Annotated in this window: 110 protein-coding genes, 8 tRNA genes, 1 other RNA gene and 1 pseudogene (1 of these 120 only partly in view); 56 read left to right on the forward strand and 64 right to left on the reverse strand. The window is 71.9% G+C overall.

From position 1 onward, the window contains the following. The 15 genes and pseudogenes from ACFVZH_RS24730 to ACFVZH_RS24800 all read right to left on the reverse strand — a co-directional run. A pseudogene (locus ACFVZH_RS24730) lies at positions 1–476 on the reverse strand (ATP-binding protein); the annotation flags it as partial. A 1-nt stretch (position 477) separates the two neighbouring features. Continuing rightward, positions 478–1326, reverse strand: coding sequence for a bifunctional DNA primase/polymerase (locus ACFVZH_RS24735; RefSeq protein ID WP_384900357.1), 849 nt, complete (start codon positions 1324–1326; stop codon positions 478–480). After that, positions 1323–2051: a DNA methylase gene (locus ACFVZH_RS24740; RefSeq protein WP_384900359.1), complete on the reverse strand. Its 729-nt coding sequence runs from the start codon at positions 2049–2051 to the stop codon at positions 1323–1325. The genes ACFVZH_RS24735 and ACFVZH_RS24740 overlap by 4 nt, the downstream gene beginning before the upstream one ends. 84 nt (positions 2052–2135) lie before the next feature. Continuing rightward, the gene (locus ACFVZH_RS24745) at positions 2136–2486 is read right to left on the reverse strand and encodes a hypothetical protein (RefSeq protein WP_384900361.1); all 351 of its coding nucleotides are present in this window, start codon (positions 2484–2486) and stop codon (positions 2136–2138) included. A gap of 4 nt (positions 2487–2490) precedes the next feature. Beyond that, a complete protein-coding gene (locus ACFVZH_RS24750; RefSeq protein ID WP_384900363.1) occupies positions 2491–2679 on the reverse strand; it encodes a hypothetical protein in 189 nt (62 codons plus the stop codon). Positions 2680–2881: 202 nt separating this feature from the next. Continuing rightward, the gene (locus ACFVZH_RS24755; RefSeq protein WP_384900365.1) at positions 2882–5008 is read right to left on the reverse strand and encodes an FtsK/SpoIIIE domain-containing protein; all 2127 of its coding nucleotides are present in this window, start codon (positions 5006–5008) and stop codon (positions 2882–2884) included. 89 nt (positions 5009–5097) lie between these two features. After that, on the reverse strand, positions 5098–5286 hold the full coding sequence (locus ACFVZH_RS24760) for a hypothetical protein (RefSeq protein ID WP_384900367.1): 189 nt from the start codon (positions 5284–5286) through the stop codon (positions 5098–5100). Further along, a complete protein-coding gene (locus ACFVZH_RS24765; protein WP_384900368.1) occupies positions 5283–5471 on the reverse strand; it encodes a DUF6257 family protein in 189 nt (62 codons plus the stop codon). Before ACFVZH_RS24765 ends, ACFVZH_RS24760 begins: the two co-directional genes overlap by 4 nt. Positions 5472–5569: 98 nt before the next feature. Then, on the reverse strand, positions 5570–5770 hold the full coding sequence (locus ACFVZH_RS24770; RefSeq protein WP_384900370.1) for a hypothetical protein: 201 nt from the start codon (positions 5768–5770) through the stop codon (positions 5570–5572). A 1-nt stretch (position 5771) separates the two neighbouring features. Then, entirely contained in the window at positions 5772–6152 is a 381-nt protein-coding gene (locus tag ACFVZH_RS24775; protein ID WP_384900372.1) for a DUF6251 family protein, read from the reverse strand. After that, the gene (locus ACFVZH_RS24780; RefSeq protein WP_384900374.1) at positions 6149–6421 is read right to left on the reverse strand and encodes a hypothetical protein; all 273 of its coding nucleotides are present in this window, start codon (positions 6419–6421) and stop codon (positions 6149–6151) included. The genes ACFVZH_RS24775 and ACFVZH_RS24780 overlap by 4 nt, the downstream gene beginning before the upstream one ends. 11 nt (positions 6422–6432) lie before the next feature. Next, a complete protein-coding gene (locus tag ACFVZH_RS24785; protein ID WP_384900376.1) occupies positions 6433–6762 on the reverse strand; it encodes an RRQRL motif-containing zinc-binding protein in 330 nt (109 codons plus the stop codon). After that, entirely contained in the window at positions 6759–7892 is a 1134-nt protein-coding gene (locus ACFVZH_RS24790) for a conjugal transfer protein (RefSeq protein ID WP_384900378.1), read from the reverse strand. Before ACFVZH_RS24790 ends, ACFVZH_RS24785 begins: the two co-directional genes overlap by 4 nt. Next, positions 7889–8173 carry a hypothetical protein gene (locus ACFVZH_RS24795; protein ID WP_384900380.1) on the reverse strand — a complete coding sequence of 95 codons (285 nt, stop codon included), beginning with the start codon at positions 8171–8173 and terminating at the stop codon, positions 7889–7891. Before ACFVZH_RS24795 ends, ACFVZH_RS24790 begins: the two co-directional genes overlap by 4 nt. Continuing rightward, the gene (locus ACFVZH_RS24800) at positions 8170–8436 is read right to left on the reverse strand and encodes a DUF6284 family protein (protein ID WP_384900381.1); all 267 of its coding nucleotides are present in this window, start codon (positions 8434–8436) and stop codon (positions 8170–8172) included. Before ACFVZH_RS24800 ends, ACFVZH_RS24795 begins: the two co-directional genes overlap by 4 nt. 461 nt (positions 8437–8897) lie before the next feature. Here ACFVZH_RS24800 and ACFVZH_RS24805 point away from each other — a divergent pair, with 461 nt between their 5' ends. Next, positions 8898–9656: a GntR family transcriptional regulator gene (locus ACFVZH_RS24805; protein WP_384900384.1), complete on the forward strand. Its 759-nt coding sequence runs from the start codon at positions 8898–8900 to the stop codon at positions 9654–9656. Between the two features lie 40 nt (positions 9657–9696). Continuing rightward, entirely contained in the window at positions 9697–10284 is a 588-nt protein-coding gene (locus ACFVZH_RS24810) for a GNAT family N-acetyltransferase (RefSeq protein WP_384900386.1), read from the forward strand. 178 nt (positions 10285–10462) lie between these two features. On the opposite strand, the gene ACFVZH_RS24815 is transcribed toward ACFVZH_RS24810, so the two are convergent. Next, entirely contained in the window at positions 10463–11752 is a 1290-nt protein-coding gene (locus ACFVZH_RS24815) for a hypothetical protein (protein WP_384900388.1), read from the reverse strand. A 481-nt stretch (positions 11753–12233) separates the two neighbouring features. Between ACFVZH_RS24815 and ACFVZH_RS24820 the strand changes: the two genes are divergently transcribed. The 12 genes from ACFVZH_RS24820 (at position 12234) to ACFVZH_RS24875 (ending at position 22919) form a co-directional block, all read left to right on the forward strand. Then, positions 12234–12439 (forward strand) — tRNA-Arg (locus ACFVZH_RS24820). A 158-nt stretch (positions 12440–12597) separates the two neighbouring features. Continuing rightward, positions 12598–12795, forward strand: coding sequence for an antitoxin (locus tag ACFVZH_RS24825; protein ID WP_384900389.1), 198 nt, complete (start codon positions 12598–12600; stop codon positions 12793–12795). Positions 12796–12903: 108 nt separating this feature from the next. Continuing rightward, complete coding sequence (locus ACFVZH_RS24830) at positions 12904–13419, forward strand: O-acetyl-ADP-ribose deacetylase (RefSeq protein ID WP_384900391.1); 516 nt, start codon at positions 12904–12906, stop codon at positions 13417–13419. 421 nt (positions 13420–13840) lie between these two features. After that, a complete protein-coding gene (locus ACFVZH_RS24835) occupies positions 13841–14146 on the forward strand; it encodes a hypothetical protein (RefSeq protein ID WP_384900393.1) in 306 nt (101 codons plus the stop codon). Between the two features lie 216 nt (positions 14147–14362). Then, entirely contained in the window at positions 14363–15529 is a 1167-nt protein-coding gene (locus ACFVZH_RS24840) for an acyl-CoA dehydrogenase family protein (RefSeq protein WP_384900394.1), read from the forward strand. Then, positions 15526–16470, forward strand: coding sequence for a bifunctional MaoC family dehydratase N-terminal/OB-fold nucleic acid binding domain-containing protein (locus ACFVZH_RS24845; RefSeq protein WP_384900396.1), 945 nt, complete (start codon positions 15526–15528; stop codon positions 16468–16470). Before ACFVZH_RS24840 ends, ACFVZH_RS24845 begins: the two co-directional genes overlap by 4 nt. 1 nt (position 16471) lies before the next feature. Continuing rightward, positions 16472–17509, forward strand: a complete 1038-nt coding sequence (locus ACFVZH_RS24850) for an acyl-CoA dehydrogenase family protein (RefSeq protein ID WP_384900398.1) — start codon at positions 16472–16474, stop codon at positions 17507–17509. Next, positions 17506–17889 carry a MaoC family dehydratase gene (locus ACFVZH_RS24855; RefSeq protein WP_384900400.1) on the forward strand — a complete coding sequence of 128 codons (384 nt, stop codon included), beginning with the start codon at positions 17506–17508 and terminating at the stop codon, positions 17887–17889. Before ACFVZH_RS24850 ends, ACFVZH_RS24855 begins: the two co-directional genes overlap by 4 nt. Then, positions 17886–19052 carry a lipid-transfer protein gene (locus tag ACFVZH_RS24860; RefSeq protein WP_384900402.1) on the forward strand — a complete coding sequence of 389 codons (1167 nt, stop codon included), beginning with the start codon at positions 17886–17888 and terminating at the stop codon, positions 19050–19052. The genes ACFVZH_RS24855 and ACFVZH_RS24860 overlap by 4 nt, the downstream gene beginning before the upstream one ends. Positions 19053–19419: 367 nt before the next feature. Continuing rightward, complete coding sequence (locus tag ACFVZH_RS24865; protein ID WP_384900404.1) at positions 19420–20346, forward strand: DUF1906 domain-containing protein; 927 nt, start codon at positions 19420–19422, stop codon at positions 20344–20346. Between the two features lie 226 nt (positions 20347–20572). Continuing rightward, on the forward strand, positions 20573–21118 hold the full coding sequence (locus tag ACFVZH_RS24870) for a SigE family RNA polymerase sigma factor (RefSeq protein WP_384900406.1): 546 nt from the start codon (positions 20573–20575) through the stop codon (positions 21116–21118). Between the two features lie 148 nt (positions 21119–21266). Continuing rightward, entirely contained in the window at positions 21267–22919 is a 1653-nt protein-coding gene (locus ACFVZH_RS24875; RefSeq protein ID WP_384900407.1) for a long-chain fatty acid--CoA ligase, read from the forward strand. Between the two features lie 78 nt (positions 22920–22997). On the opposite strand, the gene ACFVZH_RS24880 is transcribed toward ACFVZH_RS24875, so the two are convergent. Together ACFVZH_RS24880 and ACFVZH_RS24885 are read right to left on the reverse strand one after the other, a co-directional pair. Beyond that, a complete protein-coding gene (locus ACFVZH_RS24880; RefSeq protein ID WP_384900408.1) occupies positions 22998–26933 on the reverse strand; it encodes a PAS domain-containing protein in 3936 nt (1311 codons plus the stop codon). A 112-nt stretch (positions 26934–27045) separates the two neighbouring features. Further along, positions 27046–27471, reverse strand: a complete 426-nt coding sequence (locus ACFVZH_RS24885) for an SSI family serine proteinase inhibitor (protein ID WP_384900410.1) — start codon at positions 27469–27471, stop codon at positions 27046–27048. Between the two features lie 257 nt (positions 27472–27728). Here ACFVZH_RS24885 and ACFVZH_RS24890 point away from each other — a divergent pair. Together ACFVZH_RS24890 and ACFVZH_RS24895 are read left to right on the forward strand one after the other, a co-directional pair. Then, positions 27729–27819 (forward strand) — tRNA-Ser (locus ACFVZH_RS24890). 293 nt (positions 27820–28112) lie between these two features. Then, positions 28113–28185 (forward strand) — tRNA-Arg (locus ACFVZH_RS24895). An 89-nt stretch (positions 28186–28274) separates the two neighbouring features. Here ACFVZH_RS24895 and ACFVZH_RS24900 read toward each other — a convergent pair. After that, the gene (locus ACFVZH_RS24900; RefSeq protein WP_384900411.1) at positions 28275–28634 is read right to left on the reverse strand and encodes a hypothetical protein; all 360 of its coding nucleotides are present in this window, start codon (positions 28632–28634) and stop codon (positions 28275–28277) included. Between the two features lie 216 nt (positions 28635–28850). Here ACFVZH_RS24900 and ACFVZH_RS24905 point away from each other — a divergent pair, with 216 nt between their 5' ends. Next, positions 28851–29054: a hypothetical protein gene (locus tag ACFVZH_RS24905; protein WP_384900413.1), complete on the forward strand. Its 204-nt coding sequence runs from the start codon at positions 28851–28853 to the stop codon at positions 29052–29054. 137 nt (positions 29055–29191) lie between these two features. Here ACFVZH_RS24905 and ACFVZH_RS24910 read toward each other — a convergent pair whose 3' ends face one another. Together ACFVZH_RS24910 and sigJ are read right to left on the reverse strand one after the other, a co-directional pair. After that, a complete protein-coding gene (locus ACFVZH_RS24910; protein ID WP_384900415.1) occupies positions 29192–30403 on the reverse strand; it encodes an NAD(P)/FAD-dependent oxidoreductase in 1212 nt (403 codons plus the stop codon). A gap of 93 nt (positions 30404–30496) precedes the next feature. Next, the gene (gene sigJ, locus ACFVZH_RS24915) at positions 30497–31444 is read right to left on the reverse strand and encodes an RNA polymerase sigma factor SigJ (RefSeq protein WP_384900417.1); all 948 of its coding nucleotides are present in this window, start codon (positions 31442–31444) and stop codon (positions 30497–30499) included. A gap of 121 nt (positions 31445–31565) precedes the next feature. Here sigJ and ACFVZH_RS24920 point away from each other — a divergent pair, with 121 nt between their 5' ends. The 10 genes from ACFVZH_RS24920 to ACFVZH_RS24965 all read left to right on the forward strand — a co-directional run bounded on the left by ACFVZH_RS24920 (position 31566) and on the right by ACFVZH_RS24965 (position 43372). Further along, on the forward strand, positions 31566–32405 hold the full coding sequence (locus ACFVZH_RS24920; protein WP_384900419.1) for a BRO family protein: 840 nt from the start codon (positions 31566–31568) through the stop codon (positions 32403–32405). A 227-nt stretch (positions 32406–32632) separates the two neighbouring features. After that, positions 32633–33505: a DUF2797 domain-containing protein gene (locus tag ACFVZH_RS24925; RefSeq protein ID WP_384900420.1), complete on the forward strand. Its 873-nt coding sequence runs from the start codon at positions 32633–32635 to the stop codon at positions 33503–33505. Positions 33506–33700: 195 nt separating this feature from the next. After that, positions 33701–34036 (forward strand): antibiotic biosynthesis monooxygenase family protein, encoded by a 336-nt coding sequence (locus ACFVZH_RS24930; protein ID WP_384900422.1) that lies wholly within the window; start codon positions 33701–33703, stop codon positions 34034–34036. A gap of 70 nt (positions 34037–34106) precedes the next feature. After that, positions 34107–34967 (forward strand): amidohydrolase family protein, encoded by an 861-nt coding sequence (locus ACFVZH_RS24935; RefSeq protein WP_384900591.1) that lies wholly within the window; start codon positions 34107–34109, stop codon positions 34965–34967. Between the two features lie 177 nt (positions 34968–35144). Then, positions 35145–35888 carry a response regulator transcription factor gene (locus ACFVZH_RS24940; RefSeq protein WP_384900423.1) on the forward strand — a complete coding sequence of 248 codons (744 nt, stop codon included), beginning with the start codon at positions 35145–35147 and terminating at the stop codon, positions 35886–35888. A 6-nt stretch (positions 35889–35894) separates the two neighbouring features. After that, positions 35895–37427 (forward strand): ATP-binding protein, encoded by a 1533-nt coding sequence (locus ACFVZH_RS24945; protein ID WP_384900425.1) that lies wholly within the window; start codon positions 35895–35897, stop codon positions 37425–37427. Between the two features lie 26 nt (positions 37428–37453). Then, complete coding sequence (locus tag ACFVZH_RS24950) at positions 37454–38737, forward strand: glycosyltransferase (RefSeq protein WP_384900426.1); 1284 nt, start codon at positions 37454–37456, stop codon at positions 38735–38737. Continuing rightward, positions 38734–40878 (forward strand): glycosyltransferase family 39 protein, encoded by a 2145-nt coding sequence (locus tag ACFVZH_RS24955; protein WP_384900428.1) that lies wholly within the window; start codon positions 38734–38736, stop codon positions 40876–40878. The genes ACFVZH_RS24950 and ACFVZH_RS24955 overlap by 4 nt, the downstream gene beginning before the upstream one ends. Positions 40879–40997: 119 nt before the next feature. Next, a complete protein-coding gene (locus tag ACFVZH_RS24960) occupies positions 40998–42524 on the forward strand; it encodes an MFS transporter (protein ID WP_384900430.1) in 1527 nt (508 codons plus the stop codon). Between the two features lie 35 nt (positions 42525–42559). Next, entirely contained in the window at positions 42560–43372 is an 813-nt protein-coding gene (locus tag ACFVZH_RS24965; RefSeq protein WP_384900432.1) for a TetR/AcrR family transcriptional regulator C-terminal domain-containing protein, read from the forward strand. A 102-nt stretch (positions 43373–43474) separates the two neighbouring features. Here the strand turns inward: ACFVZH_RS24965 and ACFVZH_RS24970 are convergent, their stop codons facing one another. Further along, the gene (locus ACFVZH_RS24970) at positions 43475–45079 is read right to left on the reverse strand and encodes an MDR family MFS transporter (RefSeq protein ID WP_384900433.1); all 1605 of its coding nucleotides are present in this window, start codon (positions 45077–45079) and stop codon (positions 43475–43477) included. A 15-nt stretch (positions 45080–45094) separates the two neighbouring features. Beyond that, positions 45095–45538 carry a MarR family winged helix-turn-helix transcriptional regulator gene (locus ACFVZH_RS24975; protein ID WP_384900434.1) on the reverse strand — a complete coding sequence of 148 codons (444 nt, stop codon included), beginning with the start codon at positions 45536–45538 and terminating at the stop codon, positions 45095–45097. 158 nt (positions 45539–45696) lie between these two features. Here ACFVZH_RS24975 and ACFVZH_RS24980 point away from each other — a divergent pair, with 158 nt between their 5' ends. Further along, entirely contained in the window at positions 45697–45936 is a 240-nt protein-coding gene (locus ACFVZH_RS24980) for a hypothetical protein (RefSeq protein ID WP_384900436.1), read from the forward strand. Positions 45937–46043: 107 nt separating this feature from the next. Here ACFVZH_RS24980 and ACFVZH_RS24985 read toward each other — a convergent pair whose 3' ends face one another. After that, complete coding sequence (locus ACFVZH_RS24985) at positions 46044–46706, reverse strand: TetR family transcriptional regulator (RefSeq protein ID WP_384900438.1); 663 nt, start codon at positions 46704–46706, stop codon at positions 46044–46046. 48 nt (positions 46707–46754) lie between these two features. Here ACFVZH_RS24985 and ACFVZH_RS24990 point away from each other — a divergent pair, with 48 nt between their 5' ends. Then, positions 46755–47687 (forward strand): oxidoreductase, encoded by a 933-nt coding sequence (locus tag ACFVZH_RS24990; protein ID WP_384900440.1) that lies wholly within the window; start codon positions 46755–46757, stop codon positions 47685–47687. 190 nt (positions 47688–47877) lie between these two features. Here ACFVZH_RS24990 and ACFVZH_RS24995 read toward each other — a convergent pair whose 3' ends face one another. The 5 genes from ACFVZH_RS24995 to ACFVZH_RS25015 all read right to left on the reverse strand — a co-directional run bounded on the left by ACFVZH_RS24995 (position 47878) and on the right by ACFVZH_RS25015 (position 51438). After that, complete coding sequence (locus tag ACFVZH_RS24995) at positions 47878–48684, reverse strand: hypothetical protein (protein WP_384900442.1); 807 nt, start codon at positions 48682–48684, stop codon at positions 47878–47880. An 83-nt stretch (positions 48685–48767) separates the two neighbouring features. Next, a complete protein-coding gene (locus ACFVZH_RS25000; RefSeq protein WP_384900444.1) occupies positions 48768–49676 on the reverse strand; it encodes an RNA polymerase sigma factor SigF in 909 nt (302 codons plus the stop codon). 235 nt (positions 49677–49911) lie between these two features. Further along, on the reverse strand, positions 49912–50757 hold the full coding sequence (locus ACFVZH_RS25005) for an RNA polymerase sigma factor SigF (RefSeq protein WP_384900445.1): 846 nt from the start codon (positions 50755–50757) through the stop codon (positions 49912–49914). A gap of 213 nt (positions 50758–50970) precedes the next feature. Next, the gene (locus ACFVZH_RS25010) at positions 50971–51264 is read right to left on the reverse strand and encodes a Dabb family protein (RefSeq protein ID WP_384900447.1); all 294 of its coding nucleotides are present in this window, start codon (positions 51262–51264) and stop codon (positions 50971–50973) included. Positions 51265–51273: 9 nt separating this feature from the next. After that, complete coding sequence (locus tag ACFVZH_RS25015; RefSeq protein ID WP_384900449.1) at positions 51274–51438, reverse strand: hypothetical protein; 165 nt, start codon at positions 51436–51438, stop codon at positions 51274–51276. A 388-nt stretch (positions 51439–51826) separates the two neighbouring features. On the opposite strand from ACFVZH_RS25015, the gene ACFVZH_RS25020 reads away from it, so the two are divergent. Continuing rightward, positions 51827–52501 carry a hypothetical protein gene (locus ACFVZH_RS25020; protein WP_384900451.1) on the forward strand — a complete coding sequence of 225 codons (675 nt, stop codon included), beginning with the start codon at positions 51827–51829 and terminating at the stop codon, positions 52499–52501. 91 nt (positions 52502–52592) lie between these two features. Here the strand turns inward: ACFVZH_RS25020 and ACFVZH_RS25025 are convergent. From ACFVZH_RS25025 to ACFVZH_RS25040, 4 genes are all read right to left on the reverse strand, one after another. After that, a tRNA-Ser gene (locus tag ACFVZH_RS25025) sits at positions 52593–52680 on the reverse strand. 67 nt (positions 52681–52747) lie between these two features. Next, a complete protein-coding gene (tadA, locus tag ACFVZH_RS25030; RefSeq protein ID WP_384900593.1) occupies positions 52748–53176 on the reverse strand; it encodes a tRNA adenosine(34) deaminase TadA in 429 nt (142 codons plus the stop codon). A 65-nt stretch (positions 53177–53241) separates the two neighbouring features. Continuing rightward, entirely contained in the window at positions 53242–53775 is a 534-nt protein-coding gene (locus ACFVZH_RS25035; protein ID WP_384900452.1) for a hypothetical protein, read from the reverse strand. Between the two features lie 227 nt (positions 53776–54002). Continuing rightward, complete coding sequence (locus ACFVZH_RS25040) at positions 54003–54212, reverse strand: hypothetical protein (RefSeq protein ID WP_384900453.1); 210 nt, start codon at positions 54210–54212, stop codon at positions 54003–54005. A gap of 92 nt (positions 54213–54304) precedes the next feature. Here ACFVZH_RS25040 and upp point away from each other — a divergent pair, with 92 nt between their 5' ends. Further along, on the forward strand, positions 54305–54940 hold the full coding sequence (gene upp / locus ACFVZH_RS25045) for a uracil phosphoribosyltransferase (RefSeq protein ID WP_015034991.1): 636 nt from the start codon (positions 54305–54307) through the stop codon (positions 54938–54940). 19 nt (positions 54941–54959) lie between these two features. Here the strand turns inward: upp and ACFVZH_RS25050 are convergent, their stop codons facing one another. Further along, entirely contained in the window at positions 54960–55595 is a 636-nt protein-coding gene (locus tag ACFVZH_RS25050) for a LytR C-terminal domain-containing protein (RefSeq protein WP_384900455.1), read from the reverse strand. A 115-nt stretch (positions 55596–55710) separates the two neighbouring features. Continuing rightward, positions 55711–56007, reverse strand: a complete 297-nt coding sequence (locus tag ACFVZH_RS25055; RefSeq protein ID WP_017240525.1) for a type II toxin-antitoxin system VapB family antitoxin — start codon at positions 56005–56007, stop codon at positions 55711–55713. A gap of 97 nt (positions 56008–56104) precedes the next feature. Between ACFVZH_RS25055 and ACFVZH_RS25060 the strand changes: the two genes are divergently transcribed. Beyond that, complete coding sequence (locus ACFVZH_RS25060) at positions 56105–57781, forward strand: helicase HerA-like domain-containing protein (RefSeq protein WP_384900457.1); 1677 nt, start codon at positions 56105–56107, stop codon at positions 57779–57781. Here the strand turns inward: ACFVZH_RS25060 and ACFVZH_RS25065 are convergent, their stop codons facing one another. From ACFVZH_RS25065 to ACFVZH_RS25085, 5 genes are all read right to left on the reverse strand, one after another. Next, positions 57782–59335, reverse strand: coding sequence for a M28 family metallopeptidase (locus ACFVZH_RS25065; RefSeq protein WP_384900459.1), 1554 nt, complete (start codon positions 59333–59335; stop codon positions 57782–57784). 115 nt (positions 59336–59450) lie between these two features. Then, positions 59451–60077: an HhH-GPD-type base excision DNA repair protein gene (locus tag ACFVZH_RS25070; protein ID WP_384900461.1), complete on the reverse strand. Its 627-nt coding sequence runs from the start codon at positions 60075–60077 to the stop codon at positions 59451–59453. 42 nt (positions 60078–60119) lie between these two features. After that, positions 60120–61154 carry an alpha/beta fold hydrolase gene (locus ACFVZH_RS25075; RefSeq protein ID WP_384900463.1) on the reverse strand — a complete coding sequence of 345 codons (1035 nt, stop codon included), beginning with the start codon at positions 61152–61154 and terminating at the stop codon, positions 60120–60122. 10 nt (positions 61155–61164) lie between these two features. Then, positions 61165–61725 (reverse strand): RBBP9/YdeN family alpha/beta hydrolase, encoded by a 561-nt coding sequence (locus ACFVZH_RS25080; protein WP_384900465.1) that lies wholly within the window; start codon positions 61723–61725, stop codon positions 61165–61167. Positions 61726–61779: 54 nt separating this feature from the next. Continuing rightward, complete coding sequence (locus tag ACFVZH_RS25085) at positions 61780–64095, reverse strand: ATP-binding cassette domain-containing protein (protein ID WP_384900467.1); 2316 nt, start codon at positions 64093–64095, stop codon at positions 61780–61782. Positions 64096–64197: 102 nt separating this feature from the next. Here ACFVZH_RS25085 and ACFVZH_RS25090 point away from each other — a divergent pair, with 102 nt between their 5' ends. Then, a complete protein-coding gene (locus ACFVZH_RS25090) occupies positions 64198–64983 on the forward strand; it encodes a TetR/AcrR family transcriptional regulator (protein ID WP_384900469.1) in 786 nt (261 codons plus the stop codon). Here the strand turns inward: ACFVZH_RS25090 and ACFVZH_RS25095 are convergent. Next, positions 64980–65654, reverse strand: coding sequence for a TetR/AcrR family transcriptional regulator (locus ACFVZH_RS25095; protein ID WP_384900471.1), 675 nt, complete (start codon positions 65652–65654; stop codon positions 64980–64982). The two genes, ACFVZH_RS25090 and ACFVZH_RS25095, sit on opposite strands and share 4 nt — an antisense overlap. A gap of 185 nt (positions 65655–65839) precedes the next feature. On the opposite strand from ACFVZH_RS25095, the gene wrbA reads away from it, so the two are divergent. Then, positions 65840–66448 carry an NAD(P)H:quinone oxidoreductase gene (wrbA, locus tag ACFVZH_RS25100; RefSeq protein ID WP_384900472.1) on the forward strand — a complete coding sequence of 203 codons (609 nt, stop codon included), beginning with the start codon at positions 65840–65842 and terminating at the stop codon, positions 66446–66448. 58 nt (positions 66449–66506) lie between these two features. On the opposite strand, the gene ACFVZH_RS25105 is transcribed toward wrbA, so the two are convergent. Together ACFVZH_RS25105 and ACFVZH_RS25110 are read right to left on the reverse strand one after the other, a co-directional pair. Then, positions 66507–66794: a metal-sensitive transcriptional regulator gene (locus tag ACFVZH_RS25105; protein ID WP_384900474.1), complete on the reverse strand. Its 288-nt coding sequence runs from the start codon at positions 66792–66794 to the stop codon at positions 66507–66509. Between the two features lie 132 nt (positions 66795–66926). Continuing rightward, on the reverse strand, positions 66927–67568 hold the full coding sequence (locus tag ACFVZH_RS25110; RefSeq protein ID WP_384900475.1) for a TetR/AcrR family transcriptional regulator: 642 nt from the start codon (positions 67566–67568) through the stop codon (positions 66927–66929). A gap of 64 nt (positions 67569–67632) precedes the next feature. Between ACFVZH_RS25110 and ACFVZH_RS25115 the strand changes: the two genes are divergently transcribed. Then, a complete protein-coding gene (locus tag ACFVZH_RS25115) occupies positions 67633–69048 on the forward strand; it encodes an MFS transporter (RefSeq protein WP_384900477.1) in 1416 nt (471 codons plus the stop codon). 11 nt (positions 69049–69059) lie between these two features. Here ACFVZH_RS25115 and ACFVZH_RS25120 read toward each other — a convergent pair whose 3' ends face one another. Both ACFVZH_RS25120 and ACFVZH_RS25125 read right to left on the reverse strand, forming a co-directional pair. Next, positions 69060–71216, reverse strand: a complete 2157-nt coding sequence (locus tag ACFVZH_RS25120) for a TerD family protein (RefSeq protein WP_384900479.1) — start codon at positions 71214–71216, stop codon at positions 69060–69062. Between the two features lie 159 nt (positions 71217–71375). Next, complete coding sequence (locus ACFVZH_RS25125) at positions 71376–71792, reverse strand: YciI family protein (protein ID WP_384900480.1); 417 nt, start codon at positions 71790–71792, stop codon at positions 71376–71378. Between the two features lie 125 nt (positions 71793–71917). Between ACFVZH_RS25125 and ACFVZH_RS25130 the strand changes: the two genes are divergently transcribed. Then, entirely contained in the window at positions 71918–72547 is a 630-nt protein-coding gene (locus ACFVZH_RS25130; RefSeq protein WP_384900482.1) for a MarC family protein, read from the forward strand. A gap of 37 nt (positions 72548–72584) precedes the next feature. Here ACFVZH_RS25130 and ACFVZH_RS25135 read toward each other — a convergent pair whose 3' ends face one another. Continuing rightward, on the reverse strand, positions 72585–73865 hold the full coding sequence (locus ACFVZH_RS25135) for a winged helix DNA-binding domain-containing protein (protein WP_384900484.1): 1281 nt from the start codon (positions 73863–73865) through the stop codon (positions 72585–72587). Positions 73866–73869: 4 nt separating this feature from the next. Continuing rightward, positions 73870–74670, reverse strand: coding sequence for an alpha/beta fold hydrolase (locus ACFVZH_RS25140; RefSeq protein ID WP_384900486.1), 801 nt, complete (start codon positions 74668–74670; stop codon positions 73870–73872). A 137-nt stretch (positions 74671–74807) separates the two neighbouring features. Between ACFVZH_RS25140 and ACFVZH_RS25145 the strand changes: the two genes are divergently transcribed. Continuing rightward, entirely contained in the window at positions 74808–75659 is an 852-nt protein-coding gene (locus tag ACFVZH_RS25145) for a helix-turn-helix transcriptional regulator (protein ID WP_384900489.1), read from the forward strand. A 90-nt stretch (positions 75660–75749) separates the two neighbouring features. Here the strand turns inward: ACFVZH_RS25145 and ACFVZH_RS25150 are convergent, their stop codons facing one another. The 3 genes from ACFVZH_RS25150 to ACFVZH_RS25160 form a co-directional block, all read right to left on the reverse strand. Then, positions 75750–76808: an aldo/keto reductase gene (locus tag ACFVZH_RS25150; RefSeq protein WP_384900491.1), complete on the reverse strand. Its 1059-nt coding sequence runs from the start codon at positions 76806–76808 to the stop codon at positions 75750–75752. 9 nt (positions 76809–76817) lie between these two features. After that, on the reverse strand, positions 76818–77660 hold the full coding sequence (locus tag ACFVZH_RS25155; RefSeq protein WP_384900492.1) for an alpha/beta fold hydrolase: 843 nt from the start codon (positions 77658–77660) through the stop codon (positions 76818–76820). A 115-nt stretch (positions 77661–77775) separates the two neighbouring features. Then, complete coding sequence (locus ACFVZH_RS25160) at positions 77776–78819, reverse strand: DUF5937 family protein (protein ID WP_384900494.1); 1044 nt, start codon at positions 78817–78819, stop codon at positions 77776–77778. 120 nt (positions 78820–78939) lie between these two features. Here ACFVZH_RS25160 and ACFVZH_RS25165 point away from each other — a divergent pair, with 120 nt between their 5' ends. Next, positions 78940–80130, forward strand: a complete 1191-nt coding sequence (locus ACFVZH_RS25165; protein ID WP_384900496.1) for an MFS transporter — start codon at positions 78940–78942, stop codon at positions 80128–80130. Positions 80131–80182: 52 nt separating this feature from the next. Here the strand turns inward: ACFVZH_RS25165 and ACFVZH_RS25170 are convergent, their stop codons facing one another. The 4 genes from ACFVZH_RS25170 to ACFVZH_RS25185 form a co-directional block, all read right to left on the reverse strand. Further along, positions 80183–80392 carry a DUF4287 domain-containing protein gene (locus tag ACFVZH_RS25170; protein WP_384900497.1) on the reverse strand — a complete coding sequence of 70 codons (210 nt, stop codon included), beginning with the start codon at positions 80390–80392 and terminating at the stop codon, positions 80183–80185. A 75-nt stretch (positions 80393–80467) separates the two neighbouring features. Further along, complete coding sequence (locus ACFVZH_RS25175; protein WP_384900499.1) at positions 80468–82720, reverse strand: FtsX-like permease family protein; 2253 nt, start codon at positions 82718–82720, stop codon at positions 80468–80470. Continuing rightward, a complete protein-coding gene (locus ACFVZH_RS25180) occupies positions 82717–83391 on the reverse strand; it encodes an ABC transporter ATP-binding protein (protein ID WP_384900500.1) in 675 nt (224 codons plus the stop codon). The genes ACFVZH_RS25175 and ACFVZH_RS25180 overlap by 4 nt, the downstream gene beginning before the upstream one ends. A 57-nt stretch (positions 83392–83448) precedes the next feature. Continuing rightward, on the reverse strand, positions 83449–83856 hold the full coding sequence (locus ACFVZH_RS25185; RefSeq protein ID WP_384900502.1) for a hypothetical protein: 408 nt from the start codon (positions 83854–83856) through the stop codon (positions 83449–83451). 217 nt (positions 83857–84073) lie between these two features. On the opposite strand from ACFVZH_RS25185, the gene ACFVZH_RS25190 reads away from it, so the two are divergent. Then, complete coding sequence (locus ACFVZH_RS25190) at positions 84074–84655, forward strand: hypothetical protein (protein ID WP_384900503.1); 582 nt, start codon at positions 84074–84076, stop codon at positions 84653–84655. 203 nt (positions 84656–84858) lie between these two features. Then, positions 84859–86223, forward strand: coding sequence for a hypothetical protein (locus ACFVZH_RS25195; protein ID WP_384900505.1), 1365 nt, complete (start codon positions 84859–84861; stop codon positions 86221–86223). A gap of 116 nt (positions 86224–86339) precedes the next feature. Here the strand turns inward: ACFVZH_RS25195 and ACFVZH_RS25200 are convergent, their stop codons facing one another. Next, positions 86340–87023, reverse strand: a complete 684-nt coding sequence (locus ACFVZH_RS25200) for a TetR/AcrR family transcriptional regulator (protein ID WP_384900506.1) — start codon at positions 87021–87023, stop codon at positions 86340–86342. A 109-nt stretch (positions 87024–87132) separates the two neighbouring features. Between ACFVZH_RS25200 and ACFVZH_RS25205 the strand changes: the two genes are divergently transcribed. Together ACFVZH_RS25205 and ACFVZH_RS25210 are read left to right on the forward strand one after the other, a co-directional pair. Then, positions 87133–87717 (forward strand): dihydrofolate reductase family protein, encoded by a 585-nt coding sequence (locus ACFVZH_RS25205; RefSeq protein ID WP_384900508.1) that lies wholly within the window; start codon positions 87133–87135, stop codon positions 87715–87717. 104 nt (positions 87718–87821) lie between these two features. Further along, positions 87822–88685 (forward strand): VOC family protein, encoded by an 864-nt coding sequence (locus ACFVZH_RS25210; RefSeq protein WP_384900510.1) that lies wholly within the window; start codon positions 87822–87824, stop codon positions 88683–88685. Positions 88686–88792: 107 nt separating this feature from the next. On the opposite strand, the gene ACFVZH_RS25215 is transcribed toward ACFVZH_RS25210, so the two are convergent. Together ACFVZH_RS25215 and ACFVZH_RS25220 are read right to left on the reverse strand one after the other, a co-directional pair. Further along, entirely contained in the window at positions 88793–90748 is a 1956-nt protein-coding gene (locus tag ACFVZH_RS25215) for a serine/threonine-protein kinase (RefSeq protein ID WP_384900512.1), read from the reverse strand. A gap of 304 nt (positions 90749–91052) precedes the next feature. Next, positions 91053–91140 (reverse strand) — tRNA-Ser (locus ACFVZH_RS25220). A gap of 140 nt (positions 91141–91280) precedes the next feature. Here ACFVZH_RS25220 and ffs point away from each other — a divergent pair. The 6 genes from ffs (at position 91281) to ACFVZH_RS25250 (ending at position 100024) form a co-directional block, all read left to right on the forward strand. Then, an RNA gene (gene ffs, locus ACFVZH_RS25225) (signal recognition particle sRNA small type) lies at positions 91281–91379 on the forward strand. A gap of 159 nt (positions 91380–91538) precedes the next feature. After that, positions 91539–93680 (forward strand): DNA polymerase III subunit gamma and tau, encoded by a 2142-nt coding sequence (locus tag ACFVZH_RS25230; protein ID WP_384900514.1) that lies wholly within the window; start codon positions 91539–91541, stop codon positions 93678–93680. A 61-nt stretch (positions 93681–93741) separates the two neighbouring features. Beyond that, positions 93742–94992 carry a phosphoribosylamine--glycine ligase gene (gene purD, locus ACFVZH_RS25235; RefSeq protein ID WP_384900516.1) on the forward strand — a complete coding sequence of 417 codons (1251 nt, stop codon included), beginning with the start codon at positions 93742–93744 and terminating at the stop codon, positions 94990–94992. A gap of 260 nt (positions 94993–95252) precedes the next feature. Beyond that, positions 95253–97268 (forward strand): hypothetical protein, encoded by a 2016-nt coding sequence (locus tag ACFVZH_RS25240; RefSeq protein ID WP_384900518.1) that lies wholly within the window; start codon positions 95253–95255, stop codon positions 97266–97268. A 209-nt stretch (positions 97269–97477) separates the two neighbouring features. Further along, on the forward strand, positions 97478–98938 hold the full coding sequence (locus ACFVZH_RS25245) for a N,N-dimethylformamidase beta subunit family domain-containing protein (RefSeq protein WP_384900520.1): 1461 nt from the start codon (positions 97478–97480) through the stop codon (positions 98936–98938). 174 nt (positions 98939–99112) lie between these two features. Beyond that, entirely contained in the window at positions 99113–100024 is a 912-nt protein-coding gene (locus ACFVZH_RS25250; protein WP_384900522.1) for a phosphoribosylaminoimidazolesuccinocarboxamide synthase, read from the forward strand. A 44-nt stretch (positions 100025–100068) separates the two neighbouring features. On the opposite strand, the gene ACFVZH_RS25255 is transcribed toward ACFVZH_RS25250, so the two are convergent. The 4 genes from ACFVZH_RS25255 to ACFVZH_RS25270 form a co-directional block, all read right to left on the reverse strand. Beyond that, positions 100069–100144 (reverse strand) — tRNA-Gly (locus ACFVZH_RS25255). Between the two features lie 171 nt (positions 100145–100315). Next, a tRNA-Gly gene (locus tag ACFVZH_RS25260) sits at positions 100316–100388 on the reverse strand. Positions 100389–100468: 80 nt separating this feature from the next. Further along, positions 100469–100540, reverse strand: a tRNA-Gly gene (locus ACFVZH_RS25265). A 170-nt stretch (positions 100541–100710) separates the two neighbouring features. Beyond that, positions 100711–101052 (reverse strand): Lsr2 family protein, encoded by a 342-nt coding sequence (locus ACFVZH_RS25270; RefSeq protein WP_384900524.1) that lies wholly within the window; start codon positions 101050–101052, stop codon positions 100711–100713. Positions 101053–101419: 367 nt separating this feature from the next. Here ACFVZH_RS25270 and purS point away from each other — a divergent pair, with 367 nt between their 5' ends. The 3 genes from purS to purL are packed head-to-tail and all read left to right on the forward strand — an operon-like array spanning position 101420 to position 104591. Further along, positions 101420–101665, forward strand: a complete 246-nt coding sequence (gene purS, locus ACFVZH_RS25275) for a phosphoribosylformylglycinamidine synthase subunit PurS (RefSeq protein WP_384900526.1) — start codon at positions 101420–101422, stop codon at positions 101663–101665. Next, complete coding sequence (gene purQ, locus ACFVZH_RS25280) at positions 101662–102342, forward strand: phosphoribosylformylglycinamidine synthase subunit PurQ (protein WP_384900528.1); 681 nt, start codon at positions 101662–101664, stop codon at positions 102340–102342. The genes purS and purQ overlap by 4 nt, the downstream gene beginning before the upstream one ends. Further along, the gene (purL, locus tag ACFVZH_RS25285; protein ID WP_384900530.1) at positions 102342–104591 is read left to right on the forward strand and encodes a phosphoribosylformylglycinamidine synthase subunit PurL; all 2250 of its coding nucleotides are present in this window, start codon (positions 102342–102344) and stop codon (positions 104589–104591) included. Before purQ ends, purL begins: the two co-directional genes overlap by 1 nt. 75 nt (positions 104592–104666) lie before the next feature. On the opposite strand, the gene ACFVZH_RS25290 is transcribed toward purL, so the two are convergent. After that, on the reverse strand, positions 104667–105077 hold the full coding sequence (locus tag ACFVZH_RS25290; RefSeq protein WP_384900532.1) for a nuclear transport factor 2 family protein: 411 nt from the start codon (positions 105075–105077) through the stop codon (positions 104667–104669). Positions 105078–105142: 65 nt separating this feature from the next. On the opposite strand from ACFVZH_RS25290, the gene ACFVZH_RS25295 reads away from it, so the two are divergent. From ACFVZH_RS25295 to purM, 4 genes are all read left to right on the forward strand, one after another. After that, positions 105143–105931: a sterol carrier family protein gene (locus ACFVZH_RS25295; RefSeq protein WP_384900534.1), complete on the forward strand. Its 789-nt coding sequence runs from the start codon at positions 105143–105145 to the stop codon at positions 105929–105931. A 53-nt stretch (positions 105932–105984) separates the two neighbouring features. Beyond that, positions 105985–106806 carry an META domain-containing protein gene (locus ACFVZH_RS25300; RefSeq protein WP_384900535.1) on the forward strand — a complete coding sequence of 274 codons (822 nt, stop codon included), beginning with the start codon at positions 105985–105987 and terminating at the stop codon, positions 106804–106806. A 215-nt stretch (positions 106807–107021) separates the two neighbouring features. Further along, positions 107022–108551 (forward strand): amidophosphoribosyltransferase, encoded by a 1530-nt coding sequence (gene purF, locus ACFVZH_RS25305; protein WP_384900537.1) that lies wholly within the window; start codon positions 107022–107024, stop codon positions 108549–108551. A gap of 52 nt (positions 108552–108603) precedes the next feature. Next, positions 108604–109683, forward strand: coding sequence for a phosphoribosylformylglycinamidine cyclo-ligase (purM, locus tag ACFVZH_RS25310; protein WP_384900539.1), 1080 nt, complete (start codon positions 108604–108606; stop codon positions 109681–109683). A gap of 142 nt (positions 109684–109825) precedes the next feature. On the opposite strand, the gene ACFVZH_RS25315 is transcribed toward purM, so the two are convergent. Beyond that, the gene (locus tag ACFVZH_RS25315) at positions 109826–110080 is read right to left on the reverse strand and encodes a DUF3073 domain-containing protein (protein ID WP_030318267.1); all 255 of its coding nucleotides are present in this window, start codon (positions 110078–110080) and stop codon (positions 109826–109828) included. 290 nt (positions 110081–110370) lie between these two features. Further along, on the reverse strand, positions 110371–111462 hold the full coding sequence (locus ACFVZH_RS25320; RefSeq protein ID WP_384900541.1) for a Leu/Phe/Val dehydrogenase: 1092 nt from the start codon (positions 111460–111462) through the stop codon (positions 110371–110373). Positions 111463–111617: 155 nt separating this feature from the next. Here ACFVZH_RS25320 and ACFVZH_RS25325 point away from each other — a divergent pair, with 155 nt between their 5' ends. Next, on the forward strand, positions 111618–112257 hold the 5' portion of the coding sequence (locus ACFVZH_RS25325; protein ID WP_384900543.1) for a hypothetical protein. 212 nt of this gene lie beyond the right edge of the window; the window shows 640 of its 852 coding nt (coding positions 1–640); its start codon is at positions 111618–111620; the stop codon falls past the right edge of the window.

Consider the following 112257-nt stretch of genomic DNA (forward strand, 5'->3'; position numbering starts at 1 on the left):
CGGTCGATGCCCTTGCCCTCGGTGTCCTTTACCGGGAGGGGCATCTCGCCGGTGAGCTGGGTGCGGCGCCAGGACACCTCCCGCGGGTCGGGGGTCAGGATGTCCCACCCGGTGGGGTGGATGCGGACGGACTTGCCGTCGTCGCGACCGAGGTCGAGCCAGGTGGCGCCGTCGAATCCGGGGGCGACGCGGATGTGGGTGGGCTGGACGTCCTCGGTGAGCGCGAGCGCTTCGATCAAGTCGAGTGCCTCCTTCAAGGCGGTTCCGTTGAAGACGCCGTGGCCGTCGCGGAACAGGCCGACCATGAGTTCCTGGCGGTGGCTGCCGGACGTGCCCTGCGATCGGATGGGGCGGGCGACGGGGTGGCCGTTGCGCTGGGCGTAGACGGCACCGTCGACGGTGCGGAAGTACCGGAAGTGGCTCTGCGCGTAGTCGGTGATGACTTCGCGGGCCGGGGTCTTGTCGTCCTCGGACATGTCACATCCCCAAAGCGGACTGGGCGTTGGACCACGCCTCCGTGCAGTGCCGGTCGGATTCGCCCCTGGCGTGCGCGGCGGCGAAGAGGCGAGCGATGTGGGCCTCGGTGAGGCAGCCGCACCGACCATGCGCGGACAACACCGCCAGGAACGTTCGGTAGACGGTGGTGTGGATGGCGCCGGCCGCGTCGGTGATCCGCTGCTCGGCCATGGCGATGCCGCGCTCCAGATAGGCGGGCGAGCGGTGGCGGCACTCGCCACCGCCGGCGGGCACGGGCATCGAGACCGCGCGCGGGTAGGGGCGGTTGGTGGTCGGCGCCTTGTTGGCCAGCGCGCGAACGACGTCCGGCAGGTCGGCCATGGTGCCGGTGCCGGGGCCGAGCCAGCGGGCGTAGGACATGGAGGACTTCAGGTCCACGCCGTCGCGCACGCCGTTGACCGACCGCAGGGTGCCGGAGTAGATCCAGTGCTCACCCCGGGTGGTGGCGACGGTCCGGGTGGGCGGGAGGGTCTGGCGGGCCCAGGTAACGGCGGCCTGGTGGTCCAGGTCGACGACGGTCACCCCGGCACCGCCCGGGTGGTAGGCGACGGCCTCGGCGCGGCTCCACGCGGCCGTCCAGGCCGGGGAGGAGACGACGGTGGGGTCATTGGTGGCGGCGGCCCAGGCGTGGCAGGGCCGGGGGCAGGCGCAGGGGCCGGGGGCCTTCATGTTCGGCCGCCCGCCGCACGCGTTGTTCGCGCAGGCGGCGCAGTTGCCGAACGGCATCTTCCCGGGACGCAGCGGCAGGACGGGCAGTCCTCCGGCGGCAAGGTTCAGCGCGGTGCTGAGGGGCGCAGGCAGGGACGTCATGCCGACACCTCCGCCCGAACCTGCGCGAGGAACTGGGCGCCGATCCAGTGGCTGTAGGCCGGGGGGATGGCCTCGGTCAGTTCCTCACGGACGTCGGTCCACGTGATGCCCATCGCGGCCTGAAGCTCGGAGACGGACGGCTTTCCGCCGCCGTTGCCGTACGCGGCGACGTACGGGCCGTCGAAGAACTCCCCGTGCCGCCAGCCGCGCACGCGACCCCGGTGGGGCACGTGCGCGGGCTGGACGACGCTCCAGTGGCCCAGTTCGAAGTTCCGGTGCCGCAGGACGCCGAGCCCGAACCGCTCGCCGCACAGGGTGAGGTCCTTGCGGATCTCGGCCTTGCCGTTGGGCTGCTCGATCACGTACGGCAGCCCGGACGCCTCCAACAACACTCGCGTGGGCGGGACGAGGTCGACGTGGGTGCCGCCCCAGCCGCGCGACTGGTTGGTGCCCACGGTCAGGGCGCATCCGGCCTGGCAGGGCGGGGAGGAGTGGACGAACGCGAACCGCTCGATCTCCCCCGACGCGATCAGCCCGGAGAGGTACTCCAGGGCGTCGGCCTGGACGAAGGTGAACGGGTAGCGGGGTCGCGGGGCGATGTCGACGCCGATCACGTCGAATCCGGCGCGCCTGTAGCCCATTCCTGCGCCACCGGCGCAGCAGAACAGGTCGAGAAGTAACGGCCGGGTGGCGCGCTCTCGCGGATTGTCGGTGGGATGGGTCATGCTGGGGGTCTCCAGTTCTCTTGTGTATTGCTGGAATGAGGGCGGCCCCGACTCTGGCGAGATGGGGGGCCGCCCTTCTTGCTGTCACGCGGCGAACAGGCCGCGCTGCCCCGGCTCGACGTCGATGTCGACGACGCCACGCCGAGGGGGGTCGGTAGCGACCGGCGCGAGGATGGTGACGCGCTGATCCGTGGTGGGTCCGTCGTTGTGGAAGCGCCAGGTGCCGACGTCGTGCTGTTGCGGCTTGGCCTTGGTGGCGACCGTGTAGCGGCGGGGCTCGTCGGTACGGGCGGCGTTCCAGTCCTCCGCGCACACCTTGTGGACAACCTCACCGGCGTGGGACTGCATGGGGGTTGATCGGCCGCACAGGCAGCAGGGCCGGCCCTGGGTGTGGTCGAAGTGCCGGGCGTCGCCCCAGTCGAGGAGGTGACCCATTGGGTCAGAGCTGGGAGACGGCCTGGATGAGGCTCTCGGTGAGCTGGTTGATCGGTTTGGCGGCGCCGGTGGAGGCGAGGAAGAAGCCGAATCCGGCGGCGGTGAACGCGGCGCCGGGGCCGAGGGTGCGGGAGCGCAGGAGGAAGAACAGGACGAGTCCGAAGAGGGCGACGAGCGAGAGGCTGATGGCCACGGGGTTGTTCTCCGTTCGGCTGGTGTGAAGGGTCAGGGAGGGAGGCAGGCGAGGGCCCGAACGGGCTTCTAGAGGCCGTTCAAGGGGCCTGAGCTGGGGTGCCTCCCTGCCTCCCTGGATGGGTGTTTGTGCTGATCAGAGCCAGGGAGGCGGGTCAGGGAGGCGGTCAGGGACTTCTCCCTGCCTCCCTGCCGCCTCCCTGTCACTCGGCGACGGAATCCGACATCTCGTCGGCCCGTCGGGCGAGCGCGTCGGCGACCTTGAGGCCGTCGACGTGCATGCGCCCGTCCGTCTTGCGGGGCGGGGCGCCGGCGGCATCGAGGACCTGCTTCAGGTTGGCGAACGTCCACTCGCGGTACTCGCCCGGATGCGCGGCGGCGAGGCGGCGCAGGACTTCCTGAGTGAGCATCTTCGACTCGCTGCCCAAGGCGGCGGCGATGTCGGCGAGCGCGTCCGCAGCGGTCTCGGGCGGCTCGACTGCGGTCAGGGTGGTGACCCCGTTGCGCAGGTCCCTGGCCCTCTGCGCGATCGCGGCGGCAGCGTCGTCGTCGATGTAGTGGGTGCGGACGGTGATGGCGGTCTGTCCGGCCGGAATCTTGATGCCGTCCGAGGCGACGACGAGCGTGCCCTTGTCGAGCCCCTGCCGCAGCAGGTGCGGGGCGGCGCCGCCGTCGATGGCCTTGTCGCCCAGTGCCATGCGAGCCTGTGACTCGGTGCCCAGGACGAGCGATGCGCGGGTGTGGGCGCCCTCGCGGACGACCTTGGGCAGGTTCTCGTCGGTCGGGTCCTGCGTGCCCTGCCACAGCAGCACGTCCACCGCGCGGCCCTGGTTGTGAAGCTTCCGGACGGCCTGAAAGTACCGGGACGTGACCTTGGTGCCGCCGAAGGGACGCCTGTCGTCACCGACGGCCGGGCACATGAACGCGACCTGTGCCTCATCGACCAGGACGATCAGCGGCGGGAACTTCTCACCCTTGGGCGCCAGGATCCGGCGCTCCATCTCGCTGACGGCAGCCTCGACCATCTCGGTCGCCTCGATGACCTGCTTGTCGGTCGGGCCCTGGATCAGGACGTCGGCGATACCCGTGAACATGTCCCAGTCGCCAACGCCCTTGAGGTCGGCCATCCAGAACTTGACGGACCGGTCCAGCGCGAGCCACAGCGCAAGGGCCCGCAGAGAGGCGGTCTTGCCCTGGTTGGACACACCGGTCATCAGCATGTGGCGCTGAAACAAGCTCATCCCGGCAGCGTCGCCCCGCAGGTCCTGACCCCAAGGGGCCTTGCCGCTCTTGTAGTCGGCGGTCATCGTCGGGTCTGTGACCAGCGGGGACGGACTGATCGGCTCGTCCAGCGCTCCGGAGTCCGCGATCCAGAGGCGGACCGTGCGGGCCGCTTCGGGGATCGTGATGAACACCTCGTGCTCGTGCCGGTTGAGGTTCTCCGCGAGCTTCTTGCGCCGCTTTTGGATCTCCTCCGTGGACACCCCGGACGGCAGGGTGACGTCGACCTCGACACCGCATCCGGCGATCCGGATCGGGCCGAGCATCGCCGCGCCGACGTCGCCCATCTCCTTGATGGCCTTGCGGAGCGTGGCGATGCCGAGGTCGCGCATGGCGGTGACCACGATGGACGGGGTGATCGGCATTCCGGCGTCGTCGGACCGCTGACGGTCGGGAAGAGCCCACTGCGGGGCGGTGGCCCGCTGCCTGCCGACGGCCCAGAGTCCGGCGAGCGCGAGAAACGGCCCGACGACCATCAGCGGGCCCCACACCAACTGCACGAGGAAGACAAGCAGCCTGATCAGCTCGATCAGCGCCATCAGCGGCGTGAAGACGTCGCCGGGGTCCTTGGTGGCAATCGCCAGGGCGATCCCGATGGCGATCAGTCCGCCGATGCCGCCGGCCGCACCGATCGCGGCACTCTTCGCCAGGTCCTGCGGGGCGGTGAGCAGGTCCATGCGCCGCTTGTGCCGCTCGATACGGAAGCGGTGCAGGCGTTCCTCCCACTCGCCGGCGGCCTCGTAGTTCCCCGCGGCTTCCGCCGCCCGCAGGAGACGTTCGTAGCGGGCGCCGGTCCGCCCGTCCCACGCGCGGCGGGCCGTCACGCGGGTGCCGCCCAGGACGTAGGCGCCGTGGCGGACCGTGAGGCGGGCGGCCTGGCGGGTCCGCTCGTGCCTGACCACGCCGCTCACGGCACGGGAGGTGCGGACGAACACCCGTAACGGGCGGGGCTTCTGGGCGGGGTCGGGAACCACCGTGAGGGGCACGGCCAGGGCGGTGGGCTCTTGGATGGTCGGGTCCTTGAACAGGGGGACCACGTTGTCGGTCATGCTGGGGTTCTCCTGCTGCTCGAAAGGGCGGAGGGAATGGGCCCGGGGCGGTCGGGTGCTTGGCGGCTGTCGGCCGCCCCGGGGCATAGCTACGTGCGTTTCGGCGTGAGCTTCACGGGTCCGCAGGGCTGGTAACCGGCGGCCTGCACCGACTCGATGACGCCCTGGCGGGCAGCGGCCTCGCTGTGGGAGTGGACCAGGCTGCTGTGCTTGCCCAGGCGGCCCTTGCTGTCGGTCGCGTAGACGGTGAACTTCCAGGTCGACAGGGCCGCGCTCACTTCGCGGCCCGCTTGCGCGCCTTGTCGATGACGCGCTCGACCTTGGCCTCCAGGTCACCCTGGTAGACGGTCTCTCCAGCGATCCCGCGCTTGCACATGCGGGCGACGTACCAACCGACCTGCACCTTTTCACCGGCGGTGAGCGGCGGGGTCTTCTCGTCGTTCTCGTTGCTCTTGCTGGCCACGACATGGTCCCTTCCGGGGCCGGGGCTGTCCCGACTCCCCACCCACCCCCGACCAGGGAGGCTCGGGGGTGGGCAGGCAGGCGTCAGACCCGGACCGGTCAGCGGCCGGGCGTGACCTTGCGCAACTCGTGGGCGTGGCACAGGACCGGGGCGATCAGCCAGCTGATCCGGTCCACCGTCCACCGGCCCTCGGTGAGCGGGCCCGGGGGGACCTCGTCGAGGATTCGTCCGGTACGGCCCACCGCCCTCGGGTCGTCCTCGCACGCGACGATCAGCACCTTGTCTCCGGCGTTGAACACGTCACTTCCCCTTCCGGCGGGTGCGGGCGAGGGTCTTCGCAGCGGCCTTGCCGTCCGGGCCGCCGACCGACTTCACGACGCTCACCACGCCCCAAGCCATGACTGCGGCCAGGAACGCGAGCAGGGCCAGGTTCGCGGCGATCGCGGTGAGCGCGCCGACGAGGAGCGGGCCGAAATAGACCCCGGCGGCGACGGTGCCGGCGCCGATGCCGGAGCCGAGGGCGATCCGCTGGACGGTGCGGTCCGGCGGCGCCTGGTGGATGTGCTGATGGATCACCTGCGGCATCGGCACGGACTGGATCGGGGTGGGGAGGTGGTCGGCGTAGGTGTAGGTGCCGTCCGGGAGCTGTACGACCCGGACCGGCTCCGGGAGATGGTTCACCGGGACTCCTCGGTCAATGCAGCCGTCGGGATGGTGACGATGTGGGTGATGTCGTCGGCGCCACGGTGGGCGACCGCGAGTCGGGTGTAGAAGACGCGGATGCCGTGGCCGTCACGGTCGATCGTCTGGTGCACCTGCGCGTTTTCGGCGGTGGGTTGGTCCGACTCCACGACCGACAGGGCCAGGGACGCGGGCACCGTCATGTGGTGGGAGTAGACCGTGACGTCGCCCGTCGGGCGGACCAGGATCTGAATGGTGGCGTTGAACATGAGCGGCCTCCTCAGGAAGCGGTGGGGTAGGCGCAGGGGGTGCACATGCCGAGCGAGGGCGGGATGCGGTATCCGGGGTCCCGCCCACACTCGGGGCAGATCCGTCGGGCCGCGTTCGCTCGCTCTAGTGCCGCCCACCGGGCCGGGGTCATCGGCCGGACCGGGGCGGCGAGGTCGATCCGGTAGAGGAACGCGACGAGCGGGCCGCGTCGGCGGCGGGGGCGTTCGAGCTGGGCGACGACCGGCTGACCGGCCGGCCGCAGACCCGCCGCGCGGAGCTGTCGGAAGGTGGCCAGACCCTCGGGGGCGAAGCGCCATCGGTAGACGGGGAGCGTGCTCACGACGTCTCACCGCGCTCTTCCTTGAGGGTGTCGCGCAGCCACCGGCCCTTCTCCGGAGAGGTCCGGAGAGCCTTGCGGATGCCGTCGGCGGTCAACTGATCGACCGCCCACGACTCGGTCAACTGCCGAGCCTCCGCGAGCAGCTCATCCTTGGTGCGGCGCGGTTGGGTCGACTTCGCGACGTCCGGCACCCGTCCGGTCGCCCGGCGGCGGGGGGCTTCCTCGGCCGCGATCGACCGCGCCATCGCCCGACCGGTCGACCCCTCGGACACTGCCCGGGTGGACTCTTCCTGACCGATCGGCCCGGGGTCGACCGGAACGGGTTCGAGAGCCGGTACGGGCTGGTCAGAGGTAGACCGTTCCATACTGGTCTGTTCTGATTCCTCCGCATTCATGGGGTGGATCGGTCGGGTAGATCGATCCACCTCCAGCTCCACCACCACCCCGACCGGTTCGTCGACCGATCCGGCGGGCAGGGCGAGGGCGGTCGGGACGCCGAACATGTCGGCGAGGGCGGCGTCAGCGCCGGTGGTGACGCGCTGGCGCTGGACGTCGAGCAGCCGATCGCCCAGGGCGATGTCCCCGGCGCCGACCTTCCGGGCGAGCTTCCAGGACTTCAGTTCCGACTTCTTCCGCACCGCCTCGTCGGGGTGGTTGGCGGCGCGGGCCCGGTGATAGGCCAGGGCCTGGACGATCGCGGCGGCGTGCGCTTCGGCCTCGGCGTCGCGCCCGTCGCGGTAGACGACGATCCGGCGGGCGAGGAACGCCGCCCCCTCGGCGGAGGCGGTCATGCCCATGGGGGTCAGGGCGTAGATGACCATCTCGCCCGGGGTCTTGGCGGCCGTGGCGGACATGGCCGCAGCGGCGGCGGGAAGAGCCCACAGCCCCGCCCGGATCACCCGGGGCGATGACTGGCCCAACAGGGTCAGGCCGAGCAGCACGATCGCCAGGACTGCGGTCGCACCCTCACCGGCCGCGACCGCACCCACGGCCGTGCCGGGACCATAGGCGGCCTTGATGTTGGTGTAGGTGCCGTACCCTCCGGCGCCGCCCGTGGCGAGCATCGGCACGAACGCCGCCCCCAGTACGCCCTTCTGGAGCTTGCTCAGCTCCCTGCCGGCGGCGCTCACCGCTTGCCCTCCGAGGTCTCGAAGGTGAAGGGGGTGTAGGTGACGGGGGTGTGTGCCGTGAAGCGGCGGATGTGCCGGGCGGTGTCCTCCAGGGCCCCGGCGCCGGGGTGCCTCAGCAGGGCCGAGAGCCCGATCAACACGTCCGTCGCGCGGCGCTCCAGCAAGCGGTAGTGCTCGCGCTCGTCGGCCCGGTCGATCGCGGGGATCGGGATGTCCAGGGCTTCCACGATCGCGGCCAGCAGCCCGGTCGCGTCGCCGTTGAGGTCGGTCAGCCTGCTCACGCGACACCGCCCGCCTGCGCCAGGCCGGCGCGGTTGGTCAGGTCCCGGCGCTCCGCCAGCACTCGGTTACGGGCCCGGCGGATACGCCGCTCGTCCAGCATCGTGGCCGGACGGTCAAGGGTCATGATCTCCGCGTCGAGCAGGTCGACCTCCGCCAGGATCAGCGGCATCTCCCACTCGATCGCGTCCAGCTCCGCGTCCGACGGCTCACCGACGGACGGGGTGGCCGTAACAACGGCCTGAAGTGCAGCGATGGACAGCATTGGGTGTGTTCCTCTCAGACAGGAACGGCCCGAAACGACCCCCCGGTGTTCGCGCACCGGGGGGTCTCGCCGTTAGAACCAGAAACTCCGGCTCCCCTCAACCCCGCCCGTACGGCACCCCGCGAGGGGACCGGACGGGCAGAGGAGGCAACCGGCCGCAGCGTGGCTGCGGAGTTGGATGTCCGTTCTGACGGCCGCTCTCCCCAGGTGCGGGTTGCGGTGCGCCCTCTGTTCAGTTCTCAAGTCGACCCGAGCGCTCGGGGCGTATCAGTCGACAACTCGACGACCGACACGCGCTCCCGAACTGGCTTGCATAGCTACGTACCTGACACCCCGTCTGGCTTGTCTGGAGGAGTGACGTGCCATCAGTTTGTAGATGCAGGGTTGGCGAGTCAAGCCCCCTGGTCTAACTTGTACGGAGGAGTTGGTTCGATGCCGGAAGGGGCACCGTGCGACGTGGCATGACGAAGGCTCAGGAAATTGCCGCTGATCTGCGGGATCAGATCGCGAGGGGGACGCTCACCCCCGGCGACCCGCTGCCGAGCGAGTCGAAAATGATGGCGGAGTATGGCTACAGCCGAGAGACGATCCGCGCCGGCGTGCGCGTGCTCGTTGATGAGGGGCTGGTCGTCACCGGCCAGGGACAGGGCAAGTACGTCCGCGAGGACTACCCACCTGTGGTGTGGAACTGGTCGACGCTAGAGAGCCGCAGCCGACACGAGAACTCAGCCGAGGGGAAGACTGCCGGGGATCAGTGGGCCACTGCTGTAGCTCAGGAGGGCAAAGCGCCCAGGCAAGAGATCACGGTGTCCATCGTCGAGCCGCCGAGGCACGTTCGTGAATCCCTTGCTCTGCCGGATGGCGGCTTGGCCGTCGCTCGGAAGCGGATCCGGTACGTCGACAACCGTCCGTACGCGTTGGCGGATTCGTACTTCCCTCAGGAGCTGGTTGCGGGCACTCTCCTGATGGAGCCGCGCGACGTCTCGGCTCCGGGCGGGGTACTCGCGTCGGTGGGCTTGATCCAAGCCAAGTACTTGGACGAGATCGCGGTTCGCATGCCGACGAAGCAGGAAGCAGAGCTGTTGGCGCTGCCCGCAGCAACGCCGGTAGCGGAGCACACCCGCACCGGCTATGACGCGGACGGAAAGCCGCTGCGTTGCATGGTCACTATCCTCCCCGGAGACAGGCACAAGATCCTCTATGAAGTCGACACCGACTGAGTTCCTCCGCCCCGCGAGGGCGGAGGATGTACCGGCCCTGATGGCACTCCGGACGGAGGCTGAGTCTTGGCTTGGGTCCAAGGGCACTGATCAATGGAGCGATCCTGAGACGGGGGCCAAGGCGATCACGAAATGGCGTGCGTCGATCGATGAGGGGCGCGCTTGGGTGGTCGAGGGGGACTCCGGCTCAATCCTGGCGACCGTGAGCCGTGGCCCCGTGGACCGGGACTTTTGGACGGATGACGACCGCCCGGAGTCTGCGCTTTACCTGTACAAGTTGATCGTCGGCCGCAGCACGGCCGGCCGACGTCTTGGGGAACGCATCGTTGACTGGACGTCCAAGCTGGCAGCGATGGAAGGACGCGACTGGGTGCGCATCGACACCTGGCGTACCAACTCGGGGCTTCACTCCTACTACGAACGTCTCGGGTTCACGCATGTCCGGACAGAGGCGCCCGCGCACCGTCGGTCAGGGTGGCTTGCACAGCGTCCAGTCCGTGTCTTGAGCCTGCCCGAGACGCCTCTAGTAGTAGGTCGCGCCGAAGAGGGTTCCCGTCTGTCCGGGGCAGTTCCGGGCGCGCGTGGGCCATCTGTGGGCCAGGAGTCCGCCGAATCGTCCGAAGCGTAGGGAGCGTGCAGGTCGCAGGCTTGCAGCCGCTGTGTGCCGGGCGGTCTTGAAAACCGTCGTGGCGAGAGTCACCGTGGGTTCAAATCCCACACCCACCGCAGACGAACGGCCCCTGACCGGATGGAACGGTCAGGGGCCGTCGGCGTTCCCGGTGCCGTGGCGAGGGGAGCGGGTGGGTTCAGGGGTGGCTGCGGGCCTGTGGGTCGTTCAGGCAGAGGGCGATGTTGCGGACCGCCGCGGTGAGTTCCTCGATCACCCGGGCCGCCTGCTCCGCGTTGTGGAAGACCGGGCGGTCCGTGAGGGAGCGGCTCAGCTCCTCCGCGGCCCGGACGGCGGGGCCGGCGTCCCCGGCGGCTACGGGAGGGGCCGCGGGCACGGGCGCCGCGCTCTGAGGGGGAGGCGGAGGGGCGGAGGGGTACGACTCGGGCTCCGTCCGGTAGCCGCCGAAGGACGGCGAGAAGACGCCGGAGCCGACGGCCAGGGAGGTGCGCGCCTCCTCCCGGATGTGCGGGACCGCGAAGTGGTTTTGCTCGTGCTGGCGGACCGCGAAGTGATCCTGTACGTGCTGGGGGACCGCGAAGTGATCCTGTACGTGCTGGGGAACTGAACCCTGTCCGTGCTGGGGGACCTGAGCCTGGTCGTGCTGCGGGACTGGGACTGGGGCCGGGGCCTTCCCGTGCTGGGGGGCCGGGGCCGGGGCCGGGTGCTGGGACTGGCGGGCCCGGGGCAGGAGCAGGTGGTCGAAGCCCGGGAACGCCGGCGTGGTCGGGTGCGCGGCGGGCTGGGGGTACTCGCTCTGCCACTGCGCGCGGTAGTACTCCACCTGGTCCTCGCAGGAGGAGCGGGAGTGGAAGACCGCGGTGTCGTCGCCGAGGTCCGGGTACCAGAGGTTGGGGCCGGGGAAACGTACGGTCCGCATGCGGGGCTTGATCTGCTCGGCGCACCCCATGCAGCAGCCCTCCGGCACGATGAGCGGGATGCCGCCGCTCTGCTCCGGACGCCGGGGGCCGCCCTCCGGGCAGTACTCCCCGTGGTGGCAGGGCGGCAGTTCGCCGCAGGCCCGGCAGACGGCGTAGTGCTCGGGGAGGACCTGCCAGTCCAGGCTGGCGGGGGCGCACCAGTGCTTCACCGCCGACCGGGGCAGGTTTTCGTCGCGCAGCACGAGCACCACCGGTCGCCTGTAGAACTCGGCGCGATCGGGGGCCGGTTTGAGCGCCTGGTTCTCGGCCCGCCGCAGTTCGTTGGCGTGCCACCACAGCTCCACGTGGTCGCGCCATGCCTTCTCATAGGATTTCGGCCATGAGTTGTCGGGGTAACCGGTGATCTCCAGGACACGCCACGCCCGCCGGTCCAGCACGACGATGGAGCCGGCCCGGAGCCGCAGATGTGTTCCCTTGCCGTCCTCGTCCGGCCAGTTGTGACGGCCGATGAGAGTGGGCTGGTCCGGGAGCCACCTGCGAATCTGCATGACACGCTCCTAGGCGACGAAACCTCATAGTTTCAACTGGGGCAGTAGGTGACATTCTGAACAATCTAGGCGTCGGCTTGGGGTTAGACACGCACACAGCGCTGATCGATTGAGGGCCGGAAACGCCTTCTGAGCCGGGCATTTCGCTTCTCCCGCCCGACGGGATCCGGAGGCGCGCGTCCCCACGGGGCGGCTGCCGCGGAGCCGGGCGTGGCGTCCCGACACCCACTCGTACGCGTGACGCCGCTTCCACCGTCGTCAGCCCGTACGTATGCATCATCCCGTGCGGTGGCCGCCGGCTGCTCCGGACGGGGGTTTCCGGGTCCGGAGAGGTGGTAAAGCGGCCGTCCCCCCGCGGACGGGGCCGGTAGGGCCCAGGAACCGCGGAGACAGGGGTGTGGAGATGCGCGTCGTGCATCGCCGCCCCACCCCCGCAGCCGGTACGCTCCAGCCCGCTCCAGCCCAGGTGGGCCGGGGCGAGGGTGGGTTGCCCGAGCGGCCCAAGAGGTCCTGACAGAAGCAGCGGACAGTGTGACTGTCGGCTTGGATCCTGACCGGCAGGCTTTGTGCGGGATCCTGTTTCGTGCTCCACACACGTCCAACGCCTTTGTCAGGACTTCTAAGAGAACGGTCTTCGAAACCGTCGTGGCAGCGATGTCACCGTGGGTTCAAATCCCACACTCACCGCAGCAGGTCGGCGCATGCGCCGACGAGGAGGGGCGTCCTGGTGAAGGGGCGCCCCTTCGTCGTGTGCGGATGCCAGCCGCACGGAGCCGGCTCTGCGGATGCGGATCGGGTGGGGTGCCGTGATGCTGGAGGGGCTGGAATCGCGCTAGGAGGCCAGGATGTCCATGATGGACAAGCTCAAGGGAATGCTGAAGGGCCACGAGGAGCAGGCATCGCAGGGCATCGACAAGGCCGGCGACCTCGCCGACGGGAAGACCCAGGGCAAGTACAGCAGCCAGGTCGACACCGCCCAGGAGAAGCTCAAGGAGCAACTGGGAGACCCGGGCCAGGGCAAGGATTCCCCGCCCCAGCAGTAGGACTCCGCCGGGCCCGCCGTGGCGGGCCGGCGTTTCGAAGGGGTGCCCCGGGTTCGTACCGGGGCACCCCTTCGGGGTTCAGGGAACGAGTGGAGGAAGGGGCCCTTCGTGGTGCGGATCGTGCTCGTGCAGGGGGACATCACCGCCGAGGCGGTGGACGCGGTGGTGAACGCCGCCAACTCCTCGCTGCTCGGGGGAGGCGGAGTCGACGGGGCCATTCACCGGAGGGGCGGGCCGGAGATCCTGGCTGCCTGTCAGGACCTGCGGCGCTCGCACTACGGCAAGGGGCTGCCGACCGGGCGGGCCGTGGCGACCACGGCGGGGCGTCTGCCGGCCCGGCATGTGATCCACACGGTGGGGCCGGTCTGGTCGCGGGACGAGGACCGCTCGGAGCTGCTGGCCTCCTGCTACCGCGCGTCGCTCCGGGTGGCCGACGAGCTGGGGGACCGTACGGTCGCGTTCCCGGCGATCTCCACCGGCATCTACGGCTGGCCGATGGAGGACGGCGCCCGGATCGCGGTGGAGACCGTACGGGCGGCCCGCACCGAGGTCGAGGAGGTGCGGTTCGTGCTGTTCGACGCGCACGCGTACGCGGCCTTCGAGGAGGCGGTGGGGGAGCGCTAGGCGCCGGCTCCCGGCGTGGTCGAACGTTTTCTCCGCGTTGAGGAACACGCTCGATTCCTTCGCGCCCGCGGACGCGCCGTCGCAGCCGTCCGCGTGCAGGATCGGCGGAGAAAGTGCCGGAACGCTTCCTCCCTTGCGCCGCACCGGCCGTGCCGGTCCCGACCCCTCCCCGCCCCGGTGAGCTGCGGCTTTCATCGGACTGCCGGGGTTTATCGGCTTGTCCTCACGCTTGCGGGGGAATCGGCCGCTCCGGGGTGGTTCGCCGGGGATTCGGTGGGCAACTCTGGAGTCGCGACGTCGAGCAGGAAACGACCGAGGCGGCAGGCCAACTGCCTTGGGAATGGCCGTACTTCAGATCACTCAGAGCAGTTCAGAGCAGTTCCGTGCAACAGCATCGGTTTCAGTTCCCGGAGGAACACACATGGCAAGCATCCGTACCGCCCGCATCCTCGCCGCTGCCGCCGCCCTGCCCCTCGCCGCCGCGCTCTTCACCGGGGTGGCCCAGGCCGACAACGGAGGATTCGCGGACGACGGATCGAACACGAGCGTCGCCACGATCATCGGCAGCGGCGTGGGTGGCGACAACCACGGCAACTCCACCACGACGCAGCAGGTGGCGACCGGCTCCGGTGCCTCCAACCAGAACAACACCGCGAGCGTGAACGGCTCCGCCTTCACCCACATCGACCAGTCCAACGCGGTGGTCAACTTCTACCCGTGGTGGTGACGACAGCACCCGAGCCGGCCCGACGGGGGGCGTGACCGCGGTGTGAACGACGGCCCGCGCGACGGTACTTCGGTACCGTCGCGCGGGCCGTCGCGCGGTCGTGCGCCGGTGCTTCGCGAGGTCGCGTTCCGGTGTCGCGGGGGTCTCGGCCTTGACAGGGGTCCTGAATCTGACGGACAGTCAGAAACCTCAGTCGTCCCACGGGAGGCCGTCGCCGTGCACCTCGCCCCGACCGAGCGGCAGCTGCGGCTGCGCGCCGAACTCCGCGCGTACTTCCGGGAGCTGATGCCCGAAGGGCCGCCGCCGCACGACGACACCGGCGCCCAGCGCCGGCTGCTCCGGCGGATCGGCGCCGACGGGCTGCTCGGCCTCGGCTGGCCCGAGGAGTACGGCGGGCAGGGGCGGGGCCCCGACGAGCAGTTCGTCTTCTTCGACGAGGCGTACCGCGCCGGCGCACCCGTCTCGATGGTCACCCTCAACACCGTCGGCCCCACGGTGATGGCGTACGGGACCGAGGAGCAGAAGGCCGCCTTCCTGCCCGGGATCCTGCGCGGCGAGACCGTCTTCGCCATCGGGTACAGCGAGCCCGAGGCCGGTACGGACCTCGCCTCCCTGCGGACGCGGGCGGTCAGGGACGGCGACTCCTGGGTGATCGACGGGCAGAAGATCTTCACCTCCAACGCGCAGAACGCCGACTGGATCTGGCTCGCCTGCCGAACCGATCCCGACGCGCCCCCGCACCGGGGCATCTCGATCGTCCTCGTCCCCACCGACGCCCCCGGTTTCTCCTGGACCCCGATCGAGACCGTGGGCGGGCTGACGACGACCGCGACGTACTACGACGGCATCCGGGTCCCCGCGGGCAACCTCGTCGGGCCCGAGCACGGCGGCTGGGGGCTCATCACCAGCCAGCTCAACCACGAGCGGGTCGCACTCGCCGCGATCGGCATGCAGGCCGAGGACTTCTTCGCGGCCGTGCTCGACCGGGCGCGTACCCCCGATCCGGTGACGGGGCGGCGGCGCATTGACGAGCCGTGGATCCGGATTCGGGCCGCCGAAGCACACGCCCGGCTGGCCGCGACACGCCTGCTGAACTGGCGTTTGGTGGGGGACGTGGGGGCCGGTCGACTGGCCCCTGGTGACGCGAGCGGAGTGAAGTTCGCGGGAACCGAATCGGCGGTGGAGGTGTATCGAATATGTCAGGAGATCGCGGGCGGGGCGGGGACGGTGCGAGCGGGATCGCCGGGGGAGTTCGACGGCGGTGAGCTGGAGCGCATGAACCGCGCCGCGCAGATCAACACCTTCGGGGGAGGGGTGAGCGAGGTGCAGCGCGAGATCGTCGCGAGGATGCGGCTCGGCATGAAGGGGAGGGGGCGGCGATGACCCGCACGGAGCGGGACGACCCGCTTTACGAACGGCTCGTGGCCTACGAGGGCCGGTCCGCCGCCACCGCGGGCACCGGCAAGGACCCGGTCAACCTGCCCATGATCCGGCACTGGTGCGAGGCCATGGGGGACGACCACCCCGCCTACCGGGGGCCGGACGCGATCGCACCCCCGACGATGCTCCAGGCGTGGACGATGGGCGGCCTCTCGGGGCACACGGACCGCTCCGGGGCGTACGAGGAGCTGTCCGCGCTCCTCGACGGCGCCGGGTACACCTCGGTGGTCGCCACCGACTGCGAGCAGGAGTACCTGCGCCCCCTGCGGCCGGGCGACGAGATCACCTTCGACGCCGTCATCGAGTCCGTCTCGCCGCGCAAGACCACCAAGCTCGGCACCGGCCACTTCGTGACGACCCGGATGGACGTACGGGCGGGCGGCGAGCTCGCGGGCACCCACCGCTTCCGCATCCTCAAGTACGCCCCCGCGGCCCGGCCCGCCAGGACCGCCGGGCCCGCGCCCGAGGAGGAGCGGCCGAAGCCCAGGAGGCCGCGGCCCGTGGTCAACCGGGACAACGCCGGATTCTGGGAGGGCGTGGCCGCGCACCGGCTGCTCATCCAGCGCTGTGCCGACTGCGAGGCCCTGCGATTCCCGTGGCTGCCCGGCTGCGCCGACTGCGGTTCGCGGGAGTGGGACACGGTCGAGGCGAGCGGCGCCGGCACGGTCTTCTCGTACGTGGTGATGCACCACCCGTCCTTCCCGGCGTTCGATCCGCCCTACGCGGTCGGGCTGATCGAACTCGCCGAGGGCGTACGGATGATCAGCAACGTGGTGGGGGTGCCGTACGACAAGGTGCGGATCGGGATGCCGGTGCGGCTGGAGTTCCTGCGGGCCGACGAGGAGCTGGAGCTCCCCGTCTTCCGCGCGGGAGGGGAGGACTGACATGGACTTCACCCCCACCGAGGAGCAGGAGGCGGCCCGGGACCTGGCCGGGCGCATCTTCGGCGACCTCTCCACCCACGAGCGGCTCAGGGCCGCCGGCACCGCCACCGACGCCGAGCTCTGGAAGGCCCTCTGCGCGGCCGGACTCCCCGGCGCCGTCGAGGAGACCGGCCTCCTCGGCCTGGTCCTGCTCCTGGAGGAGCAGGGCCGCGTCACGGCCCAGGTGCCCTTCGCCGCGAGCTGCGTGTACGGGATCCTCGCCGTCGCCCGGCACGGCACGGAGGAGCAGCGAGGCCGGCTCCTGCCCGGCCTCCGCGACGGCACGACGGTGGCGACCGGAGCCCTCCCGGCGTCCGGCACGGTCACCGCGCGCGACGGGCGGCTCAGCGGCACCGCGGAGTGGGTGCCGTGGCTCCGGGACGCCACCCACGTCCTCGTCCCGGACGAGGACCGCGCCCTGTGGCTCGTCCGCACCGAGGACGCGGCCGCCGTCGAGGCCGTCGAGCTCACCGCGCCCTGGTCCGCGGGCCGGCTCGTCCTCGCCGGGACACCGGCCGAGCGGCTCGGGGGGCCCGGGCCGGGGACCGCCTACGCGGACGTGCTCGCCGCCGCGCGGATCGCCTTCGCCGGCCTGCAGGCCGGGGTGTGCGCCGGGTCGCTGGCCAGAGCCGTCGCGTACACGTCGGTGCGGGAGCAGTTCGGCCGGCCGCTCGCCACGCACCAGGCGGTGCAACTGCGGGCCGCGGACGCGCACATGGACACCGAGGCCATCCGCGTCACCGCCTACGAGGCCGCGTGGCGGTTCGACGAGGGCCTGGACGCCTCGGGCGCGGCCCTGACGGCCGCGTGGTGGGCCTCCGAGGCGGGGAAGCGGGTCGTGCACGCCGGCCAGCACCTGCACGGCGGCATGGGCGCGGACCTCGACCATCCCGTCCACCGCCACTTCCTGTGGGGGCGGCAGCTCGACGCCCATCTGGGCTGCGGCACCGAACTCCTCGCCGAGCTCGGCGACCTGCTCGCGAAGGGGGACCTGTCATGAAGCCCGGGGACGAGTTGCCGCCGCTGCGCATCCCGATCACCCGCACCCTGATCGTCGCCGGGGCCGTCGCCTCCCGCGACTACCAGGACGTGCACCACGACGCCGAGCTGGCCCGGGAGAAGGGATCCCCGGACATCTTCATGAACATCCTGACCACCAACGGGCTCGTCGGCCGCTACATCACCGACCACTTCGGCCCCCGGGCCGTGCTCCGCAAGGTCGCCATCCGGCTCGGCGCACCCAACCACCCGGGCGACACGATGGTCCTGACCGGCACGGTCACCGAGGTGGACGGGAGCACGGTCGGCGTCCGGGTCGTCGGGGCGAACGGGCTCGGGAACCACGTCACCGGGACGGTCACCGTGGAGGTCGCGCGATGAGCCTGCGTACCCGGGACGAGCTCGGCGGCCGGGCGGCCGTCGTGGGCATCGGCGCGACCGAGTTCTCCAAGGACTCGGGCCGCAGCGAACTCTCCCTCGCCGTGGAGGCGGTGCGGGCCGCGCTCGACGACGCCGGCCTCACCCCCGCCGACGTCGACGGCCTGGTCACCTTCACCATGGACACCAACCCCGAGATCACCGTCGCCCAGGCGTCCGGCATCGGCGAGCTGTCGTTCTTCTCCCGCGTGCACTACGGCGGCGGGGCCGCCTGCGCCACCGTGCAGCAGGCCGCGCTCGCCGTCGCGGCCGGCGTCGCCGAGGTCGTCGTCTGCTACCGGGCGTTCAACGAGCGGTCCGGGCGCCGCTTCGGCTCAGGAGTCCAGCAGCGCGAGCCCTCCGCCGAGGGGGCCGCGCTCGGCTGGCAGCTGCCCTTCGGCCTGCTCACCCCGGCCTCCTGGGTCGCGATGGCCGCCCAGCGGTACCTCCACGCCTACGGTCTGACCCCGGACGCCTTCGGGCACGTCGCCGTCACCGACCGGCGGCACGCGGCCCGCAATCCCGCCGCCTACTTCCACGGGAAGCCGATCACCCTCGCCGACCACGCCGCCTCGCGCTGGATCGTCGAGCCCCTCCGGCTCCTCGACTGCTGCCAGGAGACCGACGGCGCCCAGGCGATCGTCGTCACCTCCGTCGAGCGCGCCCGTGACCTGCCGAACCCGCCCGCCGTGATCCTGGCGGCGGCGCAGGGGGCCGGACGCAGACAGGAGGCCATGACCAGCTTCTACCGGGACGACCTCACCGGGCTCCCGGAGATGGGCGTGGTGGCCCGGCAGCTGTGGCGGACGTCCGGGCTCGCGCCGACCGACATCGACGTGGGGATCCTCTACGACCACTTCACCCCGTTCGTGCTGATGCAGCTGGAGGAGTTCGGCTTCTGCGGGCCCGGGGAGGCCGCCGACTTCGTCGCGGCGGACGCGCTCCCGCTGAACACCCACGGCGGCCAGCTCGGCGAGGCGTACCTCCATGGCATGAACGGCATAGCGGAGGCCGTACGCCAGCTGCGCGGCACCTCGGTGAACCAGATACCCGGCGCGGCCCGGACCCTGGTCACGGCGGGGACGGGGGTTCCCACGTCCGGGTTGATCCTGGGCACGGACGGCTGATGCGACGGGCCCAGCGGTGGCCGGGCGGCGCGGGCGGTTCTTCACTCGCGCCATGAGCACAAGCGCCCGGCCACCCGCCCGACCCGTCCCCGCACCCGCGCCCGACCCGGCACCTGCGCCCGACTCCGTACGCGCGCCCGACCTCGTACTCGCGCCCGACTCTGTACCTGCGCCCGACCCCGACTCCGTACTCGCACCCGATCCCGCACCCGCGCCCCGCCCCGTCCCCGAGGCGTCGTCAGAACCGCTGCCGCCGCCTTCCCAGCCCCCGCCGGTCCAGCCTCCTCCTCCGCCTCTGCTGGCGCTGTCGCCGTCGCCGTCGCCGTCGTCCCGCTCGCGGTCGGCGTCGGCTGCCGGGGTGCGGGCGGTGGTGGCCGCCCTTGTCGTGGCGGTGGCCGGGGCGACGCTCCTCGCTCCGGAGCCGGCCACCGCACGGGTGCGGGCGGGAGCCGCCCGGGCCCCGGCCGGTGCCCCGGCGGCCATGGGCGCGCCCGCGGGCGCCGACGTTCCCGCAGAGCCCGCGCATTTCGAGGGCCGGGCGTTCGACACCTGCGAGGCGCCGTCCCTCGAGGTGATGAAGGCGTGGCGCAGTTCGCCGTACGAGGCCGTGGGGATCTACTTCGGCGGTCGGGGCCGGGGGTGCCCCAAGCAGCGGGAGCTCAGCCGCGACTGGGTCGCCTCGGTGCACGCGATGGGCTGGCGGCTGCTGCCCCTCTTCGTCGGCTCCCAGGCGCCGTGCGTCGTCTCCACGGCCAAGCGGCAGTACGCCATCGGCTCCAGCCCCTCGCAGCAGGGCACCGAGGAGGCGGGTGAGGCGGTACGGGCGGCGAAGTCCCTCGGGCTGTCCGAGAGCAGCCCGCTCTACCTCGACATCGAGGGCTACCGGCGAGGTGACGCGGGGTGCACCGCGACCACGGTCTCCTTCGTCCGTGCGTGGAACCGGGAGGTGCGACGCCTCGGCTACCTCCCGGGCTTCTACAGCAGCGCCGACTCGGGAGTGCAGGACATCGAGGACGAGCGGCGGGCGGGCACGAAGGACATGCCGGCCGTGATGTGGTTCGCGCGCTGGCGCGGTCAGCCCGCGCTGTACGCCGAGCCCGTGCTCCAGGCGGAGGCATGGACGCCGCACGCCCGGATCCACCAGTACGCGGGCGATGTCGCCGAGTCCTACGGCGGTCGCCGGCTGACGATCGACCGCAGCGCCGTGGACGCGCCCGTCGCCCGCCTCGCGACCAGAACCGTGACCGACGCCGCCGCGGCGGCGGCAGCGGCCGCGCCCACACCGGCGCCTTGAACCGCGGTCCGGGCCTCTGCCACGGTCGCGCCCGCGCCGAGGCCCGGGCCGCGCCCGTGTGAAGGGGCTGCCCGCCCCCCGCCCCGGGGTGCGTGACCCTGAGGTGGGGGTGGGGGGCCTCCACCCAGAGGAGGTGGAGGTGTCCCCCTCCCTACAACCTGAGGCGGACCGCGGTTCGGGACCTGGGGCCGATCCGCGCGGGGCGGTCCGCTCCTAGCGTGGAGTCATGACTCCGCCACCCTCTGGCCCCGTCTGCGCCGGTGCCTCGCAGTACGCGTCGTACCCGACCTTCTCCTCGTACGTACGGGCGCGCGGGCCCGTGCTGCTGCGCACCGCGCGCTCGCTGACCGCGAACCCGTCGGACGCGGAGGACCTCCTCCAGACCGCGCTCGCGAAGACCTTCATGGCCTGGGAGCGGATCGAGGACCACCGCGCCCTGGACGGTTACGTCCGGCGCGCGCTGCTGAACACCCGTACGTCGCAGTGGCGCAAGCGGAAGGTCGACGAGGTCGTCTGCGAGGAGCTGCCGGAGCCGGTGGGGCTGCCGGAGCCGGACCCGGCCGAGCGGCAGGCGCTGCACGACGCGATGTGGCGGGCGGTCCTGAAGCTGCCGGAGCGGCAGCGGCAGATGGTGGTGCTGCGGTACTACGAGGACCTGAGCGAGGCGCAGACCGCCGAGGTGCTCGGGGTGTCGGTCGGCACGGTCAAGAGTGCGGTGTCCCGGGCGCTCGGCAAGCTCCGCGAGGACCCGGAACTGACTCCCGTACGGTAGCGAAACCCCCCTCGGCCGGGCCGGTTCGGCCGCTCGTGCCAGTGATCACTGGCAATTTTCGTACTCCCGGGTAGTGACATACCGCGCGGTACGTGCGCAGAATCTGGACACCCTTTCTGCCACGTAGCGCCCACCGGGAGGACGCCCCGTGTACAGCACCATGCAGGACGTACAGCTGACCGTGAGCCGCATCCTCAAGCACGGGATGACGATCCACGGGAAGTCCACCATCACCACCTGGACGGGCGAGCCCGAGCCGCAGCGCCGCACGTTCGCGGAGGCCGGAGCGCGCGCGCACCAGCTGGCCAACGCCCTGCGCGACGAACTCGGCGTCACCGGCGACCAGCGGGTCGCCACCCTCATGTGGAACAACTCCGAGCACGTCGAGGCGTACTTCGCGATCCCCTCGATGGGCGCGGTCCTCCACACGCTCAACCTCCGCCTGCCCCCCGAGCAGCTGGTGTGGATCGTCAACCACGCCGCCGACCGGGTCGTGATCGTCAACGGCTCGCTGCTCCCGCTCCTCGCCCCGCTGCTCCCGCACCTGCCGACGGTCGAGCACATCGTCGTCGCGGGCCCCGGGGACCGTTCCGTCCTGGACGGGGCGGCGCCGCGCGTGCACGACTACGAGGAGCTGATCGCCGGCCGCCCGACCACGTACGACTGGCCGGAGCTGGACGAGCGTGCGGCCGCCGCGATGTGCTACACCTCCGGCACCACCGGGGACCCGAAGGGCGTCGTCTACTCCCACCGCTCGATCTACCTGCACTCCATGCAGGTCAACATGGCCGAGTCGATGGGGCTCACCGCCAAGGACACGACCCTCGTCGTCGTCCCGCAGTTCCACGTCAACGCGTGGGGCCTGCCGCACGCCACCTTCATGACCGGCATCAACATGCTCATGCCGGACCGCTTCCTCCAGCCGGCGCCGCTCGCCGAGATGATCGAGCGCGAGAAGCCGACCCACGCGGCCGCCGTCCCCACCATCTGGCAGGGCCTGCTCGCCGAGGTCACCGCCAACCCCCGCGACCTCTCCTCGATGGCCCAGGTCACCATCGGCGGCGCGGCCTGTCCGCCCTCCCTCATGGAGGCGTACGACCGGCTCGGCGTCCGCCTCTGCCACGCCTGGGGCATGACCGAGACCTCCCCGCTGGGCACGATGGCCCACCCGCCGGCCGGTCTCACCGCCGAGGAGGAGTGGCCCTACCGGGTTACGCAGGGCCGCTTCCCGGCCGGCGTCGAGGCGCGGCTCGTCGGCCCCGGCGGCGAGCACCTGGCCTGGGACGGCGAGTCGGCGGGCGAGCTGGAGGTGCGCGGCACGTGGATCGCGGGCTCGTACTTCGGCGGCATCGACGCCGAGGACATCCGTCCCGCCGACAAGTTCAGCGAGGACGGCTGGCTGAAGACCGGGGACGTCGGCGTGATCAGCCCCGACGGCTTCCTCACCCTCACCGACCGCGCCAAGGACGTCATCAAGTCGGGCGGCGAGTGGATCTCCAGTGTCGACCTGGAGAACGCCCTCATGGCGCACCCGGCGGTCGCCGAGGCCGCCGTCGTCGCCGTACCGGACGAGAAGTGGGGCGAGCGCCCGCTGGCGACCGTGGTCCTCAAGGAGGGTGAGACGGCGGACTACGAGACGCTGAGGGCCTTCCTCGCCGACGAGGGCGGCATCGCCAAGTGGCAGCTGCCGGAGCGCTGGGCGATCGTGCCCGCGGTGCCGAAGACGAGCGTCGGCAAGTTCGACAAGAAGGTCATCCGCAGGCAGTACGCGGAGGGCGGTCTGGACGTGACCGAGCTGTAGCGGGACAGGTCCGGGCAAGGTCCGAGAGGGAACGGACGGGGAACGGGGAGGGCGAAGTCGCCCTCCCCGTTCCCTTCGTCAGTTGGTGCCGATCTTCGCGAGCAGGTCGACGATCCGGGCCTGGACCTCGGTGCTGTTCGCCCGCTCGGCGAGGAAGAGGACCGTCTCGCCGGAGGACAGCTTCGACAGCTCCTCCTCGTCGAGGTCGACCGAGGTGTAGACGACGAGCGGCGTGCGGTTCAGCTGCCCGTTCGCCCGCAGCCAGTCGATGATCCCGGCCCGGCGGCGGCGCACCTGCATCAGGTCCATCACCACGAGGTTCGGCTGCGTCTGCGTGGCGAGCGTGACCGCCTCCGTGTCCGTCGCCGCCCGCGCGACCTGCATCCCGCGCCGCTCCAGGGTGGCCGCGAGCGCGTCCGCGATGTCCTCGTGCTCCTCGATCAGCAGGACCCGGGACGGGTGCTGCTCGCTGTCGCGCGGCGCGAGCGCCTTGAGGAGTACGGCCGGGTCGGCGCCGTACGCCGCCTCCCGGGTCGCCTGCCCCAGACCGGCCGCGAGCAGCACCGGAACCTCGGCGGCGACGGCGGCCTGACGCAGCGACTGGAGCGCCGTCCGGGTGATCGGCCCGGTCAGCGGGTCGACGAAGAGCGCGGCCGGGAAGGCGGCGATCTGCGCGTCGACCTCCTCCCGGGAGTGCACGATCACCGGACGGTAGCCGCGGTCGCTCAGCGCCTGCTGGGTGGAGACGTCGGGCGCGGGCCAGACGAGCAGCCGGCGCGGGTTGTCGAGGGGCTCCGGGGGCAGCTCGTCGTCGACCGGGCGCGGGGCGGGCCGGTTGGCGACCTCGACCGCGCCACCGGGGCCGTCGAGCGGCTCGGGGCCTTCGGCGGAGCCCTCGGCGGGCGCCCCTATGGCGTACGCGCGGCCCTCCGGCGCGGCCGGGACGAGCCCGAGCGCGGCCTCGGGCGAGGACTGCGGGTGCGGCCTCGCCTCGGCCTCGGCCACCGCGGGCAGCGCCGCCGGCACCGGCGGGTCCACCTCGGGCGGAGTGGCGAGCTTCCGCCGCCGCCCGGACCCGTTGGAGGGCGCGGGCGCCCCCGCGGGCGCCCCGGGAACCGCGGCGGGCGGAACGAACGGCACGCCCTGCCCGAGGGTGCGGACGCTGAACGCCCGCCCCTGCGTCGAGTCCTTCGGCATCGGCGCAGGCACCGGCGCAGGCGTCGGCACGTGTGTCGGCATCGGCAGCTCGGGCGGCAGCGGTACGGAACCGGTGCCCGTCCCGGACGCGGTGCCGCTCCGGGTCTCGGGCCCGGCCTCGGGCCGCGGGGCCGGCGGCGTCACGGCCCGGCGGCGTCCGGTCGCCTCGGCCGGCTGCTCGCTCCGGAGCCCGGTCGGAAGCGGCTGCTGGGTCAGCGGATGCGGCTGAGGCGGAGTGTGGTCGGCGCCCGGGACACCCCGTACCGCCTCGTGCTGCCCCTCGTCGGAGACCGGCAGCGGCCCCATCGGCCCGGCCATCGGCGCGGACATCGGGGCGCCCATCGGCGTGGACATCGGCGTGGACATCAGGGCGGGCGAGGACACGTCACCGGGAACGGCCACCGCACCGGCACCGGCCTCGGGCAGGGCACCGGGCACGGGCACGGCGGTCATGGGGTGGGCGGCCGCGGGAAGGGCCGGAACCGGTTCCGGCTCGCGGTCGGCGTCGGCCGGCGGCAGCGCGAACGGCGTCCGCGGCCCGGCGTCGGCCGCTGCCGCACGCTCCTGCGCGGCGGCCAGCGCCCTGCGCCGCCGCCCGCTCGGCTGCTCCGCGGGCACGTCCTCGCCGGACGCCACGGCCGGCAGGGCCCGGGCCAGGGCGGGCGCCCCCGTCGGCTCGACGGCGACCCCCTGCGGGGGCACGGCGGCGCCGAGCGCGGCCCGCCCCTGCGCGCCCTCGGCGGCGGTCACCACGGAGCCCTCGGCGGGACGGCCCCGACGGCGTCCGGTCGGCTCCACGCGCCCCGCGGGCTCCAGGGCCCCGGCAGCCTCGCCCGGGACCGCGACAGCGGCGTCCGCGGCCGCGTTCTGCTGGGCCGGGATCAGCTCGGCCGGAGCGGCGGCCTCTCCCGTACGGGCTCGGCGGCGCCCACTGGGCTCGGCGCCGACCCGGGTGTCCCCCTCGGGCGCGACCGCGCTCTCCAGGAACGCGTCGGTGGAACCGCGCCGGGCCCGCCGACGCCCCCCACCGGAGGTGTCCGAGGCGGAGACCGGGTACGCGTCCGAACCGGACCCGGAAACCCCGTCGGCACCGGCACCGGCAGCCGTACCTGCTCCCGTACCCGTGCTCGTCCCCGTAGTGGACGCGGTGGCCTGCGCCGGCAGGGCGAGGGCCTCGCGGCCGGCCCGGCCCCCCGGAGCGTCGCTCCTCGGCGCGGGCGCGGGGACCGTGCCCCGCCCGGCGCCGAGAGGCACCTCCAGGACGTACGCGCCGCCGGTCGTCCCCGGCACCTCGTGGGTCTGCACGACACCGCCGTGCGCCGCCACGATCCCGCGCACGACCGGACCGTGGACCGGGTCGCCGCCCGCGTACGGGCCGCGGACCTCGATCCGTACGACGTCACCGCGCTGTGCGGCCGCGACGACGATCGTCGAGTCGGCGGGCACGGCGCCCTGGGCGGTGGCGCGGTTCTTGCCGGTCGCGTCGACGCCGGCGACGTCCGCGACGAGGTGCGAGAGCGCGGTCGCGAGCCGGACCGGGTCGACTTCGGCCTCGATCGGCGGCGCGTGCACGGCGAACTGCGCGCGGCCGGGCCCGATCAGCTCGACGGCCCCGTCGATGCCGGCCGTGACGACCCCGTCGAGGAGCGCGACCCGCTTCTCGAGCTCCTCCGTGCCCGCGTCGAGGCGCTGGTAGCCCAGAACGTTGTCCACGAGCGCCGTCATCCGGGCGTACCCGGCGGCGAGGTGGTGGAGCACCTGGTTGGCCTCGGGCCACAGCTGCCCGGCGTCGTCGGCGGCGAGGGTGCCCAGCTGGGTGCGCAGCTCCTCCAGGGGCCCGCGCAGCGACTCGGCGAGGACGGCCGTCAGCTGCTCGTGCCGGGCGGCGAGCGAGGCGTACTGCTCCTGCTGAGCCTCCCGTTCGGCGGCGTGCCGCTCCGCGCGGTCGGCCAGTTCGGCCGCGTGCCGCTCCGTGTGGTCGGCCAGCTCGGCGGCGTGCTGCTCGACGAGCTCCTCGTACGGCCTGCGGTCGGTGAAGGTCATCACCGCGCCGACGAGCTGGTCCCCGTCCCGCACCGGAGCGGTCGTCAGGTCGACCGGCACCCGGTCGCCCTTCTTCGCCCACAGGACCTGCCCGCGGACCCGGTGCTTGCGGCCGGACTTGAGGGTGTCGGCGAGCGGCGAGTCCTCGTACGGGAACGCCTCGCCGTCGGCGCGCTTGGCGAGGATCAGCGGGTGCAGTTCCTGCCCGCCGAGCTCGCCGGCCCGGTAGCCGAGGATCTGCGCGGCGGCGGGGTTGACGAGGACGACCCGGCCGTCGGTGTCCGTGCCGACGACGCCCTCGGCCGCGGCGCGCAGGATCATCTCGGTCTGCCGCTGCGAGCGGGCGAGTTCGGCCTCGGTGTCGAGGGTGCCGGTGAGGTCCCGCACGACCAGCATGAGCAGTTCGTCGCCGGTGTAGCCGCCGTACGAGTCGTACGCCTCGCGGCCGTCCTCCAGGCTGGCGCTGGTCACCTCGACGGGGAACTCGCTGCCGTCGGTACGGCGGGCGATCATCCGGGCCGGCTTCGTGCGGCCCCGCTCGTCGGTGCCCTCGGGGCGTCGCATCGAGCCCGGGATGAGGCGCGAGTCGAACTCGGGCAGCAGGTCCAGCAGGCCGCGCCCGACGAGCGCGGTGCCGGGCGTCTCGAACATGCCGAGGGCGATCGTGTTGGCGTTGACGACCGTGCCGTTGCAGTTGACGAGCACGAGGCCGTCGGGAAGGGCGTCGAGTATCGCTGCGAGGCGAGCAGCGCCTCGGGATGGCCTGCTGCTCACGACGACGCTTCCTCCCAGACACACTGCACGTGCTTGCCCTTCGACCGCGGCCCCATCTTGCCCCTCGGGCCGCAGCCTGTCACTGAAGGGAGTCTAAGGGAGCCCGCGGCCGTCATCCCCGGACGAGGGGAAGGACCGGCTCCAGGTTCTGCCAGCGGTCGATCTCGCAGCCGTTCGCCCGGGAGAAACGGGCGTCGACCTTACGGCCCTGCCAGGTGCCGGTGACGTGCGCGACGGCGGGCCCGCCGTACACCTGCGTACAGAGCGCGTCCTGCGGAACGGCCTTGAACGGGTTCGCCTCCTCCTTCGCCAGCTGCTCCAGCCGTTTGCAGGCGTCCTCGGCGGCCGGGTGGTTCCCCACCGCCCGGTCGTCACAGTTCAGCTCGAAGATGCCGTCCGCCGCGGGATATCCGCTCTGCTCGACCTTCACGGTCAGCGTGTCGGGCGCCGACAGCAGAGGCAGCGGCGGCAGCGGACCGAAGCCGGCGGTCCCGGCGGCGGCGGTGGCGAGGGTCGCGAGGGCGAGGCGGCGCAGCATACGGATCTCCAGAAGCGCGGGGGTGACGGCGGGCGCAGGCGCACACCGCGCCCGCCCCCTCTAACGCTCCGGGCGCCACGGCGTTGCGCAAGCGGGGTGCGCCGGGCGGGGCGGACCCGGTCCCGGCGGCGGGCGCGTCCCGGCCGCAGGGCTTTGCTCTGGACCCCGTGTGCCTAGTACGGTGAGAATCGATTGGTGACAGCCGGTTCGCCTGTGTCATCATCTGCACGCACCACCCGCGTATGCGCGAGGTGCATGGAGGCGTCGCCTAGTCCGGTCTATGGCGCCGCACTGCTAATGCGGTTTGGGCCTTCAAGCCCATCGAGGGTTCAAATCCCTCCGCCTCCGCCCCACATCGAAGCCCCGGCCCCCAAGGCCGGGGCTTCGTTCGTTCCACCCCCACCCACCGGCCCCGCAGTCCCCCATGTGACCCCGGTCTCTTTCCCCTCGATCCCCGCCCCCCAAAGCCCTCTCCCACCCCTTCCACCCCCACCCCTCACTCCCTCCCCATCACGGCGTTTCCGCAGGTCACAAGGGGTGAGGCCAATGGATTTCACATGACGGCGGCAGTCATGTAATGTTCTTCCTGTCGCCGCGAGCGGGTCGAAAGACCGGGGAGCGAAGACAAAAACTAAAAACAAGCACTCGTAGCTTAACGGATAGAGCATCTGACTACGGATCAGAAGGTTGCAGGTTCGAATCCTGCCGAGTGCACACAGATCAAAGGCCCCCTGGACATCGTCCAGGGGGCCTTTGACATCAGCAGGTGACATCAACATCCTGCCGCTTGTCCTCGGCTCGGTTCAGAAGCCGCTGCAGGTGGCTGCCGCCGATGGACCCGAAGCGGTGGCTGTCTTTGGCGAGTCGTTGTCCACAGTCACCGAGCACGTGGCCGTACCTCCCGACCCGCTGAGACTGATGAGTAGGGATCCGCCCTTCAGGAAGCCCTTCGTCTTCAGGGTCTTCCGCCATGGCAGCTTCTCGACAGTCTCGGATCTTGACGAGATGCCATCGTCGTTCCAGGAGGAGTAGGCGATGGTTACGTCTCTAGCGTCGCCAGTGACCGCGTACTCCACGGTGACTTCTTTCGACACCTCGTTGGAGATGCCCGCGATGGCGGCTACACACCCACCTGCCGCCAGCAAGACCAGGATGAGCAGCACCCATGGCCACTTCCGCCGCTTCTTTCTTGGCGGTGCTGCTCCATAAGGTGCACCACCGCCCGGCGGAGACTGCCAGCCTGCCCCGGCCTGAGGCTGCTGGGCACCCTGCCCCCACGGCTGCTGATACGGATCTGGGCGGGGCTCCTGCCCCGATGGGGGTTCGTTCATGTGATCAGAGTCCGGCTACGCGCTCAGACGCGCGACTCCGCTTCCGTCGTGAAGGCCGACGCCGACACCCTCGCCAAGGCCGCCGAGACCACTCCCGATGCCTGCTGCGGCACCACGGCCTGCTGCACCCCCGACGAGCTGGCGCTGGACCCGGCACAGGCTCCTGAGCGGGCCAAGGCGGCAGCCGCTGCTCGTGCGGCGCCTGAGGGCCCCTGGGCGCGCGGGTTCGGCGCTGCGCGCATGCTTCGGTGATCGAACCGGTGGTTGCCCGGCGTGGGTTCACCGTCGGGCGGCAGGGCGACAGAGCGGAAGAGGCTGCCGGGCTTCGTGAGGAAGAGGCCCTGGGCGGGAGTCCGGGGCCTCTTGCGTGGGGTGGGGGCGTTGGGGGGTCAGGCTGCGGCCTGGGCCTGGGCCTGGGCCTGGGTGGGGCGGGGGGTGAGGGTGCGGCGGCGGCGGGTGGGGAGGGCGAGGGTGGGGTTGGCGGCGCCCCAGGCGGCGCCCTTGCAGATGATCTCCTTGTAGAAGGCGGCGAGGCGGCCGGTGAGGGCGGACCGGACGGCCCGGTCGTCGGCGGTGACGTACTGGATGAGGCCCTCGCGGCGGCCCAGTGAGATGCACTGGTTGAAGTAGCGGATCGGGGTGCTGGGGACCTTGCCGCCGGTGAGGCGGGCGGCGATGGCGTCGGCGGCCTGCCAGGCGGTGGGGGTGCCCGAGGCGCACGACATCCGGAGCGGCTTGTCGCCGGGGCCCATGGCCAGGGCCGCGTCGCCGATGGCGTACACGTCCGGGTGCGAGATCGAGCGCATGGTGTCGTCGACGACGATCCGGCCGGTGTCGGTGACGTCGAGGGTGGTGGCCTTCGCGAGGGGGTGGACGGCGAAACCGGTGGTCCACACGGTGACCGCGGCGGGCACGGATCCGCCGTCGCCGGTGACGGCGCGGTCGGCCTCCACGGCGGCGACGGAGGTGTGTTCGTGGACGGTGACGCCCAGTCCGTCGAGGACCTTCCGCAGGTGGCGGGCGCCCTTGGGGGAGAGCCAGTCGCCGAGTGCGCCGCGGGCGGCGAGGGCGACGTCCAGGTCGGGCCGGGCCTCGGCGATCTCGGTCGCGGCCTCCAGGCCGGTGAGTCCGCCGCCGACGACGAGCACCGGCTGTCCGGCCTCCAGGCGGGCCAGGCGCTCGCGCAGTCGGAGGGCTCCGGGGCGGCCGGCGATCTCGTGGGCGTACTCGGTGGTGCCGGGGACGCCCTGGTCGGTCCAGCCGCTGCCGAGGGCGTAGACGAGGGTGTCGTACGCCAGCTCCTCGGCCGACCCGTCGGCGCCGTCCGCGGCCACGACGGAGACGGTCCTGCGGTCGACGTCGACGCCGGTGACCTTCGCCAGCTTCAGCTCGACGCCGGTGCCGGCGAACATCTCGGCGAACGGGCGGGGCCTGAGCTCCTGGCCGACGGCCAGCTGGTGCAGCCGGACGCGCTCGACGAAGTCGGGCTCGGCGTTGACGAGGGTGATGGTGACGTCGTCGCGGTGCAGCCGCTTGGCGAGGCGCCCGGCGGCGATCGCTCCGGTGTATCCGGCTCCGAGGACGATGATTCGGTGCTGCATCTCCATGCTCCTGTCTCGCGCGGTTTCGCCCCTTGAACCGGGCAGCCCGCCGTTTCCTGACAGGAGTGCGGTGTGAAGCACGTCACACCGTCGTCAGAAGGCCGTGTCGATCAGCGGCTCCCCGTGTTCGGCAGCCGCCCAGTGCCGGGTCGCGCGGTCGAGCTTGTCGGGGTTGACCTGGTTGCGGAACGCGGTGATGCCGTCGGGGGTGACCTCCAGGCACATGATTCCGATGACCCGTCCGTCGAGGACCGCCACGGCGGCGGGGGCGCCGTTGGCGGTCGTCGCGTAGACGGCGGGGGAGCCGCCGACGATGTTGCGCTTGGCCACGCCGGGCTTGAACAGGCCCCGCATGAACTTCGCGACCGCGATGGCGCCCTCGAACGCGCCGGCCCGGGCCGGGACCTTGCCGCCGCCGTCGCCGATCGCGATGGCGTCCGCGGTGAGGAGCCGTACGAGCGGCTCGGTCCGGCCGGTGGTGGCGGCCGCGAGGAACTCCTCGACGATCCGCCGGGCGGCGGCCTCGTCGATCTCGGTGCGGGCCTTGCCGTCCGCGACGTGCTTCTTGGCGCGGTGGAAGATCTGCTGGCAGGCGGCCTCGGTGAGGTCGAGGATCTCGGCGATCTCCCGGTGCGGGTAGCCGAACGCCTCCCGCAGCACGTAGACGGCGCGCTCGTTCGGGGAGAGGCGCTCCATCAGGGCGAGGACCGCGTACGACACCGATTCGCGCTGCTCGGCCGTGTCGGCGGGGCCGAGCATCGGGTCCCCGGCGAGCAGCGGCTCGGGCAGCCATTCGCCCACGTAGGTCTCGCGGCGGGCGCGGGCCGAGGTGAGCTGGTTGAGGCACAGGTTGGTGAGGACCTTGGTCAGCCATGCCTCGGGCACCTCGACGCGGTCGACGTCGGCGGCCTGCCAGCGCAGGTAGGTGTCCTGCACGGCGTCCTCGGCCTCGCTCGCGGAGCCGAGGAGGCGGTAGGCGATGGCTTCCAGGCGGGGCCTGGAAGCCTCGAACCGGTCCACGTCGTTCAAGGTCAGAGGCATGGTCCGGATCCTAGTCCGCGGTTTCCCCGCGACACGGGAACCCCTTTTGGGTGAACCTGTCTTATTTGCATGTCAGTTGAATATGCCTTCGTCCTAGCTTGCGAGGCGGAGGTGATGATCGATGGACGCGATCGACATCGATGACGTGGTGCACGTGGCGACCGGGGCCCGCCTGCGGCGGCTGACCGCGCCGGACGGGTCGTACTGGTTCCCCGTCGCGGACGTGGCGAAGCGGCTCGGGTACACCGGGTCGCGGGAGGCGCTGCGGGGTGCGGCGCTGCCGCCGGGGTGTCTGGCCGCCGCCCGGGAACTCGCCGGGAGCGAAGGGATACTCGCCCGGTGCGGCATCCGGGCCTCGGCGCGGATGGTGAGCTTCCAAGGGCTCGTCCAGCTCGTCGGGGCCTGCCGCAGACCCGAGGCCGGGCCGTTCCGGGCATGGACGGCGGGGGTGGTGGCGGCGGTGCAGCGGGACGGGGGCTACTGGCTCGAACCCTCGCCGGTCCACTCCGGGTTCCTGCTGCCGCCCGACCTCGTCGACGTCCTCGTACGGCTGGAGGGGCGGTTCGACGAAGAGGCGGCCGCCCGAGCCGAGTACGACGACCACACCGCCTACGCGGAGCTGCTCCGCGAGACCCGGTGCAGCCTCTCAAGGGTCGCCGACTCCCTTGAGCGGCTCGCCGTGCCGCGCCAGCGCACCACGGACTCCGCCGTCGAACAGCTCACCCCGCAGGAACTCGTCGAGTCCTGGGCGATCACCGGGGACGTGCGGACCGTCGCCAGCTGCCTCGCGCCCGCCCTCGTCCGGGGCGGGGTCCGCTACCGGCCCCAGGACGTCACCCTCCGCACCGGCCTCTCCCGCGAGCGCGTCCGGGACTGCGTACGGCTCCTCATCGAACGCGGCTGCATGCGGGAGGTGGGCGGCCCCGACCCCGACGGGGCCCGGATCTACGTCCTGCCGTGAACGGGGCGGTCCTCGCCGGGGCCGGGCTTCTGCCGGGCCGGGCTTCTGTCGAGCCGGGCTTCTGCCGGGCCGCACTTCGGTCGGGTCGCGCTTCGGTCGGGCCGGTCTCCGCCGAGGGGCTTCGGGCCGGGCGTCGTGAGTCCGGCTTCGGCGGTCTGTCTCCGTCGGGCCGGGCTTCGGCGGGTGTGGCGGAGACTGGACGTCCGGGGGCGTGAGGAGGAGCGGGCGTGGAGTGGCGGTGTCGGGGGCTCGGCTGGGCCGGCGGGGTGCCCGGGTTGCGGTGGCGGGGCGGACGGGTCAGCGCCCTCGGTTACGGGCAGGAGCTCGCGTTCCGGGCCGTCGGCGTCCGGCGGTGCCCGGGGGCCCGGGGGAACCCGTGCCCGCTGGAGGCCGTGGTGCCCGGGCGGGCGACCGGCGGGCGGTGTCCGGAGTGCGCGCGGCTCGACCGGGCCCACTCGGTCGCCGCGGACACCGTCGCCGACGACCCGCAGCCGTACCGCGTCTATCTGGCCTGGTTCGGCCCGGGGATGACCAAGGTGGGGATCACCGCGGAGGCCCGGGGCGAGGCGCGGCTCCTGGAGCAGGGGGCCGTCACGTTCAGCTGGCTCGGCCGCGGGCCTCTGATGGCCGCCCGGCGCACCGAGGAGGTGCTGCGGCAGGCTCTGGGCGTGCCCGACCGGGTGGCGTACGAGCGGAAGCGGGCCGTGCGGCACGCGCTCCCGCCCGCCGGGGACCGGGCCCGTGAGGTGGAGGAGCTGCACCGGCGGGCCGGTGCCGTCGGCGGCTGGACGGAGACGCTGGAGCCGCTGGAGTTCACGGCGCGCGACCACGCCGACGCCTTTCACCTCGACGGCCTGCCGCCGCTCGCCGGCACGGTGACGGAGCTGGTCGACGGCGGCGTCGTCACCGGTCGGCTGCTCGCCGCCGCCGGGCCGGACCTGCACCTCCTGGATCCGGGTGGGCGCTGCCTCGCCCTGGACACGCGGGTCATGGGGGGCTGGGCCCTCCAGGGGGCCGGGGAGGGCGCGGAGTTCTCGGTGCCGGTGGCACCGGTGGCCGCCGTGGCCGACCCGGGCGCCGCTCAGGGGGAGCTCTTCTGAACCCGGGCCTCCGTGCCCGTTCCCGTCTCCGCAGGGCACTCCGGCCCGTCTCCGTACGCGCACCCCGGTCCGTCTCCGTACGCGTCTCCGGCCCGTCCCCGCAGGGCCTCCGGCCCCGTACCCCTTCGTAAAGTCTTGGATCCCTTTGGCCAGGGCCCGTGGACATCGGTGCCCGGCCGCAGCGAGGGTGATCACATGACTCCGAAGCTGGTGGCGGGCCTGGAACCGCCCTACTACACCGCCGTGTTCACCTCCGTCCGGCCCGACTCTCCCGAGGGCTACGCGGAGACGGCCACCCGTATGCGGGAGCGTGTCGAGGGGGTCCCGGGTTTCCTCGGCTACGAGTCCGCCCGGACCCCCGGCGGCATCGGCATCACGGTGGCCTACTTCCGTGACCTGGAGGCGCTGGACGCCTGGCGGCTCGACAGCGGGCACCAGGCGGCCAAGGCGCACGGGCGGGAGCACTGGTACGACAGCTACAGCGTCCACATCGGCAAGGTCGAGCGGAGTTACAGCTTTGACCGGGAGTAGCAGCGGGAGCGGCAGCGGGAACGCGCACACGAACGGAAGCCCGAGCGTCGGCGCGGGCGAGGCGGCGGAGATCCGGGCGCTCGTCGAGCGGCTCGGGATTCCCGGACTCGTCGACGTGCACACGCACTTCATGCCGCAGAACGTCCTCGACAAGGTGTGGGCGTACTTCGACGCGGTCGGCCCGCTGACCGGCATGGAGTGGCCCATCACCTACCGCGAGGAGGAGGAGCGCCGGCTCGCTCTCCTTCGCGGGTTCGGGACGCTCGCGTTCACCGCGATGCTCTATCCGCACAAGCCCGGGATGGGTGCCTGGCTCAACTCCTGGGCCGCCGACTTCGCCGCCCGTACGCCCGACTGCCTGCACACCGCGACCTTCTTCCCCGAGCCGGGCGTGAACGGGTACGTCCACCAGGCGCTCGACGCCGGTGCCCGGGTGTTCAAGGTGCACCTCCAGGTCGGCGGCTTCGACCCGACGGACATCGAGCTGGACGCCGTGTGGGGGGCCCTCGCCGACAGCGGCACGCCCGTCGTCGTGCACTGCGGCTCCGGTCCGACCCCGGGGAACTTCACCGGCCCCGGGCCGATGCGGCGGCTGCTCGCCCGGCATCCCCGGCTGCGGGTGATCGTCGCCCACATGGGGATGCCCGAGTACGGCGACTTCCTCGACATCGCCCAGCGGTACGAGGGAGTCCACCTCGACACGACCATGGCCTTCACCGACTTCAGCGAGCGGCTCGCGCCGTTCCCGGAGGCGGAGCGCAAGCGGCTGGTGGACCTCGGCGACCGGATCCTGCTCGGCTCCGACTTCCCGAACATCCCGTACCCGTACGTCCACCAACTCCACGCCCTGGAACGGCTCGGGCTCGGGGACGACTGGCTGCGCGGTGTCCTCTATGAGAACGGGGCCGCACTGTTTCACGTGAAACCCTGAGCCTCGCGATCCGGATTCCGCCGGGCTCCTGAGGCGTCCGGCCTGGCCAGGCCGTGGGGCGGTCGCCCCCGTCGGGCCCCTCAGGCCCCCGCCCCCGCCGGTTCCCTGAGGCCGTTTCTCAGGGAATTCACAGGAAAGGGAAAGGGGTATCTCAGCGGCGGCGGAGAACGTGGCCCCATGACCGTCACCACTCGCCGCCCCGGCACTCGCGCCGACATGCTCCGTGCCGACGGCACCGCCGTCCGCGTCCTCGTCGTCGACGACGAGGCATCGCTCTCCGAGCTGCTCTCGATGGCCCTGCGCTACGAGGGCTGGCAGGTACGCAGCGCGGGCGACGGGGCCGCCGCCCTGCGGACCGTGCGCGAGTTCCGCCCCGACGCGGTGATCCTCGACATCATGCTGCCCGACGTCGACGGGCTGAGCCTGCTCGGCTCGATCCGGCGCGAGCTGCCCGATGTGCCGGTGCTGTTCCTGACGGCGAAGGACGCCGTCGAGGACCGGATCGCCGGGCTCACGGCGGGCGGCGACGACTACGTCACCAAGCCCTTCAGCCTGGAGGAGGTGGTGGCCCGGCTGCGCGGTCTCATCCGCCGGTCCGGTGCCGCGCAGGCCCGCAGCGAGTCGCTGCTGTCCGTCGGGGACCTCACCCTCGACGAGGACAGCCACGAGGTCACCCGGGGCGGGGACTCGATCCACCTCACCGCCACCGAGTTCGAGCTGCTGCGCTATCTCATGCGCAACCCGCGCCGGGTGCTCAGCAAGGCGCAGATCCTCGACCGGGTCTGGTCGTACGACTTCGGCGGCCAGGCCAACGTCGTGGAGCTCTACATCTCGTACCTCCGCCGGAAGATCGACGCGGGCAGGTCCCCGATGATCCACACCCGGCGCGGGGCCGGCTATCTGATCAAGCCGGGGGAGTAGCGTCCGGTGTTCCGAGGTGCACGGCGGCCGTGGTCGCTGCGGACGCGGCTCGTCGTCTCGGCGGTCGTGCTGATCGCGGTCGTGGCGACCGTGATCGGGACGGTGACCACGATCGCCTTCCGCTCGTACCTGTACGACCAGGCCGACGAGCAGGTCCACACCGTCTCGATACGGGCGGCGGGCCCGCCGGCCGTGGTGGCCCCCGGGCCCGGCCTGTCCGACCTGGGCCGCGAGAAGGAACCGCTCGCGTTCGTGCTGGGTCCCGGTGCCCCCATCGGCACCCTCGGCGCGGTCCTCGTGGCCGGCGAGGTGACCTCGGCCGGGTACTCGGCGGAGGCCGAGGACAGCGGCATGTACGGGCGGAACGTCCGGACCACCGCGCTCGACGAGGCCCAGCGGGACGCGCTCGCGGCCGTCCCCCGCGACAGCCGGCCGCACACCGTGGAACTGCCCGGCGGCCTCGGCTCGTACCGGGTCGAGTACGCCGCCGGGGTGCACGGCGAGTTCCTCACCGGCATACCCCTCGCCGAGGTCGAGGACGCCCTGTCCACCCTCGTCCTCGTCGAACTGAGCGTCACCGGTGCCGGGCTCGCCGCGGCCTCGCTCGCCGGGACCGTGCTCGTCCGGGTCGCGCTGCGTCCGCTGCGGCGGGTCGCCACCACCGCCCGCCAGGTCGCCCGGCTGCCGCTGCACAGCGGCGAGGTGGCGCTCCACCAGCGGGTCCCGGAAGCGGAGGCCGACCCGCGGACCGAGGTCGGTCAGGTCGGCGCGGCCCTGAACCGGATGCTCGACCACGTCCACTCCGCCCTGGACGCCCGCCAGCAGAGCGAGACCCGGGTGCGGCAGTTCGTCGCCGACGCCAGCCACGAGCTGCGCACCCCGCTCGCCTCGATCCGGGGATACGCGGAGCTCACCCGGCGCGGCCGGGAGGAGTGCGGACCCGACACCCGGCACGCGCTCGGGCGGATCGAGTCCGAGGCGACCCGGATGACGGGCCTGGTCGAGGACCTGCTGCTGCTCGCCCGGCTGGACGCCGGGCGCCCGCTCTCGTACGAGACCACCGACCTCGTCCCGCTCGTCGTGGACGCCGTCAGCGACGCCCGCGCCGCCGGCCCGGACCACCACTGGCGCCTCGAACTGCCCGCGGACACCGCGGCCGTACGGGCCGACGGCGCCCGGATCCAGCAGGTCCTGGTCAACCTCCTCGCCAACGCCCGTACCCACACCCCGCCCGGCACGAAGGTCACGGCCCGGGTCCGCGCGGAGTCCCGGTCGGTGCTCGTCGAGATCGAGGACGACGGCCCCGGCATCCCGCCGGACCTGCTGCCCGCCGTCTTCGAGCGCTTCGCACGCGGCGACGCCTCACGCTCCCGGCACGCCGGATCCACCGGCCTGGGGCTGGCCATCGTGCGCGCGGTCGTCCACGCCCACGGCGGCGGGGTGGACGTCGAAAGCGCCCCGGAGCGGACCGTGTTCACGGTGCGCCTGCCCGCCGCCGAGGACTCACAGGCGGGGCACAGGCTCATCACACAGGCGTGACAGCGGCCCCGGCGAATGTCGTCGTCATGCGAACCCCAACGATCGCGGGTCCCACGTCCGGCGCCCTCCCCGCCCGGGAGCACCTGCCGGTGGACGTCGCCGGACGACCCGTCCTGGACGTGGTGATCCCCGTCTACAACGAGGAGAAGGACCTGGAGCCGTGCGTCCGCCGGCTCCACGAGCACCTCCTCCGGACCTTCCCGTACGGCTTCCGCATCACCGTCGCCGACAACGCCTCCACCGACACGACCCCCGAGGTCGCCGCGGCCCTCGCCGCCGAGGTGCCCGAGGTGCGCTCCGTACGGCTGGAGCAGAAGGGCCGCGGCCGGGCGCTGCGCACGGTGTGGTCGGGCTCGGACGCACCCGTCCTCGCCTACATGGACGTCGACCTGTCGACCGACCTGAACGCGCTGCTCCCGCTGGTCGCGCCGCTCATCTCCGGCCACTCCGACCTGGCGATCGGCTCCCGGCTCGCCCGCTCCTCGCGGGTGGTGCGCGGGCCGAAGCGCGAGTTCATCTCGCGGGCGTACAACCTGATCCTGCGCGGCTCGCTCGCCGCCCGGTTCTCCGACGCGCAGTGCGGGTTCAAGGCGATCCGGCGCGAGGTCGCCGAGCGGCTCCTCCCGATGGTGGAGGACACCGGCTGGTTCTTCGACACCGAGATGCTGGTCCTGGCCGAGCGGGCCGGGCTGCGCATCCACGAGGTGCCGGTCGACTGGGTCGACGACCCCGACTCGACCGTGCACATCGTGAAGACCGCCACCGACGACCTGAAGGGCGTCCTGCGGGTCGGGCGGGCCCTGGCGACCGGTTCGCTGCCGCTCGACCGGCTCGTCCGGCCCTTCGGCGACGACCCCCGGGACCGCGAACTGAGCGGTGTGCCCGGTGGCCTGGCACGCCAGCTGGTCGGCTTCTGCGTGGTCGGCGTGCTGTCCACGCTCTTCTACCTCGCGCTGTACTCGGCCTTCCGGCTCGGCCTGGGCCCGCAGCTCGCCAACGCCGGCGCCCTCCTCGTCTCGGCCGTCGCCAACACGGCGGCCAACCGGCGCCTCACCTTCGGGGTGCGGGGCCGGGACCGGGCGGTCCGCCACCAGGCGCAGGGGCTCGTGGTCTTCGCCATCGGCCTCGCCCTGACCAGCGGTTCGCTCGCCGCGCTCGGCGCGGCCACCGGCGATCCGGCGCACTCCACCGAGCTGGCCGTGCTGATCGTCGCCAATCTCGCCGCGACCGTCCTGCGCTTCCTCCTCTTCCGGCTCTGGGTCTTCCCCGAGCGGTCCGTCCCGCAGACCTCAGCAAGGAACGAACGATGACCACCCTGTCCACGACGGCCCCGGCGGCCCACGCCGCGCCGGGAAGCGGGCGGCTCGCCCGGCTGTGGCGCGGACGCGCCGAGGACGCCCCCTGGGTCCGGCCCGCCTTCCTCGGCCTGCTCGTCGCCACCGCGCTGCTCTACCTGTGGAACCTGAGCGCGTCCGGCTATGCCAACTCCTTCTACTCCGCAGCGGTCCAGGCGGGCGGCGAGAGCTGGAAGGCGTTCTTCTTCGGCTCCCTCGACGCGGCCAACGCCATCACCGTCGACAAGCCGCCGGCCGCCCTCTGGCCGATGGCGCTCTCCGTCCGTCTCTTCGGGCTCGGTTCCTGGCAGATCCTCGTCCCCGAGGTCCTCATGGGCGTGGGCACGGTGGCGGTGCTCTACGCGGCCGTCCGCCGCCGCTTCGGCGCGGGCGCGGGTCTGATCGCGGGCGCGGTCCTCGCGCTGACGCCGGTCGCCGCCCTGATGTTCCGCTTCAACAACCCGGACGCGCTGCTCGCGCTGCTCATGACGGTCGCGGTGTACTGCGTCCTGCGGGCCCTGGAGCAGGAGAAGGCCGCCAAGTGGCTGGTGTGGGCCGGGGTGGCCTTCGGGTTCGCGTTCCTCGCGAAGACCCTCCAGGCGTTCCTGATCCTGCCGCCGCTCGCCCTGGTCTACGGGGTGTGCGCGCCGGGCGGTGTCGGCCGCCGGATCGGCCGGCTGGCCCTCGCCGGGCTCGCGATGCTCGTCTCGGCGGGCTGGTGGGTGGCGCTGGTCGAGCTGTGGCCGGCGTCCTCCCGCCCGTACGTCGGTGGCTCGCAGAACAACAGCTTCCTGGAGCTGACCTTCGGCTACAACGGCCTCGGCCGCATCAACGGCAACGAGACCGGCAGCGTCGGCGGCGGTGGCCGCGGAGGCGGCGGCCAAGGCGGCGGCTGGGGCGAGACCGGCATCGGCCGGATGTTCAACGACTCGATCGGCGGTCAGATCTCCTGGCTGCTTCCGGCCGCGCTGATCCTGCTCGTCGCGGGGCTCGTCGTCACCTGGCGGGCGCCCCGCACCGACACCGCGCGCTCCGCGTTCCTGGCGTGGGGCGGCTCGCTCCTGATCACCCTCGCCGTCTTCAGCTTCATGGCCGGCATCTTCCACGAGTACTACACGGTCGCCCTGGCCCCGTACGTGGCGGCGCTCGTCGGCATGGGCGCGGCCGTGCTGTGGGAGGAGCGCACCCGGTGGCTCGCCTCGGCGGCGCTCGCCGTGACGGTGGCGGTGACGGCCTGGTGGGGGTGGACGCTGCTCGGCCGTACCCCGGACTGGCTGCCGTGGCTGCGCTGGGCGGTCCTGGTGACGGGCGTCGCCGCCGCGCTCGGGCTGCTGTTCGCGGGCCGGACCGACCGCAGGCTCGGGCTCGCGGTGGCGGGCCTCGGCCTGGTGTCGGGGCTCGCGGGCCCCTTCGCGTACACCCTGGAGACGGTGAACGCCGGACACCAGGGCTCGATCGTGACGGCGGGCCCGGCGGGCGGCGCGATGGGCGGCCGCGGTCCGGGCGGCGGCGGCCGGATGTTCGAGGGCGGCGGGATGTTCCCCGGCGGTCAGGGCGGTCAGGCCGGTCAGATGCCCGGCGGTCCCGGTGGCCAGGGACAGGGCCAGGGCCAGGGCCAGATGCCGGGCGGTACCACCGGCGGCACCCCGCCCCAGGGAATGCCCCAGGGAATGCCGCAGGGCATGCCCCAGGGGATGGCCCGAGGCGAAGGCCCCGGCGGGGGCGGCGGCATGGGCGGGCTCCTGAACGGCGCCAGCGTCGGTACGGAGGCCGAGGCCGCGCTGCTCGCGGACGCCGACTCCTACACCTGGGTCGCGGCCACGGTCGGCGCCCAGAACGCGGCCAGCTACCAGCTCGCCACCGAGAAGCCGGTCATGGCGATCGGCGGCTTCAACGGCAGCGACCCGTCCCCGACGCTCGCGCAGTTCGAGCAGTACGTGGCCGAGGGGAGGATCCACTACTTCATCGGCGGCGCCGAAGGCGGCACCGGTGAGGGCGGTGGGCGCATGGGCGGCGGTCCCGGCGGCAACTCGGAGATCTCCGCCTGGGTCTCGGAGACCTTCGAGAAGGTCACGATCGGCGGCGCCACCTTCTACGACCTGACCCGGAAGAAGTAGCCGGAGGAAGCCGCACCCAGGAGGGCGAGCCGGGAAACAGGAAATCGCTATACAGCGTACGAGAGCCCTTGTACGGTGTACGAGACCCAGTCACGTACACCGTACAAGGAGCCCTGCCCATGACGGCGACGACCGCCGCGACCGAACCGACCGCCACCGGTGGTCACCCCCAGCGCTGGCTGATCCTCGGCGTCATCTGCCTCGCCCAGCTCACCGTGCTGCTCGACAACACCGTGCTCAGCGTCGCCATCCCGTCGCTGACCTCCGAACTCCACGCGTCCACCACCGACATCCAGTGGATGATCAACGCGTACTCCCTCGTCCAGTCCGGCCTCCTGCTCAGCGCGGGCAACGCCGCCGACCGCTACGGCCGCAAGAAGCTCCTCGCCGTCGGCCTCGCGCTCTTCGGCCTCGGCTCGCTCGCCGCCGGACTCGCCGGCTCCACGACGCAGCTGATCGCCGCCCGCGCGGGCATGGGCGTCGGCGGCGCGCTCCTGATGACCACCACCCTGGCCGTCGTCATGCAGATCTTCGACGACTCCGAGCGGGTCAAGGCGATCGCGCTCTGGTCGACCGTCGCCTCGCTGGGCTTCGCCGGCGGGCCGCTGATCGGCGGCGTGATCCTGAACCACTTCTGGTGGGGAATGATCTTCCTGATCAACATCCCGGTCGCGGTCGTGGCGCTCGTCGCCGTCCTCAAGCTGGTCCCCGAGTCCAAGAACCCGCAGGGCGACCGGCCCGACCTGCTCGGCGCGCTGCTCTCCACCATCGGCATGACCGCCGTCGTGTACGCGATCATCAGCGGCCCCGAGCACGGCTGGCTCTCCGCGCAGGTCCTGGTCCCGGCCGGCGTCGGCGTGCTCGGTCTCGGCGCCTTCGCGCTGTGGGAGCTGCGCACCCCGTACCCGATGCTCGACATGCACTTCTTCCGCAACCAGAAGTTCGTCGGCGCCATCGGCGGATCGATCCTGGTCGTCTTCGGCATGGGCGGCTCGCTCTTCCTCCTCACCCAGCACCTGCAGTTCGTGCTCGGGTACGAACCCCTGGAGGCGGGGCTGCGGATGGCGCCGCTGGCCCTGACGATCGTCGGCCTCAACCTGACCGGCGTCGGCCCCAGGATCGTGATGAAGCTGGGCACCCCGCCGACCGTCGTCCTCGGCATGACCCTGGTGGCCGCGGGTCTCACCTCGATCTCGCTGCTCGGCGGCGGCACGGACGGCAGCTACGCGGGCATGCTCCTCGGACTGGTCCTGATGGGCGGCGGCATCGCCGTCTCCTCCCCGGCCATGGCCAACGCGATCATGAGCTCGATCCCGCCGGAGAAGGCCGGTGTGGGCGCCGGCATCAACGGCACCCTCGCCGAGTTCGGCAACGGCCTCGGTGTCGCCGTCCTCGGAGCCGTGCTCAACGCCCGCTTCGCCGCGCTCGTCGCCGTCACCGCGACCTCGCTCCCGGCCGCCCTGGCCGCCGCGGGCGGCGAGGCGGAGCGCCAGGAGATCTCCGACGCGTTCGCCTCCGGCCTCCAGACCAGCCAGCTGGTCGGCGCGATCGCCGTGTTCGCCGGCGGTCTGGTCGCCGCTGCCCTCCTCAGGCGGGCGGAGCGCACGGAGAAGGCCGCGGGCGCCGAACGGCCGGTCGCTGCCTAGCATGGTGACGGACCGCTGACAGACGGAGGAACGCGATGGTCAAGGCAGCCGATCGGGCCAAGAACCCGGCGCGTTCCAGCGTCTGGCTGGAGACGAGGACCGCCCGCAGCGGCGGCGGCCCCGCCGGGCTCGACCGGGACCGGATCGTCGACGCCTCGATCCGGATGCTCGACGAGGAGGGCCTGGCCAAGCTGTCGATGCGCAAGCTCGCCACCGAACTGGGCGTCACGGCCATGTCCCTCTACTGGTACGTGGACACCAAGGACGACATCATCGAGTTCGCGGTGGACAGCGTGTACGGCGAGATCGACCTCGCGGCGGTCGACGCCGCCGGGGACTGGCGGGACCGGATCAGGGTGCTCGCCCTGGACTACCGGCGGATGCTGGTCCGCCACGCGTGGATGTCGCCGAGCGCGGGCCAGTACCTGAACATCGGCCCGAACGCGATCGCCGTCGGCCAGAAGATCCACGCGGCGATCCGGGACACCGGCCTCTCCCTGGACCGCCAGCCGAGCGCGATGTCGGCGGTCTTCCAGTTCGTGTACGGCTACGGGACGATCGAGTCCCACTTCGGCCGGCGCGCGGCGGAGGCCGGCATGTCGCAGGACGAGTTCTACCTGGACGCGATCAAGGCGTTCCGCGACGAACCGGAGTTCGAGGAGAAGACCGAGGGCATGCGGGAGATCCTCGACGAGCGGGCCTCGCACGGCAGCGTCAGCGCCATCTGGGACCGCGACTTCGCCTACGCCCTGGACGTCCTGGTCGCCGGTATCGAGGTCATGGTCGCGCGCGAGGGCGAGACGCCGGGCGGTACGGCGGCCGGCGCGTCCCCCGCACAGCGGACATGACGGAGCGGCGGGCCGTCCCCTGCCCGCCGCTCCGTACCGGACCCGGCCGCGTCTCCGCTCGAAGCGCGGCCGGGAGCTTTTCTCCCGGCTGTTCCCCGCGTCCTACTCGCTCTTCTCCGCGGGAGTCGCCGAGCTGCTCTTGAGGGCGACCTCCTTGATGAACAGGGTCACCACGAAGGCGAGCAGCGCGAACGGCGCCGAGTAGAGGAAGACATCGGCGACACCGTGTCCGTACGCGCTCTCCATGACCGTACGGATCGGAGCCGGCAGCTTGTCCATGTCGGGGATGCCGCCGCCCGAGCCGCCCTGGCCCATGGCGCCCGCGGCCTTCGGGCCCAGCTCGGCCAGGCCGTCCTTGACGTAGCTCGTGACCCGGTGCGCCATGACCGCGCCCAGCGCCGAGACGCCGACCGCACCGCCCAGCGAGCGGAAGAAGGTGACGACGGAGGAGGCGGAGCCGAGGTCGGCGGGAGCCACCTGGTTCTGGGTGCAGAGCACCAGGTTCTGCATCATCATGCCGAGGCCGAGACCCAGGACCGCCATGAAGATCGCGATGTGCCAGTAGGTCGTGTCGTAGCGGATGGTGCCGAGCAGGCCGAGCCCGCCGGCCGCCAGGGCGCCGCCGCTGACCAGCCACGCCTTCCACTTGCCGGTCTTGGTGATGATCAGGCCGGAGACGGTGGAGGAGACGAACAGGCCCGCGATCATCGGGATGGTGAGGACGCCGGACATCGTCGGCGACTCGTTCCGCGCCAGCTGGAAGTACTGGCTGAAGAAGACCGTGCCGGCGAACATCGCGACACCCACGAAGAGCGAGGCGAGCGAGGCCAGGGTGATCGTGCGGTTGCGGAAGAGGCGGAGCGGGATGATCGGCTCGCTCGCCTTCGACTCGACGAGGACGAAGATCCCGCCGAGGGCGAGCGCGCCGAGCACCATCGCGGCCGTCTGCCAGGACATCCAGTCGTACTTGTCACCCGCGAAGGTGACCCAGATGAGGAGCAGGGAGACGGCGGCGCTGATGAAGACGGCACCGGCCCAGTCGACCTTCACCTGACGCTTCACGACGGGGAGGTTGAGGGTCTTCTGCAGGACGATCAGCGCGATGATCGCGAAGGGCACGCCGACGTAGAAGCACCAGCGCCAGCCGAGCCAGTCCGTGTCGGTGATGACGCCGCCGAGCAGCGGGCCGCCGACGGTGGCGACGGCGAAGGTCGCGCCGAGGTAGCCGCTGTACCGGCCGCGCTCACGCGGGGCGATCATCGCGGCCAGGATGATCTGGGAGAGGGCGGTCAGACCGCCGACGCCGATGCCCTGGACGACACGGCAGGCGATGAGCATGCCGGTGCTCTGCGAGAGGCCGGCGACGACCGAGCCCGCCACGTAGACGACCAGGGCTATCTGGACGAGCAGCTTCTTCGAGAAGAGGTCCGCGAGCTTGCCCCAGAGCGGGGTGGTCGCGGTCATCGAGAGGAGCGCGGCGGTGACCACCCACGTGTACGCGGACTGGCCGCCGCCCAGGTCCGTGATGATCTGGGGGAGGGCGTTGGAGACGATCGTCGAGGAGAGGATGGCGACGAACATGCCGAGCAGCAGCCCGGACAGCGCCTCCATGATCTGGCGGTGCGTCATCGGTGCGCCGCCGGAGGCGGTGTCCCCCTCCTTGGCGCTCCCGCCGCGCACACCGGTCTCGGGTGTGGTGGTAGCCATCAACTTCCTTCGTTCTCAAGCGTGGTGGGCCCGGCAGTCCCCGAAGGAATCGCGGAGGCGGGCGAGCAGGATGGTGAGCAGTTCGACGTCTTCGTCGGACCAGTCCGCGAGGTGGCGGGCGAGTGAGGCGGTCAGCCGTCGGTCGAGGACGGCGAGCATGTCCGCGCCCGCCGGGGTCAGACGGAGGATGCGGGAGCGCTTGTCGGCGGGGTCGGGCAGGCGCTCGACCCATCCGCGGTCCACCGCGTGGGCCACGTGGCGGCTGCTGACCGACATGTCGACGGCCATCAGTTCCGCCACCCGGCCCATCCGGACGTCCCCGTGGTGGTTCAGCAGGGCGAGGACGATCGCGGATCCGCTGGGGCAGTCGGCGGGCAGGGTCCGCGCGAGTCCGCGTTTCACCGCTCCGACGGCGCCCACCTGGCGGGCGAGACCCTCGTACCGATTGCCTCTGTCCATCGGACACTCCACTGATGTTGTTGCTTAGGGCAACCATAGAGATGGATGGTTGCTTCAGGCAAACTAAATCGGTCAAACGGCGCTAAAGAATCGGTAAAGGAGGAGGGGGGAGCCGGAGGGTTGGGGGCCCCGCCCCCCTTTCGCTAGGGTCCTGGCCCATGGCACACAACCCCCAAGCACCGTACGGCCAGGGCCAGGGCCCCCAGGGGCAGAGCCCCGAGGGCTACGACCCCGCCGGCAGCACGCAGATGTTCCGCGCCTTCGTCGACGAGGGCACCCCGCAGCGGCAGCAGCCGCAGGCCGTGGCCGCGTCGGGCGGCCCGAAGGTCGGTCTGATCGTCGGCGTCGTCGTGGTGATCGTCGCCCTGGCGGCCGTCGCCTGGCTGGCGCTGGGCTGACCCTCCGCACCGTCCGCACGCCCGGGTGGGCCGGCTCCGCACGACGCGGACCGGCCCACCTTTCTTTTACGGGAGGGGGTCGGGCCTTTTACGGGAGGGGGTCGGACCTACCGCTCCGGGAGGTCGGTCCCGTCCAGCGCCGGGGCGAGTACGGCGAACGCCTCCCCGATCAGCGCCTCCGGGGCCGCGGTGGCCACGGCGTCCTCGCCGGCGCTCCACCGGCGCAGCACGGCGTCGAAGGCGGTCAGCGCCATGCCGGCGGCGAGCCGGGGACGGAGGTCGGTCTCGGGGTCGCGTCCCAGCCGGGCCCCCAGCTCCTCCGCGAGCTCCTCGCGCCACGCCGCCTGGTGCTCCAGGAAGCGTGCGAGCAGGGAGGGGGTCCGCAGGATCAGCCGGACCACCGGCAGGACCCGCTCGGCGTGGTCGCCGCAGGCGGCCAGCGGTACGGAGACGGCGTGCAGCAGCGCCTCGGAGGGGCGTTCCCCGGCCGGCCGGGCGGCGAGGTCCGCGCGCATGTCGGCGCCCATGCCGGCGAGGAACTGGACGACCACGTCCTCCTTGGACGCGAAGTACCGGAAGAAGGTCCGCTTGGAGACCCCGGCCGTGGTCGCGATCTCGTCGACGGTCGCCGCGTCGAAGCCCTTGAGGGCGAACAGCTGAAGGGCCGCCTCGGTGAGCTCGGTCGCGACGAGCTGGCGTTTGCGCTGGGCGAGGGTGGACTCGGGGCGGGTGGTCACGGCCCGATGGTAACGCGGTGCCCTCCATGGCATCCATAGTCGCGCTTGACACTCGGTGACACAAGCGGCAGCGTGTGTCACATGACCAAGAAGCAGCGCTGGACCGCCGACCGGATACCGGACCAGACCGGACGGGTCTTCGTCGTCACCGGAGCCAACAGCGGCCTCGGCCTGGCCACCACCCGGGCGCTCGCCCGCAAGGGCGGGCGGGTCGTCCTCGCCGTACGGGACGAGCGGAAGGGCCGGGCGGCCGCGGACGGCCTCGCGGCGAGCGGGGTGGATCCCGGCCTTCTCGACGTGCGGCGGCTCGACCTCGCCGACCTCGACTCGGTACGGGCCTTCGCCGACCGGATCCGCGCGGAGCACCCCCGCCTCGACGTGCTCGTCAACAACGCGGGCGTGATGGCGCCGCCCCGTACGCTCAGCCCCCAGGGCCACGAGCTCCAGTTCGCCGTCAACCACCTAGGCCACTTCGCCCTCACCGGACTGCTGCTCGACCTGCTCGCCGCAGGCCGGGACCCCCGTGTGGTCACCGTCAGCTCGATCAACCACCGGCAGGGCAGCCTCCGCTTCGACGACCTCACGGGCGTCCGCGACTACGCGCCCATGGCCTTCTACAACCAGTCGAAGTTCGCCAACGCCGTCTTCGGACAGGAGCTCCACCGGCGCCTGACCGCGGCCGGCAGCCCGGTCCGCGGCGTCCTCGCCCACCCCGGCTACACCGCCACGAACCTCCAGACCAAGGACACGAGCGGCCTCGCGCGGCTGGTCTTCGGGCACATCGGCAATCCACTGCTCGCCCAGCGGCCGGAGCGGGGCGCCCTGCCGCAGCTGTACGCGGCGACCGATCCGTCCGTCGAGGGCGGCGCGTTCATCGGCCCGGACGGCCTCGCCGAGCTGCGCGGAGCGCCGACCCGCGTGCGCCTCTCCGACGCGGCGGCCGACCCCGGGACGGGCCGCCGGCTGTGGGAGCTCTCGGAGAAGCTGACCGAGGTGTGCCTCCCCGGCCTCTGATCCCCGTCACGCGGCGGCCGGGAAATCGCCGGGCCGAACTTCCTGGACCTGTGAGGGGAGTCCGCGGGTCAGGAGGCCCTGGTCGGGCCGGCCCGACGGCTCGCCGAGCTGACCGGCGCGGCGCGGGTGGAGTTCCCGGGCCGGCGCATCGGGTGTGTGGAGCGGCCGGCGGAGTTCGCGCAGGTGCTGCTCAGCGCCATACGGCGGTGACCCCGCGGGTGTCGATCCGCATGCCGAGCGGGACCCGCCAGGAGTCCACGCACACCGTGTAGGTCCGGGTCCGCGCCGTCCCGGCGGCGATCGGCGCGGGCAGCGACTGGGTGGACGTGACGGTCGCCCAGTCGACGCCGAGGGCGCCGATGACATGCGTGGCGAAGGTGACGGTGCCCGAAGTGGCGGCGGAACCACCGGTGTTGCGGAAGGTGACCGTGACCCGCTCGCACCAGCGCCGGTCGCCGTCCGCCAGGCCCGGCGCGGAGACGGTGAGCACGGCGGGCCCGGGCTCCGGCGGCGGGGTGGTGCCCGGCGTCGTCGGGGGCCGGGTCGTGGTGGTCGTCGGCGCGGGGGAGGTGGGCGTACGGGTCGGGTCCTGGCCGCCGGGTACCGGGGCCGTACCGCCGCCCGTGGAGGGCCCTCCAGGGGCCGGAGGCGCATCCGGGCCGGGAGTGGGGCCGGAGGGCGTCCCGGGGGCCTGTGTGGCCGCCGGAGCCGTTCCCGTACCGGTATCGTCGCCCGCTCCCGGGCTCGTGCCCGTACCGGACGCGGTGGACGCGTCGGGGGGTGCGGGGGACGGGGACGAGGTGCTGGAGGTCAGGCCGGGTGTGGTGGGGCCGTCCAGGGGGACCAGGGTGACCGCGCCGGAGGGGGCGACCGCGCCTTTCGGGGAGGGGCCGGCGCCCACCGCCGCGTACCCCTCGCCGTCGCCGTCGCCGTCGCCGTCGCCGCACGCGGTCAGCGCCCCGCCGAGGCAGAGCGCCGCCACCACGAGTCCCGTCACCGGTCCGGGCTTCCTTGGCCTCATGGGCCAAGTCTGGCTGACGGACCGTCAATAAGCCCGGGTTTTGCGGAAGTCGGGTCGGGTCAGTCGGAGATGAGGCCCTCGCGCAGCTGGGCGAGGGTGCGGGTGAGCAGCCGCGAGACGTGCATCTGGGAGATGCCGACCTCCTCGCCGATCTGCGACTGGGTCATGTTGGCGAAGAAGCGCAGCATGATGATCTGCCGCTCCCGGGGCGGCAGCTTGGCCAGCAGCGGCTTGAGCGACTCGCGGTACTCGACGCCTTCGAGGGCGGTGTCCTCGTAACCGAGGCGGTCGGCGAGCGATCCCTCGCCGCCGTCGTCCTCGGGGGAGGGGGAGTCGAGCGAGGAGGCGGTGTACGCGTTGCCGACGGCGAGGCCGTCGACGACGTCCTCCTCCGACACCCCGAGCACGGCGGCGAGTTCGGGGACCGTGGGGGAGCGGTCGAGCTTCTGCGCGAGCTCGTCGCTGGCCTTGGTGAGCGCCAGCCGCAGCTCCTGGAGGCGGCGCGGCACGCGCACCGACCACGAGGTGTCGCGGAAGAAGCGCTTGATCTCACCGACCACAGTCGGCATGGCGAACGTCGGGAACTCCACGCCCCGTTCGCAGTCGAAGCGGTCGATCGCCTTGATCAGGCCGATGGTGCCGACCTGGACGATGTCCTCCATCGGCTCGTTGCGGGAGCGGAAGCGGGCGGCCGCGTACCGCACGAGGGGGAGGTTGAGCTGGATGAGGGTGTCGCGGACGTAGGTCCGCTCGGGGCTGTCGCCGGCGACGCCCTCGTTGTCGAGCGCGCGCAGCCTCAGGAACAGGGAGCGGGAGAGGGTGCGGGTGTCGAGGGCTCCCGACGGGACGGCCACGGGCGGCGGAGGCGTGGCCTCCGTGGTCTCGGCCGCGGTCGGCGCCGTCGTCTGCGTGGGCACGGGAACGGGCGTGAGCGTGAGCACCTTCGAGCTGCCCAGTTCTGTGGACATGCCACCCCCTTGAGGTCGCGGACGGTCGCGGTGGCCGCGACCATCTGAGGAACGCAGCCTCCACCTGAATACCGGCGGCGGGGCTGCGGCAAACTCGGTTCCAGCAGAATGTCACATGTCGGCAACACGCTGTAGTGACTTGTCGACAAGGCGAGGGTGCATTTCCGCAGGAAACAAGGGGTGTACGGCATTTGGTGCGGCGCAGAACTGCTCCGAACCGGTCTACCCGTTTCGGTTACGCCTCGATTCTGTTTGCGGATCTCAAGCGTGCGAAGCTCCGGGCGAGGAGCCTTGACACATGCATCTGGGAGACCCCCAGTTCCTGACTGATCTGAGACTGGGTCAAGTTGCTGTAGTAGCGCAGCATGAGGATCCGCTGCTCCCGTTCGGGCAGCTGGACGAGCAGGTGCCGGACGAGGTCCCGGTGCTCGACGCCGGCCAGGGCAGGGTCCTCGTAGCCGAGCCGGTCGAGGAGCCCCGGCAGTCCGTCGCCCTCCTGCGCGGCCTCCAGGGAGGTGGCGTGGTACGAGCGTCCGGCCTCGATGCAGGCGAGCACCTCGTCCTCCCCGATGCGCAGCCGCTCGGCGATCTCGGCGGTCGTGGGGGAGCGGCCGTGGGCGGTCGTCAGGTCCTCCGTGGCGCCGTTCACCTGGACCCACAGCTCGTGGAGCCGGCGCGGCACGTGCACGGTCCGGACGTTGTCGCGGAAGTACCGCTTGATCTCGCCGACGACGGTCGGCATGGCGAAGGTGGGGAACTGCACGCCCCGGTCGGGGTCGAAGCGGTCGATGGCGTTGATGAGGCCGATGGTGCCGACCTGGACGACGTCCTCCATCGGCTCGTTGCGGGAGCGGAAGCGGGCCGCCGCGTACCGCACGAGGGGGAGGTTGGCCTCGATGAGGGCCCCGCGCACCCGGTGGTGCTCGGCGGTGCCCGGCTCCAGGTTCTTGAGCTGCCCGAAGAGCACCTGGGTGAGCGCGCGGGTGTCGGCGCCACGGGTGCTCTGGGGTCGGGGACGCGGGGTCTCCGCGCCACCTGCCTCGTGCTGGGGCGGGACTTGAGGCGCTGTACTGGCCGGCACGTTCACGCCACCCCTTTGGCTGGTCTTGCTGGTCGACTGAATCAACTACGGTCAACTCATCCGTCAAAAGCGGTCATAGCATCACAAGACATGTCCACTGTGTGCAAGCACCGCATAACCACGTGTTGAGCGCATGATGCTGGAAAAAGGGGAGGTCACGCACGGAAAAGGCCCCCCGCCGCGACGGCAGGGGGCCTCGGGGGGAAGCGGGGACTAGAAGGCGTAGTCCGCGATCACCCAGGTGGCGAACTCGCGCCACTGGGCGACACCCGCCTGGTGTGCGGGGTGCTCCAGGTAGCGCTGGAGCGCGTCGGTGTCCTCGACGGCCGAGTTGATGGCGAAGTCGTAGGCGATCGGCCGGTCCGTGATGTTCCAGTCGCACTCCCAGAACCGCAGCTCGGGGATCTGCCCGTCGAGCGCGCGGAACGCCTCGACGCCGGCGACGACACGCGGCTCGTCGCGTGCGACACCGTCGTTGAGCTTGAAGAGGACCAGATGGCGGATCACGAAGGGCTCCTAGTTGATGAGTTCGGTCATGAACTCGCCGACACCCCGGGCGGCGCTGGAAATGCCCTCGAACCCTACCTGCACGAGATCGGCGGCCCTGGCCGGGGACGTGACGATCGTGTACACCAAAAAGACCATGACCGCGTAGAGCGCGACCTTCTTCGCTTGCACCACTGACCAGCCCTCCCCGGTACCCCCGCCGTACGACCGCGCCACTCTAACCGAGCCTTTATGGACCAAGGGCCCGGCGATCGGGGCCTTTCGCCACCCCCCGGAAGAGTGACGGGCGCGCAGTATGGATGTCGAGCCCAGCGGATCTGGCAGGAATCCGCGGGGCTCCTGGAACCGGCCCGCACTGCGGGGTCCGCGCCGCGAGCTTCCCCCTGACTGCGGCGCAGGACTTGCAGGTCCGGTTCTCATCGGGGGGAACGGCTTGTCCCCCCGATGCCGTTCCCCCCGTCCTAACCCCCGTCCCCACGGAGAAGAAGGCCCCGGCCGCGCCCCGAACGCGCCCGGGGCCTTTCCCGTAGGATCGCGGCCCGGTTCGCGAAGGGGGGTCTCCGTGCTGGTCATCGGTGTGGACATCGGCTCGGTGAAGGCGCCGTCCAAGTTCGCCTGGGCGGCCGTCGACTCGGAGGGCCGGGCGCCGGTCTCCTCCGGCGACGACCCGGAGACCGCCGTCCAGGCGCTGCTGAACGCGCTGACCGGCACCGGGACCGAAACCGGTCGCGCGGTGCTGGCCGTCGAAGCGCCCCTGTCCGTGCCCGTCCCGGAACCGAGCGGGGACGAGTGGCGAGGTCTCGGCCGCGCGCGTACGGGGGAGGGCAACAGGCCGTGGTCGGCGGGCGCGGGCTCCGGGGCGCTGGCCACGGGCATCGCCCAGACCGCGTGGATGCTCTCCCGGCTGCACACCCTGGCACCGCACGTCACCGTCACCACACAGCCCGAACGGTTCGCCGCCGGGCAGGCGCGCCTCCTGCTCGTCGAGGCGTTCGTCTCCGGCGCGGGGAAGCCCGAGCCGGGCGCGGCCGGCCCGCACGCCGCCGACGCGGAGGCGGCGGCCCGCGCGACGCTGGCCTGCCTCGCCGACGGAACGAACCACTCGCCCCGGGTCGCGTGCGCACCGCGCCGGGCCCTCAACCTTCTTGCCGCGCTCGCCTCCTGGGCGGGTACGCCGGTGCCGCCGGACGAGCTGCACCTGGAGGTGCTGGTGATCCGTACGCGCCCCGCCAGCTGAGCGGGTGCCGGGGCGCGGCTCCAGGCCCGTTGTGGGCGGGTACGAAGAAAGCCCCTCCGGACTGTGTTTCCACAGTGCGGAGGGGCTTTGCTGGCGGTAGCGGAGGGATTTGAACCCTCGGTGACTTGCGCCACACTCGCTTTCGAGGCGAGCTCCTTCGGCCGCTCGGACACGCTACCGAGAGAGAGCTTAGCCGAAACTGGCGCTGCGATGAAATCCGTATCCCCTACGAGGTCAGGAGGGGTGTCAGCGGGTGCGGAAGAAGGCCGTGAGCTGCTGTGCGCACTCCTCGCCGAGCACGCCGTGGATCACCTCGGGGCGGTGGTTCAGGCGCTGGTCCCGTACGAGGTCCCAGAGCGAACCGGCCGCGCCCGCCTTCTCGTCGACCGCGCCGAACACCACCCGCTCGACCCGCGACTGGACGAGGGCGCCCGCGCACATCACGCACGGCTCCAGGGTGACGACCAGCGTGCACCCCGTCAGACGCCACTCGCCGGCCGCGGCGGCCGCCCGGCGCAGCGCGAGCACCTCGGCGTGCGCGGTCGGGTCACCGGCCGCCTCCCGCTCGTTGTGCGCCCGCGCGAGGACCTTCCCGTCCGGGCCGAGCACGACCGCGCCGACCGGTACGTCACCGGCCGGTTCGGCCGCGGCGGCCTCGGCGAGGGCGAGCCGCATGGCGTCCCGCCAGGGATCGCGTACGGGGTCGGGAACGGGCCCCGGAGTCGGTACCGCCGGTGCCACTAGCGCACGGCCTCCAGCACCTCGGATGCGCCCAGCGCGTCGGCGATCACCGCGAGGGCGTCGCTGTCGAGCGCGCGGAGCTCGCGCTCCGAGAGGCCGAGGTCCGCGAGGACCAGCGCGTCGCCGACCGGAGCGGACGGCACCGCCCCGGCGGTCACGCCGGTCTCGTCGTCCTCGTCGGCTTCCTCGGCGAGCGGCTCCCCGTCCTCCGTGCCGTCCAGGTCCAGGGACTCCAGCTCGTCGAGCTCGGCGTCGAGGTCGTCGCCGAGGATCTCCCGGGTGAGGATCTCCCCGTACGAGGAACGGGCGGCGGCGGCGCCGTCCGAGACGTAGATCCGAGGGTCTTCCTCACCCTCGATCCGTACGACCCCGAACCACGCGTCCTCCTGCTCGATGTAGACGATCACCGTGTCGTCGTCTGAGGCTTCACGGGCCAGCTCGGCCAGATCCGACAGGGTCTCCACGTCGTCGAGCTCCGTGTCGCTCGCTTCCCACCCGTCTTCGGTGCGCGCGAGCAGTGCGGCGAAGTACACCTGACTCTCTCCCACTGATCAGAGGTGTGACGTTCCGGCGGCGCGCTCCTGGTGCCCCGCCCAATCGGCATCGTGACAGAAACAGGGCGCGCAGGAGAGGTCTTCGGCTCTTGCGTCGTGCATCAGTCTGAACGACACCGCCATCGGGCGGGCGTGCGACCCCGGCGCACGAAGGGGGCGCACGGCGGGGCACCGGCCGGTCGCCGCCGTCACCCGGCCCGGCGGCCTCACCAGCGGAAGGTCCGCATGCGCATGGCCTGGCGCATGCGGGCGGCCCGGGCGCGTCGCGGCTGCACGCGTTCGCGCAGCGCCTTGGCCTCGTTCAGCTCGCGGAGGAACTGGGCGCGGCGCCTGCGGCGCTCCGCGTCGGTCTCCGGTGCCGGCCTGCGGGCCGCCCCCTCGGCGGCTCCTTCGGCCGGTTCTTCCAGGTCGGGCATCGGCCACACCACCCCATCGCTGGGTCCCTGTGCCCCCACCTTCCCCCAGCGGCGTGGGTCGACGCCAGTGCGCGGCGGGCTACTGTTGAGCCATGCGTCTCCACGTCGTCGACCACCCCCTGGTCGCCCACAAGCTCACCACCCTGCGCGACAAGCGCACGGATTCCGCGACCTTCCGCCGTCTCGCCGACGAGCTGGTCACCCTGCTCGCCTACGAGGCCACCAGGGACGTCCGGACCGAGCAGGTCGACATCGAGACCCCCGTCACGCCCACGACCGGTGTGAAGCTGTCGTACCCGCGTCCGCTGGTGGTCCCGATCCTGCGCGCCGGGCTCGGCATGCTCGACGGCATGGTCCGGCTGCTCCCGACGGCCGAGGTCGGCTTCCTGGGCATGATCCGCAACGAGGAGACGCTGGAGGCGTCGACCTACGCCACGCGGATGCCGGAGGACCTCTCGGGCCGCCAGGTGTACGTCCTGGACCCGATGCTGGCGACCGGCGGCACGCTGGTCGCGGCGATCCAGGAGCTCATCAAGCGCGGCGCGGACGACGTGACCGCGGTCGTGCTCCTCGCCGCCCCCGAGGGCGTCGAGGTCATGGAGCGCGAGCTCGCCGGCACGCCGGTCACCGTGGTGACGGCCTCGGTCGACGAGCGGCTCAACGAGAACGGCTACATCGTCCCGGGCCTCGGCGACGCGGGCGACCGGATGTACGGCTCCGCCGAGTAGGGCCTCGGTACGTTCCGCCCTACTCGGGCGAGCAGGGTTTGGCCGCGGGCGCGGGCTTGGTCAGGGCGACCAGGGCCGCGTCCGCGGTCGCTTTCGGGGACAGCGTCTTGAAGGCGGTCCCGATGATCAGGTCCACGTCCGCCGTGGCCCGGGTGTCCGTCCTGGTCGTGGCGCCCTTGAGCTGGGTGCCGAGGACCGGGAAGGCGCCCTTGGTGGCCGCGGGGGCGCCGAGCAGCAGGCCGGCGCCGGGGACCTTCTTGTCGTAGGCAGTGGGCGCGTTCCCCACCTTGCCGATGGTGAAGCCGCGTTTCTTGAGCTCGTCGGCGGTCGTCTTGGCGAGACCGCTGCGCGGGGTCGCGTTGTAGACGTTGACCGTGATCTGCGCGGGCTTCGGGAGGGTGACGGCGGGCGCGGTGGTCGCCTTGACGACGGGTTTGCAGTCGGCCTGCTTGCCGGCGGTCGTCTTCTTGCCCTCGTCGCCGGAGAAGACGTCGACGAGCTGGAGCGTGCCCCAGCCGGCCGCGCCGAGCACGACCACGGCGGCGGCGGACGCGAGGATGATCCTGCGCCGGCGGTGGGGGCGGCGCATGCGCGGGTAGACGTCACCCGTGATGCGGTACTTTCCGCCCATTCCGGGGGGAGTGAGCATGCTCATGAGCGCAGCGTAGTGCCGCCCGTCGGCGATGCCTACTTGATGATCATGTGATCGCGTCCGGATGGGGGCGAACTGACCCCGAAAGGGTCAGCGGGGAAGGCCGACCGGCGCCTTCTCAGTCCATCTCGAGCACGCGCGCGTGCAGCACCTGGCGCTGCTGGAGCGCCGCGCGGACGGCGCGGTGCAGTCCGTCCTCCAGGTAGAGGTCGCCGCGCCACTTCACGACATGCGCGAAGAGGTCGCCGTAGAACGTGGAGTCCTCGGCGAGCAGCGTCTCCAGGTCCAGCTGGCCCTTGGTGGTGACCAGCTGGTCGAGGCGGACCGGGCGCGGGGCGACGTCCGCCCACTGCCGGGTGCTTTCCCGGCCGTGGTCGGGATACGGCTTTCCGTTACCGATGCGCTTGAAGATCACACGGAAAGCCTACCGGGCGACCGGCTCCCGGCGCAGCCACGCGCGGGCAGTGGGATGCTGGTGCAAATCGTGACAAAACCGAAATTGGGGTGCCGTCATGAGCGTGAGCGAGCAGCCGCCGGCGCCCGAGGCGGCCGGGTCGGCCGACCCGGCCCAGGCCCCCGCGGAAGCCCCGGACGCGGCCGCCGCACGGGCTCCGGAGGCCCCCGCCCCCGTCGCCGGCCCCGCCGCCGAGATCGCCGCGGGCTACGCCTTCGACGGCGCCGCACTCGATCTGGGGGCGTTGCTGTGGGACGGGGCGTGTCACCCGGACGCGCCGATCCGGATCCCGCTGCCGGTGCTCAACCGCCACGGTCTGGTCGCCGGGGCCACGGGCACCGGCAAGACGAAGACGCTCCAGCTGATCGCCGAGCAGCTGTCCTCGCACGGGGTGCCGGTCTTCCTCGCCGACATCAAGGGCGACGTCTCCGGGATCTCGGCGCCGGGCGCGGACGGCGAGAAGGTCAGGGCGCGGGCCGCCGAGGTGGGCCAGGAGTGGCGGGCGACCGGCTTCCCCTGCGAGTTCTACGGCCTCGGGGGCCTCGGCTCCGGCATCCCGGTGCGCGCCACGGTGACCAGCTTCGGCCCGGTCCTCCTGTCGAAGGTCCTCCGGCTCAACCAGACGCAGGAGCAGTCGCTCGGCCTGATCTTCCACTACGCGGACGCGAAGGGGCTGGAGCTGGTCGACCTCAAGGACCTGCGGGCCGTGGTGGCCTTTCTGGTCTCGGACACCGGGAAGGCCGAGCTGAAGGGGATCGGCGGGCTCTCGACGGTGACCGCCGGGGTGATCCTGCGGGCGCTCACGGCCTTCGAGCAGCAGGGGGCGGGCGGTTTCTTCGGGGAGCCGGAGTTCGACACGGGCGAGTTCCTGCGGACCGCGGCGGACGGGCGGGGGATCGTGTCGGTCCTGGAGCTGCCGGCCGTGCAGGACAAGCCGCAGCTCTTCTCGACGTTCCTGATGTGGATGCTGGCGGACCTCTTCAACGACCTGCCGGAGGTCGGCGACCTGGAGAAGCCGAAGCTGGTCTTCTTCTTCGACGAGGCGCATCTGCTGTTCAACGGGGCGTCGAAGGCGTTCCTGGAGTCGATCACCCAGACGGTGCGGTTGATCCGCTCGAAGGGGATCGGGGTGTTCTTCGTGACGCAGACGCCGAAGGACGTCCCCTCGGACGTGCTGGCGCAGCTCGGCAACCGGGTGCAGCACGCGCTGCGCGCCTTCACCCCGGACGACGCCAAGGCCCTGAAGGCGACGGTGCGGACCTTCCCGAACTCGCCGTACGACCTGGAGGAGGTCCTCACGGGCCTGGGGACGGGCGAGGCGGTGGTGACCGTGCTGAGCGAGAAGGGCGCCCCGACGCCGGTGGCGGCGACCCGGCTGCGGGCGCCGGAGTCGCTGATGGGTCCGGCCGACGCGGCGGCGCTGGACGCGGCGGTGAAGGGCTCGCCGCTGTACGGGCGGTACGCGGAGGCGGTGGACCGCGAGTCGGCGTACGAGAAGCTGACGGCGGAGCAGCGGGCGGCGGAGGCGGCGGCGCTGGAGGCCGCGGCGGCGAAGGAGGCCGAGAAGGAGGCGCGGCGGGCGGGAGCGAGGGCTCCCCGTCAGAAGGAGGAGCCCTCGCTCGCCGAACAGGTGGTGGGCAGTGGCGTCTTCACGTCCCTGGCCCGGTCGATCGGCACCCAGCTGGGCCGGGAGATCAGCCGCTCGATCTTCGGGACGGCCCGCCGCCGGAGGTGACTACCGGGTGACCTCGTCGTGGTCGTCGTGCAGGCCGCCGCCGCTGCCCGCGTCGCCGGTGGTCGGAACGGAGACGACCGGCTTGCGCAGGGAGGAGATGTCGTGGGCGTAGGTGCCCACGGCGTTGGCGATGACGCCGATGTTGGCGCTGAAGGCCGTCATGTCGATGTTGCTCAGGTTGTCGCCCTTGGCGTGGTAGTTCACGTCGTACGCGACGCCCGCCGTGCCGCCGTACCGGGCGGCCTGGGCGGCGGTCTTGATGCCCTCGGCGCCGGTGAAGGTGCCGCCGGACGGGATGCCGACCTCGATGAACGGTCCGTAGTCGGAGCGGCCGGTGAAGTCGGTGCCCTCGTGCGGGAGTCCGCGCTTGTCCATGAAGTCGGTGATGTCGCGCTCCAGTTGGGCGGAGCCCTCCGGGCCCGCGCCGGCGCCGACGCCGTCGGAGTCGTCGCCGTCGTACACGAACAGGCCGTAGTTCGGCGAGGCGATCATGTCGAAGTTGAGGTAGAGCTTGATCTCGTTCTTGTCGAGCGCCGTGAGGGTGTTCACGTAGTGCTCGGAGCCGAGGAGGCCGTTCTCCTCCGCGGACCACCAGGCGAAGCGGACCTTGTTGCGGACCTTGTCCTTCGACTTGGCGAGCTCCAGGGCGGTCTGCAGGAGACCGGCCGAGCCGGAGCCGTTGTCGTTGATGCCGGGGCCGGCGGTGACGGAGTCGAGGTGGGAGCCGAGCATCACGGTGTCGGCGGCGTTGCCGCCGCGGGTCTCCGCGATGACGTTGTTGGTGGAACGGGTCTCCTGGATCTGGCGGATCTCCAGGGAGAGCGAGACCGGGCCGTTGACCAGGTCGGCGGCGAGCGCGGCGCCCTGGGCCTGGGTGAGACCGCCGGTCGGGATCTTGCCGGCGGCGGCGTCGCCGAGGGTGCCGGAGAGGGCGCCGTCGGTGTTGTTGTAGATGACGGCGGCGGCGGCGCCGGCCGCGGCGGCGTTCTGCTGCTTGACGGCGAAGGTGCAGCCGCCGCGCTTGATCAGGGCGATCTTGCCGGTGAAGGTGCCCGAGGCGAAGTCGCCGGGCTCGCAGCCGGTGGTGTTGTCGGCGTCGACGGGTACGGCCGCGAGGGCGGCGGTGATGCCGCCGACGGGGGTCGACTTGGTGTACGTCATCGCCTTGATGTCGAGCACGCGGGGCGCGGGGGAGACGACGGCGGCCTTCTCGGCGAGGGTTTCCGTGTACTGGAAGTCGAACTTCTGGTACCGGACGTCGTATCCGGCCTTCTTGAGCTGCGTGTACACGTACGCGGCCGAGGCGTCGTGTCCGAGCGAGCCGGCCGCGCGGTGGCCGCCGGCCGAGTCGGCTATCGCCTGGAACTTCTGCAGGTGCTTGTAGGCGTCCTGGGCGGTGGTTTCGCGGACCAGCTTCTTCGCCAGCTTGGCGGCATCGCGGGCGGGTGCGGCCGTGGGGTCCTGCCCCGCGGTGGCGGGGGAGGCGAGGACCAGCGGGGTGGCGAGTGCGGCGGCGGCCAGGATGGCCGCGGCACGGCGCTGGGATGCGTTCACAGAAGTCCTTCCCGTAACGGACGAGGTTGAGGGGAAGTTAGCGATCGTTGGGGCACTCTGTGAACAGGTTCTGCGTAATTCCTGTCAACTTGAGCAGGATTGACATGTGGAATTATCAATTCCCTGGGGATTTCCCCTCCTTGGCGGCTTTCGCCGCTTTCGCCGCCGCCTTCGTCTCCTGCTTGTGGGCCCGCACCTTCGCGAGCGACTCCGGCCCGGTGATGTCGGCGGCCGAGCGGTACGACCCCAGCTCGCCGTAGGCGCCCGCCGCCTCCCGCCAGCCCTTCGGCCGCACGCCGTACTGCTTGCCCAGCAGGGCCAGGAAGATCTGCGCCTTCTGCTTCCCGAAGCCCGGCAGCGCCTCCAGGCGGCCGAGCAGCTCCTTCCCGGTCGCCACACCCCGCCACACGGCCGCGGCGTCGCCCTCGTACTCCTCGACGAGGAACCGGCACAGCTGCTGCACCCGCTGCGCCATCGACCCCGGGTAGCGGTGCACCGCCGGCTTCTCCGAGAGCAGCGCGGCGAACTCCTCCGGGTCACGGGCCGCGATCTCGTGCGCGTCCAGATCGTCCGCGCCGAGCCGCGAGGCGATCGTGTACGGCCCCGAGAACGCCCACTCCATCGGCACCTGCTGGTCGAGCAGCATGCCGACCAGCGCGGCGAGCGGCGACCGCCCCAGCAGCGCGTCGGCCTCCGGCTGCTGGGCGAGATGGATGTCGGCTGTCGTGGACTCGGGACTCATACCCCGATCATCGCGCCGGGGCGGCCCGCCCGCCCGGCGGACTCACCCCCTCGCGAACCGGTCCAGGGCCGCCAGCAGCAGTTCTCCCGTCTCCTCGCCCCCCAGGTGGCCGGCGGACTCCACCACGTGCAGGTCGGCGTCCGGCCAGGCCCGGGTGAGCTCCCAGGCGGTGCCGAGCGGGCCGCCCATGTCGAGGCGGCCGTGGACCAGGACGCCGGGGATGCCGGTGAGACGGTGGGCGTCGCGGATGCCGGTGAGACGGTGGGCGTCGCGGATCAGGGCGCCCTCCTCCAGCCAGGCGCCGTGCGCGAAGTAGTGCGAGCAGATCCGCACGAAGCCGAGCCGTGTGTCGTCGACCCGGTCGGTGTACGGGGTGCCCATGCCCTCCATCGACAGGACCGCGTCCTCCCAGGCGCACCAGTCGGCCGCCGCCCGCTCCCGTACGGCCCGGTCGGGGTGGTTCATGAGGGCCGCGTACGCCCCGACGAGCGCCCCGGCCCCGTCCGTCCCCGTGTCGGCCTTGTCCGTCCCCGTGCCTGCCCCGTCCGCCCCGGCTCCGGCCTCGTCCGTCCCGCGTGCCCCCGCCCGGAACCGCTCGTGGGCCTCGGGGAAGAAACGGCCGACGCCCTCGTACAGCCAGGCGGTCTCGGAGCGGCGGGTGGTCGTCACGGCCGCGATGACGATCTCCGTCACGCGCTCCGGGTACGCCTCCGCGTACGCCAGGATCAGGGTGGACCCCCACGAGCCGCCGTACAGCAGCCACCGCTCGATCCCCAGGTGCTCGCGCAGCCGCTCCATGTCGGCCACCAGGTGCGCGGTCGTGTTCACGGCCATGTCGGCGGCCGGGTCGCTCGCGTGCGGCGTGGAGCGCCCGCAGCCCCGCTGGTCGAAGAGGACCACCCGGTACGCCTCCGGGTCGAAGAACCTCCTGGCGCGCGGCGACGACCCGGACCCGGGCCCGCCGTGCACGACCAGCGCGGGCTTGCCCGCCGGGTTGCCGGAGACCTCCCAGTGGATCCGGTTGCCGTCCCCCACGTCGAGGAGGCCCTGGTCGTACGCCGCGTTCACCGAGTGCATCCGCGTGAGCCTACCGGCCCTTCACCCGCACCGCCGGGTCCTCGCACCACTCCAGGACCGAGGCCCAGGCCCCGTACCCCGAGTCGGGGTTGAGGTGCTCGCCGCCCGGGACGTGGTCCTGGTCGAGGCCCAGCGGGACGCCGTAGTGCACGTCCGCGCCCTCGGGGCAGTACGGGTCGCCGTCGCCGTGGACCAGGCGGGCCGCGAGGCCCTGCTCCGTCAGGTCGAGGCCGTCGGCGAAGGCGGCGATCGCGGGGATCGAGGCGGTCACCGGCGGCGAGGGCGGTGCGACGAGGAGGACCCGGTCGGCGTCCGGCCGCCGCTCGCCCGCCCGCAGCCACAGCAGGACCGACAGGCTGTGCGCCAGCACCACGAACTCGCCCTCGGCGGGCCGCTCCCCGTGCTCCTCCAGCGCGTCGAGCCAGTCCGCGAGGACGGGCGCGTCCGGCTCCGGCAGCTGCGGGTAGCGGACCTCGTGGCCGCGGTCCCGCAGCTGTCCGGCGAGCCAGTGCTGCCAGTGACCGCGCGGACGGTGGTTCTGGAAGCCGTGCAGGATCAGATACGTGGTCATGCCACGATCCTGCGACCGGTACCCGACTCCGGTCCACCGCCGTCCACGGAGCGGTCAGCCGCCGACGTACTCCCTCAGGTGTCGGGCGGTCAACGTATCGCCCTTCTCGACCAGTTGGGCGGGAGTGCCCTCGAAGACGACACGGCCGCCGTCGTGGCCGGCGCCGGGGCCGAGGTCGACGAGCCAGTCGGCGTGGGCCATCACGGCCTGGTGGTGCTCGATGACGACGACGGTGTTGCCGGAGTCGACGAGGCGGTCGAGGAGGGCGAGGAGCTGGTCGACGTCGGCGAGGTGGAGGCCGGTGGTGGGTTCGTCGAGGACGTAGACGGCGGCCTTCTCCGCCATGTGGATCGCGAGCTTGAGGCGCTGGCGCTCGCCGCCGGAGAGGGTGTTCAGGGGCTGGCCGAGGCGGAGGTAGCCGAGGCCGACGTCCTTGAGCCGGCCGAGGATGGTGCGGGCCTGCCCCTTCCCCGTGAAGAAGTCGTACGCCTCGTCGATCGACAGGGACAGGACCTCGTGGATGTTCTTCCCGTCCAGCTCGTAGGTGAGGACCTCGGGCGTGAACCGCTTCCCCTCGCACTTCTCGCAGACCGACGCCACGCCCGCCGCGATCGCCAGGTCGGTGTAGATCAGCCCGAGCCCGTTGCAGTTCCCGCAGGCGCCCTCCGAGTTGGCGCTGAAGAGGGCCGCCTTGACGCCGTTGGCCTTGGCGAACGCCGTACGGATGGGGCCGAGGAGTCCCGTGTACGTCGCCGGGTTCGACCGGCGGGAGCCGCGGATCGGGGACTGGTCGGCGACGACGACGCCCTCACGGCCGGGCAGGTTCCCGTGGATGAGGGAGGACTTGCCGGAACCGGCCACGCCGGTGACCACGGTCAGCACCCCGGTCGGGATCTCGACGCTCACGTCCTTGAGGTTGTGCTGGCCGGCGCCGGTGATCGCGAGGGCGCCGGTCCGGTCCCGTACCTCCGCGCGGAGCTTCGCCCGGTGCGCGAGGTGGGCGCCCGTGAGGGTGCCGGAGGCGCGCAGCCCCGGCACGTTGCCGCTGTAGCAGATCTCGCCGCCCGCGGTCCCGGCCCGCGGCCCGAGGTCCACGACGTGGTCGGCGATCTCGATGACCTCGGGCTTGTGCTCCACGACGAGGACGGTGTTGCCCTTGTCGCGCAGGCGCAGCAGCAGGTCGTTCATGCGCCGGACGTCGTGCGGGTGCAGTCCGGTCGTCGGCTCGTCGAAGACGTACGTGACGTCGGTCAGCGGCGAGCCCAGGTGGCGGACCATCTTCACGCGCTGGGCCTCGCCGCCGGAGAGGGTCCCGGAGGAGCGGTCGAGGGAGAGGTAGCCGAGGCCGATCTCGACGAGCGAGTCGAGGAGCTCGCGCAGGCCGGCCAGCAGCGGCGCGACGGAGGGGTCCTCGATCCGGCCGACGAACGCGGCGAGGTCGCTGATCTGCATCGCCGAGCACTCGGCGATGTTCACGCCGTCGATACGACTGGACAGCGCGGCCCGGGTGAGCCGGGTGCCCTCGCACTCCGGGCAGGCGTGGAAGACGACCGCCCGGTCCACGAAGGCCCGGATGTGGGCCTGGAGCGACTCGCGGTCCTTGGCGAGGAACAGCCGCTGGACCTTCGGCACCAGTCCCTCGTAGGTGAAGGTGTTGCTGCCGACCTTCACCTTGCACGACGGCTTGTGGAGGAAGGCGTCCCACTCCTCGTCGGTGAACTCGGCGAGCTTCCTGTCGCGGGGGTAGAAGCCGGATTCGGCCATGATCCGCCAGTACCAGGAGTCCACGGCGAAGTTCGGGACGGTGATGGCGCCCTCGTCGAGCGACTTCGACCGGTCGACGAGCTCGTCGACGTCGATGTCCGAGACCTCGCCGGCGCCCTCGCAGCGCGGGCACATGCCCTCGGGGAGGTTGAAGCTGAACGCCCCCGAGGTGCCGACGTGCGGGGTGCCGAGGCGGCTGAAGACGATCCGCAGCATCGTGTACGCGTCGGTGGCCGTGCCCACGGTGGAGCGGGAGTTGGCGCCCATCCGCTCCTGGTCGACGACGATCGCCGCGCTCAGGTTGTGCAGCCCGTCCACGTCCGGGCGGGCCAGGGACGGCATGAAGGACTGGAGGAAGGCGCTGTACGTCTCGTTGATCAGGCGCTGCGACTCGGCGGCGATGGTGCCGAAGACGAGGGAGGACTTCCCCGAGCCGGAGACCCCGGTGAAGACGGTGAGGCGGCGCTTGGGGAGGTCGACGTCGACGTTCCTGAGGTTGTTCTCCCGGGCCCCGCGGACCTGGATGACGTGGTGGCCGTCCGCGGCGGTGCTCTCGTGCGCGCCGACGGGGTGGCCGGGGTGGTTCGTGCCGACGGGGTGGTTCATGCGTGCGCCCTCCGGTGGTCGTCCCATACTCGAACGGACAGGTTACTCTATACGGTGTACAAAGTTACGACCTATTACCTCTGACCTGCGAGAATGAGTGCCATGGCGGCGACCGACGGGAAGAACAGCAGCGGGGCCGGCGACCCGGCCCGCACCCTGGAGCTGCTCTGGCGGGACAGCGCCGCGGCCCCGGCCGCGCGGCGCGGCCCCCGCCAGGGCCTCACCGTCGACGCCGTCGTCGACGCCGCCCTCGGCCTCGCCGACGCCGGCGGCCTCCACGCCCTCACCCTGCGCGCCGTCGCCCGGCTCCTCGGGGTCACCCCGATGACCCTCTACACGTACGTCCCCGGCAAGGGCGAGCTGCTCGACCTCATGCTGGACACCGTCTTCCTACGGATGGACCGCCCGCCGTTCGGCCCCGGCCTGCCCTGGCGCGACCGCGTCACGGCCGTCGCCGACGCGAACCGGGCCCTGCACCTGCGCCACCCCTGGCTGGTCGAACTGCGGATCGTCCGCGCCCCGCTGGGCCCCGGCGTGATGACCAAGTACGAGTACGAACTGGGCGCCTTCGAGGGCCTCGGCCTCGACGACGTGTCCCGCGACTCGGCCCTGACGTACGTCCTCGGGTCCGTCCAGGCCGCCGCCCGGGCGGAGCTGGACGCGCGGGCCGTGGAGCGGGAGAGCGCCATGTCCGACGGGGAGTGGTGGGCCGCCCACGAGCCGCTGCTCGCCCGCGTCTTCGACGGCGAGCGGTTCCCCCTCGCGGGACGCGTCGGGGAGGCGGCGGCCGTCGCCTACGGCGGGCTGTACGACGCGGAACACGCGTACGGCTTCGCCCTCGCCCGGGTACTGGACGGACTGGCGGCGCTGGGCGGGGACGTTCCCTAGGGCCCGTCGGGGGTGTCCCGAAGGGTCAGCAGGGCCCGTACGCCCGCCTTGAGGCGCTCGGGCGACAGCTCCTGCTCGACCGTCAGATGGTGCATGACGTCCGGTGAGAACGACGACAGCAGCAGGTGTGCGAGGAGCGCGCTGTCGGCGCCCGGCCTGAGCTGCCCGATGAGCAGGGCCACGTGCGTGTGCATCACCCGGTAGGCGCCGCTGTGGTAGCGGGCGCGGGGTGCGGCGGAGTGCGCCGCGAGGAGGAGCCCGCGCTGCTCCCTGACCCGGTCGACCAGCGCGTCGAGGAAGGCGTCGAGCCGCTCGGCGGCCGGCGCGCCCGGGCCCAGTGGCGGCGGCCCGCTCATGTACGCCTCCTGGAACCGGCGCTCGCGGTCGTCGAGGAGTGCCCACAGCAGCTGGGAGACGTCGCCGAAGCGGCGGTAGACGGTACCGACGCCGATGCCGCTGGCGTGGGCGACCTGGTTCATGGTGACGGCGTCGGGGCCCTGCTCCGCCACTATCCGGGCGGCGGCGTCGAGGATCTTGCGCCGGTTGCGGGCGGCGTCGGCGCGCTCGGGCGCGGGGGCGTCGACCGTGGGGAGCAGTCCCGGGGTGGCCAGGGGTGTCGTCTCCGGCGCTGCCGTTTCCCCGGCTCCGGCCCGCGGATTCTCCGTGCTCATCTGCCGACTCCCGCTCTTTCTTCCGCTCGCCCGTTCCCCCTCGGTCGTCTTCTCGATGTGAGCATACCCGTTCCCCTTGCAAAGCGGATAACGATCCGCTTAATCTCTGATCGTCGAAACGGAAAGTAATCCGGTTCGTGAGGCCGGTCCGGAAGGCCGGCTCGGGAGATCGAGGAGAGCACGCCATGTCCGTCAAGGTCGCCGTCATCTACTACTCCGCCACGGGCGCCGTCCACCAGCTCGCCCAGGCCGTCGCCGAGGGTGCCGGGAAGGCCGGCGCCGAGGTGCGCCTGCGCCGGGTGCCCGAACTCGCCCCCGACACCGCCATCGACGCGAACCCGGCCTGGCGCGCCCACGTCGACGCCACCGGCGACGTCGAGACCGCCACCCTCGAGGACCTGGAGTGGGCGGACGCGTACGCCCTCGGCTCCCCGACCCGCTTCGGCAACGTGTCCGCGCAGCTCAAGCAGTACATCGACACCTCGGGCGGGCTCTGGCAGCGCGGCGTCATGGCCGACAAGGCCGCGACCGCCTTCACCAGCGCGCACAACGTCCACGGCGGCAACGAGTCGACGCTGCTCGCCCTCTACAACACCTTCCACCACTGGGGCTCGGTCATCGTCTCGCCCGGCTACACCGACCCCGCCGTCTACGCGGCCGGCGGCAACCCCTACGGCACCGCCCACCCCGCCGCCAACGGCGCCCCGGACGAGAACGTCCTCCAGGCCGCCCGCTACCAGGGCGCCCGCCTCACCCGCATCGCGAAGCGCCTCAACGGCCTCGCGGACGACTGACCCACGAGAAACGACGAGCACCCCCGGGGCATGCCCCGGGGGTGCTCGTCGATGCGGCTCACGCCAGCGAGAGGAAGAGCTTCTCCAGGCGGGCCCGCATCGCGTCGCGGTCCTCGCCGTTCTTCCGGCCGTCCTCGATGTCGGTCAGGCACTGCTGGAGGCCGGTCGCGATGATCGCGAAGCCGGCCCGGTCGAGTGCGCGGGAGGCGGCGGCGAGCTGGGTCACGACCTCCTCGCAGTCGCGCCCCTCCTCGATCATCCGGATCACGCCGGAGATCTGGCCCTGGGCCCGGCGCAGCCGGTTCAGCACGGCCTTCAGCTCGGCGCCCGCGAGATCGAGTTCCACAGTGACTCCTCCACAGATACCCCAGGGGGTAATTTACTCCCCGGCACGGGGTTCCGTCGAAGTCCAAGGATGACACCTGCCGCCGGATCCACTCCGTCCGCTTGATGCCTCACCGGCGGACGGCACGCGTCCTCAGGGGGCGTAGCGGCGGAGGAACATCTCCACGCCGTCGACGACCAGCCGCTCGCTCAGCTCCTCGGTGAGCTCGGTCCCGTACTGCTCGAAGACCATCTGCGGGAAGACGAGCAGCGAGTAGAGCTGGAGGACGGCGACCTCCAGGTCCGGGATCGCGAGCCGGCCCCGGTCGGCGAGGGTCCGCAGGGCGTCCGCGACGGCCGGGTGGTGGCCGGCCGGGCCGTGGGAGCGCCAGGCGCGGCCCAGTTCGGGGAAGCGGTGGAGCTCGGTGGCGACGAGGGTGCGCAGGGCGCGGCCCTCGGCGTCGGTGCGTACGGCCAGGGCCCAGGCGCGGCCGGCGTCGACGAGGGCGGCGCGCAGGTCCTCCGCGTCGGCGAGCCGGGAGAGGTCGGGGCCGTCGGTGTCCGCGTGCAGCGGTTCGTCGAGGGCGCCCGCGACGACGGCGGTGAAGAGCGCTTCCTTGCTGCCGAAGTGGTTGTAGACGGTCACCTTGGAGACGCCCGCCTCGGCGGCGATGGCGTCCATGCCGACGCCGAATCCCTCGCGGAGGAAGAGGTCGCGGGCGGCCCGCACGACGGCCTGCCGTTTGCGGGCGGCGCGGGCCCCGGCGGGTGCGGGTCGGGGGGGCTGGTCATCCATGGGGTGAGCCTACCAAGGGAACTGTACTCTTGAGTTCAACTGTACTGTGCCGTACAGTTCAGTTATGTCGACCCACTTCGCCCCACCCACCCCCGCCCGCACCCACCCCCGCCGCTGGACGGCCCTCGCGCTGATCTGCGCGGCCCAGTTCATGCTGATCCTCGACGTCACCGTCGTGAACGTCGCCCTGCCCGCCCTCGCCACCGACCTGGACCTCGGGCGCACCGCCCTGACCTGGGTCGTCACCGCGTACACGCTCTGCTTCGGCGGGCTCATGCTCCTCGGCGGACGGCTCGCCGACGCCCTCGGCGCCCGCCGCGTCCTCCTCACCGGCCTCGCCCTCTTCACCGCCGCGTCCCTGGCCTGCGGCCTCGCGCCGAACGCCACCGTCCTCCTCGCCGGCCGCGTCGCCCAGGGCATCGGCGCCGCCCTCCTCTCCCCGGCCGCGCTCGCCCTCGTCACCACCACGTTCCACGGCCCCGAACGGGCCCGGGCCCTCGGCGTCTGGGCGGCCGTCGGCGGCACCGGCTCCGCCGTCGGCGTCCTCCTCGGCGGCGCCCTCACCGCCGGCCCCGGCTGGCCCTGGGTCTTCTTCGTGAACGTCCCCGTCGGCCTCGCGCTGCTCCTGACGCTCCCGAAACTGCTGCCCCGCACCACCGCCGCGGGCGCCCGCGGCCTCGACATCCCCGGCGCGGTCCTCGTCACCGCCGCCACCGGCACCCTCGTCTACGGCCTGGTGCGCGCGGGCGACGCCGGCTGGACCTCCGCCACCACCCTGCTCCCCCTGCTCGGCGCGATCGCCCTCTACGCGGCCTTCACCGCGGCCGAACGCAGCAGCCCCACACCCCTCATGGACCTGCGGATGCTGACCCGGCGACCGGTCGTCGCCGGCTCACTCCTCATGCTCGTCGCGACGGCCCTGCTGCTCTCCTTCTTCTTCCTCGGCTCGCTCCGGCTCCAGCACGTCGACGGCCTCGACTCCCTCCGCACCGGGCTCCTCTTCCTCCCGGTCGCCCTCGCCACGGCCATCGGCGCCCACCTCGGCTCCCGCCTGGTCACCACCGCCGGCCCCCGCGCCTGCGCCACCGCCGGCATGGCCCTCGCGGCGGCCGGCTGCCTCCCCCTGGCCCTCCTCGACGACCCCGACCCCTGGACCACCCTCATGCCCGCCCTGGCCACCGCCGCCCTCGGCCTCGGCGCCGTCTTCGTCACCGCCACCACCACCGCCCTCGGCCTCGTCCCCGCACCCGAGGCCGGCCTCGCCTCCGGCATCGTCAACACCGCCCACGAACTCGGCGGCACCCTCGGCATCGCCCTCGCCTCCACCCTCGCCCTCGGCACCCCACCCCTCACCCCCACCGGCTTCACCACCGCCTTCACCACCCACACCCTCACCGCCACCACCCTCGCCCTCACCGCCCCCCTCCTCATCCCCCGAGGCAGGCCCCGCCCACAGGGCGGGGCCCACGGGATGCACTGAAGGCAGAGGGCTCAGCTCGTTCCGGCGGGTTCGGCGGCGGAACGTCCCCGTGGGGCGCGACGCTGCTCGAACTGGCCCAGGTGCGAGACCACCGAGCCGTAGAAGCGGTCGACCGCCTCGTCGATGCTGCGGATGAACCCCGACTCCGTGCTTCCCCGGCTGTTGCCCATGCCCTTGAAGAGCGAGAGACGGAAACCCGTGATGGCCGCACCGTCCTTGGGCAGCAGGTCGCCAGGCTCGGGGCGCAGCCGCTCCAGCGTTCCCCGGGGACCGTTCCGGCCCTCCAACAGCGTTTCCACGTGCAGGTCGGCGGGGGCTTCGTCCAGTACGCGCAGGAGCCGCTTCGCGACCGAGAGGGGGTAGGCGCCGTCCGGGGCAGGGACGTCGATGGACGTACGGATCTTCCCGGTGCGGAGGTCCGCGGTGATGGCCAGGATGCTGTCCGCGCCGTCGACCCGCAGCTCGGCGGAGAGCTTCCCCTCCTCGCAGAGCCGGTCGGCGAGCTCCGTACGCCGGGACTTGGGGTCGGTGCCGCGCTTGGCCCGCTGCACCGGGAGGGCCTTCTGCCCGAGCTCGCCACCCAGCCGCAGACAGACCTGCCGGATCAACCGCTCCCAGCTCTCCACGACCTCCACCGCGCGGGGGTCGCCCTGGCACAGGGTCTCGGCGTCGATCCCGTTGCGCACGGGGACCCAGGACGGCCCCATGTTCTGGAAGCCGTGACAGCCGGAGTTCTCGTGCTGGAGGTAGTGGAGGAGTTCCTGGAGGAGCCACGCGTGTGCGGCGTTGCCCACACCCTCGTGCCGGATCAGCATCTGCGCCTGGTGGGCCACCTCGGCCCAGGAGAGGTGCCAGAGCGAGACCTTGTGCTTGCGCCGGCCGTCCGTCTTGACCTCGACGAGCGGACTGCCTTCGAGCGCCACGTCGTTGGACAGGGTGATGACGGCCTCGTATCCCCGCCTCGCCGCGATGTCCATGTAGTTCTGGACCTGCTCCGACTTCAGCGGATTACCGTTCGTCTTGGTCTCGACGAGCGCCGTCCAGAGCTTCCCGGCCCGCTCCGTCCGGATGACACCGTCCGGCCGCTTCGGACTGTCCCCGTGGGGGAGCGACACCTCGGTGAACGTCTGCATCCGGCCCGCGGGCGCACCGAAACCGGCGGTGAGGCGGCGGCCGAACTCGGGGACCTCCGCCATCACCGAGAGCAGGACCGATGTCGCGCGCACCTCGCGCTCGCGATCGCTCTTGTAGGACGGAACGGGAAACAGGCGGGCCGGCTTCCAGGAGTCGTTCTCCGCCAGGGACTTCTTCGGGGCCTTGGGGAGGGTGACCTTCTTCTTGGCCGTCCGCGCACCGCGGCGCCGGGTGGGTTCGGGTGTCCCGCCGAATGCGGCGGAAGTAGGAGTCGCGCGGTCCGCGCCGGCCTGCGTCGGGAGCCGGACGGTGTCGACGGCCTGCGGGCCGGAGACGGTGTCGGGTGAAGGCGATACGGCCCCGGCGGCGGCACCTGCGGACGGGACGGCGGTGGAAGAACCGGCCGTGTCGGCGTCCTCCCGCAGCCCCTCGCCGGACTCCCGGCCGTCCTGTCCGCCCTCGGCCTCCTGCCCCTCCTCGGACTCCTCCTCCTCGTCGACGGCGATGCCGAAGTCGGTGGCGAGTCCGGTGAGCCCCGTCTCGTAGCCCTGTCCGACAGCGCGGAACTTCCACTCGTCGTTGCGGCGGTAGAGCTCACCGAAGATGAAGGCCGTCTCGATCGTGGCGTCCGTGATGGAGAAGCCGAGCAGCGTCTCGCCCGAGCGGTCGGTGACCGTCATGCGCAGGTCGTCCAGGTCCCCGAAGCGGGCGCCGCCGTACTGGCTCGCCGCCACCACGATCGTGGTGACCTCCTCGGGGATCGCCGTGAGGTCCAGGCTGATCCGGTCCTCGCTGCCGTTCTCCGTCGGGACCTTGCCGAGCAGCTGCACGCTGCCGTCCTCGGCCGCCGGGTGGTTGTAGAAGTAGAAATCGGTGTCGCCGCGTACCTTGCCGCTGCCGTCGACCAGCAGTACCGAGACGTCCGCGTCCCCGTCGCCCGTCGCACTGCTCCAGCTCAGGCCGACGACGACCGCGCCGGTGTCTTCGCTGAGGGTCGCCAGCCCGATGTTGGCTCCCTTGGACATCTCGTGCATGTGTCCCCCCGGACCCTCGCCATGTGATGTGCCCCGGGGGAACCGTAGCGTCCGCAACGGGAGGTTGGGGAGGCAATGTGAAAGTTGGACGAACGCGGTGGAACGAGACCCCGAACGGGCCGCGGAGGGCGCGCTCGGGGCCTCGTGCCCGGCCTGAGATCACTCCTGGCTCGGGCCCGATTCGTCGATGGGGCGGATGACGACGGGGTAGTCGGGGGAGCCGGGGGGGACGGGGCAGCGGGCGACCTGGGCGGCGATGGCGGTGACGCGGTCGAGGGAGGGGCAGTCGAGGACCCAGTAGCCGGCGAGGACCTCCTTGGTCTCGGCGTAGGGGCCGTCGGTGACGACGGGGTCGCCGTTGGCGTCGAGGGTGACGAAGCGGGCGGTGGAGGGGGCGGCGAGGCCCTGGGCGTCGAGCATCTCGCCGGTGGAGGCGAGTTCCTTGCTGATGTCGTTCATGTGGTCGTACATGGCCTGGAGCTGGGTCTTGTCCCAGGCGGGGCTTGCGGCGGAGCCACGGCCGACCATGGCCTCGTAGTCGGTCTGCGACCCCTGGACCATCACCAGGTACTTCATGACGTCCTCCTCGTTGGCGTTGCGTGCTTCCGCAGGAGAGTCGGAGCCGGGGGCGGGTTTTCGACACCGCGCGGGCAGCAGGTCGAAAAACGGGAGAAATCACCCGACCGCCTCATGATTCCGGTGTGAACGCATTCACCTTCTCCGCCGCCTTCATCACCTTCTTCTCCGTCGTCGGGCCGCCCAAGGTCCTCCTCGCCTTCGCCGGCCTCGCGCAGGTGCACCCCGCCCGCCAGCTGCGGAACATCGCCCTCATCTCCTCGGGCGCGGCCGTCGTCGTCGGCCTGGTCACCGGCATCACGGCGCCCTGGCTGCTGAACCTCTTCCACATCAGCACGCCGGCGCTCCAGCTCGCGGGCGGCGTCATCTTCTTCGTCTACGCCGTCGGGCTCGTCCTGGGCCTGCACCTCGGCTCCGACGGCCCCCACCAGGACGCCCCCGACCTGGCCAGCGGCGTGCGCGAGCTGCTCATGCCGTACGTGGTGAGTCCGCTGGCCATGACCGCCGTACTGATCGAGGCGGCCGCCCGGTACTCGTTCAGCTGGCGCTCGACGGTCGTCGGCGCGTACGTGGCCGTCATCGCCCTCGACCTGGTCTGCGTCCTGCTCCTCGCCCGCGTCCTGCGCCGCACCCACCACACCACCATCGAGCTCCTGGGCCGCCTCCTGGGCCTGCTCCTCGCCGCCGTCGGCGTCGACCTCGTCCTCGACGGCCTCTACGACCTCGGCGTCTCGGCCATCGAATCGCGGCACTGAGGACCGCGCCGGCGGCGGCCGCGCCCCCGGGGGCCCGTCACGGCCCGGCGCCGAGCTCGCGCTCCAGCGGTGTGCGGAAGCGGGGTGTCACCCGTACGTCCCCGACCCAGGCGGCCAGCCGCTCCGCCTCCGCCCCGATGGCGCGCCGGGCCTCCGCGCCCACGTCGGTCAGGAGCCGGTGGACGACGGCGCCGTCGGGGCGCTGCGCCCAGCCGCCGACGATCCGGCCGTTCCACCACACCGTCGGCCCGATGTTCCCGCTGCGGTCGTACAGCGCCGCCCGGTGTTCCGGGTCCAGGAACCAGTCGCGGGCCTGCCATCCCATCGGCGTCGGGTCGAGCGCCGGAAGCAGCGCCGCCCACGGCTCCGGCTCCGGTACGGGGGCGAGGTCGTCCGGCAGGACGAAACCGGTGCCGGCGGAGCCCGTACCCCCGGAACCCGTGCGCGCGGGGCCCGTACCCCCGGAGCCCGTGCGCGCGGAGCCCGTATCCCTGGCGGTCGTGTCCTCCTCCAGGGTGACCGGCACCGCCCCGGTGGCGGAGAGGGCCGCCCGCACGTCCGTCACCTTCCACCCCGTCCACCACTTCAGGTCCGCCTCGGTCGCGGGGCCGCACGCCGCCAGCCAGTGCCGGAGCAACTCCGCCCGCGCCTCGGCCGGTTCGCGCTCGGGGTGGGGGTCGGCGAGCGTCCAGCGGAAGCGGCTGGACGTCCACGTCCCCTGCGGCCGGCCCCGGACGATCCGGCCCTCCATGCCGAGGACCCGCAGGACCCGGCTCGCGACGGACTGGGTCCCTTCCTGGCGGGTGCCGGGGCCGTACACGTACGTCGATCTCAACCTCGGTACGGCGTCGCCGAGTTCGGCGCCCGTGGCCTCGCCGCGCACCGCCAGCTCTGCCAGGACCAGCCGCTCGGTCTCCGCCAGCCAGGCCGCGTCGAAGGTGCTGCCGGCCGCCAGGTGGGCGAGGAGCGCGGTGCGTTCGCGGACCGCCGCCGGGTGGGTCGTCGAGGCGTGCACGGCGGGCAAGAGAGGGGCGGGGAAGGCGAAGACCGTGTGCCGCATACCGTGCATCCGGACCAGCGTCCGGTCCTCGTACAGCGCCCGCTCGACCTCCGCGACGGGCCCGATCCCCCCGGCCAGCCGCGCCCCCACCGCGAGGAACACGCTCGCCGGATCCGTCCCGTGCAGCGCCACCAGCGCGTCCCCGACCTCCGCCGCCGAGCCCGCCCGCGCGCCCGCGGCCAGCCGGTGCCGCACACCGAGCCGGGCCCTGCGCTCCGCCGCTCCGATCGCCCTCGTCTCACTCATGCGTCCCAGCATGGGTTCAGGCGGCGTCGGAACCCAGGAAATCGGTCACCGTCTTCACGAACTCGTCCTCCTTCTCGAACAGCACGACGTGACCGGCGTCGATCTCCGCGTACGTGCTGCCGGCGATCGCCGCGTGCAGTTCCCGGCTGTTCTCCACCGGGACCGTGGCGTCCTGCGTGGCGCCCACGACCAGCGTCTGCGCCGTGATCCGGGGCAGCAGCCCGCGGATGTCGACCCCCAGGTCGAGCGCCACGTGCCGCAGGGTGCCCGGCGTGGGCGGCATGTTCGGGATGAGCGCCTCGACGCCCTCGCGGCCGATCGCGTTGAGGAAGCCGCGGCTGAACCCGGTCATCGTCACGCTCCGCCCGAACCCCGCCGGATCGAACTCGCCGAGCCGCTGCCACAGCGTGAACAGGTTCCGCATGTACTCGTCGCCGTCGGTGTACGCCCATCCCGCGACCAGCACCAGCCGTTCGACCAGGTCGGGACGGAGCGCGGCGACGGCCGCCGACACCGGGGACCCCATCGAGAAGCCCAGCAGGTCCACCGGACCGGTGCCCGCGTCCTCGATCACCGCGATCACCTGCGCGGCCAGCGTCTCGACGGTCAGCGGACCGCCGTCGTCGACCGTCCGGTCGGCGCCGGACAGGTCCAGGGTGACGACCCGGCGCCCGGAGGTGAAACGGGGCGCGGTCTGGCCCCAGTTGACGACGGCGCCGCCGGAGCCGGTGCCGTGGACGAGGAGCAGGGCGGGGCCGCTGCCCGAGCCTTCGATGTCGTAGTGGACGCGGGCGGTGCCGACGGTGACGGTGGCCATGGTGTCGCTCCCGGTGGAGGGGTGAGTGGCTGACACCGAGGACTCTGCCGACCGCCGGAAGGGGGCGGGAGAGCCCTTCCGACCCTGGGATCGGCAGTCCCTGGATGGGCCGTCGCGCCTCCGGCAGGATGATCCGCATGACGACGATCGACCGCCGTGAACTGGCCGACTTCCTGCGCCGCTCCCGCGACCGGGTCCGCCCGCAGGACGCGGGCCTTCCGGCCGGACCCCGGCGCCGTACCCCCGGGCTCCGCCGCGAGGAGGTCGCCCAGCTCGCCGGCATGTCCGCCGACTACTACATCCGCCTTGAGCAGGCCCGCGGCCCGCAGCCCTCGCCCCAGATGCTCGCCGCGCTCGCCCGCGCGCTGCGCCTGGACACCGACGGGCGCGACCACCTCCACCTCCTCGCCGGCCACCGTCCGCCCGCCGGCCCCACGGCCGGCGACCACGTCTCGCCCGGTCTGCTGCACCTGCTCGACCAGCTGGAGACGACCCCCGCGCAGGTCCTGAGCGACCTCGGCGACGTCCTCGCCCAGAACGCCATGGCCCGCGCCCTCCTCGGCGGCGTGTGCACGGTCTCGGAGCACGGCCGGAACGTCGTCTGGCGCTGGTTCGCCGACTCCCGGGCCCGCGCCGCGTACCCGGCCGAGGAGCACGCGTACTACAGCCGCCTCCACGTCGCCGACCTGCGCGCGGCCGTCGGCCGCCGCTCCCACGACCCGGCGTCCACCCGTCTCGTCGACCGGCTCCGCGCCGCCAGCGAGGAGTTCGCCGACCTGTGGGCCGAGCACGAGGTCGCCGTCCGCCGCCACAGCCGGATGCGGGTCGTCCACCCGGTCGTCGGCCCCGTCGACCTGGACTGCCAGGTCCTCCTCGCCCCCGAGGGCGAACAGCGCCTCGTCCTCCACACCCCGCCGCCGGGCACCGACGCGGGCGAGCGCCTGGCCCTGCTCCGGGTGGTCGGCGCGGAGCAGTTCACCGCCCCGTAGCGCCTGTCGTCACCTTCCCGTCTGCCCCGGCCGCCCTTCGGGCGACGACGGGAATGTGACGACAGGCCCTAGCCGGCCGAGGGGCGTCTCTCAGCCCGCCGCCCGTTCCCCCAACGGCCGCCGCCGCAGGGCGGATTCGGTGAGGACGGGCGGGCGCCAGGCGCCGTCGGGGTGGTACAGGTTCGTGCCGGGCGGGACGATCGCGTCGATCCGGTCCAGGACGTCGTCCGTGAGGACGACGGGCGCGCCCTTCAGCAGCCCCTCCAGCTGCTCCATCGTCCGCGGCCCGATGATCACGGAGGTGACCGCCGGGTGCGCGGCGGCGAAGGCGATCGCCAGCTCGGGCAGGCTGCACCCGATCTCGTCCGCGAGCTCGACGAACTCCTCGACGGCGTCGAGCTTGGCGGCGTTGACGGGCAGCGAGGGGTCGAAGCGGTGCGGGGTGAGCGCGGCCCGCCCTCTGGTGAGGTCGATGGGGGCGCCCTTGCGGTACCGGCCGGTGAGGAAGCCGGACGCGAGCGGGCTCCACGTCAGCACGCCCATCCCGTACCGCTGGGCCACCGGCAGCACGGACGCCTCGACGCCCCGCGCGAGCAGCGAGTACGGCGGCTGCTCGGAGCGGAAGCGGCGCAGTCCGCGCCGCTCGGCGACGGCGTGGGCCTCGACGATGTCCTCGGCGGGGAAGGTGGAGCAGCCGAACGCCCGGATCTTCCCCTGGGTGACGAGGTCGCCCAGGACGTCGAGGGTCTCCTCGATGTCCGTACGGTGGTCGGGCCGGTGCACCTGGTAGAGGTCGATCCAGTCGGTACCGAGCCGCTTGAGGCTGTTCTCGACGGCGAGGGTGATCCAACGCCGTGACGAACCGCCCCGGTTGGGCCCCTCGCCGCCCATGGGGAAGTACACCTTGGTGGCGAGGACGGTCTCCTCGCGGCGCCGCGGATCACGCAGTGCCTTGCCGACGATCTCCTCGGACTCCCCGGCCGAGTACATGTCGGCAGTGTCCACGAAGTTGATGCCCTGGTCCAGGGCGGCATGGATGATCCGTACGGATTCCTGGTGGTCCGGATTGCCGACGGCACCGAACATCATGGTGCCGAGGCAGTACGTGCTGACGTCGATGCCGGTCCCGCCGAGTACTCGATAGCGCATGCGCGCACTCTAGGAACTGGAGTGCACTCCAGGGCAAGGGGTGGCCGGCAGGACGGCCGCGCAGAAGTCGACGATCAGCCGGTGCAGCACCTCCGGCCGCTCGAGATGCACGTCGTGCCCGGCGCCGGGCACGCTCACACCGTGCAGCCCGGGCCGGATCCGGGCCATCTCCGCGTACTCCTCGCCGCCGATGATCCCGCCCTGGCCGCTCTCCCCGCCGTGTCCGAGGACGGCGAGGACGGGACAGGCGACGGCGGCCCACTCGTCCCAGAAGGAGCGGGCGCCGATCACGTCCAGGGACCGCACCATGACGTCCGGGTCGAAGCGCGGCCGAAGACCCCCGTCGCGCTCCTCCAGTCCGTCGGCCCACCCCTCCCCGACGAGCCGCTTGCTCCCGCCCAGGTGGGCGACGGCCGCCTCCCGCGAGGGAAACGGCACGGGCCATCCCCGCAGCCAGTCCCCGATCCCCGCGGACACGTCCGGGTCGGCGCCGCCCGGCCCCGCCTCGACGAGGACGAGCGCGCGGGCCAGCCCGGGGTGAGCGGCGGCGGTGAGGAACGCGGTGTGCCCACCGAGCGACTGGCCGATCAACAGCGGCCGCACAAGCCCGAGTCGCTCGGCCACGGCGACCACGTCGGCGACGTACGCCCCGCGCGAGACGTCCTCCGGCCGGCGCTCGCTGCTCCCGTGCCCGCGCTGGTCGAGGGCGACGACCCGGTGACCGACGTCGCGCAGCAGCCGGGCGGTGGCGTCCCACTCCCCGACATGCCCGGCCAGCCCGTGGAGCAGCAGTACGTCGGGCCCGGAACCACCCCAGTCGCGGCAGACAAGGCGTACCCCGTCGCGGACCACGGACCGCTCCGACCAGGCCGGTCCGGTCGATTCAGTCGACCCATCCGACCCATCCGGCCCATCAGACCCGTCCGACACAGAGAGAGATGTCATCCGGCCATCTTCCCTCGGATGTCTACGGGTTGAGGAGCTGGTCGGCGACCGCGGTACGGGCGTAGAGGACGGAGCGCCCACTGCGGTGCGCGGTGACCAGTCCGGCGTTCCGCAGGGCGATGAGGTGCTGGGAGACACCGGCGGCGGACAGCCCGCAGTGGGCGGCGAGCCGGGTGGTGGACGACGGGGTGTCGAGTTCGGTGAGCAGCAGGGTCCGCGAGCGGCCGAGGACGGCGGCGACGGCGTCCGTGGCCCCGGTGGTACGGGGCTCCCAGACCGTTCCGATTCCCCGCGCGGGATAGGCGAGTTGGGGCGGATCCGGGTGCACGGACCGGGTCAGGACCTTGGGCCAGGCGAAGACGGACGGGATGAGCAGCAGTCCCGAGCCGGCCTGGTCGCGAGTGAGCGCGCAGTGGAGCCGCACCAGCCGCAGCGTGCCGTCGTCCCACCGCACGGTCTCGTGGAGCTCGCTCAGTACCCGCGCCGAACCGTGCTCGGCGACCTGCCGCGCCCGGTGGAACACATCGGCCTCCAGAACCTTCTGGATCCGCGCCCAGTAGGGGGCGAGAGCGATCTCCCAGTACGCCTCGATCTCGTCGGCGATCTTCCGCAGCGCCTCCTCGGGCGCCTCCCGCAGCACGCCGAGCCGGGAATTCCGACCCCGACTGACCGGGCCCCCGTCGGTCCAGCCCCTGTCCCTGTTCCCGTCCCCGCCCCCGATTCCGTTCCCCTCCCTCCCGAGCATGTCGAGGTCGTTGTGCACCTGCTCGGCCGGTGTGCGGCGGATGGCGTCGAGCTCGGCCTCAAGGGTGGGGAAGGGGCCGGTGGGGGTCGGGTTGAGGAAGTCGGCCAGGTAGCCGTGGCCGGGGATGAGCGCGTCGAGCCAGCCGCGGTCGAGGCCGGCCCGGGCGATCCGGGGGCCGACCTGTGCGACCCAGCGGCGGTGCGGGGCGGTGTCCGACTGCCGGGCGAGGATGCGGTAGCTGGTGACGACCTCCCACATGGGGGAGACGGCGAACCGGGTCTGGGCGAGGTCGGCGGCGGAGAAGCTGAGCCCGGATTCCATACGCCCACATCCTCGTCATCGACGTCGCGGAGCGGCGAGTTCGCACGACGGGCGCCTGAATGGATTCGGCCACAGCTTAATCACTGGAGCCGCAGGGGAGGCAGGGAGCACGCTCCTCCCATGCCCTCCTCCTTCCGCGGTCTCCCGCCCCTCGTCTGGACGATCTTCGCCGGCACGATCGTCAACCGCCTCGGCTACCTCGTCACCCCGTTCCTCGTCTTCTTCCTCGCCTCACGCGGAGTGACCGGCGCCGAGACCTCCTACGTCCTCGGCGCCCTCGGCGCGGGCAACCTCCTCGGCCCCGCCGTCGGCGGCATCCTCGCCGACCGCATCGGCCGCCGCCCCACCATGCTCATCGGCCTGATCGGCGCCGCCGCCGCCCAGGGCGCCCTGTTCCTCGCCCCCGGCGTCTGGACGATGGCTGCCGCGGCCCTGCTGATCAGCGCGGCCGGCAGCACCGTGTCACCGGCCGCGTTCGCCCTCCTCGCCGACGCCGTCGACAGCGACCGCCGCCAGCGCGCGTACGCCCTCTTCGGCTGGGGCGTGAACATCGGCACCGCCGTCGCCGGCATCCTCGGCGGATACCTCGCCGACCAGGGCTACTGGCTCCTCTTCGCCGTCGACGCCGGCTCGATGCTCCTCTACGCCCTGGTCGTCGCGGTCCGCATCCCCGAACCCCCGCGTACGGCCACCACGGCGGCGGCCAAGGACGGCATCGGCTACGGCGTCGTCCTCCGCGACCGCCTCGCCCTGCTCCTGCTCCCGCTCTTCGGCGTCCAGCTCTTCGTCTACTCGCTCACCGAGGTCGCCCTGCCGCTCGCCGTCCACGACAGCGGCCTGTCGCCCGCGGTCTACGGGGCGATGGCGGCCGTCAACGCCGTCCTGGTCGTCGCCCTCCAGCCCTTCGCGACCACCTGGGTGGCCCGCTTCCCGCAGCTCGCCGTGCAGAGCGCCGGCAGCGCGCTGATCGCCGTGGGCGTCGCCCTCACCGGCATCGCCGACGGCATCACCGGCTACACCGTCTCCGTCGTCGTCTGGTCCCTCGGCGAGGTCGTCGTCGCCGGCATCGCCGCCGGCCTCTTCGCCAACCTCGCCCCCTCCCACGCCCGCGGCCGCTACCAGGGCGCCTTCAGCTGGACCTGGGGCGTGGCCCGCTTCGCCGCCCTCACCCTCGGCGTCGCCGCCTACACGACCCTCGGCCCGACCACCCTCTGGTGGACCGCCCTCATCGCCGGCACCACCGCCGCGGCCGCCACCCTCGCCCTCACCGCCCAGGTCAACCGCCGCGCGACCCACACCCTCGCCGCGTGACCCGGCCCCACGTCCCCCGACCCCGATTGCCCCGGGCCTACTCGCCCCGGGCTTACTTCCCCTCGGCCAACGTATGGGCCACGAGCGCGCTCGCGTGCCCGTGGCCCACCCCGTACTCCGCCTTCAGCCACGACACCAGCTCCATGTGCTTCGTCAGCGGCGACGACCGGATCAGCTCCTGCCACTCACCGATCGGCCGCCCGTACTTCTTCTCGATCGACGGAAAGTAACTGGCCGGACCCTTCACGACGTTCTCGGACACGATCTTCTCCTCGGCTCGACGGGCACCTACCCCTATGACCCCCACCCTGCCCGAAACTCATCGCTCCCCGCCCGATCAATCCCTCCGAATGTGCTCCGGATCCACATGCCGCCTCACCATCGGCACCGACGCCAGCCCCGCCGCCACCATCACCCCCACCACACACGCCCCCAACACCGGCAACCCCTCCCAATCCCAATGCACCGCCCCACCCCCCGTGATCAGGTAACTCGACTCCGCCAACCACCCCGCCACCACCGCCGCCCCCAACCCCACCCCAAGCGGCACCACCACCTGCACCACCTGCACCACCCTCAACGTCCCCGCCCTCGCCCCCAACAACACCAACGCCGCCACCTCCCCCCGCCTCTCCATCGCCCTATCCGCCACCGAAACCACAAACGCCGCCACCCCGATAACGAGCCCAAGCACCATCCCCACGGCGAGCAGGCTTCGGATCGCGGCGAGCTGAGCGAGGGAGTCGATGACGATTCCTACGGGCTCGACGGAGGACGTGGGCGCGATGGATCCGACGCCATCGAGGACGGCGCGGATGGTGGCGGGATCGGCGTCGCTCACCAGCGTGAGAGTGCCTTCCGTGTCTGCCAGGTCGGGAGGCAGCAGTGCAGGCGGTACGAGAAGCACGCCCGAGTGAAATACGGAGACATCCCAGGGACGCATATCGACCTGCCCAGAAGGCACAGTGAGCATTGCCTTTCGGCCGTCCTTCAACGCAAAGGGGTAGTGCTCTCCCGCCTTCGGGTCGTACTCGAACAGCGTGCGGGGGTCCCGTAGTTGCATGATCCTTCCCTCAACGCAACCCGTGGATCGTTCTGTATACACGGCGAGCTGTGAGCAGGTGGCCGCCACGAGAGCGGCGTGAGGGACCTCGCTCCCGTCCAGTGGATCCCAGGACCTGTACGAGACCATGTGCGTCCGGACGCCCGGAACATCTGTCAGCTGTCGCCTCTGCGCGGGCGTAAGCGCGCCCATGCTGATGTTGTATTCCTGAAGGGGAGCCGTCCGCCGACTGACCTGGTCGAGTTCGATGAGCACACCCTGACTAAGTGATGCCCCGAAGAGCAGCAGTACGAGCCCGGTGGCCACCCTCAATGAAGACCCAGGGTCGACCTCGGCACGTCTCATCGCCAGCGCCACCGGCAGCGACTTCGCCGCCCCGGCCAGCCGACGTGCGAGCCATGCTGTGGTGGGTGCCAATCCGAAGACGAGCCCGGCGCCGGTCAACAGCACAGCACCGGGCACGAGCAGGGAAGTGGCCCATCCCCCTGACGGGTCCCGCCCCATGAGACTGAGCACGCAGTACCCGACGATGACTCCGAGACCGGGCACCAGAAGCAGCGTCCCGACCTTCTTCGGAGGCTTACGCTCTCCGGTCCTTCGCACACTGATCGGCGACAGGGCGGCACGACGAGCGCTGAACTGCCCCACGACCCATGCCAGCGCCGGACACCCCAGCAGACATACGGCGACGGTCGACCCCGAGGGGCGACCATCTGCCGGATACCAGTGCAAGCCCGGCAACCCGACCCGAGCCATTAGCTCGTTGACCCCGAGGTAGCCCGCAACCCCAAGCACAGCCCCTACCAAGGCGGCGGCGACACTCTCCCCGGCGTTGACTCGCAGTGTGTCCTTCATGCTGAGCCCGACGAGCCGCAGTGCGGCGAGTCGCCGGGCACGCGACTCTCCTGACAGCCGTGCGCAGACGGAGAGGAAGATGACGAGTGGAAGCAGGACGATGCACCCGAGGGTGAAGCGCAGGATGTCGAGGGTCGACGCGTCGACGATCTCCCGCCACGACCGGCCGGTGCCGAAACTACCCAGTTCCTCCGCTTCGGTCAGCCGGGCCGGCGTGGTGCCGATATAGGCGTATAGATCTTCCGTGTCGCCCAATCCCTCGGGCGCAATGACGCCGATGACATGGCCGGGGACAAGGCCGGCCGCCTTGGGATTGGCGGCCAGAACCGCAGCGAGCCGCGGCGAAACGATTGCCTCACCGGCGGCGGGTAGGTTCTCGATGCCTGGAGGTACGGGAGCGGGCCCAGGGCTTGTCCGTGCGACGAAGACCCGATGGAGCGGTTGCGACCCGTACGGATCACGAAATTCCTGGTACAGGAAGCTGCTCGCGCCTGGGCGCGGTTCGCGAGCGGCTGTGCGCGCGTCATGAGCAGTGAGGATCGACGGAATAGTGAGGACGGCGGTCAGGCAGGCCACTCCGAGCGCCGAGCCGAGCACCATCAACACGAAGCGGACCTGTCCACGACGTCCGCTGCTCCACAGCAAGCGCATACCGAGGGCGAACGTATTCACGCCGCCACCCGTTGGGCCAGAACACCGTCCGACATCGTGTATTGCGTGTCGGCCTTTGCAGCGACGTCGGCGTCGTGCGTGACGATGACCACCGCCGTCTTCTGCCTCCGCGCCAGCTGAAGGAACTCCTCGAGTACAGCGGATGCGTTGGAACTGTCGAGCGCCCCGGTCGGCTCATCTGCGTAGACGACATCGGGCCGATGGACCAGGGCCCGCGCAACCGCAACGCGCTGACTCTGGCCACCCGACAGCTTGGAGGTCCTGCGCCGCAGCAGGTCGCCCATTCCGAGCCGCCCCAACACTTGTCCAGCAATGGCGTGTGCGTGGGTCTTACTGATTCCGGCGAGCCGGAGTGGAAGCGCCGCGTTTTCCTCCGCCGTCAGTTCAGGCAGGAGCTCTCCGTATTGGAAGACAAAGCCCAGGCGGGTTCGACGCAAGGCGCTCAACTCTCCGTCAGGGAGGGTGGAGAGCGGTACTCCGTCGAAGGTCACGGTGCCGTTGGTCGGAGGCAGAACTCCCGCGAGGCAGTACAGCAGCGACGACTTTCCCGACCCGCTGCTCCCCATGATGGCGGCTACCTCGCCGCGCTTAAGTGTGAAATCTGCGCTACTTACGGCCTGCTCGGTGCCATAGAAGAGATCCACGCCCTCGGCGCGGAGAATGACGTCCATCGTGGCGTGCTCCTTGGAGAGAGGGAGCCGCGTGGCGGCGGCTCCCAGGTCCGTTGACTACCTCCGCGAGAAGAGCCGTTCCGGTGAGCAGTAGTCAGGCCGCAAGGAACCGCGATCGATGCACGCGTGCATCCACACTTCCTTCGTCTTCAGAACCGCGCCGTCGTAGAAGACCTTGTCGACCTTGATGCGCTTCTTCTGGACTCCGGTGAGGTGGCCCCATGGGTAGCCCTCGACCTTGGTGCGGAGGTAGACGTTGTGACCGTCATCCTTGTTTTCGTCCCGCAGCTCGCCCTTCACATGAAGTCCACTCGGGACCTTGTTCGTGGGCTGCCACCGGTACGTGCCGACGAACCCGACGCCTGGCATCCTCATGACCAACTCGTGTTCAGAGTCGGCCACCGCCACCCCCATCCCCCCAAAGAACAACCCCGCAGCCACCACAGCTGTAGCCAACTTCCGCATGGATAACCCCTGTTTGGTCGAGCCGACTGGTCATCACAGAAAGTATCGGCATGACTACATACGGATGCCCGCAGTAACGTCCCTCCCTCTGATGACCCCCCGAACCGGTGAACGCCCCTTGTGGAGGGGACGGGGCGTCGGCCGGTCGGTGCCCCGTAGGGGTGATGGTCGGTGCGCCTGCGTGAAGGGGGAGGGGGTGGTGGCGAGGGTGGCGGGCATGGAACGTTCCCTGGTTTTGGATGCCGGTTTCTCCTTCTCTCTGCGTCGGGCGCTGGTCCCGTTCGTGGCGGCTGTCGCGTTGTTGGGTACGGCGGGTACGGCCGTGGCGGGCGCGGCGGAGGCGTGTGGTTCGGTGATCACGGCGCCGTTGGAGAGGCCGGTGTCGGCGGATGAGCCGTGTCCGAGCGCGGATCCGGTGGTGTGCCGGATTCGGGTGCTGCCGATGGACGAGAAGGTGGAGGCGCAGCGGACGCGGATGAGGTACCACGGGCTGTTGGAGGACATGCATCGGACGGAGGTGTCGATGCGGGAGGCGGGTTTCACCGAGGAGGAGATCGCGCGGGAGCTGGTGGACATGCGGAACCAGGCGAAGGAGATCACCCGGGCGGGGATGACCCGGGAGGAGGTGCGCGTGCTGGAGGAGCGGAACATGGCCAAGTACGGCAATCCGCTCGGCCCGACGGCGGATCAGCTCTATGCCAAGTACGGCTCGTGGCAGCAGGTCATCGACGCGTCGATGCGGACGAGCTACGCGGTGGACCGCGAGCTGAGCCTTGAGTACCGCCCCTGTCCTGTGTAGTCGGGCGGCCCGGTAGGAGGACCGGATGGCCGCGCTTCCCGTACAACCTTGGCGGGTGCGCGGCGGTCAGGTTTCACATGAAACCTCTGGACACCTCTCTCCCTACCCGTCGTACTCGTCGTGCCCGTCTCGCGTGGGTGCCGGTCGCCGCCGTCTCTGTCTCCGTGGTGCTGAGCCTCGGGTCGGCCGGGTCGGCCTCGGCTGTGAGTGATCAGCTGTGGACGTATTCGGATCCGTACGAGCTGGTGCTGCCCGGTGCGTACGAGGACGGGACGGCGCCGGAGCGGACCGTGGCGCTCAAGGTCTCGCACGACAATCAGGAGAACGAGGTCGGGGCGGGGCGGATCAGTGTGGACGCGAGTGGGCTCGGCGCGTTCGCGAAGGTGACCTGGCCGGCCAATTGCGTGGTGGAGACGGCCGGCGCGGCGGTGTGCGATGTTCCCGCGCCGGTGGGTACGGAGCCGATGACGGCGGCCGTGCTGACGGTGGGGGCGCTGCCGGGTGCGGCGGACGGGGTGGAGGGTGTGCTGCGGTACACCGCCACGGCGGGGGAGTTGACGTCCTATCCGGGGGAGACCCGCGTCGTGCTGGGCAACGGGGCGGATCTGGCCCTGAGCCAGTCGCCCCGGCGGGACGGTGTCGCGCCGGGCAGTGCCATCACGGTGCCGGCCACGCTGGGGAATCATGGGAACCGTACGGCGCAGGGGGCGCTGCTGCACCTGTTCGCCTCGCGTGGTCTCGGCTTTGTCGAGCGGCCGGCGAACTGCGGGTACCGGGACACGGAGGTCGGCACCGAGGCGCTGTGCGTGCTCGACGAGCCGATCGCGCCCGGGCAGTCGTTCGCGCTCGCCAATCCGCTGAAGGTGCGGAAGAACGCTCTGTACGACCGGTACGACTACTCCGTCGAGCCGTACTCGGCCGAGGCGCTTGAGGCGGCCCGCGGCGGTCGTACGTACACGCCGGGCACGGGCGCCGAGCTGGATCTCGTTGCCGCGCCGGCGCTCCGTACGGTCACGGGGAACGCGGCGGCCGCGGCGGCGGGAACGACCGCGACGCCGACCGTGACCACGGCCGAGGCGCCGGTGCCCGAGCTGGACCCGCAGGACAACTACCGTTCCGTGATCATCCACGCCGCCAACACCGCTGATCTCAAGTTGCGGGGCAGCCGGGTCGAGGGCGCGGTCGGCGCGACCGTACGGGCCGATGTCACGGTGAAGAACCGGGGCCCGGCCTGGGTCGCCTCGCTCGGCGCGGGTGAGCCGGCGGCCGTCGTCGACGTGCGTGTCCCGGCCGGGACGACCGTCACCGCCAAGCCCGACTCCTGCTCGGCGCTCAGCGAGACCGGCGAGTGGCTGGAGGAGCAGCTGGGCGCGCCGCGCTACCGCTGCACCACGCCGATCTACCTGGACGAGCGCGCCACCCACACCTTCGGCTTCGACCTGCGCATCGACCGGGCCGGCAAGTCGAAGTCCACGGTGTCGCTCGACAACGACCAGTACGAGCCTCCGATCCGTTCCTTCGACCCGGACCTGACCAACAACTCGGCCGTGATCGTCGTCAACGGCTGACGCCGGGACGCCGCCGGTACGGAGCGTCTGTACGGAGCGTCTGTACGGACCGTTCGTGCGGACCGAGAAGAAGGGCCCCACCGTTCGCGGTGGGGCCCTTCGGCGTCGTGGGCGTTTCACCAGGTGGCGGGGTCGCTGCCGAGGGCGCCGCCGAGGAGGGCGCGGAGGTGGTCGGCCTCAGGGAGGAGGGTGGCCTCGATCCGGTCGTCGTCGTGGCCGGCGAGGGTGAGTTCCTGGATGCGCCGGAACAGGAGGCGGTCGGCGGCGGCGATGAGGGCGGCGGCGGCGCGCGATGCGATGGCGGGCGCGGTGACCTCGCCGTCCGCGCCGTCGTTTCCTGTCGGGGCTCCTGCCGGGGCTGCCGGGAGCGCTCCCGCCAGTGCCTCCGCGAGTGCCTCCTCGCGCTGGTCGTGGAGTTCGCGCATCCGGGCGGTGAGGGTGGGGCTGTCGGCGACCATGCGGGCGAACGCGAGGCCGGTGAAGCCGACGACCGGGTCGTGGGCGAGGAGGGCGGCGCGGAAGGTGCGGCCGAGGGCGGCGAGGGGGGATTCGTCGGGGCCGCGGTCGGCGACGGCCTGGGCGAGGCCCTGCGTGAACGCCTCGTAGTGGTCGAGGGCCAGGTCTTCCTTGCGGGCGAAGTAGTTCGTGACCGTCTTCTTGGCGACGCGGGCGGCCGTGGCGATCTCGGCGATGGTGGTCCGCTCGAAGCCCTGGTCGATGAAGAGCCTGGTGGCGCAGTCGGAGATCAGCTGCCTGGTCTCCTGCTTCTTGGACTCGCGGAGCCCCATCTCGGTGGTCATGAAGAAATCTTACACCCATGGCAAAAATACCCTTGACCGATCCAAGTGGTCGGGTCTAAGTTTATGTCCGTCGCAAAAATCGCCCGACGGAAGGGATACGGCCCACCGGATGCGCAAGCTCACCTACTTCGTCGGCGCCACCATCGACGGCTTCATCGCCGCCCCCGACGGCGATGCCGACTTCTTCGCGCCGCACCTCACCGCCGACTACCTCCCGCACCTGGCCTCCGCGTACGCCGACGCCCTCCCCACCCCGGCCCGCGCCGCCTTCGGTGTCGCGGACGCCCCCAACGCCCGCTTCGACACCGTGCTGATGGGGCGTGCCACGTACGAGCCGGGCCTGGCCGTCGGTCTCACCAGCCCGTACGCCCACCTGCGGCAGATCGTGTTCTCCCGCTCGCTCGGCACCGGCCCGGACCCCGCCGTCGAGGTCACCGACGAGGACCCGCTCACCCTGGTCCGCAAGCTCAAGCAGGAGGAGGGCCTCGGGATCTGGCTCTGCGGCGGCGCCGAGCTGGCCGGCCGGCTGTTCCCCGAGATCGACGAGCTGATCGTCAAGCAGTACCCGGTCGTGGCCGGCGCCGGCATTCCGCTCTTCCGCACCGGCTTCGCGCCGCGCGCCCTCCGGCTGACCGACAGCCGTGTGTTCGAGGGCGGCAACGTCGTCCTCACCTACGTCAAGGAGTCCGCATAGAGAACGTCGCCACCCCCGCGGAGCCGCCGGGTGCATGGGACCACCGCCCGCAGCCGAACCCGCCCCGCCCCTCGTCCGTCCGTCCTCACTCGCCGGGAGTCGCCATGAACGTCACCACCACCACGCTGTCCCTGACCGTCGACGACGTGGACGCCTCGCGCGACTTCTTCCGTACGCACCTGGGCTACGAGATCGCCATGGCCGCCGACGGCTTCGTCTCCCTGAGCCGGAGCGACGCCGCAGCCGACATCGTCCTCCTCCGCCGCGGCAGCGAAGTCCTCCCGCCCGAACAGCGCGACCGGCAGGCCGCCGGGCTGATCCTCGCCCTCACCGTCTCCGGGATCGAAGCCGAGGAACGCCGCCTCGCCCAGGCCGGCGCCCCGATCACCCTGCCCCTCCGCGAAGAGCCCTGGGGCGAGCGCCTGTTCCAGCTCACCGACCCGAACGGCATCGTCGTCCAGCTCGTCGAATGGACCACACCGACGACCGGCCCGACCGAGCAGATCACCACGGCCGAACAGACCGCCCCGACCGCCTCGATCGAGCCGGCCACCCCGGCCGCCGACGAAGACGACGCCCACACCGAGGAGCCCGCCATGCACGTGATCACGCCCACCGCCGACGCCGTCACCGTCTCCCCGAACGCCCGCATGACCGGCCTGGCGTCCCCCACCCGAGGCAGCGCGGAACTCAGCACGTGGACCGTCGAGATGGCGGCCGGCCAGACCGGCCCGGAGCACGCCATCAGCCGCGAACAGGTGTGGACGGTGACCGCGGGCGCCCTGGAGGTCACCTGCGGAACCCGTACGGAGAAGGTCGAGGCCGGCCAGACCCTCGTCCTCCCGCCCGGCGTACTCCGCCGGATCCACGCCCTCCTGGCGGCCGAAGCGCACGTCGTCATGCGCGCCGACGGCGTCGCCTCCGTCCCCGGCACGGAGGGCACCCGCGCCCTGCCCTGGGCCCTGTAAGGGTGGGGCGGGGGCGCTTCGGCTTCGCCCGACGATCGCCGCCTGCCGACGCCCCTTCCCCCGGACCCCGAAGCCCTGTCGGTCCGGGGAAGGGGCGTCCGCGCGGCTCAGCCCTTCTTCCGCAGCACCATGTACTGGTCCTGCGCGAGGAGGTCCATGTAGCGGAGTGTGCCGTCCGGCTGCATCGTGATCAGGCGGTAGATCGACCCGTCGCCGCTGCACGCCTCACCGGACGGGGAGCCGGTCGCCCGGGCCGCGTAGGAGACCTGGCTCTCGTCGGCCTCGCTGAGCGTCCACATGTCCTCGCACCAGGTGCCGGTCTCCGACGTCCTGGTGCGGATCCTGCTCTTCTCCTCGCTCTGCGCCGACTGGACGACGGTGAGGGTGACAGAGGTGACGTCCCCACCGGCGGTCTTCTGCTCGCCGACCCACGTCCCGAGGAACTTCGCGGGGATGGCCGGCCCCGGCTCCGCGGTATTCGCGTCGGGCGAGGCGCTGTCATCAGCCGGATCGGAACCGTCGTCGGTCGGCTCCGGGCTCGTCGAATCCGGGCTCGTCGAAGTCGGGGCGGCGGTGGTGGTCCGCCCCCCGTCCGGGGTGGTCTGCCCGGGGTTCGACGCTGTGTCCCGCCGGTCGTTCTCCCGTAGCTGCTCGATCAGCAGGTATCCGCCGCCCAGCAGCAGCACGCCGACCAGCACGGCCGCCGGCACGCCGTACCGCCGCCGGCCGCGTGGCCGCTGCGGATACATCCCGTAGTGCGGAACCGGCGGGGTCGGGACCGGGGTCGGCGTGTACGGCCCGACGGGTCCCACCGTCGGCGGGCCGAAACCCGGCGGTGGTGCCGGCGGCCCGAACCCGGGCACACCGAGGACCCGGGGCGCACCCCCGCCCGGCACAACCTGCGCTGCCCCGGCCGCCTGCGCGGCTTCGGCCGCTCGCCCCACCTCGGCCGCCTGCGCGGCTTCGGCCACTCCCGCTGCCTCGGAGACTCCCCCCGTCTCGGCCGCTCGCACCGCTTCGGCCACTCCCGCCGCCTCGGCAGCCGTCCGGCCCCCGGTGGGAGCCTGGATCCCAGCCGCCGCCTCCGGAGCCGGCGCGGCAGGCCCGCCTCCCGCGGCAGTCCCGTCCCCCGCGGCCGTCCCCTCCCCGGCCTCCCGTTCCCCCTCCAGGTCCAGCAGCTGCACGGCGCTGCGTCCGACCGCCGCCGCCAGCGCCGACGGCAGCCAGTCTCCGTGCCCCAGTCGGGCGGCGGCCGCGCCGTCGGCGTCCAGCCGTTCCCGTAGTTGTCCGGGCGTAGGGCGGAGGGACGGATCCTTGGCCAGGCAGTCGCGGACGAGGGTGTGCAGCGGGCCGGCCAGCCCGGAGAGGTCGGGCTCCTCGTGGAGCACCCGGTAGAGCAGGACGGGCGCGCTCACCCCGGAGCCGAACGGCATCGTGCCGGTGGCCGCGTACGCGATCACCGCGCCGAGCGAGAAGACGTCGCTGGGCGGCCCGGCGGGCAGCCCGTTCGCCTGCTCCGGCGACATGAAGCCCGGCGAGCCGAACACCTGGCCGGAATGGGTGAGCACGGTGGTGGCGTCCAGTGCGCGGGTGATGCCGAAGTCGATCAGCCGAGGCCCGTCCAGGGTCAGCAGTACGTTCGACGGCTTGACGTCCCGGTGCACCAGCCCGAGACCGTGCACATGGGTGAGTGCCTCTGCGAGGCCGACGCCGAGGGTGCGAACGGCCGGCTCGGGCAGTGGCCCGAACTCCCGTACGGCGTCGCTGAGCGCGGGCCCGGCGACGTACCCGGTGGCCACCCACGGATGCCCGCCCTCGGTGTCCGCATCGAGGACCGGTGCCGTCCAGGTACCGCTGACCCGCCGGGCAGCCGCCACCTCCTGACGGAACCGGGCCCGGAACTCGGAGTCCCCGGTCAGGTCGCGACGGACCACCTTGACGGCGACGGTCCGCCCGCCCGCGGTCCGGCCGAGGTAGACCCGGCCCATCCCCCCTGCTCCGAGCTGCCGCAGCAACCGGTACTCGCCCACCTGCCGCGGATCGTCCGCTGCCAGCGGCTGCATGCCCACGCTCCCCTCGCGCCCGGCGCTGCCGTCCCCACCCCACAAACCCCGGAGCAGACGCTATCGGTCCGAGACCACCCGCGGGACGGGATGACGGGATCACCGTCACGGAAACATCGACCGCAACCACGAGACGACGACGCACAGGGGCGAACGAGAGGAAGCGCACGTGAAGGGGAGAGGGAGGCCCTCGCCGAGCAGCCGCCGAGCAACCGAGACGGAAACCGGGGGCGCCGAGACGGAAACGCCGAAGGGCCCCACCGCGAACGGTGGGGCCCTTCAACGTATTGCCCGGTGAGAGCAATGGCGGAGGATACGAGATTCGAACTCGTGAGGGGTTGCCCCCAACACGCTTTCCAAGCGTGCGCCCTAGGCCACTAGGCGAATCCTCCGCCGCAAACAATACAAGACGTTGGGGGGTGCTCGCGAACGTGATCGCTACGGGGATCCGTGCGGGGGTCGTCGGGGGGATCCGGGAGGGGGTGGTGTGGGGAGCGGGGGACGGAGGGGTCCGGGGATCGGGTACGCTGGGCGGAGCCCCTCACGCGGTGCTATCTGACTGAACTCCCCCAGGGCCGGAAGGCAGCAAGGGTAGGTCGGCTCTGGCAGGTGCGTGGGGGGCGCTTGCGTTCCCGGATGGGGAGGGCGGCCGCCGCGGTACGGGAAGGGCGTCCGGTCCCGTGCGACCGCCGGGCCGTTCGGCCTTCTGGTCCCGTACGGCCGCCGGGTCGTTCCCGTGGTGGTGGCGGTTTTTCCCGGGTTGTCGGTGGGCGCCTATAACCTCGTACATGTGTCGTCTCTCGCGCTCTACCGCCGCTATCGCCCCGAGTCCTTCGCCGAGGTCATCGGGCAGGAGCATGTCACCGACCCGTTGCAGCAGGCCCTGCGGAACAACCGGGTCAATCACGCGTACCTGTTCAGTGGTCCGCGCGGCTGCGGGAAGACGACGAGTGCGCGGATCCTGGCCCGGTGCCTGAACTGCGAGCAGGGGCCGACGCCGACGCCGTGCGGGGAGTGCCAGTCGTGCCGTGACCTCGCGCGGAACGGGCCGGGGTCGATCGACGTGATCGAGATCGACGCGGCGTCGCACGGTGGTGTGGACGATGCCCGTGACCTGCGGGAGAAGGCGTTCTTCGGGCCGGCGTCGAGCCGGTACAAGATCTACATCATCGACGAGGCCCACATGGTCACGTCGGCGGGCTTCAACGCGCTCCTGAAGGTGGTCGAGGAGCCGCCGGAGCACCTCAAGTTCATCTTCGCCACGACCGAGCCCGAGAAGGTCATCGGGACGATCCGGTCGCGGACCCACCACTACCCCTTCCGGCTCGTGCCGCCCGGCACGCTGCGGGAGTACCTGGGCGAGGTCTGCGGGCAGGAGGGCATCCCCGTCGCGGACGGGGTGCTGCCGCTCGTCGTGCGGGCCGGTGCGGGGTCGGTGCGTGACTCGATGTCGGTGATGGACCAGCTCCTGGCGGGCGCCACCGACGACGGTGTGACGTACGCCATGGCCACGTCGCTGCTCGGCTACACGGACGGGTCGCTGCTCGACTCGGTGGTCGACTCGTTCGCGTCGGGGGACGGGGCGGCCGCGTTCGAGGTCGTCGACCGGGTCATCGAGGGCGGCAACGACCCGCGGCGGTTCGTCGCGGACCTCCTGGAGCGGCTGCGGGACCTGGTGATCCTGGCCGCGGTGCCGGACGCGGCCGAGAAGGGGCTCATCGACGCCCCCGTCGACGTGATCGAGCGCATGCAGGCCCAGGCGTCCGTCTTCGGCGCCGCGGAACTCAGCCGGGCGGCCGACCTCGTCAACGCCGGACTGACCGAGATGCGGGGCGCCACCTCGCCCCGGCTCCAACTGGAACTGATCTGCGCGCGCGTGCTGCTCCCCGCCGCCTTCGACGACGAGCGCTCGCTCCAGGCCCGGCTCGACCGGCTGGAGCGCGGGGCGGCCGCCGCGCCCGCGCCGGTCTACACGCCCGGACCGCCGGCGCCCGCCATGGGGTACGTGCCCGGGCCCGAGGCCCACACGCCGATGGCACCGCCCCCGCCCGCCCCGGCACCCGTCCAGGCGGCCCCCGCTCCCACCCCCGTACAGGCGCAGCCCGTCGCCGAGCAGACCGCTCCCGCCGCGCCGCGGCCCGGCGCGTGGCCGGGAGCCGCCGCGCCCGGCAGCGGTGCGCCCGGTGCGTGGCCCGGCGCCTCCGCGCCGGCGACCCCGGCCGCCCCGGCCCCGGCCGGCGCCTGGCCCGGCGCCTCGGCCCCCCAGGCTCCGCCCGCCCCCGCGCCCGTACAGGCGCAGCCCGCCGCGCCGGCCCCGGCTGCCGGCGGGGGTGGCGGGGACACGGCGCAGGTGCGGAACCTGTGGCCGCAGATCCTCGACGCGGTGAAGAACCGGCGCCGGTTCACCTGGATCCTGCTCAGCCAGAACGCGCAGGTCGCGGGCTTCGACGGCACCACGCTCCAGCTCGGCTTCCTGAACGCCGGGGCGCGGGACAACTTCGCGAGCAGCGGCAGCGAGGAGGTCCTGAAGCAGGCCCTCGCCGAGCAGTTCAACGTGAACTGGAAGGTCGAGGCGATCATCGACCCGTCGGGCGGTGCCACGCCCCCGCCCGCCGCCACCGGTTTCGGCGGCTCGGGCGGGACCGGCGGCTTCGGCGGCCGGTCCGCGGCTCCGGGCCCGGCGTTCCAGCAGGCCCCGCCGTCCGCTCCCGCGCAGCCGCAGGCCGCGTCGGCCCCCGCTTTCCCGCAGGCGGCCGCGCCGGCTCCGGCACAGGCCCCCGCGTACAGCCCGCCGGCGCCGCAGCCCGTGGCGCCGGAGGACGACGTGCCGGAGGAGGACGACCCCGATCTGGTGGACTCCGCCCTCTCCGGGCACGACCTGATCGTGCGCGAGCTGGGAGCCACCGTTGTGGAGGAATACACGAACGAGTAGGGGCGTCTCGCTCGGTGGCCCGCACAAGGGGCATCCCGGTCGGCGGGCTACTCTGGCTGGCGTGAAGGTCCTCGTCATCGGCGGCGGCGCCCGCGAACACGCCCTGTGCCGCTCTCTCTCCCTCGATCCCGACGTCACCGCTCTGCACTGCGCGCCCGGCAACGCCGGAATCGCGGAGGTCGCCGAGCTGCACCCGGTCGATCAGCTCGACGGCGACGCCGTCGCGCGCCTCGCCACCGAGCTGGGCGCCGAACTGGTCGTCGTCGGCCCGGAGGCCCCGCTCGTCGCGGGTGTCGCCGACGCCGTCCGCGCGGTCGGCATCCCCGTCTTCGGCCCGTCCCGGGAGGCGGCGCTGCTCGAAGGCTCCAAGGCGTTCGCCAAGGACGTCATGGCCGGCGCCGGTGTGCCCACCGCCCGCAGCTACGTCTGCACCACCCCGGAGGAGATCGACGAGGCGCTCGACGCCTTCGGCGCTCCGTACGTGGTCAAGGACGACGGTCTCGCCGCCGGCAAGGGCGTCGTCGTCACCGGGGACGTCGAGCAGGCGCGGGCGCACGCGCTCGCCTGCGACCGGGTCGTCATCGAGGAGTTCCTCGACGGTCCCGAGGTCTCCCTCTTCGCGATCACCGACGGCACCACCGTCCTCCCGCTCCAGCCCGCGCAGGACTTCAAGCGCGCGCTCGACGGCGACGAGGGCCCGAACACCGGTGGCATGGGTGCCTACTCGCCGCTGCCCTGGGCCGACCCGAAGCTGGTCGAGGAGGTCCTCGGATCGGTCCTCCAGCCGACGGTCGACGAGCTGCGCCGCCGCGGCACGCCGTTCTCCGGTCTGCTGTACGCGGGTCTGGCGATCACCGGCCGCGGCGTCCGGGTCATCGAGTTCAACGCGCGCTTCGGCGACCCGGAGACCCAGGTGGTCCTGGCCCGTCTGAAGACCCCGCTGGCCGGCGTCCTGCTGAACTCCGCCAACGGCACGCTGGCCGACCAGGCCCCGCTGAACTGGGCCGACGACGCCGCGGTCACCGTGGTCGTCGCCTCCCACAACTACCCGGACACCCCGCGCACCGGCGACCCGATCGAGGGCCTGGGCGACATCGTGGAGCAGGACGCCCCGCACGCGTACGTGCTGCACGCCGGGACGAAGCTGGACGGCGACAAGGTCGTCAGCGCCGGTGGCCGTGTCCTGTCGGTCACCGCGACCGGTTCGGACCTGACGCAGGCCCGCGAGCGTGCGTACGCGGCGGTCGGCCGTATCCGCCTTGACGGCTCGCAGCACCGCACGGACATCGCGCGGAAGGCCGCCGAGGGCTGATCAGGCCCGGTTCCTCTTGTGGCCGTGCGGTGGAGAAGTCGTGAACCGCACGGCCGCCTGAGCGCCATCACCTTTACCCAAAGCCATTCCATCGAGTGACGGATGGGCCATACGGATGACGCCCCCCGACGCCCCAACTAGGGTGCGGCGAAGGCGTTCCGGCACTTGGCCCACCGGCATTGCGATGTCAGTGGCGGGTGCCACAGTGGGGGAGTGAGCAACACCGCCACAGGCAGTCCCGACGTGGGTAGGAGGGGGTGATGGACGGCGTGTCCGGTACTGGTGCCGTTGTCGGCGAGGAGTGGGGTGCGCGCGCCGCGCGCTCCCGGGCCCTCGCCGTCCTTCGTGTCCGGGGCAGGGCGCTGGGCCTCGCGGTGCTCCCCGCCGCGGTGGCCGTCGTGCTGTACGCGGGCGGGGTCACCGGCCACTTCACCGGCGCGGCCTGGGACACGGCCCGCTGGGTCGTGACGGCCCTCGCCCTCGTCGTCCTCCTCGCCGCCACGGTCGTCGCCCTCGTCGTCGCCCGGGCCCGCCCGGCGGCCACGCCGACGGTGGAGCTCGCCGAGACCGCCGCCCCCGATCTCTACCGGCTCGTCCGGGACCTGGCCGAGCGGCTCGAGGTCCCCGCACCGGCCGGGATAGCCCTGACGCCGGACTGCGACAGCTGGCTGGAGGACCGCACGCACCGGGCCCATCGCACGCGCCGGACGGTGTCCGGCGACGGCGCCCCGATCCTCGTCATAGGTTCGCCGTTCCTCTGGTGGATGCGCGTCGCCGAGCTGCGCGCGGTCCTCGCCCCGGTCGTCGCCGGTACGGGACCGGCCGCGCACCCCGACATAGCCGCGGCCCGCCGCTTCGTCCGCGGACTCGACGCGGCCGTCGCCGTCCCCGAGGAGCCCGGCCTCGACCCGCTGCGCCGGCTCGGCGCCCACGGCGTCGGGCAGATCGCCCGTCTGCTGCTGCGCGCCTGCCGCGGGCACGCCGCCGAGATGGAGCGCGGGGTCGCCGCGGCCGGTTCGGAGCGCGCCCAGGCGGTGGACTACGGCGTACGGATCGTCGCCCAGGAGCAGGTCGGCCTGGCCTACGCGGGCTGGGACCGGCTCCTGACCCGGGTCGCGCTGCCCGCCTGGCGCATGGGCCGCTGGCCCGCCAAGCTCGACGCGGGCGTGGTCTCCGCGCTGACCGAGCTCTCCCGCCGCGACCGGCTGGCCGAGGGCTTCTCCTCCCGGCTGGGCGAGCGTCCGGCCTGCGATCTCCTGGAGGAGCCGGGCGCGGTCGACGAGGCCACCTCGCTGCTCGCCGCCCGCCTCTTCCACGGCGGCCCGGCCGAGCCCGGCCCCGACTGGTCGCCGGTGGAGTGGAGCCAGTACCCGGAGGAGGTCGTCGACCGGAAGTGGCGTACCGACGCCGCCCGCCTCCATGCCGTCCTCGACGGCCTCGGCGTCGCCGACTCCGCCGCCGGATCCGCCCCGGACGCCGTCGGCCCGACCCTGACCCGCGTCATCGCCCATCTGACGACCGCGCGCCCCCAGGCCGACGGCGACGAGCCCCCGGCCCGAAGCGACGAGCCCCGGGCGGCCGTCACCGACGACCAGCCGACGGTCCGCGACGACCAGCCGACGGTCCTCGACGACGACTCCTGGGCCGTCACCGACGACCCGACGGCGGCCGACGAGGACGCTCCGACAGGAGCTCACGACGCCGACCCGGCCGGTCACCTGGATGCCGACCCGGCCGATCACCTGGACGCCGACCCCGCCGAGCACCTCGACGACGGTCTGACGGACGATCTCGGCGACGAGTCGTCAGGACCTCTCGACGACGAGCCCGTCAACCCCGCCGCCGAGGCGCTCGCCGGGGCGCTCAGCGCGCTGCTCGCGCGGGAGGAGGCGGCGAGGGAGGCGCGGGTCGCCGCGGCGGCCGAGAGCGCTCGCGCCGCGGAGAAGAGCCGGAAGACGGCTTCCGCGCCCGCCGCGGTGGCGGTCAGCGGTCCCGACGGGCCTCTGCCGCTCTTCCCGCTCCAGCCGCCGCGTACCGGCCGTGACCTGCTCGCCGACCATGTGACCGCGATGGTCTGCTGTGCGGCGGTGGACACGGCGGAGGCCGTGCCCGGGCTGGACTGGCTGGACGGGCCGGCCCTGCTCGTCGGCGGCGAGCGGGCGGCGGATCTCGGGCCCCGGGTGCTGGCCCTCGTGGAGGACGGCGATCCGGAGCCGCTGAGCGTCTGGCTGGCCCGGACCGGGGTGCGCCCGGAGAAGCCGGTGCGTCTGGTCTGAGCCCTCCGCGTCCGAGCCTCCACCTCTGAGCCCTCCACGCGGAGGCCCGGCTTCCACTCTCGCCAATTCACGACGAACGGTGACGGAGTGCGTGCGTTATGTGATGTGCTGGAGACCGTCACTGACAGAGGCAGGAACCAGCGGCACCGACCAGCCGACAAGCCGATGAGCAGGCCAGCCGACCGGGGGAGTCGAGGGAGGGGCGCACCATGGGGGCTGAGCAGATCAGACGGTGGGAGTCGGGCGCGCTGGCGCACGCCGTGAGCGATCCCTTCGGCCAGGGCCCGCTGCCCTGGCTGCGAGGCTCGGACAACTACTTCGACGACACCGGTCAGATGGTCCCCTGGTACGCGGACGAGATCCTGGCCCGGGGTGGCAGCGGCGGCCCGCGCACGGCCGACGACGTCCGCAGGCAGATCAAGGGGTTCGCGTCCGACGGCGCGGTGGCGCCCGGCGAGTCGATCGATTTCCACGTCACGGTGGACCCGCCGCAGCAGTTCTCGGTCGACATCTACCGGATCGGGCACTACGGCGGCGACGGCGCGGCGAAGATCACCACCAGTCCGCGCCTCTCGGGGATCGTCCAGCCGGCTCCGCTCACCGCCGACCGCACGGTCTCCTGTCACCACTGGTGGCAGTCCTGGCGGTTGCAGGTCCCGTCGTACTGGTCGATCGGGGCGTACGTGGCCGTCCTCACGACCGCCGACGGCTACCGCTCGCACATCCCCTTCACGGTCCGGGACAACCATCCGGCGGATCTGCTCCTGGTGCTCCCGGACGTGACCTGGCAGGCGTACAACCTCTATCCCGAGGACGGCCACACCGGCGCCAGCCTGTACCACGCCTGGGACGAGGACGGCCGGCTGCTCGGCGAGGAGGAGGCGGCGGTGACCGTCTCCTTCGACCGGCCGTACGCGGGCGCGGGCCTGCCCCTGCACGTGGGGCACGCCTACGACTTCATCCGCTGGGCCGAGCGGTACGGCTACGACCTCGCGTACGCGGAGACCCGGGATCTGCACGCGGGCCGGGTCGACCCGAGCCGCTACCGGGGCCTGGTCTTCCCCGGCCACGACGAGTACTGGTCGGCGCCGATGCGCCGGACCGCCGAACTCGCCCGCGACCAGGGCACCTCGCTCGTCTTCCTCTCCGCGAACACCATGTACTGGCAGGTGGAGCTGGGCCCTTCGCCGTCGGGCGTGCCGGATCGTCTCCTCACCTGCCGGAAGCGGCGCGGCCCCGGCCGACCCGCGCTCTGGCGGGAGGTCGACCGGCCCGAGCAGCAGCTTCTCGGCATCCAGTACGCGGGCCGGGTGCCCGAGCCGCACCCGCTGGTGGTGCGGAACGCGGACCACTGGCTCTGGGAGGCCACCGGCGCCGGGGACGGCGACGAGCTCCCGGGCATGGTCGCGGGCGAGGCCGACCGGTACTTCCCGCGCACCGCGCTCCCCGAGCACCAGGGCCGCATCCTGCTGGCGCACTCGCCCTACCGGGACGGCGAGGGGGCCCTGCGCCATCAGGAGACCTCGCTCTACCGGGCTCCGTCGGGCGCCCTGGTCTTCGCCTCCGGCACCTTCGCCTGGTCGCCGGCGCTGGACCGGCCGGGCCATGTCGACGCCCGGGTCCAGCGCGCCACCGCGAACCTTCTCGACCGGATCTGTAAGAGGGACTGACCGGATCCGCCGGATTGCGAACGAGGGGCCGACCGGTCCCGAGCAGGGCTTTCGACGGGTCCCGGGCAGGGCCTCGAAGCGGCCCCGAGCGGGACTGACCGGGCCCACCCGCCGACGGCTCGTTCCGGTGCGAGAGAATCAGACCGCTCCTGGATCAACCTACGCGGAGGAACCGTGTCCGGATTCGTAGAAAAGCCCGAGCCCGTCCAGGTCCCGGGCCTCACCCATCTCCACACGGGCAAGGTGCGCGACCTGTACCGGAACGAGGCCGGTGACCTCGTGATGGTGGCGAGCGACCGCATGTCCGCGTACGACTGGGTCCTGCCCACCGAGATCCCCGACAAGGGCCGGGTCCTCACCCAGCTCTCCCTGTGGTGGTTCGACCGGCTCTCCGACCTGGTCCCGCACCACGTCCTCTCCACCGAGCTGCCGGCCGGCGCCCCCGCCGACTGGGCGGGCCGCACGCTGATCTGCAAGTCGCTGAACATGGTGCCGGTCGAGTGCGTCGCCCGCGGCTACCTGACCGGCTCCGGCCTGCTCGAGTACGACGAGTCCCGCACGGTCTGCGGCCTCGCGCTCCCCGAGGGTCTGAGCGACGGCTCCGAGCTGCCCGCGCCGATCTTCACCCCGGCGACCAAGGCCGCCGTCGGCGACCACGACGAGAACGTGTCGTACGAGGAGGTCGCCCGCCAGGTCGGCGCCGAGACGGCCGCGCTGCTGCGCCAGACGACCCTCGCCGTGTACGGCCGGGCCCGTGACATCGCGCGCGAGCGGGGGATCATCCTCGCCGACACCAAGTTCGAGTTCGGCTTCGAGAGCACCCCGGACGGCGACCGGCTCGTCATCGCCGACGAGGTCCTCACCCCGGACTCGTCGCGCTTCTGGCCGGCGGACCAGTGGCAGCCGGGCCGCGCCCAGCCCTCGTACGACAAGCAGTTCGTGCGGAACTGGCTGACCTCGCCGGCCTCGGGCTGGGACCGCAAGAGCGAGCAGCCGCCGCCGCCTCTCCCGCAGGAGATCGTGGAGGCGACCCGCGCCAAGTACCTGGAGGCGTACGAGCTGCTGACCGGGAACGCCTGGTCCTAGGAACGAGAAAGCCCCCCGGTCGATTCGACCGGGGGGCTTCTTCATGGAGCGGACGACGAGATTCGAACTCGCGACCCTCACCTTGGCAAGGTGATGCTCTACCAACTGAGCCACGTCCGCATGCGCCGTAGCGCGCTGCTAACTATACCCAACGTCCCGAGTGCTCGTGACACACCGCCGTGTGGGTCCCTTCACAGGCTTCGGCCGACGCGGCCGGCGGAGGTCCGGCCGAGGGGCCGGGGATACGACGAAGGCCCCGGTTCCTGAGAACCGGGGCCTTCGTACTTCCTGAGCGGACGACGAGATTCGAACTCGCGACCCTCACCTTGGCAAGGTGATGCTCTACCAACTGAGCCACGTCCGCACTGCTGCCGCTCGGCTTTCACCGGGCGGTGCGAGCACTACTCTACCTGATCCACAGGAGTGGTCGGTCGAGCGATGCAGAGCGGGTGACAGGAATTGCACACTGCGCCTTCCCCCTGGAAGGGGGATGTTCTACTACTGAACTACACCCGCACGCTGCGTGAGGCTCGGCCCTGCGGCCTTGCCCTTCGGCGTGATCCAGACTCTACCGGATCATCGGGGGTGCCATGCAAATCGGCTCGGCCCGAGGTCGGATCCGAGGCCGGACCCGCCACCGGGCCGGGCGTCGGGCCGGTCGACGGACCCGGCCTCGGGCCCGTCGTTCAGCTCGCCGCGCGGAAGGCTTCGTAGACGCGCTTGGGGATCCGGCCGCGAGCGGGGACGTCCATCTTGTTGGACTGGGCCCAGGCGCGGACCGCCGCCGGGTCGGGGGCGAGGGCGGTGTGCGTGTAACTCTCCGCCGCGGGGCTCCGACCGGCCGTCATGCGCGCCGGGAGCTTGCGCCCGGCGGCGAGGTAGGGGGCGAGCGCCTTGCGGAGTTTCTTTGCATTGGCAGCATTCAGGTCGATCTCGTACATCTTCCCGTCGAGGCCGAACGCGACCGTTTCAGCCGCTTCTCCGCCGTCGATGTCGTCGGAGAGAGTGACCACCACACGCTGAGCCACGGATATCGGTCCTTTCCTGCGGCCGCCGAGGTCGAGAGGACGCTTGTGGCGCCTCTGACGTGCTGCGATGCCGACCGTACGGCTGTGCCGGGACAATGCTGCTTTCTTCTGGATTCCTTTGTACAGCGGTAGGCGTCGCATTGTGAAGCCCTGTCAATTGTTTCAGCGTGTCCCGGTGCATTGCGGTCCGCAATATTTCACTCGAATTTTGCGGGGGGAGTGTCCGCGTGGCGTGTGGGTCGTGTTCGTGTGGCGCACGTCGCACCGAACCGGTCTTTTGTAGGATCCTTCAGATCTCTACCCGCGTAGAATTTGGAGACAGGTACGCTGAGGGAACCGCCCACGCAACACACCATCGGGAGTGCCAGTGGCACGCGTCGTAGTCGACGTCATGCTCAAGCCGGAGATCCTCGACCCCCAGGGGCAGGCTGTGCAGCGTGCACTGCCCCGCCTGGGATTCGCCGGAATCGCCGACGTCCGTCAGGGGAAGCGTTTCGAGCTGGAGGTGGAGGGGCCGGTCGACGATGCCGCCCTCGCCCGCATCCATGAGTTGGCCGAAACCTTCCTTGCCAACACCGTGATCGAGGACTTCATCGTGAAGGTGGAGTCGTGACCGCACGCATCGGCGTCGTCACGTTCCCCGGAACGCTCGACGACCAGGACGCGCTGCGTGCCGCCCGCCTGGCGGGCGCCGAGCCCGTCTCGCTCTGGCACCGCGACAAGGACCTCAAGCAGGTCGACGCCGTGGTCCTGGCCGGCGGCTTCTCCTACGGCGACTATCTGCGGGCCGGAGCCATCTCCCGCTTCTCGCCGGTGATGGAGACGATCATCGAGCAGGCGAAGGCGGGCATGCCCGTCCTCGGAATCTGCAACGGCTTCCAGATCCTCACCGAGGCCCATCTGCTGCCGGGCGCGATGCTGCGCAACAACCACCTGCACTTCATCTGCCGCGACCAGAAGCTGCGGGTGGAGAACGCGGAGACCGCCTGGACCTCGGACTACGTCCGGGGCCAGGAGATCGAGGTCCCGCTCAAGAACATGGACGGCCGCTACGTCGCCGACGAGCGCACGCTCGACGAGCTGGAGGCCGAGGGGCGGGTGGCCTTCCGCTACCTGGACGTGAACCCCAACGGCTCGCTGCGCGACATCGCGGGCATCACCAACGCCGCGGGCAACGTGGTCGGCCTCATGCCGCACCCCGAGCACGCCGTCGAGCCGCTGGTCGGCACCGGCAAGACGGACGGCCTCGGTTTCTTCACCTCGATCCTCAAGAAGCTGGTCAACGCCTGATGAGCCTCGACACCGTCAAGCACGCGAGCGAGACGCCGGACAGCGAGCAGCCCTGGAAGGAGCTCGGCCTCAAGGAGGACGAGTACGCGCGCATCCGCGAGATCCTCGGCCGCCGTCCCACCGGCGCCGAGCTCGCCATGTACTCCGTCATGTGGTCCGAGCACTGCTCCTACAAGAGCAGCAAGGTCCACCTGAAGCAGTTCGGCGAGAAGGTCCCCGAGAACGACGCCATGCTCGTCGGCATCGGTGAGAACGCGGGCGTCGTCGACGTCGGCCAGGGGTACGCGGTCACCTTCAAGGTCGAGTCGCACAACCACCCCTCGTACATCGAGCCCTACCAGGGCGCGGCCACCGGCGTGGGCGGCATCGTCCGCGACATCCTCGCCATGGGCGCCCGCCCGGTCGCGGTCGTCGACCCGCTGCGCTTCGGCGCGGCCGACCACCCCGACACCAAGCGCGTGCTGCCCGGTGTCGTCGCCGGCATCGGCGGCTACGGCAACTGCCTCGGCCTGCCCAACATCGGTGGCGAGGTCGTCTTCGACTCCTGCTACCAGGGCAACCCGCTCGTCAACGCCGGCTGCATCGGCGTGATGAAGCACGAGGACATCCACCTCGCCCAGGCTTCCGGCCCCGGCAACAAGGTCATCCTCTACGGCGCCCGCACGGGTGGCGACGGCATCGGCGGCGTCTCGGTCCTCGCGTCCGAGACCTTCGACGACACCAAGCCCACCAAGCGCCCCGCCGTCCAGGTCGGCGACCCGTTCCAGGAGAAGCTCCTCATCGAGTGCACCCTGGAGATCTTCAAGGAGAAGCTCGTCGCGGGCATCCAGGACCTCGGCGGCGCCGGGCTCTCCTGCGCCACGTCCGAGCTGGCCTCCGCGGGCTCCGGCGGCATGCACGTCGACCTCGAGAAGGTCCACCTGCGCGACGCCACGCTCTCGCCCGAGGAGATCCTCATGAGCGAGTCGCAGGAGCGCATGTGCGCGATCGTCGAGCCCCAGCACGTCGACCGCTTCCTGGAGATCTGCGAGAAGTGGGACGTCATCGCCACCGTCATCGGTGAGGTGACCGAGGGCGAGCGTCTGGAGATCTTCTGGCACGGCGAGCAGATCGTCGACGTGCCGCCGCGCTCCGTCGCCCACGAGGGCCCGACCTACCACCGGCCGTTCGCGCGCCCGGACTGGCAGGACGCGCTCCAGGCCGACGACGCGGGCAAGCTGCCCCGGCCGCAGAACGGCGCCGAGCTGAAGGACCAGGTCCTGAAGCTGGTGTCCTCCCCGAACCAGGCGTCGAAGTCCTGGATCACGGACCAGTACGACCGGTTCGTGCAGGGCAACACGGTCCTGGCGCAGCCCGAGGACGCGGGCATGGTCCGGATCGACGAGGAGACCAACCTCGGCGTGGCCATGGCGACCGACGGCAACGGCCGGTACGCGAAGCTCGACCCGTACACGGGTGCGCAGCTCGCGCTGGCGGAGGCGTACCGCAACGTGGCCGCCTCCGGTGCCAAGCCGCTGGCGATCTCGGACTGCCTGAACTTCGGTTCGCCCGAGGACCCGGCCGTGATGTGGCAGTTCGCCGAGGCCACCCGTGGTCTCGCGGACGGCTGCCTCCAGCTGGGCACCCCGGTCACCGGCGGCAACGTGTCGCTGTACAACCAGACCGGTGAGATCGCCATCCACCCGACGCCGGTCGTGGCCGTGCTCGGTGTGATCGACGACGTGAACCGCCGTACGCCGATCGCCTTCGCGGAAGAGGGCCAGCTCCTCTACCTGCTCGGCGACACGCGTGAGGAGTTCGGCGGCTCGGCCTGGTCCGAGGTGATCCACCAGCACCTCGGCGGCATGCCGCCGGCCGTGGACCTCGACCGGGAGAAGCTGCTCGGCGAGATCCTGATCTCGGCGTCCCGCGACGGCATGATCGACGCGGCGCACGACCTGTCCGACGGCGGTCTGGTCCAGGCGGTCGTCGAGTCCTGCCTGCGCGGCGGGAACGGTGCGCGGCTGGTCGTCCCCGAGGGTCTGGACGCCTTCACGTTCCTCTTCAGCGAGTCGGCGGGCCGTGCGGTCGTCGCCGTCCCGCGCAGCGAGGAGCTCCGCTTCACCGACATGTGCGGTGCGCGGGGGCTGCCGGCGGCCCGTATCGGTGTCGTCGACGGTGACGCGGTCGACGTGCAGGGCGAGTTCGCGCTCTCCCTCACGGAGCTGCGCGAGGCCCACGAGGCGACGATCCCGGCCCTGCTGGCCTGATCGGTCCCGTACGGAACCCTGATCGGTCCCGTACGGAACGGAGCCCCCGCCCGGGAAGGGCGGGGCTTCGTGCTGTCAGCCGGTGCCCCAGAAGGAGTCGGTCTCCACGATGTCGGCGACACACTCGTCGATGTCGGAGATCTTGTCGCCGATGAGCGTGAAGAACAGTCCGCCGTCCATCTCGACGCCGCGGTCGCCGCGGGTGCCGCGGAAGCGGTGCGTGGTGATGACGTGGCCGCGGCCGTCCACGTACACGCCCTTCAGTTCGACGCGGAAGGTGCCGTCGGTGAGTTCGGCGAGTGCCCGGTAGTACTCCCCGAGGACACTGTCCCGGCCCTTGTAGTGTCCGGAGATCCGGCTCGCGCCGGGCACGTGGTGGGTGCAGTCGCCCGTCATCATGCCGGCCAGCGTCTCCATGTCACCCTGGGTGAACGCTTCGTAGCCCCGGCGGATCAGGGCGGCATCGGGGTGCTCGTGATGGGTCATGGTCCCGTCGCCTGCTTTCGCTGCGATTGGCTCCGTCCTTCCAGTCTCGGGGCTAGCCTCTGCCCATGCCACCCGCCAAGAAGCGCACCCGCAGTTACGACTCCGCCAGGATCCGGGCCGCCGTGAGCGCCCAGTTCGGGAACGTGCGGGAGGCGGTGGCGGCGTTCACGCCTGAGCAGCTCGACGGGCCGACCCGGCTGGGGGAGTGGACGGTGCGGGAGCTGGTGGCGCACCTCGCGTGGATGGTGGACTCCGTCCCGCGGCTGCTCGCCGCGCCCGCGCCGGCCGTGAAGGAGCTGGCCCTGCTCGACTGGTCGTCGATGACGGCGGACGCGGCCGGGCGGATCGACGAGCACACCCGGGGGATCGACGCCTCGGACCCGGTGGGGTTGTACGCGCGCGTGGCGGACGATTACGAGCGGGCGGTGGCGGGCGCCGCCGACGAGCGGCTGCTTCCCGTGAGCCTCGGCGCCATGACCCTGGCCGACTTCCTGGTCACCCGTACCGTCGAACTCGTCGTCCACACCGACGACCTGAACGCGGCGACCGGCGCCGGCATCCCGTTCGACCGTCAGGCCCTCGCCGCCTGCACCCGGCTGCTGGCCGACACGATGGCGGGGAAGGCGCCCGGTGGGGCGGTGGAGGTCCGGATCCCGCCGTACGCGGTGGTGCAGTGCGTGGAGGGCCCCCGGCACACCCGGGGCACCCCGCCCAACGTGGTCGAGACGGACCCACTGACCTGGATCAGGCTCGCGACCGGCCGGGCGGAGTGGGCGACGGAGCTGGACGAGGCCCGGGTGAGCGCGAGCGGCGAGCGGGCGGACCTGAAGGACCTGCTGCCCCTGATGGGATGAGCCGCTGTGGCGCGGCACCGGAACCGTACGGCGGGCCGTTCCGTCAGACCGGCATGCCGAAGCCACGCGCACTCGTCGTCCTGGTCCCTCTCCTGCTGCTCACGGCCTGCGGTACGGAAACGGGCGCGGGAGGGGGGACGGGTTCCGGCGCGGACACCGTCTCCCCGGACCTGCCGCTCGCCGGCACGCAGTGGACGGTGGACGCCGTCACGGTCGACGGGCGCAGGTCGGTCGCGCCCGACGGCGCGCGCCTCGACTTCGGGCAGGACGGCCGGGCCCGGGGGAACACCGGTTGCAACACCTTCGGCGCGACCGTCGTCGTGCGCGGCGACGGTGTCACGGTCACCCCGCAGGAGGTCACGGAGATCGGCTGCCCCGCCGACCGGCAGCGCTTCGAGCAGGAGCTGCTGAAGGCTTTCTCCGGCCCGCTCAAGGGGACGACGAAGGGCGACGCCCTGCGCCTGGACTCGCCCGACGGGCGCAACGGTCTGGAGCTGACCGCGGAGCCGGCGGCCGCGCTGCGCGGCACCACGTGGAAGGTCGACGGGCTGGTCTCCGGGGAGAGCACGGCCTCCCTGCCGGCCGGCAGCGAGGCCAAGGCGCGGTTCGTCATCGGCGCCGACGGCCGGGTGACCGGCAACCTCGGCTGCAACGACTTCTCCGCGACCGCCCGTCTCGACGAGAAGGCCCGGACGCTCACGGTCGAGGGCCCGGCGGCGACGACCCGCATGATGTGCACGAGCCCGCAGATGAAGCTGGAGACGCGGCTGTACGAGCTCCTCGACGGCCCGCTCGCGTATCGGCTGAACCACCGAACGCTGACGCTCACGGACGCCTCCGGCGAGGGCCTCACGGCGACCGCGACCGCCCGTTGAGTGGACGTCGACTGCGGCGTCCGTCACATCGCGGGACCACCCCGGGCCTGGTACGAGCGTCCGCTCGTGGGGGGCCGGGTGCCGGAATCCCTACGCGCGCCTGACTCGTAGGCCCCTCCAAGCCGGAGATGATCATTTCGTGCGATCGCACGAGTGGAGGGGGCCCTGTTTTCCTCAATTCGGACCAGTGGTCGAGCCCGTCTACACTCGGAAACGTGCCACGTGGTGACGGTCGACTCAATCACGACTTGCTCCCCGGTGAGAAAGGCCCCCAGGACGCTTGTGGCGTCTTCGGTGTCTGGGCTCCGGGTGAAGAGGTCGCAAAGCTCACGTACTTCGGGCTCTACGCCCTCCAGCATCGGGGCCAGGAATCCGCGGGAATCGCGGTCAGCAACGGCTCCCAGATCCTCGTCTTCAAGGACATGGGCCTCGTGTCCCAGGTCTTCGACGAAACCTCTCTCGGTTCCCTCCAAGGTCATATCGCGGTCGGTCACGCCCGCTACTCGACCACCGGGGCGTCCGTGTGGGAGAACGCGCAGCCGACGTTCAGGGCAACCGCCCACGGCTCGATCGCGCTCGGCCACAACGGCAACCTGGTGAACACGGCGCAGCTCGCCGAGATGGTCGCCGACCTCCCGAAGAAGGAGGGGCGCACCTCCACTCGGGTCGCCGCGACCAACGACACCGACCTGGTCACCGCGCTCCTCGCGGGCCAGGTGGACGAGGACGGCAAGCCGCTCACCGTCGAGCAGGCCGCCGCGAAGGTCCTCCCCGAGGTCCGGGGTGCCTTCTCCCTCGTCTTCATGGACGAGCACACGCTCTACGCCGCCCGTGACCCGCAGGGCATCCGCCCGCTGGTCCTCGGTCGTCTGGAGCGCGGCTGGGTGGTCGCGTCCGAGTCCGCCGCTCTCGACATCTGCGGCGCCAGCTACGTCCGCGAGGTCGAGCCGGGCGAGATGATCGCGATCGACGAGAACGGCATCCGCACCTCGCGATTCGCGGAAGCGAAGCCCAAGGGCTGTGTCTTCGAGTACGTGTACCTGGCCCGCCCGGACACGGACATCGCCGGCCGGAACGTCTACCTCTCCCGCGTGGAGATGGGCCGCCGCCTCGCCAAGGAGGCGCCGGTCGAGGCCGACCTGGTGATAGCGACGCCGGAGTCCGGCACCCCCGCCGCCATCGGTTACGCCGAGGCGTCCGGGATCCCCTTCGGTGCCGGCCTGGTGAAGAACGCCTACGTCGGGCGCACCTTCATCCAGCCCTCGCAGACCATCCGCCAGCTCGGCATCCGGCTGAAGCTGAACCCCCTCAAGGAAGTCATCAAGGGCAAGCGCCTGGTGGTCGTCGACGACTCGATCGTCCGCGGCAACACCCAGCGCGCCCTGGTGAAGATGCTCCGCGAGGCCGGCGCGGCCGAGATCCACATCCGGATCTCCTCGCCGCCGGTGAAGTGGCCCTGCTTCTTCGGCATCGACTTCGCGACCCGCGCGGAGCTGATCGCCAACGGCATGTCGATCGACGAGATCGGCAAGTCGCTCGGCGCGGACTCGCTCTCGTACATCTCCCTGGAGGGGATGATCGAGGCGACGACGATCCAGAAGCCCAACCTCTGCCGTGCCTGCTTCGACGGCGAGTACCCGATGGAGCTTCCGGACCCCGAGTTGCTCGGCAAGCAGCTCCTGGAGAACGAGCTGGCCGCCGGCCCGGCCGCCACCGCGGCCTCCGACGCCCTGCGTCGCCCGTAAGACCCCGCTGCAGCCGCCGTGCGAGCAGTCACGACACGAAAGTTCTGAACCCATGTCTCAGACCCCCAGTGCCGCAGGCGGCGCCAGCTACGCGTCCGCGGGCGTCGACATCGAGGCGGGCGACCGCGCCGTCGAGCTCATGAAGGAGTGGGTGAAGAAGACGCAGCGCCCCGAGGTCCTCGGCGGCCTCGGCGGTTTCGCCGGCCTCTTCGACGCCTCCGCCCTCAAGCGCTACGAGCGTCCGCTGCTCGCCTCGGCGACCGACGGCGTCGGCACCAAGGTCGACATCGCCCGTCAGATGGGCGTGTACGACACGATCGGCCACGACCTGGTCGCGATGGTCATGGACGACATCGTCGTCTGCGGTGCCGAGCCGCTCTTCATGACCGACTACATCTGCGTCGGCAAGGTGCACCCCGAGCGGGTCGCCGCCATCGTCAAGGGCATCGCCGAGGGCTGTGTCCTGGCCGGCTGCGCCCTGGTCGGCGGCGAGACGGCGGAGCACCCGGGCCTCCTCGGCCCGGACGACTTCGACGTCGCCGGCGCGGGCACGGGTGTCGTGGAGTACGACCGGCTGCTCGGCGCCGACCGCATCCGTACGGGTGACGCGGTCATCGCCATGGCCTCGTCGGGTCTTCACTCGAACGGGTACTCGCTCGTCCGGCACGTGGTCTTCGACCGCGCGGGCATGACCCTCGACCAGCAGGTCGAGGAGCTCGGCCGGACGCTCGGCGAGGAGCTCCTGGAGCCGACGAAGATCTACTCGCTGGACTGCCTGGCCCTCACCCGGACCACGGACGTCCACGCGTTCAGCCACATCACGGGCGGCGGCCTGGCGGCCAACCTGGCCCGGGTGATCCCGGACGGTCTGCACGCCACGGTCGACCGCTCGACCTGGGCCCCCGGCGCGATCTTCGACCTGGTCGGCAAGGCCGGTCAGGTGGAGCGCCTGGAGCTGGAGAAGACCCTGAACATGGGTGTCGGCATGATGGCCGTCGTGCCGGCCGAGTCCGTGGACGCGGCGCTGGCGACGCTGGAGGACCGCGGGGTCGAGTCCTGGGTCGCCGGCGAGATCACCGAGCGCGGCGCGCACACCACGGGCGCCGAGCTGGTCGGGGACTACGCCAAGTAGAACGAGTTCGGCGGTACGTGACGGGGCGCTCCTGAGGGGCGCCCCGTACGCGTTGTGCGGGGCCGCTCAGGGGTGGTCCGGACGCGGACAGCACGGAAACCCGGCCGGGTGATCCCGGACCGGGTTTCGGTGATTCAGAAGGTCAAGCGCGACGCGGGGACGCACTCGGACCGGACTCGTCGTCCTCGTCCTCGTCGTCCTCGTTATAGAGATCCGCGTACTGGGCGTACGGGTCGTCTTCCTCGTCGTCGTCCTCGAACGGCTCGCCATTCGGCGGCTGGTTCGAAGTCGAAGCGCCCAGCTCATTGGCCAGACGCGTCAGGTCTGTCCCGCCGCTGCTGTACTTCAGCTGGCGGGCGACCTTGGTCTGCTTGGCCTTTGCCCGGCCGCGCCCCATGGCTCGACCCCCTCGGTGACGGGGCTCGGTGGCCCCAGAGTCTTGACACGCGTTCATGATTCGGAACGGACTCTCGACAGAGAGACCGGTCCGTAGGGCTTCAACGGTACCTGTTTCCGCGGGTCTACGGTACGCCGCGCGCATCACATACCCCGGTACAGAACCTTCGAGGTGCCCTCTCCTCGCTGGTCAATCGCGATTTTAACCTCTTCTGGAGGGCCGACCCGCCGAGGGGCGTGAGTGAAATCTCCCCGACGACGGGCCGGCCCCGGGTGCGGCGCCGTCACGGCTCAGCCGCGCCGGGCCTCCGCCATCCGCTGCTCGGCGATCCGGTCGGCCGCCGCGGCCGGCGGAATTCCGTCCGCCTTCGCACGTGCGAAGATCTCCAGGGTGGTGTCGAAGATCTTCGTGGCCTTCGTCTTGCAGCGGTCGAAGTCGAAGCCGTGGAGCTCGTCGGCGACCTGGATCACGCCACCGGCGTTGACCACGTAGTCGGGCGCGTAGAGGATGCCGCGCTCGGCGAGGTCCTTCTCGACGCCGGGGTGCGCGAGCTGGTTGTTGGCCGCGCCGCAGACGATCCGCGCGGTGAGGACCGGCACGGTCTCGTCGTTCAGGGCGCCGCCCAGCGCGCAGGGCGCGTAGATGTCGAGACCCTCGACGCGGATCAGCGCGTCGGTGTCGGCGACCACGGTGACCTGCGGGTGCTTGTCGGTGATCCGGCGCACCGACTCCTCGCGCACATCGGTGATCACGACCTCGGCGCCGTCCTCCAGGAGGTGCTCGACGAGGTAGTGGCCGACCTTGCCGACGCCGGCGACGCCGACCTTGCGGCCGCGCAGCGTCGGGTCGCCCCACAGGGTCTGCGCGGAGGCGCGCATGCCCTGGAAGACGCCGTAGGCGGTGAGGACGGAGGAGTCGCCGGCGCCGCCGTTCTCGGGGGAGCGGCCGGTGGTCCACTGGTTCTCGCGGGCGACGACGTCCATGTCGGCGACGTAGGTGCCGACGTCGCAGGCCGTGACGTACCGGCCGCCGAGCGAGGCCACCATGCGCCCGTAGGCGAGCAGCAGCTCCTCGCTCTTGATCTTCTCCGGGTCGCCGATGATGACGGCCTTGCCGCCGCCGTGGTCGAGACCGGCCATGGCGTTCTTGTACGACATGCCGCGGGCGAGGTTGAGCGCGTCGGCGATCGCCTCGGCCTCGGTGGCGTACGGGTAGAAGCGGGTGCCGCCGAGGGCGGGGCCCAGGGCGGTGGAGTGGAGGGCGATGACGGCCTTGAGGCCGGATGCGCGGTCCTGACAGAGGACGACTTGCTCGTGGCCACCCTGCTCCGAGTGGAACAGAGTGTTCAGTACGTCGACAGGAACGCCGGTCACATCGGTCACGGTGGTGACTCCCAAGTACGAAGCGGCGGTTTCGGGCCTCCCTGCGGGTGGGGGAGGACCAGTTCGGCAAGAGATTAAGGGCTACCTGGGCGTAGATCGGCCGCAGTGCTCAGGATCACCCCCTCCCGGAGTACCTCCGTGGAAGGATTTGCGACATGTCGGTCGCCCCCACGGTCCCCGTTCCCTACGCGTCCTATCTGCGGGTGTACGAGCCGCTGGCCGCGTTCCCCGAGCCGGAGCGGGCCCACTGGGCCCGGTACGCCGGCCGTCCGGACACCCCGGGGGCGCAGGAGGAGCTGCGGCGGTCGCTGGCCGATCTGCTGCCGACGCCGCCGGTCCCGGTACGGGTGCACGAGAGCGGCGACGCCTTCGTCGCACACCTGGACGGGGTGGTGGTGATCTGCCCGTGGCGGACCCGGCTGCGGGGCTGGCTGGCGCTCCGGGAGCTGGTGGCGGAGGGGTATCCGGCGGCGGTGCTCGACGCGATGCTGCCGCCGGTGCTGCAGGCGCAGGCGGTGCGCGACCACGAGCGGTGGCTGGAGCGGAACCCGGACGCGCGGCCGTGGATCCGTACCGGGCTCTGGCAGGTGCCGTTGCGCTGGTTCGCGCTCTTCGGTGACGAGGACCGGCTGTACGAGCCGGGCAGCGCGGAGGAGGGCCGGGCGCCGGTGCTGCGCTACCGGACGACCATGGCGCAGGCGCGGCGGCGGCTCGCACGGGCGCTGCGGGCGCTGCGGGAGTCGGTCGACGACGGTCCCATGACGGAGGGTCTGATCGACGTGGGGCGCTGGCTGG

This window comes from Streptomyces sp. NPDC059534 (genome assembly GCF_042743475.1).
GTDB lineage: Bacteria > Actinomycetota > Actinomycetes > Streptomycetales > Streptomycetaceae > Streptomyces.

Coding starts and splice junctions, on each gene's coding strand:
- ACFVZH_RS24735 (WP_384900357.1), bottom strand. CDS start 1,326: ATGACGTCCCTGCCTGCGCCCCTCAGCACCGCGCTGAACCTTGCCGCC.
- ACFVZH_RS24740 (WP_384900359.1), bottom strand. CDS start 2,051: ATGACCCATCCCACCGACAATCCGCGAGAGCGCGCCACCCGGCCGTTA.
- ACFVZH_RS24745 (WP_384900361.1), bottom strand. CDS start 2,486: ATGGGTCACCTCCTCGACTGGGGCGACGCCCGGCACTTCGACCACACC.
- ACFVZH_RS24755 (WP_384900365.1), bottom strand. CDS start 5,008: ATGACCGACAACGTGGTCCCCCTGTTCAAGGACCCGACCATCCAAGAG.
- ACFVZH_RS24780 (WP_384900374.1), bottom strand. CDS start 6,421: ATGTTCAACGCCACCATTCAGATCCTGGTCCGCCCGACGGGCGACGTC.
- ACFVZH_RS24800 (WP_384900381.1), bottom strand. CDS start 8,436: ATGCTGTCCATCGCTGCACTTCAGGCCGTTGTTACGGCCACCCCGTCC.
- ACFVZH_RS24805 (WP_384900384.1), top strand. CDS start 8,898: ATGACGAAGGCTCAGGAAATTGCCGCTGATCTGCGGGATCAGATCGCG.
- ACFVZH_RS24810 (WP_384900386.1), top strand. CDS start 9,697: ATGGCACTCCGGACGGAGGCTGAGTCTTGGCTTGGGTCCAAGGGCACT.
- ACFVZH_RS24815 (WP_384900388.1), bottom strand. CDS start 11,752: ATGCAGATTCGCAGGTGGCTCCCGGACCAGCCCACTCTCATCGGCCGT.
- ACFVZH_RS24825 (WP_384900389.1), top strand. CDS start 12,598: ATGTCCATGATGGACAAGCTCAAGGGAATGCTGAAGGGCCACGAGGAG.
- ACFVZH_RS24835 (WP_384900393.1), top strand. CDS start 13,841: ATGGCAAGCATCCGTACCGCCCGCATCCTCGCCGCTGCCGCCGCCCTG.
- ACFVZH_RS24845 (WP_384900396.1), top strand. CDS start 15,526: ATGACCCGCACGGAGCGGGACGACCCGCTTTACGAACGGCTCGTGGCC.
- ACFVZH_RS24850 (WP_384900398.1), top strand. CDS start 16,472: ATGGACTTCACCCCCACCGAGGAGCAGGAGGCGGCCCGGGACCTGGCC.
- ACFVZH_RS24855 (WP_384900400.1), top strand. CDS start 17,506: ATGAAGCCCGGGGACGAGTTGCCGCCGCTGCGCATCCCGATCACCCGC.
- ACFVZH_RS24860 (WP_384900402.1), top strand. CDS start 17,886: ATGAGCCTGCGTACCCGGGACGAGCTCGGCGGCCGGGCGGCCGTCGTG.
- ACFVZH_RS24870 (WP_384900406.1), top strand. CDS start 20,573: ATGACTCCGCCACCCTCTGGCCCCGTCTGCGCCGGTGCCTCGCAGTAC.
- ACFVZH_RS24885 (WP_384900410.1), bottom strand. CDS start 27,471: ATGCTGCGCCGCCTCGCCCTCGCGACCCTCGCCACCGCCGCCGCCGGG.
- ACFVZH_RS24910 (WP_384900415.1), bottom strand. CDS start 30,403: ATGCAGCACCGAATCATCGTCCTCGGAGCCGGATACACCGGAGCGATC.
- sigJ (WP_384900417.1), bottom strand. CDS start 31,444: ATGCCTCTGACCTTGAACGACGTGGACCGGTTCGAGGCTTCCAGGCCC.
- ACFVZH_RS24920 (WP_384900419.1), top strand. CDS start 31,566: ATGGACGCGATCGACATCGATGACGTGGTGCACGTGGCGACCGGGGCC.
- ACFVZH_RS24930 (WP_384900422.1), top strand. CDS start 33,701: ATGACTCCGAAGCTGGTGGCGGGCCTGGAACCGCCCTACTACACCGCC.
- ACFVZH_RS24940 (WP_384900423.1), top strand. CDS start 35,145: ATGACCGTCACCACTCGCCGCCCCGGCACTCGCGCCGACATGCTCCGT.
- ACFVZH_RS24950 (WP_384900426.1), top strand. CDS start 37,454: ATGCGAACCCCAACGATCGCGGGTCCCACGTCCGGCGCCCTCCCCGCC.
- ACFVZH_RS24955 (WP_384900428.1), top strand. CDS start 38,734: ATGACCACCCTGTCCACGACGGCCCCGGCGGCCCACGCCGCGCCGGGA.
- ACFVZH_RS24960 (WP_384900430.1), top strand. CDS start 40,998: ATGACGGCGACGACCGCCGCGACCGAACCGACCGCCACCGGTGGTCAC.
- ACFVZH_RS24965 (WP_384900432.1), top strand. CDS start 42,560: ATGGTCAAGGCAGCCGATCGGGCCAAGAACCCGGCGCGTTCCAGCGTC.
- ACFVZH_RS24970 (WP_384900433.1), bottom strand. CDS start 45,079: ATGGCTACCACCACACCCGAGACCGGTGTGCGCGGCGGGAGCGCCAAG.
- ACFVZH_RS24975 (WP_384900434.1), bottom strand. CDS start 45,538: ATGGACAGAGGCAATCGGTACGAGGGTCTCGCCCGCCAGGTGGGCGCC.
- ACFVZH_RS24980 (WP_384900436.1), top strand. CDS start 45,697: ATGGCACACAACCCCCAAGCACCGTACGGCCAGGGCCAGGGCCCCCAG.
- ACFVZH_RS24985 (WP_384900438.1), bottom strand. CDS start 46,706: ATGCCATGGAGGGCACCGCGTTACCATCGGGCCGTGACCACCCGCCCC.
- ACFVZH_RS24990 (WP_384900440.1), top strand. CDS start 46,755: ATGACCAAGAAGCAGCGCTGGACCGCCGACCGGATACCGGACCAGACC.
- ACFVZH_RS25000 (WP_384900444.1), bottom strand. CDS start 49,676: ATGTCCACAGAACTGGGCAGCTCGAAGGTGCTCACGCTCACGCCCGTT.
- tadA (WP_384900593.1), bottom strand. CDS start 53,176: ATGCGGCTCGCCCTCGCCGAGGCCGCCGCGGCCGAACCGGCCGGTGAC.
- ACFVZH_RS25040 (WP_384900453.1), bottom strand. CDS start 54,212: ATGCCCGACCTGGAAGAACCGGCCGAAGGAGCCGCCGAGGGGGCGGCC.
- upp (WP_015034991.1), top strand. CDS start 54,305: ATGCGTCTCCACGTCGTCGACCACCCCCTGGTCGCCCACAAGCTCACC.
- ACFVZH_RS25050 (WP_384900455.1), bottom strand. CDS start 55,595: ATGAGCATGCTCACTCCCCCCGGAATGGGCGGAAAGTACCGCATCACG.
- ACFVZH_RS25060 (WP_384900457.1), top strand. CDS start 56,105: ATGAGCGTGAGCGAGCAGCCGCCGGCGCCCGAGGCGGCCGGGTCGGCC.
- ACFVZH_RS25070 (WP_384900461.1), bottom strand. CDS start 60,077: ATGAGTCCCGAGTCCACGACAGCCGACATCCATCTCGCCCAGCAGCCG.
- ACFVZH_RS25075 (WP_384900463.1), bottom strand. CDS start 61,154: ATGCACTCGGTGAACGCGGCGTACGACCAGGGCCTCCTCGACGTGGGG.
- ACFVZH_RS25080 (WP_384900465.1), bottom strand. CDS start 61,725: ATGACCACGTATCTGATCCTGCACGGCTTCCAGAACCACCGTCCGCGC.
- ACFVZH_RS25085 (WP_384900467.1), bottom strand. CDS start 64,095: ATGAACCACCCCGTCGGCACGAACCACCCCGGCCACCCCGTCGGCGCG.
- ACFVZH_RS25090 (WP_384900469.1), top strand. CDS start 64,198: ATGGCGGCGACCGACGGGAAGAACAGCAGCGGGGCCGGCGACCCGGCC.
- ACFVZH_RS25095 (WP_384900471.1), bottom strand. CDS start 65,654: ATGAGCACGGAGAATCCGCGGGCCGGAGCCGGGGAAACGGCAGCGCCG.
- wrbA (WP_384900472.1), top strand. CDS start 65,840: ATGTCCGTCAAGGTCGCCGTCATCTACTACTCCGCCACGGGCGCCGTC.
- ACFVZH_RS25110 (WP_384900475.1), bottom strand. CDS start 67,568: ATGGATGACCAGCCCCCCCGACCCGCACCCGCCGGGGCCCGCGCCGCC.
- ACFVZH_RS25115 (WP_384900477.1), top strand. CDS start 67,633: ATGTCGACCCACTTCGCCCCACCCACCCCCGCCCGCACCCACCCCCGC.
- ACFVZH_RS25120 (WP_384900479.1), bottom strand. CDS start 71,216: ATGCACGAGATGTCCAAGGGAGCCAACATCGGGCTGGCGACCCTCAGC.
- ACFVZH_RS25125 (WP_384900480.1), bottom strand. CDS start 71,792: ATGAAGTACCTGGTGATGGTCCAGGGGTCGCAGACCGACTACGAGGCC.
- ACFVZH_RS25135 (WP_384900484.1), bottom strand. CDS start 73,865: ATGCTGGGACGCATGAGTGAGACGAGGGCGATCGGAGCGGCGGAGCGC.
- ACFVZH_RS25140 (WP_384900486.1), bottom strand. CDS start 74,670: ATGGCCACCGTCACCGTCGGCACCGCCCGCGTCCACTACGACATCGAA.
- ACFVZH_RS25145 (WP_384900489.1), top strand. CDS start 74,808: ATGACGACGATCGACCGCCGTGAACTGGCCGACTTCCTGCGCCGCTCC.
- ACFVZH_RS25150 (WP_384900491.1), bottom strand. CDS start 76,808: ATGCGCTATCGAGTACTCGGCGGGACCGGCATCGACGTCAGCACGTAC.
- ACFVZH_RS25160 (WP_384900494.1), bottom strand. CDS start 78,819: ATGGAATCCGGGCTCAGCTTCTCCGCCGCCGACCTCGCCCAGACCCGG.
- ACFVZH_RS25165 (WP_384900496.1), top strand. CDS start 78,940: ATGCCCTCCTCCTTCCGCGGTCTCCCGCCCCTCGTCTGGACGATCTTC.
- ACFVZH_RS25180 (WP_384900500.1), bottom strand. CDS start 83,391: ATGGACGTCATTCTCCGCGCCGAGGGCGTGGATCTCTTCTATGGCACC.
- ACFVZH_RS25185 (WP_384900502.1), bottom strand. CDS start 83,856: ATGCGGAAGTTGGCTACAGCTGTGGTGGCTGCGGGGTTGTTCTTTGGG.
- ACFVZH_RS25190 (WP_384900503.1), top strand. CDS start 84,074: ATGGAACGTTCCCTGGTTTTGGATGCCGGTTTCTCCTTCTCTCTGCGT.
- ACFVZH_RS25200 (WP_384900506.1), bottom strand. CDS start 87,023: ATGACCACCGAGATGGGGCTCCGCGAGTCCAAGAAGCAGGAGACCAGG.
- ACFVZH_RS25205 (WP_384900508.1), top strand. CDS start 87,133: ATGCGCAAGCTCACCTACTTCGTCGGCGCCACCATCGACGGCTTCATC.
- ACFVZH_RS25210 (WP_384900510.1), top strand. CDS start 87,822: ATGAACGTCACCACCACCACGCTGTCCCTGACCGTCGACGACGTGGAC.
- ACFVZH_RS25215 (WP_384900512.1), bottom strand. CDS start 90,748: ATGCAGCCGCTGGCAGCGGACGATCCGCGGCAGGTGGGCGAGTACCGG.
- ACFVZH_RS25240 (WP_384900518.1), top strand. CDS start 95,253: ATGGACGGCGTGTCCGGTACTGGTGCCGTTGTCGGCGAGGAGTGGGGT.
- ACFVZH_RS25245 (WP_384900520.1), top strand. CDS start 97,478: ATGGGGGCTGAGCAGATCAGACGGTGGGAGTCGGGCGCGCTGGCGCAC.
- purL (WP_384900530.1), top strand. CDS start 102,342: ATGAGCCTCGACACCGTCAAGCACGCGAGCGAGACGCCGGACAGCGAG.
- ACFVZH_RS25290 (WP_384900532.1), bottom strand. CDS start 105,077: ATGACCCATCACGAGCACCCCGATGCCGCCCTGATCCGCCGGGGCTAC.
- ACFVZH_RS25295 (WP_384900534.1), top strand. CDS start 105,143: ATGCCACCCGCCAAGAAGCGCACCCGCAGTTACGACTCCGCCAGGATC.
- ACFVZH_RS25300 (WP_384900535.1), top strand. CDS start 105,985: ATGCCGAAGCCACGCGCACTCGTCGTCCTGGTCCCTCTCCTGCTGCTC.
- purM (WP_384900539.1), top strand. CDS start 108,604: ATGTCTCAGACCCCCAGTGCCGCAGGCGGCGCCAGCTACGCGTCCGCG.
- ACFVZH_RS25315 (WP_030318267.1), bottom strand. CDS start 110,080: ATGGGGCGCGGCCGGGCAAAGGCCAAGCAGACCAAGGTCGCCCGCCAG.